106 protein-coding genes (1 of these 106 running past the window's edge) are annotated in these 115,343 nt (G+C 42.3%); 58 read left to right on the forward strand and 48 right to left on the reverse strand.

What is annotated here, in order from left to right:
* Positions 1 to 105: 105 nt before the first annotated feature.
* Positions 106 to 1,071: a Gfo/Idh/MocA family protein gene (locus ACEN9X_RS07310; RefSeq protein ID WP_413669744.1), complete on the forward strand. Its 966-nt coding sequence runs from the start codon at positions 106 to 108 to the stop codon at positions 1,069 to 1,071.
* Between the two features lie 163 nt (positions 1,072 to 1,234).
* Here ACEN9X_RS07310 and ACEN9X_RS07315 read toward each other — a convergent pair whose 3' ends face one another.
* The 6 genes from ACEN9X_RS07315 to ACEN9X_RS07340 all read right to left on the reverse strand — a co-directional run bounded on the left by ACEN9X_RS07315 (position 1,235) and on the right by ACEN9X_RS07340 (position 9,923).
* A complete protein-coding gene (locus ACEN9X_RS07315; protein ID WP_413669745.1) occupies positions 1,235 to 2,080 on the reverse strand; it encodes a metallophosphoesterase family protein in 846 nt (281 codons plus the stop codon).
* Between the two features lie 158 nt (positions 2,081 to 2,238).
* Complete coding sequence (locus ACEN9X_RS07320) at positions 2,239 to 3,060, reverse strand: glycerophosphodiester phosphodiesterase (RefSeq protein ID WP_413669746.1); 822 nt, start codon at positions 3,058 to 3,060, stop codon at positions 2,239 to 2,241.
* A 6-nt stretch (positions 3,061 to 3,066) separates the two neighbouring features.
* Complete coding sequence (locus ACEN9X_RS07325; protein WP_413669747.1) at positions 3,067 to 4,161, reverse strand: alkaline phosphatase family protein; 1,095 nt, start codon at positions 4,159 to 4,161, stop codon at positions 3,067 to 3,069.
* A gap of 76 nt (positions 4,162 to 4,237) precedes the next feature.
* Complete coding sequence (locus ACEN9X_RS07330; RefSeq protein WP_413669748.1) at positions 4,238 to 5,845, reverse strand: SusD/RagB family nutrient-binding outer membrane lipoprotein; 1,608 nt, start codon at positions 5,843 to 5,845, stop codon at positions 4,238 to 4,240.
* A gap of 18 nt (positions 5,846 to 5,863) precedes the next feature.
* Complete coding sequence (locus tag ACEN9X_RS07335) at positions 5,864 to 9,160, reverse strand: SusC/RagA family TonB-linked outer membrane protein (RefSeq protein WP_413669749.1); 3,297 nt, start codon at positions 9,158 to 9,160, stop codon at positions 5,864 to 5,866.
* Positions 9,161 to 9,338: 178 nt separating this feature from the next.
* Complete coding sequence (locus tag ACEN9X_RS07340) at positions 9,339 to 9,923, reverse strand: phosphonate degradation HD-domain oxygenase (RefSeq protein WP_413669750.1); 585 nt, start codon at positions 9,921 to 9,923, stop codon at positions 9,339 to 9,341.
* A gap of 250 nt (positions 9,924 to 10,173) precedes the next feature.
* On the opposite strand from ACEN9X_RS07340, the gene ACEN9X_RS07345 reads away from it, so the two are divergent.
* From ACEN9X_RS07345 to ACEN9X_RS07375, 7 genes are all read left to right on the forward strand, one after another.
* Positions 10,174 to 10,752, forward strand: a complete 579-nt coding sequence (locus ACEN9X_RS07345; protein WP_413669751.1) for a helix-turn-helix domain-containing protein — start codon at positions 10,174 to 10,176, stop codon at positions 10,750 to 10,752.
* 172 nt (positions 10,753 to 10,924) lie between these two features.
* Entirely contained in the window at positions 10,925 to 11,611 is a 687-nt protein-coding gene (locus tag ACEN9X_RS07350; protein ID WP_413669752.1) for an HAD hydrolase-like protein, read from the forward strand.
* A 4-nt stretch (positions 11,612 to 11,615) separates the two neighbouring features.
* Positions 11,616 to 12,959 (forward strand): DUF5690 family protein, encoded by a 1,344-nt coding sequence (locus tag ACEN9X_RS07355; RefSeq protein WP_413669753.1) that lies wholly within the window; start codon positions 11,616 to 11,618, stop codon positions 12,957 to 12,959.
* Between the two features lie 50 nt (positions 12,960 to 13,009).
* On the forward strand, positions 13,010 to 14,194 hold the full coding sequence (locus ACEN9X_RS07360) for a TIGR03364 family FAD-dependent oxidoreductase (RefSeq protein WP_413669754.1): 1,185 nt from the start codon (positions 13,010 to 13,012) through the stop codon (positions 14,192 to 14,194).
* 146 nt (positions 14,195 to 14,340) lie between these two features.
* A complete protein-coding gene (locus ACEN9X_RS07365) occupies positions 14,341 to 16,896 on the forward strand; it encodes a phosphocholine-specific phospholipase C (protein WP_413669755.1) in 2,556 nt (851 codons plus the stop codon).
* Between the two features lie 157 nt (positions 16,897 to 17,053).
* Complete coding sequence (locus ACEN9X_RS07370; protein ID WP_413669756.1) at positions 17,054 to 18,007, forward strand: GNAT family N-acetyltransferase; 954 nt, start codon at positions 17,054 to 17,056, stop codon at positions 18,005 to 18,007.
* 184 nt (positions 18,008 to 18,191) lie between these two features.
* Positions 18,192 to 19,022, forward strand: a complete 831-nt coding sequence (locus ACEN9X_RS07375) for a hypothetical protein (protein WP_413669757.1) — start codon at positions 18,192 to 18,194, stop codon at positions 19,020 to 19,022.
* Between the two features lie 128 nt (positions 19,023 to 19,150).
* Here the strand turns inward: ACEN9X_RS07375 and msrA are convergent, their stop codons facing one another.
* Both msrA and msrB read right to left on the reverse strand, forming a co-directional pair.
* The gene (gene msrA, locus ACEN9X_RS07380) at positions 19,151 to 19,819 is read right to left on the reverse strand and encodes a peptide-methionine (S)-S-oxide reductase MsrA (protein WP_413669758.1); all 669 of its coding nucleotides are present in this window, start codon (positions 19,817 to 19,819) and stop codon (positions 19,151 to 19,153) included.
* 24 nt (positions 19,820 to 19,843) lie between these two features.
* Entirely contained in the window at positions 19,844 to 20,338 is a 495-nt protein-coding gene (msrB, locus tag ACEN9X_RS07385) for a peptide-methionine (R)-S-oxide reductase MsrB (RefSeq protein ID WP_413669759.1), read from the reverse strand.
* 259 nt (positions 20,339 to 20,597) lie between these two features.
* On the opposite strand from msrB, the gene ACEN9X_RS07390 reads away from it, so the two are divergent.
* The 13 genes from ACEN9X_RS07390 (at position 20,598) to ACEN9X_RS07450 (ending at position 31,961) form a co-directional block, all read left to right on the forward strand.
* Positions 20,598 to 21,194: a sigma-70 family RNA polymerase sigma factor gene (locus tag ACEN9X_RS07390; protein ID WP_413669760.1), complete on the forward strand. Its 597-nt coding sequence runs from the start codon at positions 20,598 to 20,600 to the stop codon at positions 21,192 to 21,194.
* Positions 21,195 to 21,205: 11 nt separating this feature from the next.
* Positions 21,206 to 21,478, forward strand: a complete 273-nt coding sequence (locus ACEN9X_RS07395) for a hypothetical protein (RefSeq protein WP_413669761.1) — start codon at positions 21,206 to 21,208, stop codon at positions 21,476 to 21,478.
* A gap of 315 nt (positions 21,479 to 21,793) precedes the next feature.
* Complete coding sequence (locus ACEN9X_RS07400; RefSeq protein ID WP_413669762.1) at positions 21,794 to 22,510, forward strand: DUF4397 domain-containing protein; 717 nt, start codon at positions 21,794 to 21,796, stop codon at positions 22,508 to 22,510.
* Between the two features lie 141 nt (positions 22,511 to 22,651).
* Positions 22,652 to 23,470 (forward strand): cytidylyltransferase domain-containing protein, encoded by an 819-nt coding sequence (locus ACEN9X_RS07405; protein ID WP_413669763.1) that lies wholly within the window; start codon positions 22,652 to 22,654, stop codon positions 23,468 to 23,470.
* A 733-nt stretch (positions 23,471 to 24,203) separates the two neighbouring features.
* Positions 24,204 to 24,557, forward strand: coding sequence for a YciI family protein (locus ACEN9X_RS07410; RefSeq protein ID WP_413669764.1), 354 nt, complete (start codon positions 24,204 to 24,206; stop codon positions 24,555 to 24,557).
* A 130-nt stretch (positions 24,558 to 24,687) separates the two neighbouring features.
* Entirely contained in the window at positions 24,688 to 25,914 is a 1,227-nt protein-coding gene (locus ACEN9X_RS07415; protein ID WP_413669765.1) for an RNA polymerase sigma factor, read from the forward strand.
* A 425-nt stretch (positions 25,915 to 26,339) separates the two neighbouring features.
* The gene (locus tag ACEN9X_RS07420) at positions 26,340 to 26,810 is read left to right on the forward strand and encodes a YHS domain-containing (seleno)protein (RefSeq protein WP_413669766.1); all 471 of its coding nucleotides are present in this window, start codon (positions 26,340 to 26,342) and stop codon (positions 26,808 to 26,810) included.
* A gap of 44 nt (positions 26,811 to 26,854) precedes the next feature.
* Positions 26,855 to 27,298 carry a YHS domain-containing (seleno)protein gene (locus tag ACEN9X_RS07425; RefSeq protein ID WP_413669767.1) on the forward strand — a complete coding sequence of 148 codons (444 nt, stop codon included), beginning with the start codon at positions 26,855 to 26,857 and terminating at the stop codon, positions 27,296 to 27,298.
* 166 nt (positions 27,299 to 27,464) lie between these two features.
* Positions 27,465 to 28,145 (forward strand): phosphopantothenoylcysteine decarboxylase, encoded by a 681-nt coding sequence (locus ACEN9X_RS07430; RefSeq protein ID WP_413669768.1) that lies wholly within the window; start codon positions 27,465 to 27,467, stop codon positions 28,143 to 28,145.
* 19 nt (positions 28,146 to 28,164) lie between these two features.
* Positions 28,165 to 28,563, forward strand: a complete 399-nt coding sequence (locus tag ACEN9X_RS07435; protein WP_413669769.1) for a DoxX family protein — start codon at positions 28,165 to 28,167, stop codon at positions 28,561 to 28,563.
* 31 nt (positions 28,564 to 28,594) lie between these two features.
* Positions 28,595 to 29,095, forward strand: a complete 501-nt coding sequence (locus ACEN9X_RS07440) for a hypothetical protein (protein WP_413669770.1) — start codon at positions 28,595 to 28,597, stop codon at positions 29,093 to 29,095.
* On the forward strand, positions 29,083 to 30,864 hold the full coding sequence (locus ACEN9X_RS07445; protein WP_413669771.1) for an NRDE family protein: 1,782 nt from the start codon (positions 29,083 to 29,085) through the stop codon (positions 30,862 to 30,864). The genes ACEN9X_RS07440 and ACEN9X_RS07445 overlap by 13 nt, the downstream gene beginning before the upstream one ends.
* Positions 30,865 to 30,866: 2 nt before the next feature.
* Positions 30,867 to 31,961 carry a thioredoxin family protein gene (locus ACEN9X_RS07450; RefSeq protein WP_413669772.1) on the forward strand — a complete coding sequence of 365 codons (1,095 nt, stop codon included), beginning with the start codon at positions 30,867 to 30,869 and terminating at the stop codon, positions 31,959 to 31,961.
* Between the two features lie 184 nt (positions 31,962 to 32,145).
* On the opposite strand, the gene ACEN9X_RS07455 is transcribed toward ACEN9X_RS07450, so the two are convergent.
* Positions 32,146 to 33,117, reverse strand: coding sequence for an alpha/beta fold hydrolase (locus tag ACEN9X_RS07455; protein ID WP_413669773.1), 972 nt, complete (start codon positions 33,115 to 33,117; stop codon positions 32,146 to 32,148).
* Positions 33,118 to 33,206: 89 nt separating this feature from the next.
* Here ACEN9X_RS07455 and ACEN9X_RS07460 point away from each other — a divergent pair, with 89 nt between their 5' ends.
* Together ACEN9X_RS07460 and ACEN9X_RS07465 are read left to right on the forward strand one after the other, a co-directional pair.
* Complete coding sequence (locus ACEN9X_RS07460; protein ID WP_413669774.1) at positions 33,207 to 34,061, forward strand: LysR family transcriptional regulator; 855 nt, start codon at positions 33,207 to 33,209, stop codon at positions 34,059 to 34,061.
* A gap of 87 nt (positions 34,062 to 34,148) precedes the next feature.
* Positions 34,149 to 34,556 carry a DUF6855 family protein gene (locus ACEN9X_RS07465; RefSeq protein WP_413669775.1) on the forward strand — a complete coding sequence of 136 codons (408 nt, stop codon included), beginning with the start codon at positions 34,149 to 34,151 and terminating at the stop codon, positions 34,554 to 34,556.
* A gap of 16 nt (positions 34,557 to 34,572) precedes the next feature.
* Here the strand turns inward: ACEN9X_RS07465 and ACEN9X_RS07470 are convergent, their stop codons facing one another.
* Entirely contained in the window at positions 34,573 to 35,802 is a 1,230-nt protein-coding gene (locus ACEN9X_RS07470; RefSeq protein WP_413669776.1) for a serpin family protein, read from the reverse strand.
* Positions 35,803 to 35,955: 153 nt separating this feature from the next.
* Between ACEN9X_RS07470 and ACEN9X_RS07475 the strand changes: the two genes are divergently transcribed.
* The 4 genes from ACEN9X_RS07475 (at position 35,956) to ACEN9X_RS07490 (ending at position 39,867) form a co-directional block, all read left to right on the forward strand.
* Entirely contained in the window at positions 35,956 to 37,200 is a 1,245-nt protein-coding gene (locus ACEN9X_RS07475; RefSeq protein ID WP_413669777.1) for an alkaline phosphatase family protein, read from the forward strand.
* A gap of 425 nt (positions 37,201 to 37,625) precedes the next feature.
* A complete protein-coding gene (locus ACEN9X_RS07480; RefSeq protein WP_413669778.1) occupies positions 37,626 to 38,498 on the forward strand; it encodes a hypothetical protein in 873 nt (290 codons plus the stop codon).
* A 49-nt stretch (positions 38,499 to 38,547) separates the two neighbouring features.
* The gene (locus ACEN9X_RS07485) at positions 38,548 to 38,958 is read left to right on the forward strand and encodes a hypothetical protein (RefSeq protein ID WP_413669779.1); all 411 of its coding nucleotides are present in this window, start codon (positions 38,548 to 38,550) and stop codon (positions 38,956 to 38,958) included.
* 72 nt (positions 38,959 to 39,030) lie between these two features.
* The gene (locus ACEN9X_RS07490) at positions 39,031 to 39,867 is read left to right on the forward strand and encodes a DUF6263 family protein (RefSeq protein WP_413669780.1); all 837 of its coding nucleotides are present in this window, start codon (positions 39,031 to 39,033) and stop codon (positions 39,865 to 39,867) included.
* Between the two features lie 104 nt (positions 39,868 to 39,971).
* On the opposite strand, the gene ACEN9X_RS07495 is transcribed toward ACEN9X_RS07490, so the two are convergent.
* Positions 39,972 to 40,853, reverse strand: a complete 882-nt coding sequence (locus ACEN9X_RS07495) for an alpha/beta hydrolase (protein ID WP_413669781.1) — start codon at positions 40,851 to 40,853, stop codon at positions 39,972 to 39,974.
* Between the two features lie 200 nt (positions 40,854 to 41,053).
* On the opposite strand from ACEN9X_RS07495, the gene trxA reads away from it, so the two are divergent.
* The 10 genes from trxA to ACEN9X_RS07545 all read left to right on the forward strand — a co-directional run bounded on the left by trxA (position 41,054) and on the right by ACEN9X_RS07545 (position 50,980).
* Positions 41,054 to 41,350, forward strand: coding sequence for a thioredoxin (gene trxA, locus ACEN9X_RS07500; protein ID WP_091216140.1), 297 nt, complete (start codon positions 41,054 to 41,056; stop codon positions 41,348 to 41,350).
* Between the two features lie 113 nt (positions 41,351 to 41,463).
* On the forward strand, positions 41,464 to 42,117 hold the full coding sequence (locus ACEN9X_RS07505) for a TetR family transcriptional regulator C-terminal domain-containing protein (RefSeq protein ID WP_413669782.1): 654 nt from the start codon (positions 41,464 to 41,466) through the stop codon (positions 42,115 to 42,117).
* 4 nt (positions 42,118 to 42,121) lie between these two features.
* Positions 42,122 to 43,456 (forward strand): ABC1 kinase family protein, encoded by a 1,335-nt coding sequence (locus ACEN9X_RS07510; RefSeq protein ID WP_413669783.1) that lies wholly within the window; start codon positions 42,122 to 42,124, stop codon positions 43,454 to 43,456.
* A 69-nt stretch (positions 43,457 to 43,525) separates the two neighbouring features.
* Positions 43,526 to 44,095, forward strand: coding sequence for a hypothetical protein (locus ACEN9X_RS07515; protein ID WP_413669784.1), 570 nt, complete (start codon positions 43,526 to 43,528; stop codon positions 44,093 to 44,095).
* A 28-nt stretch (positions 44,096 to 44,123) separates the two neighbouring features.
* Positions 44,124 to 44,627: a DUF4304 domain-containing protein gene (locus tag ACEN9X_RS07520; RefSeq protein WP_413669785.1), complete on the forward strand. Its 504-nt coding sequence runs from the start codon at positions 44,124 to 44,126 to the stop codon at positions 44,625 to 44,627.
* A 20-nt stretch (positions 44,628 to 44,647) separates the two neighbouring features.
* Complete coding sequence (locus tag ACEN9X_RS07525; protein WP_413669786.1) at positions 44,648 to 44,962, forward strand: Dabb family protein; 315 nt, start codon at positions 44,648 to 44,650, stop codon at positions 44,960 to 44,962.
* Between the two features lie 68 nt (positions 44,963 to 45,030).
* A complete protein-coding gene (locus ACEN9X_RS07530; protein ID WP_413669787.1) occupies positions 45,031 to 47,160 on the forward strand; it encodes a hypothetical protein in 2,130 nt (709 codons plus the stop codon).
* Between the two features lie 32 nt (positions 47,161 to 47,192).
* The gene (locus tag ACEN9X_RS07535; RefSeq protein WP_413669788.1) at positions 47,193 to 48,632 is read left to right on the forward strand and encodes an SDR family oxidoreductase; all 1,440 of its coding nucleotides are present in this window, start codon (positions 47,193 to 47,195) and stop codon (positions 48,630 to 48,632) included.
* A gap of 139 nt (positions 48,633 to 48,771) precedes the next feature.
* Entirely contained in the window at positions 48,772 to 49,677 is a 906-nt protein-coding gene (locus ACEN9X_RS07540) for a TIGR01777 family oxidoreductase (protein WP_413669789.1), read from the forward strand.
* Complete coding sequence (locus ACEN9X_RS07545; RefSeq protein ID WP_413669790.1) at positions 49,667 to 50,980, forward strand: cryptochrome/photolyase family protein; 1,314 nt, start codon at positions 49,667 to 49,669, stop codon at positions 50,978 to 50,980. The genes ACEN9X_RS07540 and ACEN9X_RS07545 overlap by 11 nt, the downstream gene beginning before the upstream one ends.
* A 4-nt stretch (positions 50,981 to 50,984) precedes the next feature.
* On the opposite strand, the gene ACEN9X_RS07550 is transcribed toward ACEN9X_RS07545, so the two are convergent.
* From ACEN9X_RS07550 to ggt, 4 genes are all read right to left on the reverse strand, one after another.
* The gene (locus tag ACEN9X_RS07550; protein ID WP_413669791.1) at positions 50,985 to 51,911 is read right to left on the reverse strand and encodes an FKBP-type peptidyl-prolyl cis-trans isomerase; all 927 of its coding nucleotides are present in this window, start codon (positions 51,909 to 51,911) and stop codon (positions 50,985 to 50,987) included.
* Between the two features lie 77 nt (positions 51,912 to 51,988).
* Positions 51,989 to 52,489, reverse strand: a complete 501-nt coding sequence (locus ACEN9X_RS07555; protein WP_413669792.1) for an FKBP-type peptidyl-prolyl cis-trans isomerase — start codon at positions 52,487 to 52,489, stop codon at positions 51,989 to 51,991.
* A 309-nt stretch (positions 52,490 to 52,798) separates the two neighbouring features.
* Positions 52,799 to 53,242: a MarR family winged helix-turn-helix transcriptional regulator gene (locus ACEN9X_RS07560; protein ID WP_413669793.1), complete on the reverse strand. Its 444-nt coding sequence runs from the start codon at positions 53,240 to 53,242 to the stop codon at positions 52,799 to 52,801.
* 157 nt (positions 53,243 to 53,399) lie between these two features.
* Positions 53,400 to 55,121 carry a gamma-glutamyltransferase gene (gene ggt, locus ACEN9X_RS07565; protein WP_413669794.1) on the reverse strand — a complete coding sequence of 574 codons (1,722 nt, stop codon included), beginning with the start codon at positions 55,119 to 55,121 and terminating at the stop codon, positions 53,400 to 53,402.
* Positions 55,122 to 55,364: 243 nt separating this feature from the next.
* Here ggt and ACEN9X_RS07570 point away from each other — a divergent pair, with 243 nt between their 5' ends.
* Positions 55,365 to 55,859: a hypothetical protein gene (locus tag ACEN9X_RS07570; protein WP_413669795.1), complete on the forward strand. Its 495-nt coding sequence runs from the start codon at positions 55,365 to 55,367 to the stop codon at positions 55,857 to 55,859.
* A 26-nt stretch (positions 55,860 to 55,885) separates the two neighbouring features.
* On the opposite strand, the gene ACEN9X_RS07575 is transcribed toward ACEN9X_RS07570, so the two are convergent.
* Both ACEN9X_RS07575 and ACEN9X_RS07580 read right to left on the reverse strand, forming a co-directional pair.
* Positions 55,886 to 59,626 (reverse strand): S8 family serine peptidase, encoded by a 3,741-nt coding sequence (locus ACEN9X_RS07575; protein WP_413669796.1) that lies wholly within the window; start codon positions 59,624 to 59,626, stop codon positions 55,886 to 55,888.
* 110 nt (positions 59,627 to 59,736) lie between these two features.
* Positions 59,737 to 61,386 carry an NAD+ synthase gene (locus ACEN9X_RS07580; protein ID WP_413669797.1) on the reverse strand — a complete coding sequence of 550 codons (1,650 nt, stop codon included), beginning with the start codon at positions 61,384 to 61,386 and terminating at the stop codon, positions 59,737 to 59,739.
* Between the two features lie 100 nt (positions 61,387 to 61,486).
* On the opposite strand from ACEN9X_RS07580, the gene gldB reads away from it, so the two are divergent.
* The gene (gene gldB / locus ACEN9X_RS07585) at positions 61,487 to 62,560 is read left to right on the forward strand and encodes a gliding motility lipoprotein GldB (protein ID WP_413669798.1); all 1,074 of its coding nucleotides are present in this window, start codon (positions 61,487 to 61,489) and stop codon (positions 62,558 to 62,560) included.
* A gap of 59 nt (positions 62,561 to 62,619) precedes the next feature.
* Here gldB and ACEN9X_RS07590 read toward each other — a convergent pair whose 3' ends face one another.
* From ACEN9X_RS07590 to ACEN9X_RS07640, 11 genes are all read right to left on the reverse strand, one after another.
* Positions 62,620 to 62,817 (reverse strand): hypothetical protein, encoded by a 198-nt coding sequence (locus tag ACEN9X_RS07590; protein ID WP_413669799.1) that lies wholly within the window; start codon positions 62,815 to 62,817, stop codon positions 62,620 to 62,622.
* A gap of 61 nt (positions 62,818 to 62,878) precedes the next feature.
* The gene (locus ACEN9X_RS07595) at positions 62,879 to 63,772 is read right to left on the reverse strand and encodes a DUF4349 domain-containing protein (protein WP_413669800.1); all 894 of its coding nucleotides are present in this window, start codon (positions 63,770 to 63,772) and stop codon (positions 62,879 to 62,881) included.
* Between the two features lie 182 nt (positions 63,773 to 63,954).
* Complete coding sequence (locus ACEN9X_RS07600; protein WP_413669801.1) at positions 63,955 to 64,338, reverse strand: hypothetical protein; 384 nt, start codon at positions 64,336 to 64,338, stop codon at positions 63,955 to 63,957.
* A gap of 554 nt (positions 64,339 to 64,892) precedes the next feature.
* Positions 64,893 to 65,780: an ATP synthase F1 subunit gamma gene (gene atpG / locus ACEN9X_RS07605; protein WP_090530320.1), complete on the reverse strand. Its 888-nt coding sequence runs from the start codon at positions 65,778 to 65,780 to the stop codon at positions 64,893 to 64,895.
* Positions 65,781 to 65,925: 145 nt separating this feature from the next.
* Complete coding sequence (atpA, locus tag ACEN9X_RS07610) at positions 65,926 to 67,500, reverse strand: F0F1 ATP synthase subunit alpha (protein ID WP_413669802.1); 1,575 nt, start codon at positions 67,498 to 67,500, stop codon at positions 65,926 to 65,928.
* Positions 67,501 to 67,542: 42 nt separating this feature from the next.
* Complete coding sequence (gene atpH, locus ACEN9X_RS07615) at positions 67,543 to 68,085, reverse strand: ATP synthase F1 subunit delta (RefSeq protein ID WP_413669803.1); 543 nt, start codon at positions 68,083 to 68,085, stop codon at positions 67,543 to 67,545.
* A 123-nt stretch (positions 68,086 to 68,208) separates the two neighbouring features.
* Positions 68,209 to 68,703: a F0F1 ATP synthase subunit B gene (atpF, locus tag ACEN9X_RS07620; protein ID WP_413669804.1), complete on the reverse strand. Its 495-nt coding sequence runs from the start codon at positions 68,701 to 68,703 to the stop codon at positions 68,209 to 68,211.
* 99 nt (positions 68,704 to 68,802) lie between these two features.
* On the reverse strand, positions 68,803 to 69,012 hold the full coding sequence (atpE, locus tag ACEN9X_RS07625; RefSeq protein WP_091171878.1) for an ATP synthase F0 subunit C: 210 nt from the start codon (positions 69,010 to 69,012) through the stop codon (positions 68,803 to 68,805).
* A gap of 45 nt (positions 69,013 to 69,057) precedes the next feature.
* A complete protein-coding gene (gene atpB / locus ACEN9X_RS07630) occupies positions 69,058 to 70,140 on the reverse strand; it encodes a F0F1 ATP synthase subunit A (RefSeq protein ID WP_413669805.1) in 1,083 nt (360 codons plus the stop codon).
* A gap of 14 nt (positions 70,141 to 70,154) precedes the next feature.
* Positions 70,155 to 70,535: a hypothetical protein gene (locus ACEN9X_RS07635; protein ID WP_413669806.1), complete on the reverse strand. Its 381-nt coding sequence runs from the start codon at positions 70,533 to 70,535 to the stop codon at positions 70,155 to 70,157.
* A 4-nt stretch (positions 70,536 to 70,539) separates the two neighbouring features.
* Positions 70,540 to 70,770, reverse strand: a complete 231-nt coding sequence (locus ACEN9X_RS07640) for an AtpZ/AtpI family protein (protein ID WP_413669807.1) — start codon at positions 70,768 to 70,770, stop codon at positions 70,540 to 70,542.
* A gap of 70 nt (positions 70,771 to 70,840) precedes the next feature.
* Between ACEN9X_RS07640 and ACEN9X_RS07645 the strand changes: the two genes are divergently transcribed.
* The 4 genes from ACEN9X_RS07645 to uvrC all read left to right on the forward strand — a co-directional run bounded on the left by ACEN9X_RS07645 (position 70,841) and on the right by uvrC (position 78,415).
* The gene (locus ACEN9X_RS07645) at positions 70,841 to 73,813 is read left to right on the forward strand and encodes a tetratricopeptide repeat protein (RefSeq protein ID WP_413669808.1); all 2,973 of its coding nucleotides are present in this window, start codon (positions 70,841 to 70,843) and stop codon (positions 73,811 to 73,813) included.
* Between the two features lie 3 nt (positions 73,814 to 73,816).
* On the forward strand, positions 73,817 to 76,081 hold the full coding sequence (locus tag ACEN9X_RS07650) for a transglycosylase domain-containing protein (protein ID WP_413669809.1): 2,265 nt from the start codon (positions 73,817 to 73,819) through the stop codon (positions 76,079 to 76,081).
* A gap of 51 nt (positions 76,082 to 76,132) precedes the next feature.
* Positions 76,133 to 76,516: a four helix bundle protein gene (locus ACEN9X_RS07655; protein ID WP_413669810.1), complete on the forward strand. Its 384-nt coding sequence runs from the start codon at positions 76,133 to 76,135 to the stop codon at positions 76,514 to 76,516.
* 78 nt (positions 76,517 to 76,594) lie between these two features.
* Entirely contained in the window at positions 76,595 to 78,415 is a 1,821-nt protein-coding gene (uvrC, locus tag ACEN9X_RS07660) for an excinuclease ABC subunit UvrC (protein ID WP_413669811.1), read from the forward strand.
* Positions 78,416 to 78,492: 77 nt separating this feature from the next.
* On the opposite strand, the gene ACEN9X_RS07665 is transcribed toward uvrC, so the two are convergent.
* The 7 genes from ACEN9X_RS07665 to ACEN9X_RS07695 form a co-directional block, all read right to left on the reverse strand.
* Positions 78,493 to 78,888, reverse strand: a complete 396-nt coding sequence (locus tag ACEN9X_RS07665) for a hypothetical protein (protein WP_413669812.1) — start codon at positions 78,886 to 78,888, stop codon at positions 78,493 to 78,495.
* Positions 78,889 to 79,365: 477 nt separating this feature from the next.
* A complete protein-coding gene (gene gldN, locus ACEN9X_RS07670) occupies positions 79,366 to 80,340 on the reverse strand; it encodes a gliding motility protein GldN (RefSeq protein WP_413669813.1) in 975 nt (324 codons plus the stop codon).
* A gap of 6 nt (positions 80,341 to 80,346) precedes the next feature.
* Positions 80,347 to 81,867: a gliding motility protein GldM gene (gldM, locus tag ACEN9X_RS07675; protein WP_413669814.1), complete on the reverse strand. Its 1,521-nt coding sequence runs from the start codon at positions 81,865 to 81,867 to the stop codon at positions 80,347 to 80,349.
* A 42-nt stretch (positions 81,868 to 81,909) separates the two neighbouring features.
* A complete protein-coding gene (gene gldL, locus ACEN9X_RS07680; RefSeq protein WP_413669815.1) occupies positions 81,910 to 82,713 on the reverse strand; it encodes a gliding motility protein GldL in 804 nt (267 codons plus the stop codon).
* A gap of 68 nt (positions 82,714 to 82,781) precedes the next feature.
* Entirely contained in the window at positions 82,782 to 84,098 is a 1,317-nt protein-coding gene (locus tag ACEN9X_RS07685) for an SUMF1/EgtB/PvdO family nonheme iron enzyme (protein WP_413669816.1), read from the reverse strand.
* 253 nt (positions 84,099 to 84,351) lie between these two features.
* A complete protein-coding gene (locus ACEN9X_RS07690) occupies positions 84,352 to 85,110 on the reverse strand; it encodes a uroporphyrinogen-III synthase (protein ID WP_119407058.1) in 759 nt (252 codons plus the stop codon).
* 18 nt (positions 85,111 to 85,128) lie between these two features.
* A complete protein-coding gene (locus ACEN9X_RS07695) occupies positions 85,129 to 86,034 on the reverse strand; it encodes a DUF4271 domain-containing protein (protein ID WP_413669817.1) in 906 nt (301 codons plus the stop codon).
* Positions 86,035 to 86,496: 462 nt separating this feature from the next.
* On the opposite strand from ACEN9X_RS07695, the gene ACEN9X_RS07700 reads away from it, so the two are divergent.
* Complete coding sequence (locus tag ACEN9X_RS07700) at positions 86,497 to 88,374, forward strand: glycoside hydrolase family 97 catalytic domain-containing protein (RefSeq protein WP_413669818.1); 1,878 nt, start codon at positions 86,497 to 86,499, stop codon at positions 88,372 to 88,374.
* Positions 88,375 to 88,496: 122 nt separating this feature from the next.
* Here the strand turns inward: ACEN9X_RS07700 and ACEN9X_RS07705 are convergent, their stop codons facing one another.
* A complete protein-coding gene (locus ACEN9X_RS07705; RefSeq protein WP_413669819.1) occupies positions 88,497 to 89,201 on the reverse strand; it encodes a hypothetical protein in 705 nt (234 codons plus the stop codon).
* Between the two features lie 98 nt (positions 89,202 to 89,299).
* On the opposite strand from ACEN9X_RS07705, the gene hemW reads away from it, so the two are divergent.
* The 4 genes from hemW to ACEN9X_RS07725 all read left to right on the forward strand — a co-directional run bounded on the left by hemW (position 89,300) and on the right by ACEN9X_RS07725 (position 93,175).
* Positions 89,300 to 90,421, forward strand: coding sequence for a radical SAM family heme chaperone HemW (gene hemW, locus ACEN9X_RS07710; protein ID WP_413669820.1), 1,122 nt, complete (start codon positions 89,300 to 89,302; stop codon positions 90,419 to 90,421).
* Positions 90,422 to 90,534: 113 nt separating this feature from the next.
* Complete coding sequence (locus tag ACEN9X_RS07715; RefSeq protein ID WP_413669821.1) at positions 90,535 to 91,080, forward strand: fasciclin domain-containing protein; 546 nt, start codon at positions 90,535 to 90,537, stop codon at positions 91,078 to 91,080.
* Between the two features lie 207 nt (positions 91,081 to 91,287).
* Positions 91,288 to 92,166: a cupin-like domain-containing protein gene (locus ACEN9X_RS07720; RefSeq protein ID WP_413669822.1), complete on the forward strand. Its 879-nt coding sequence runs from the start codon at positions 91,288 to 91,290 to the stop codon at positions 92,164 to 92,166.
* A gap of 127 nt (positions 92,167 to 92,293) precedes the next feature.
* Positions 92,294 to 93,175 carry a cupin-like domain-containing protein gene (locus ACEN9X_RS07725; protein WP_413669823.1) on the forward strand — a complete coding sequence of 294 codons (882 nt, stop codon included), beginning with the start codon at positions 92,294 to 92,296 and terminating at the stop codon, positions 93,173 to 93,175.
* A 337-nt stretch (positions 93,176 to 93,512) separates the two neighbouring features.
* Here ACEN9X_RS07725 and ACEN9X_RS07730 read toward each other — a convergent pair whose 3' ends face one another.
* Positions 93,513 to 93,995 (reverse strand): adenylyltransferase/cytidyltransferase family protein, encoded by a 483-nt coding sequence (locus tag ACEN9X_RS07730; RefSeq protein ID WP_413669824.1) that lies wholly within the window; start codon positions 93,993 to 93,995, stop codon positions 93,513 to 93,515.
* Positions 93,996 to 94,057: 62 nt separating this feature from the next.
* Positions 94,058 to 94,477: a YybH family protein gene (locus ACEN9X_RS07735; protein ID WP_413669825.1), complete on the reverse strand. Its 420-nt coding sequence runs from the start codon at positions 94,475 to 94,477 to the stop codon at positions 94,058 to 94,060.
* A 156-nt stretch (positions 94,478 to 94,633) separates the two neighbouring features.
* Between ACEN9X_RS07735 and ACEN9X_RS07740 the strand changes: the two genes are divergently transcribed.
* The 6 genes from ACEN9X_RS07740 (at position 94,634) to ACEN9X_RS07765 (ending at position 101,223) form a co-directional block, all read left to right on the forward strand.
* Positions 94,634 to 95,512: a carbohydrate kinase family protein gene (locus ACEN9X_RS07740; protein ID WP_413669826.1), complete on the forward strand. Its 879-nt coding sequence runs from the start codon at positions 94,634 to 94,636 to the stop codon at positions 95,510 to 95,512.
* A 170-nt stretch (positions 95,513 to 95,682) separates the two neighbouring features.
* Positions 95,683 to 96,780: a vWA domain-containing protein gene (locus ACEN9X_RS07745; RefSeq protein ID WP_110585920.1), complete on the forward strand. Its 1,098-nt coding sequence runs from the start codon at positions 95,683 to 95,685 to the stop codon at positions 96,778 to 96,780.
* Between the two features lie 82 nt (positions 96,781 to 96,862).
* Complete coding sequence (locus ACEN9X_RS07750) at positions 96,863 to 98,368, forward strand: sigma 54-interacting transcriptional regulator (protein WP_413669827.1); 1,506 nt, start codon at positions 96,863 to 96,865, stop codon at positions 98,366 to 98,368.
* Between the two features lie 15 nt (positions 98,369 to 98,383).
* Positions 98,384 to 99,673: a metallophosphoesterase gene (locus tag ACEN9X_RS07755; protein WP_413669828.1), complete on the forward strand. Its 1,290-nt coding sequence runs from the start codon at positions 98,384 to 98,386 to the stop codon at positions 99,671 to 99,673.
* Between the two features lie 32 nt (positions 99,674 to 99,705).
* Positions 99,706 to 100,596, forward strand: a complete 891-nt coding sequence (locus tag ACEN9X_RS07760; protein ID WP_413669829.1) for a hypothetical protein — start codon at positions 99,706 to 99,708, stop codon at positions 100,594 to 100,596.
* A 3-nt stretch (positions 100,597 to 100,599) separates the two neighbouring features.
* Positions 100,600 to 101,223, forward strand: coding sequence for a class I SAM-dependent methyltransferase (locus ACEN9X_RS07765; RefSeq protein ID WP_413669830.1), 624 nt, complete (start codon positions 100,600 to 100,602; stop codon positions 101,221 to 101,223).
* 139 nt (positions 101,224 to 101,362) lie between these two features.
* Here the strand turns inward: ACEN9X_RS07765 and ACEN9X_RS07770 are convergent, their stop codons facing one another.
* The 3 genes from ACEN9X_RS07770 to ACEN9X_RS07780 are packed head-to-tail and all read right to left on the reverse strand — an operon-like array spanning position 101,363 to position 105,574.
* Positions 101,363 to 102,055, reverse strand: coding sequence for a response regulator transcription factor (locus tag ACEN9X_RS07770; RefSeq protein ID WP_413669831.1), 693 nt, complete (start codon positions 102,053 to 102,055; stop codon positions 101,363 to 101,365).
* 3 nt (positions 102,056 to 102,058) lie between these two features.
* Positions 102,059 to 103,705, reverse strand: a complete 1,647-nt coding sequence (locus tag ACEN9X_RS07775; protein WP_413669832.1) for a sensor histidine kinase — start codon at positions 103,703 to 103,705, stop codon at positions 102,059 to 102,061.
* Between the two features lie 6 nt (positions 103,706 to 103,711).
* On the reverse strand, positions 103,712 to 105,574 hold the full coding sequence (locus tag ACEN9X_RS07780) for a prolyl oligopeptidase family serine peptidase (protein WP_413669833.1): 1,863 nt from the start codon (positions 105,572 to 105,574) through the stop codon (positions 103,712 to 103,714).
* Between the two features lie 185 nt (positions 105,575 to 105,759).
* Here ACEN9X_RS07780 and ACEN9X_RS07785 point away from each other — a divergent pair, with 185 nt between their 5' ends.
* Positions 105,760 to 107,568: a tetratricopeptide repeat protein gene (locus ACEN9X_RS07785; protein WP_413669834.1), complete on the forward strand. Its 1,809-nt coding sequence runs from the start codon at positions 105,760 to 105,762 to the stop codon at positions 107,566 to 107,568.
* 122 nt (positions 107,569 to 107,690) lie between these two features.
* A complete protein-coding gene (locus ACEN9X_RS07790; RefSeq protein ID WP_090530427.1) occupies positions 107,691 to 107,993 on the forward strand; it encodes a DUF4286 family protein in 303 nt (100 codons plus the stop codon).
* A gap of 345 nt (positions 107,994 to 108,338) precedes the next feature.
* On the opposite strand, the gene ACEN9X_RS07795 is transcribed toward ACEN9X_RS07790, so the two are convergent.
* The 3 genes from ACEN9X_RS07795 to ACEN9X_RS07805 all read right to left on the reverse strand — a co-directional run bounded on the left by ACEN9X_RS07795 (position 108,339) and on the right by ACEN9X_RS07805 (position 109,897).
* Positions 108,339 to 108,827 (reverse strand): molybdopterin-dependent oxidoreductase, encoded by a 489-nt coding sequence (locus ACEN9X_RS07795; protein ID WP_413669835.1) that lies wholly within the window; start codon positions 108,825 to 108,827, stop codon positions 108,339 to 108,341.
* Positions 108,828 to 108,999: 172 nt separating this feature from the next.
* Positions 109,000 to 109,335, reverse strand: coding sequence for a winged helix-turn-helix domain-containing protein (locus tag ACEN9X_RS07800; protein ID WP_413669836.1), 336 nt, complete (start codon positions 109,333 to 109,335; stop codon positions 109,000 to 109,002).
* 49 nt (positions 109,336 to 109,384) lie between these two features.
* Positions 109,385 to 109,897, reverse strand: coding sequence for a YdeI/OmpD-associated family protein (locus ACEN9X_RS07805; RefSeq protein ID WP_413669837.1), 513 nt, complete (start codon positions 109,895 to 109,897; stop codon positions 109,385 to 109,387).
* A 173-nt stretch (positions 109,898 to 110,070) separates the two neighbouring features.
* Between ACEN9X_RS07805 and ACEN9X_RS07810 the strand changes: the two genes are divergently transcribed.
* On the forward strand, positions 110,071 to 110,499 hold the full coding sequence (locus ACEN9X_RS07810) for a nuclear transport factor 2 family protein (RefSeq protein ID WP_413322525.1): 429 nt from the start codon (positions 110,071 to 110,073) through the stop codon (positions 110,497 to 110,499).
* Between the two features lie 67 nt (positions 110,500 to 110,566).
* Here the strand turns inward: ACEN9X_RS07810 and ACEN9X_RS07815 are convergent, their stop codons facing one another.
* The 4 genes from ACEN9X_RS07815 to ACEN9X_RS07830 all read right to left on the reverse strand — a co-directional run bounded on the left by ACEN9X_RS07815 (position 110,567) and on the right by ACEN9X_RS07830 (position 114,810).
* The gene (locus ACEN9X_RS07815) at positions 110,567 to 111,226 is read right to left on the reverse strand and encodes a GDSL-type esterase/lipase family protein (RefSeq protein WP_413669838.1); all 660 of its coding nucleotides are present in this window, start codon (positions 111,224 to 111,226) and stop codon (positions 110,567 to 110,569) included.
* Positions 111,226 to 111,717 carry a cytidine deaminase gene (locus tag ACEN9X_RS07820; RefSeq protein WP_413669839.1) on the reverse strand — a complete coding sequence of 164 codons (492 nt, stop codon included), beginning with the start codon at positions 111,715 to 111,717 and terminating at the stop codon, positions 111,226 to 111,228. The genes ACEN9X_RS07815 and ACEN9X_RS07820 overlap by 1 nt, the downstream gene beginning before the upstream one ends.
* Positions 111,718 to 111,961: 244 nt before the next feature.
* A complete protein-coding gene (locus tag ACEN9X_RS07825) occupies positions 111,962 to 113,860 on the reverse strand; it encodes a DNA topoisomerase IV subunit B (protein WP_413669840.1) in 1,899 nt (632 codons plus the stop codon).
* Between the two features lie 284 nt (positions 113,861 to 114,144).
* The gene (locus ACEN9X_RS07830) at positions 114,145 to 114,810 is read right to left on the reverse strand and encodes a hypothetical protein (protein ID WP_413669841.1); all 666 of its coding nucleotides are present in this window, start codon (positions 114,808 to 114,810) and stop codon (positions 114,145 to 114,147) included.
* A 342-nt stretch (positions 114,811 to 115,152) separates the two neighbouring features.
* Between ACEN9X_RS07830 and ACEN9X_RS07835 the strand changes: the two genes are divergently transcribed.
* Positions 115,153 to 115,343, forward strand: the 5' portion of a protein-coding gene (locus ACEN9X_RS07835) for a DNA gyrase/topoisomerase IV subunit A (RefSeq protein WP_413669842.1). The gene runs 2,548 nt beyond the window's last position; the window shows 191 of its 2,739 coding nt (coding positions 1-191); the start codon lies at positions 115,153 to 115,155; the stop codon falls past the right edge of the window.

The following is a 115,343-nucleotide window of genomic DNA, read 5'->3' on the forward strand; positions in this document are numbered from 1 at the left end:
GAGTAAGTAATAAACTATTATTTACTCGGGACTTTTTATTTTAAAAGCAATATTTTCGATGGCAGACTTAGAACTTCAGACTAACGACTTAAGACTTTAACAAAAATGATAAAATGGGGCATTATTGGTTGCGGGCGAATCGCGCAAAGGTTTATGCAGGGATTTGACGCCGTTGAAGATGTTGAACTTATCGCTTCCTATTCGCGCAGGCCCGAAACTGTTGATGCCTTTATTGCGCAATACGGTGGTCTGGCTTGCCGCACTGTTGAAGAATTACTTGCAAGTGATATCGATGCTGTTTATATAGCAACGCTGCCTGATAGCCACGCTGCCTACAGCATTGCAGCCCTGAAAGCAGGCAAGCATGTGCTTTGCGAAAAACCGGTTACTGTAAACCTTGCCGAGTTGGATGAGGTACTTGCCGTTGCCAAACAAACCGGCTTGCTTTTTATGGAAGGGATGAAACCTCCTTTTTATCCATTATATGGCAAACTGAAAGAATATCTTATTAACGATCCGATTGGCCCGGCAGGCTATGTTCGTGCAGGATCGGCTGTGGCTGATTGTCCTCCCGATCATCCTAATTATAACTTTGATCTTATTGGCGGCAGCCTGATGGGTATCGCTATTTATGAAGCTTTTTTAGCGCTCGACTGGCTCGGCCCCATGCAGGATATTCAAACCATGGGCAGGTTTGGTGAAACCGGAATTGATATGTTTGCCATTTTCCAAACACTTCATCAAAATGGCTATGCACAACTATATTGTGGCTTTGATATGCATGGCAAAGGTGATGCATTAATTGTAGGTACGCTGGGACACATCACCATCCACAAAAACTGGTGGAACCCGGCAAAAGCAACTATAAGTTATCTTGACGGCCGCACGATAGAATTGAATGAACCATTTACCGCCGGTGGATTAATCTATGAGATCATCCATTTTTGTGAGCTCATCAAACAAGGAAAAACCGAAAGCCCGATATTACCGCATGAACTATCCCGGCAAATGATAGCAATGATAGATCGGGCGAGGGCCCAGATAGGATTGAAATATCCGACGGAAAGGTAAACTGTTTCTTATTTTTATCTCCTCACTGGCGCAAGTTTTGTGCGGTTGCCCAAGCGGGGCTAACTTGTGCTTTCTACAGGCAGTATAAAAAAGCACAACTGAGCGTCCCATCGGCCAGGTACACTACACTTGCGCTAAAAACCGCGAAATTCCGAAATCCTATTTACAGCTTGGCCGAGTTTAACACCGGGTTTTGGCTGGCGTTTACCTGATAAGTGTAAATGGCATTCTGTTCATCAACCTCAACAATACGGTAGCCTTTATAATCGGTTCCCCAGTCGCCTCCAATATGTGAATCAAAAAAGTGAGGTAGTTTATCGGTATAACGTACACCATCCAATAAATGATCATGGCCGTGAAACACCGCTTTTACATTGGGATAAGCGTGCAACAACTGGATAGTTTCGGGACAATCCACAAACACATCATTCTTTACCCATTTGGTAGGCGGGATATGCAGTACAACAAAAACGATCTTCTTATCAGCAAATTTATCTAATGATGCTTTAAGGAAAGCATTATTGGGGCAGGTATAGATGCCTTTTGTATCAGCAGTGTGAGCTAATACAAAAGCTATATCACCAAATTCTACAGTGTATTTATCCTCGTAACCAAAGGCATTTTTCCAAACGGTAGCATCAGCAAAGTCATGGTTGCCGGGGATGGTATGATAAGGAACATTTAATTTATCAAGGTATTTGGTCTTGATCTCCGGAAGTAGATCGGGACGGTTATGCACCAAATCTCCGTTCACGATTGCAAAATCAAGATGATTTTTACTATGATCCTCGTTAAGCCATTTAATCATGTTGCCGGTATGCAAAGCAAAATCAGTTCCCGGCTGACCATAATGAATATCAGAAGCTAAAGCAAATCTTAGTTTTAGTTTAGCCCTGGTAGCGCGGCTGTACCGGTTATTTTCGGCAGCAAAACTGTTAACGGCAGGTAAAAGACTTAAAGCGGCTACGCCCGTTAAGGCTGTACCAAAAAATTCGCGGCGCGAGGTCATAGGCTATTATTTTATTGCAAAGGTAGCCCCGCCGTGTTAAATGAAAGTTAAGAAACAGGCATAAATGTCATTGCAAGTAACGAAGCAACCGCATACAATACAGAGTGGCTTTGCTTCAGTGCGATTGCCGCGCTACGCTCGCAATGACATGTTTTTATCTACCTCAATCCCTTCTCCTTTAAAAATTTCACCAACGCAGCCGGATGATCAGTTTGTAAACCTTTCAAACCAACTGCAAGGGCTTTGTCCCAATCTGCAGGGCCTTCGCCTGCACTTTGAATATCGGGCCAAACCGGGATGTGGCACTCCCCGGCCAAAGCTACCATATCAGTGGTGTATTGGTTATAAGATCCGTCAAGAATATCAGGATGATACTGATTGATAAAGCTTTTCATGCCGGCGGTATTTTTAACACTATCCGGCAGGCTTAACATCAGCGGCATTTTAGGAGCAACCTTTCGCCAGCCTGTAAACTGGGAAGCACTGTTGATATAAACCAGGATCTGCTTTTCCATGCCATATTCTTTAATCATCTGATAGGCCTGTTCAGGATCGGCAGCTTTAAAATCAAGATAGATGCCGATCCGGTTTTTACATAATTGCAGGATCTGCTTAAAGGTTGGGATTCTGAACACCTCTTTATTTGTGGTATCCTTGCTTTTTACCTTCAACTGTAATAGTTCCGCAAGTGTAAAATCTTTCAGCTGGCCTTTGCCATCGGTCATACGGTTGATACTGCCGTCATGCATGCTTACCAGCTCGCCATCCTTTGTCGTACGCAGGTCGATCTCCACATAATCCACTTCATTTTTGATGGCTTCCCTGTACGCTTCAAGCGTGTTTTCGGGGTAGATCACGTGATCGCCGCGGTGAGCAGCGACTATAAACTTATGCCTCGAAACGGGTGCCGGGTTGGGCTGCCATCCATCACCGGGAAGCAGCCACAGCAAAGCCAAAATTGCTAATATTTGAAAACGCATCGATATTTATTTTTTACCTGTAACACTACCTATGGCATCACCTACCTCATGGCCTGCAGCGGCTTTAAAATCAAAACCTAGCAAATTGGCAATAGTTTGAGCCAGTTGCTTATGATAAGTTGTTTCGGCCAGTTTCATTTCACCCGAGGCCGGGGTGTCCGGACCAATAGCAGCAAACCAGGTTTGCTCTGAATGTAATACATCCGATCCGTGATCATGCCATCTTTTCATTGGCTCATCGCCCCTGCCATGATCGCAGGTGATGATCAGCGTGGTTTTGTTTTTATAAGCAGGTTCTGATTGGATATAATCCCAAAGCTGTTTAATAAATCCATCTTCCTGCTTAATACGATCCAGGTAAAATTTATAATTGCCGCCGTGCGCCATATCATCCGGTTCATCAAACGACACATATAATGCCCGTGGCTTGTATTGCATCATATAGTTTTTGGCAAACTCAAATGTCAGGAAGTCGATCCGGGTTGAATCACTGATATAACGGGGAGCTTCCAGTTGCAGTTCATTCAGATGTTTCAGGCGATCATTCATGCCAGGAACTTCTAAGGGCATAAAGCCGGCGTTAACCAAAATACCAGCACGCTTCGGGCTCAGGATCTGCGAAAAACGTTCCCATGACGCAAATGCTGCTACCTTATTTTCAAAGCCTTTTTGTTTGTTCAAAAACTCAAGTACGTTCATGTTGGGATTATAGATCCCGTCATTGGTATTCATCCGCTTATCCGGAAAACCTGTAAATATTTCATTGTATCCCGGGTATGAAAAATGATAAGGATTGGCTACTTCATCTTTACTGCCCAGGTCGCGGTTACCATAAAGTTGTCCTTTTTCAACTACTGTACTCCAAATAAAAGGCATCAGCAGTTTACGACGGTCTGCAGAAGCATCCACCCAGAAATTTTTACGCACCTCATTTTTATCATGCGTATCATTTGAGTTGATGATGGCCGAATCGGCACCGCGGAAAACTTCCTGCCAGCGTAACCCATCGATAGTAACGATAACTACATTTTGTGTTTTGTGTTGGGCGGATAATGCCGAAAAACACAATGCGAATAATGCTAATAAGATGATTTTTTTCATAGTTGTTGTATTTAATGATAAAGGCCCCAGATTAGCGGGGCCTTTATGCAGATTAATTAAAACGTATAAACTAAGGTTATTTAAGCAACCACATAACACCATTAATATCATCGCTGCCGCCAAACTGAGCGGTTAATGCAGCGTTGTAATTAGTAGCGTTAACAGTACGCTCTGATTGAGGATATTCAAAACGTTTAGGGATACGACTACTATTACCTGTACCAGGACCGGTAGTAAAGGTTGGTACACCTGTACGACGGTAGTTGAAATAAGCCTCTAAACCAGAGTGACGGAACATAGCAAGATATTTTTGTTGCAGGATCTGGGTTAAACCAGTAGCGCCGGTTACATATTTTACACCAGCCTGAGCATAGTAAGCATCCCAATCAACATTAATAGTATAAGTTTCGTAGTTAGTTGGTTTTGCGGGGCTTGCATCAGAACCGGTTGGTTTGTAGAAATAAGCAGTAAATGCTGCTTTACCAACAGGAATTGAATAAGCCTGGAATGAAGCCTGGATACCTTTAGTGTAATAGGTTTCTGCATTGCCAGTTGCCCAGCCAAGGTTTAAGCCTTCGGCTATGTTGAACATAAGCTCAGGATAACCAATCTGGATGCTTGGTTCACCAACATAGGTTGAGTAATAACGTTTCCTGTTCAGGAATGAATATTTCTGCAGTGTAGCATTATTGTACATCACACCAAGGTCTAAACCAGGATCGGCACCAATGAATGAAGAAAATGCAGTTGGGCTTTGTTTCAGTTCATCAACATTATAACGGGCAGGTTCGGCGGTTACAAAAACACGCGGATCCTGTAGCTGTGTAAGCAAGCTGATGTAAGTAGCCGAAGTATTTTGCCTTGAACCGTTCTGACCAAAGTTGTCGGGGTTTTGAGGATAATAGTTACTTGGAGCAACAAAAGTATATTGCAGGTTATCATCATTGCTGGCCATCAACGGATATTTGGCGGGGTTACCAATGATGTTGGCAAACTGGGCTTTAACATCAATATCAGCTGTTTTTTTGCTTAACTCAATAAGCAACCTTACCCTGAAAGTATTTACAACTTTTTGCCACCTTGCAAGGTCGTTACCTAAATAAATGTCATTTGATAAAGCAGCACCAACACCGGTACCGCCGGCCGATGGGTTAGCTATCAAAGTGCTCATATCAGCATTTGCCGATTCAAGCCATGCTAAACACTGTACCATCACATCTTTCTGTGCATCATATTTTGGAGTAAGGTTATCCAAACCTTTTAATGCATCAGTCATTGGGATATCACCTTCTTCAAGGCTCATTTTGCTAAAGAAATAAGCTCTGAAAAATTTACCCACAGCTTCGTAAGGGTTTACAGCTGAACCACCGGTTGCTGCGGCGCGCTGCTCCATCACAATAACGTTTTTTAATGCGTTATAATAATTGTCGCCACCACTTGCAAAACCGTCATAACGGTTGTTGCCGTAGTAGTCATAGTTATAAAGGTAGTACTGGCCGTAAATCTCGTTTTCTGATTGCGGCAGATCTGCCATTTTGTTAAGGATACCATTGAATAACAGCGAAGCCGGTACTGTACTTGGTACATTAGTGTTTTTTGTAAGATCCTCAAAACTTTTCTTACAGCCAGTGGTGGTTGCAAGTGCAAGTGCGGGTAATACAAGAGCTTTTAATATCTTTTTCATGATCGTCTTTCGGTTTGGTTAGAATGATACATTTAAGTTAAAACCATAGCTACGTACTGTAGGTGACTGCAATACAGTTGAAGAAGTAGCATAGTTATACTGATCTAAATCCACATCCTTGAAGCGTTTGTCTCCGTAGAAGTATAAAAGGTTACGGCCGTAAACTGATACCGAAGCCTTTTTGATGAATGATTTATCAAGCCATGCTTTAGGAAAATCATAACCAACTGTTACTTCACGAAGTTTTGAGAAGGTTTTGCTCATCAGGTTTGACTCATCAACATTGTAATATTTACTTACATAATCCTGAACCAATACTGTTTTGCCGTTAGGAGCATATTGCAAAGCACCGTAGTTAATAATTTTACCGGTAGCTGGGTCATAGTTTATAGCCGCACCGTTTGATACAGTTACACCCTGGCCTACATAGCTGCCGTTATAGCCTGCTTTACCAAAGTTTTGCCAGTCTTTATAACGGGCATCACCCAAAGCACCTGTTGCAGTTTCGATGTTTGCACCGCCACGCATGGTTTTGTTGTGCATGTAATCAATGATCACACCACCAACTGATCCGTCAAACTGGAAACCGAAATTGATGTTTTTGTAGTGCAGTTTGTTAGCGAAGCTCCACTGGTACTTAGCGTTTTCGTTACCTAAATACTGGGCAACAGGTAATGCTAGCGGTTTACCGGCGGCATCATTGATGATTTGGCCCTGAGGTGTTCTTGCAAAAGCAGTACCATATAGTTTATCGGTACGGTCTCCTTTTTTGAAGAAGGTTTTGTAACTCTGTTGACCCGGAGGCAATTCTTCATAAACATCTTTAAAGGTAGCTACATTAAGCAACACATTCCAGCCAAAACCACCAAGGTTCTTGATTGGGGTGCCTTCCAATGAAAACTCGTAACCGGTTTTCTTGGTTTTTAAAGCATTCAGGTATAAGGTTGTATAACCGGTAGCAGTTGAAATAGAGTTAGCCAAAATCTGCGGACCGTCGATATACTGGAAAGTTGTTGCCGATAAACCTAAACGATTTTGCAGGAATTTAATATCAAAACCTTCTTCGTAGTTAACACGGGTTGAGGTTTTGATGTTTGGCTGATACAAAAAGTCAGATGCAGAAGCCGCCGGCTGGCTGTTATATGGCTTGCTGGTTAAGTAGAATGGGTTAAGCTGATAGCTCGGACCATTATAAGGTGAATTATAAGTGCTGCCGTAACCAAGCGGATTTAAGAATAACGGATTTGAATTAGGGCTGCTGGTAGTTGTTGAACCGCCATAAACCGAAATAGCGTTAAATGGAGCAGGACCAATTGTTGCGCTTGAAGCATCAGCTTTTACAGTTGAGTATGATGCCCTTGCTTTTAAGAATGAGATAACCTCTGGCAGTTTAACGTAATCAGAGATCACAGTAGCTGCCGATACACTTGGATAGTAATAAGTAGTTACGTTTTGGAAAGCCGATGATTTATCGATACGGCCGGTGCTTGATAAGGTAGCATATTTACCAAATGTAGCATCAATTGAGTAGTAACCGCTTAATACACGCTCCTGTGATGAGAAGTTGGTTGACTGTACAGCATTTTTTGAGTTGCTGAAAGCATAAACTTCAGGTACATTCAAATAATCTGTTGAAGTCCAGCTTGAGTTGTAGTTAAAGCTACGCAGGTTTGAACCAACTAAACCTGATAAGTTCACGAAGTTTTTGATAGTATAGTTATAGTTAACAAATAACTCGGTGTTGTTATCAAACAGGTTACGGCGGTCTTCACGATAATCGCCCTGGTTACCTTCACGGCCGTAAGGGTGGGCCGAGAACGGCAAATCTTCAGTACGCAGGATGTTATAAGTATCAATTTGCGAACGTAAAGTAACGTTTAAGTTATCGTTGATCTTGAAGTTACCTGACAAGTAACCGTAAACGTCATTTTTATAATGGCCACGGGTCCATTTTTGAGTTAACAAATAAGGGTTATGGTAACGGGTGTATTCAGCAAATACCGATTGTACGCCTTCTTTACCTGGCTGCCAGATAGCTTTAATATCCGGTGCGTTGATGTTCCAATCGGCGCCGGTCCATACAGAAATGTTGTAGATGATACTGTTAGGGCCGTATTGTACATCTGGAAAGTTATCAGTTGATTGCCTGTTGAAATCAACGTTTGCTTCAAACTTCCAACGTTTTGACGGAGTGAACTGACCGTAGAAGTTAGCATTCGCTATATCAAGATATTGAGAAGGGATATAGCTGGTTTGATGTTGTTGTGAAACTGAGAAACGGGTTACATAAGTTTCGCCAACAGAACCTAAGGAAACGTTATTGTTGGTTTGGTAACCGGTTTTCAAAAAGTTTTTCAGGTTGTCTTTACCACGCGCAACCCACGGAGTACCCTGGCGTACGCCATTAACAACCGGACTGTCATACTGCGGTATTAATTGGCCGGCAAAATACGGGCCCCAAACGTCGTAATCGCTATCCACACCACCTGGTGCACCACCTTTACCATCTACGAAGGTGTAAAAAGTATTTTCGCCCGGGCCAAATGTGTTTTGCGTACGCGGGAATGCAAGGAAGCCGGTATTCATAACCGTACTGCTGTTTATATCAACAGTCAGGCCTCTTTTGTTTTTCTCACCTTTTTTGGTTGTGATCAAAATCGCACCGTTTTGTGCACGGCTACCGTATAGTGCAGCTGCCGACGGGCCTTTTAACACAGTATAAGTCTCAATATCATCAGGGCTGATATTATAGGTATCAGTATTAATAGGGAAACCATCAACTACATATAATGTAACTGAGTTACCCCTGATCAACACAGACGGGTTACCTAATAACTCGGCCGATGGGCCTACAGATAAACCGGCTACCTTACCTGTTAAACCTGTAATAGGGTTAGGGTCGCGGGCCAGGGTAACATCGGCACCATTTACTGATTGTGTTGAGTAACCGATGCGGCGGGTCTCTTTCTTAACACCCAACGCGGTTACAACAACTTCGTTCAGTGCTTTGCTGTCGCCAATCATGATTACATTCACGGTTGTTTTATTGTCAACCACCACGTAAACCGGGGCATAACCAACAAACGAGTAAACAATGGTTTGACCTGCGGTTGCAGTAATACTGTAACGACCGTCAATATCAGTAACTGTGCCTTTATTTTGTTCTTTGATTTTTACACTTACGCCTGGCAGTGGCAAGTGCTTGTCATCGGTAACAGTACCGCTTATTTTGGTTTGTCCGAATAAAATAGATGGAGCTACGCAAAATAATAAAACCGTTATTACGGTTCTTAATCTCTGGTAAATCTTGTTCATCTGCTAAAGTTTAAGGGTGAAATATTTAAGTTTTTCATACAGCAATACTAAACTTTGTTTATTATTAGTAAACCAACTTAGTATTAAGCTATACTTAACTTGATGTTCACCCAGTGTTAAGCAGGCGATTTTTGTAACAAACGGGTTATATATTAATCACAAAAACTTAATATGAACATTACTCATTTACCAGTTGCAGGTGTGCAAGGGCCATTGCTTTTAAATGATCAACATTATTTACGGGCACATGCATTTCTTTTGCCATGTCATCCCAGTAGCGTAACCTGATAATAAGTTCGGCGTCCTGGTTTAGTTCAAACTCGGCGGCTTCTTCGGCAGTCATCACACCTCCCTGAAATTCAAGGGTAGCTTTACTGGCATCCGAAAGGCGGTTATAATATTCGGGGTATTTATAGGTAAGATATCTTTTGGCAATTACGTGGCCCTGTACCAGGTTGGCAACCCTTTCAGAAAATCCACGCTCCAACAGGTAGTCGGCACCCAGGCGCTCGTGATCAACATTGCCCATACCGTCCATGCTCCCGGCTTCTTCAGCATCGGCACAAAGGTGACCAATGTCATGAAAAAAAGCGGCAAGCACCACTTCATCATCATAACCTTCGGCCTGGGCTAAAGCCGCCGCCTGCGACATATGTTCCAGCTGAGAAACAGGCTCTCCTATATAATCGGCATCGCCAAATTTTTCGTACAACGAAAATACTTCATCAACCACAGCTTTCGGATTATATTGAGATGGTGCCATACTTTTTAAATTTTTAGGTGCAAATAAACAGGATGCAGGTTATTAAAATATTAATTGTTTATGAATTATAGTAGCATGCATATACATTTAAAATTTTGTTAACATCAACATTCAGCTTTTTCCCGTTAAAACCCAAGCAGCTATTGTTCGTAAAAAGAAAACATCCGCATTAGCGTAACAAAAAAATCATTTTGGATAACTACCCGTATTAATTACTTTGCGCAGCGAACACTGCATAAAAAGATATATAATGGAAGAAGATATACTGATACAGATCAGTAACCGGATAAAAGAACGCCGCCGCGAAAAAAATATAACCGTACAGGAACTTGCAGTAAGGGCCAATGTAAGTAAAGGCCTGATATCACAAATTGAAAACAGCCGCACCATTCCGTCGCTCATTGTACTGATAGATATTATTAAAGCACTGGAGATAGACCTAAATGAGTTTTTTAAAGATATGCGCTCAAAAAGCAACCATCCACCGGTTTTAGTAAAGCGCAAACATGAATATGATCACTTTGAAAAAGAACATGCCGATGGTTTTCATTACCAACGCATATTTACACAATCAATAAGCCAAAGCACGGTTGATATAGTAATATTGGAGCTTGAACCTGATGCTTCCCGTCCCCTTGTTGAAACCGAAGCATTTGAATATAAATACATATTGTCGGGCCAGATAGCCTACCAGTTTAATGATGATACCATAACCCTTAACCAGGGCGATAGTATGCTTTTTGACGGCCGCATTCCTCATACCCCAAAAAACATGGGAGATACAACGGCCAGTATGCTGGTAATCTATTTTTTTGAAGAAAAGAAATAGATCATTTGAAAAGTACCGAATTTGAAAATGCACAAATCATTTTCAAATTTTCAAATCAAATAAATATTCAAATTATTTTATCTTCTCAACCACCTTAACCAAACCTTAACACTAATTTAGTTTAATTTTAATAAAAAAAGTTTAGTATTGCTAAACAATTATATTTGTTATTATGAGCATAAAATTAGTGGTATTTGACATAGCCGGCACTACGGTTAAAGACGATCATGAGGTTAGCAAAGCTTTCAGGGCTGCTATGCAAAAGTCTGGTTACGAAGTTGAGTTGGAGAAAATAGATCCGCTGATGGGTTATGAGAAAACCCTCGCTATCCGCAAAATGCTTGCCGAACATGAAGCCGATCAATCAGTTATTACCGACGAACTGGTAACTACCATACATAAAGAATTTGTACAGCAAATGATAAACTTTTACCAGTTTGAGCCGGGCATTGAACCGTTGCCAAACGTAGAAGAAACATTTACCAAACTGCATGAACAGGGTGTAAAAGTTGGTATCAATACCGGCTTTTCGCGCGATATTGCCGATACCATTGTAAACCGCCTGCAATGGCATGAGAAAGGCCTGATCGATTACGTTGTGGGATCAGACGAGGTAGAACTTGGTCGCCCGCACCCTTTCATGATCCGGAAAATGATGGAAGAAGCCGGCATAACCGATGCACTTGAAGTTGCAAAAGTAGGTGATACCGAGGTTGACGTACGCGAAGGGCAAAACACTGGCTGCAAATATTCCATAGGCGTAACTACAGGAATTTTCACTCGCGCCGAGCTGGAAACCTATAATCCTACCCATATTATTGACGATATTGCACTGGTAGTTGACATCATAAATCAATAAGTAAATGAGGCTGATTGAAAGTTTACGTGCAAAAGTAGCCCAATGGCCTTATGCACTGATTTCAGTTTTGGCAGCGGTTTCGGCCTTCGGGACGTATACATCCATGTATGCTTTTCGTAAGGCTTTCGCGGCGGCAACTTTCACAGGTCACGAATACTTTCATGTTGATTATAAAGTTTGGTTGGTTATAGCCCAGGTTATCGGCTATATGAGCAGCAAATTTTACGGCATCAAATTCATAGCCGAAGTAAACAGCAAAACCCGTGCACGCTATATTTTAGTATTAATTGGCATTGCCTGGGCAGCCCTGCTTGCCTTTGCTTTTGTGCCTGCACCGTGGAATATCGCCTTCCTTTTTATCAACGGTTTCCCACTGGGGCTTATCTGGGGCCTGGTTTTTGGTTACCTGGAAGGCAGGCGCTCAACCGAGTTCATGGCATCGGTATTGTCCATCAGCCTCATTTTTGCATCTGGTTTTGTAAAAACAACAGGGCGTACTTTAATAAGCAGCTTTCATGTAAATGAATATTACATGCCTTTTTTAACGGGGGCAGTATTTGCATTGCCGTTATTATTTTTTGTGGGCTGTATGGAGCTCATCCCCGCACCTACAGCAGAAGATAAACACTTGCGTTCGGAACGCACTCCGATGAATGCCGCCGAACGTAAGCAGTTCGTCATCCGTTTTTTACCCGGCATCATCCTCACCCTTATTGTTTATGTACTGCTCACCATTATGCGTGATGTGCGCGATAATTTCGAGGTAGAGATCTGGGCCAGCCTGGGCATAAAGGATAACAGCATTTTCACTACTACCGATATTAAAATTTCGCTGGTGGTATTGGTAGCAATGAGCTTGCTCATCCTGGTGCGCAAAAATCTGCGTGCTTTCAGTATTATCCATTTAATGATCATTGCCGGTTGTGTACTGGTAGGCATATCAACCATCATGTTTACCCTTAAAATGATGGGGCCAACCTTATGGATGACCTGCGTAGGCCTTGGGCTGTATATGGGCTATGTACCTTACAACGCCATATTTTTTGAACGGATGATAGCCTCGTTCCATTATAAAAGCAACGTAGGCTTTATCATGTACATCGCCGATTCGATGGGATACCTGGGCAGTGTTAGCGTTTTATTGGTAAAGGAACTGGGCCGGCCGTCAATAAGCTGGGGCGCATTTTTCCAGGAAGGTGTAATGATCGTAGCACTGGTTGGTGCTATCTGCGGATCCTTATCGCTCATTTACTTTTTACAAAGCGCTGCACGCGATAAAAAAAAATTGAATACCGAAGAAGTCACGGATGAACAGATAAATTTTCAGACGATAAGTCCGCAGCCATGAGTTCGAAGTCAAAAAATTGACGAATGAACAATGACCTAATGAATAATATAATGAGCGAAAATAATAACTCAAAAAACTCCACCTTCAGGGGGCAGGGGGGCACTGCTATAATTATAGGCGCAGGTATAGTAGGTTTGGCTACTGCCCGCGCTTTAGCCGTTCGCGGCTATAAGGTAACCGTGTTTGAACGTAATGAACGCGCGGTAGGCGCTTCCATCCGTAATTTTGGTATGGTATGGCCTATAGGCCAGGCCACCGGGCCAATGTTTGAGCGCGCCATGCTGTCAAAAAGCATCTGGAAAACAGTTTGCACTGAAGCTAACATTTGGCACAATGAAGTAGGTTCATTACACCTGGCTTATCATGATGATGAACTGCAGGTGATTGAAGAGTATGTAGATGTAAATAAAAAACACCGTGATTGCGCCGTGTTAACTCCCGGCGAGGCTATTTCAAAATCACCGGCAATCAATACCGATGGTTTAAAAGGTGCACTATGGAGCGGCGAAGAAATGATTGTCGAATCGCGCGTGGCAATAGGTCAGGTAGCTGCTTATCTTGCCGAAAAATTTGGCGTTGAATTTCACTGGAATACTGCCATCAGCCGCATAGAACATCCAAAAGTTAGTTCAGGTACCCAAAGCTGGGCAGCTGATGAGATCTATGTTTGCAGCGGTGCCGATTTTGAGACGCTTTATCCCGAACTATTCGCGCAAACCCAGATCACCAAATGTAAGCTCCAAATGATGCGTTTGGTAACCCAGCCAGATGAATGGCGCATCGGCCCTTCATTATGCGGTGGTTTATCCATGATCCATTACCCCGGTTTCCAGGCCGCAGCTTCATTGCCCGCCTTGCGCAAGCGCTATGAAGAACAGTATGCAACACACCTGAAATGGGGTATCCATGTGATGGTATCACAAAATGGCAGCGGCGAACTTACCATCGGCGATTCGCACGAATATGGTTTGGTTCATGATCCATTCGACAAAGAATTTATTAATAATTTAATAATCGAATACTTACATACATTCGCCAATTTTAAGGACTGGAAAATGCTTCAGTCATGGCACGGCATCTACCCTAAAATGACCAACGGCGCATCCGAACTTGTAGTGGACATTGAACCTGGTGTACTGCTCATTAATGGTCTTGGCGGCAATGGAATGACATTATCATTTGGATTATGTGAGCAGGTTATTTCGCAGCGGAAAGACGGGGTAGTTCATGGTTGATGGTTCATAGATCATTGATTTTTAAAAAATCAACCATAAATCCTGAAGATTTAAAAACAACCATGTTAAATTGGCTGTCGCCATACATAAAAACTAAAAACAACCATGATCTATCATCCATAGGCCATGAACTAAACAAAATAAACATGTCTGATTCAAGGAGAGATTTTCTTAAAAAAGCAGCCTTATTAACCGGAGCGGCCGGTCTCGCCAGCATTTTACCCGAATCTATTCAAAAAGCAATGGCCATTAACCCGGCTCCGGGCAGTACCTACCTGGATGCTGAGCATATTGTGATCCTGATGCAGGAAAACCGCTCGTTCGACCATACCTATGGCATGCTTAAAGGAGTACGTGGTTACAACGACCCGCGCGCTATTGATCTGCCAAACAAAAACAAGGTTTGGCTGCAATCAAACAAAAAAGGCGAAACCTATGCTCCTTTTCACCTTGATATTAAAAATACCAAAGCAACCTGGATGAGCTCGTTGCCGCATTCATGGGCCAACCAGGTGAATGCCCGTAACGACGGTAAGTTTGATCAGTGGCTTAACGTTAAACGCAACAGCATTAAAGAGTATTCAAACATGCCTTTAACCATGGGTTTCCACAACCGTGAGGATATTCCATTTTACTATGCTTTGGCAGATGCATTCACCGTTTGCGATCAAAACTTTTGCTCGTCATTAACAGGTACCAACCCCAACAGGTTATATTTCTGGAGCGGTACCATCCGTGCCGAGCAGCATGAAAACTCGCTTGCGCACGTTTGGAACGATGACATGGACTATGGCACCCTGAACTGGGCTACTTTCCCCGAGCGTTTGGAAGACCATAACATATCGTGGAAACATTACCAGAACGAAATTGCCATTGATACTGGTTTACAGGGCGAAGAAGATCCCTGGTTATCCAATTTCCAGGATAACCCGCTGGAGTTTTTTGGCCAATATAATATTAAACTGTACGACAAGCACATAGCCCATCTGCAAAAAAAATCAACTGATTTGCCTGATGAAATAGCAACCGTTGAAAAACAAATTGCTGCTTTGCCTGCCGGCGATGCCCATATTGATCACCTGCAGAAACAGCTTAAACAAAAACAGCGCGACCTGGAGAACACCAAAAAAGATATGGCAAGCCTTGATCCAAACAAGTTTGCCAGTCTTTCGCAACGCGAAAAAAACCTGCACCAAAAAGGTTTTGTAACTAATACCAATGATCCGCACTACCGCACTTTAAGTCCGCTGAAATATAATGATGAAGGTACCGAGCGCGAAGTATTAGTACCCAAAGGCGACGTGTTGCATCAGTTCCGTGCCGATGTAAAAGGAGGCCAGTTACCAACTGTAAGCTGGCTGTCGGCCCCTGAGCATTTTTCCGATCACCCAAGTTCGGCCTGGTATGGTGCATGGTATGTATCTGAAGTACTGGACATCCTTACACAAAATCCTGATGTTTGGAAAAAGACAGTTTTCATTTTAGCTTACGATGAAAATGACGGTTATTTTGATCACATTCCTCCGTTTACCGCACCCAATCCGCATAAGCCGGGTACGGGTAAGGTATCTGAGGGAATTGACCCGAGTGTTGAATTTGTAACCTTAGAGCAGGAAAAAGCCCGCAAAAACTTCCCCGAAGTGTTTGACCGCGAAAGCCCGATAGGCTTAGGCTTCCGTGTGCCGCTGGTAATTGCTTCGCCATGGAGCCGCGGCGGCTGGGTTAACTCCGAAGTGTTTGATCATACCTCGACACTGCAATTTTTAGAAAACTTTTTAACGCATAAAACCGGCAAAAAAGTAACCGAACCCAATATCAGCGAGTGGCGCCGTACGGTTTGCGGTGATCTTTCGAGTGTTTTCCGTCCGTACAATGGCGAAAAGATCGAAAACCCTGAATTTGTTGCCAGAGAAGCATTTTTAGAAAGCATCCACAAAGCCCAGTTTAAGAAACTCCCTTCAGACTATAAACTGCTTACTGCCGATGAAATTGCGCAGATCAATAAAGACCCGCATTCATCAGTATATATGCCGCAGCAGGAAAAAGGCATCAAACCATCATCGGCCCTGCCTTACCAGCTTTATGCAGACGGTAAATTAAGTGCGGATAAAAAATCGTTTGAAATTAAATTTACTGCAAGTAATAAGGCATTTGGCGCTAAGGCATTAGGTTCGCCATTCAACGTATATGCCCCGGGCAAGTATGCTACGATGAATGATCCGCAGAAAATGGAAGACCTGCGTACCTGGGCTTACACAGCTAAAGCCGGTGATACTTTAACTGATGTATGGCCGCTGCATGAATTTGAAAACAGCGAATACCACCTGCGTACCTATGGCCCTAACGGCTTTTTCCGTGAATATCAGGGTAATGCTGCCGATCCACTGGTTGATGTTGCTTGCGAATATGAGCAGGCTGCCGGTAAATTAACAGGGAATGTGAGCTTAAAGATCACTAACCATACCAACAAAGCGCAGACCGTCGCGGTAGCTGATCATGGTTATAAAACCGGCGATCATAAAGTTTCCGTAAAAGCAGGCGCCAGCACAATAATAGCGTTAAACTTGAGCAAAACCCATGGCTGGTATGATTTCAGCACGAAGGTTGAAGGATTTGAAAAATTCACAAAACGCTTTGCTGGCCGTGTGGAAACTGGCAAATCAAGCTTCAGCGATCCTTTAATGGGGAAAACATTAGCATAATATTTAACACCACATCATGCGAAAGCCGGGCTATCCAGTCCGGCTTTTTCTTTATCTGCATTTTGTTTTATGAATTGAATATGACATTGAGCCGCTTGCGGCTTTAGAAACAACATTATATATTGCGTAATCAGTTACATAATTAATTACATATAATATGGAATTCTTTAACAAAGTAGGAAAAATGGCCATAGGTAGCCGCCTGCGAATGCTTACCGAAACCATGACAGAAGATGCTGCACGCATCTACAAACTATATGATATAGATTTTCAGCCAAAATGGTTCCCTGTTTTTTATGTATTGCAGGAGGGCGGCGAGTTTACAATTACCTCAATAGCCAAAGAGATAGGGCACTCCCACCCATCTGTAAGCAAGATCATTGCTGAAATGGTGAAGAATGATTTTGTTGTTGAAAAAAAGGATAAAACTGACGGCAGGCGCAATATGGTAAGCTTATCTGCCAAAGGGCGCGAAGCAGGGGCAAAAATCCAGGATCAATATGCCGATGTCACCGGTGCGGTTGAAGAACTTTTATCGCAGGCAAACCACGACTTGTGGAAAGCCATTGAAGAATGGGAATATCTGCTGGAACAAAAATCATTGTTGCGCAGAGTACAGGAACATCAAAAGATGCGGGAGAGCAATAAAGTACAGATAGTACCTTATGAGCCACGCTATAACGCGGCCTTTAAAGCATTAAATGAGGAGTGGATCTCCAAATACTTTAAAATGGAAGAAGCCGACTACAAGGCACTTGATAATGCGGATAGTTATATCATTAACAATGGGGGCTTTATATTAGTTGCCCTTTATAACGACGAGCCGGTTGGTGTATGCGCATTGTTAAAAATGAACGACCCGGATTATGATTATGAGCTTGCTAAAATGGCGGTATCGCCAAAGGCCCAGGGAAAAAACATAGGTTTTTTATTGGGACGGGCCATTATTGAAAAGGCAAAAGTCCTTGGCGGTCACAAGCTATACCTGGAAAGTAATACCATTTTAAAACCGGCTATCAGCCTGTATCATAAACTGGGCTTTGTAAAAATAGCGGGCAGGCCTTCGCCATACGAGCGCGCCAATATCCAAATGGAACTTGAGCTAAAATAAACAGCCAATATTATGCCCGAAATCTCCTGACTTCGGGCGACTATACCTGTAGTTTATAACTACAGGATATTATTGTCTTCATTAACAGATATATTAACTATTGTATAACAATTGTGAATAAAATTAACAAACAGTTTATACTATTCTTTGTTTATTGCAATTGAAACTTAAACACTATATCTATATGAAGCATAAAAAATTCCTGTTCAGTCTGTTAACCGCGGCTGGTTTAATCACGGGCCTTAACGCCAATGCACAATTCGGAAGCCTGTTACAAAAAGCTAAAGATAAAGCAGCCCAAAAAGCCAGTGATGCTTTTGACAAAAAAACCTCATCATCATCTTCTTCGTCTTCATCGTCAACCTCCGGGGCACCTAAGAGTAATAAAATAATTATCAATACCGGGTTTGATTTTGTTCCGGGAGATACTGTATTATTTGCCGAAGACTTTTCAAATGTATCTGTCGGCTCTTCGGCCAAAACATTTAAAACCAATGGATCAGCTACTATTGTTTCTGCCGGGGGCGAAAGCGGCAAATGGCTGGCCCTGGCAGACAACGCGACTTACAAATTCACCAAACAGCTTTTTTACCCAAAACATTTTACTGTAGAGTTTGATATCCTGGCTGTTGCCGATAAAATTAGTGATATCTATCCGGTTACTTTCGGTTTTGTGACGGATAACAGCATCCGCGACTATATCAGCAGCGGGGGTGCTTATGTGCAACTTAAATATTATAATAATGACGATGTATCTGTAGATAGCGAATTCCTGAGCAAATACCTCAACAGTACATTTGATTTAACCACATTTACCAACCGTAAAATGCACGTATCATTAGTTGTTGACGGCGACCGCATGGTGGTATATCTTGATCAAACCAAACTGGCCGATACTATGGCATTCATGCCAACAACGGCTAAAAACCTCTACGTAAGCGCCCCAATGCAATACAAAAACGGATCGAAAGTGCTGGTAAGCAACTTCAGAATCATGGGCTTTAAAAAGGTATAAGGTTAGATTTTAACATTTCGTTTGGAAATCCTTTGGACTACGAAGGAGAATGACAAAGCGATTGAAGACTTACGAAGTTTTAAAAACTTCGTAAGTCTGGATTATACATATATGATGAGCACTTACCCTTAACTCGGACCTTTATGCTGAAACTCTGGTTTTAGCAGGCTGTTCATGGCCTTACGCAGCTTCAATACCTTAGGTACCGAAACGTGGCTGATATATGGGTTATCCATATGCAGGCGGTAATATCCCTGGTGATAATTCTCGGCAGGATATAATATTTTAAAAGGAACAACCTGTGTAACAATCGGACTGCTGTAATGATGACTGGCATTAACTTTAGCTATTACACTTTCCAGGGTTTTCTTTTCTTCAGGTGTGCGGTAAAAAGCTGCAGAGCGGTAGTCATCGCCCACATCGGGTCCCTGCCTGTCAACAGTCGTGGGGTCATGTGCATAAAAGAAAGCTTCGGCCAATGCGGCATAGCTTATTTCGGCGGGGTTATAATACACTTGTACCGATTCGGCATGGCCGGTATTTTTACCGCAAACATCCTCGTACGTTGGATTTTTAGTTGTGCCGCCCGAGTATCCGGCCACTACTTTATTAACACCTTTCAGCTCATATAAACCTTCAGAAAGGCTCCAGAAGCAACCACCGGCAAAGGTGGCCACCTTTTCGCCTGCCTTTGGAGCAGGCAGGCTTGCAAAGCCGCTACCTCCTGTTTGTGCGTCGGCGCAGCCAAATAACACCAGCAAGCCAAGCAGGCATACATTCAATTTTTTTGTTAACATGATGATTTAAATTAAATAGTTTAATTATTTAGCCGGAACAAACTTGAAAGCGTATGAATCCATGCAATAACGCTTACCTGTAGGTGCCGGGCCGTCATTAAAAACATGGCCAAGGTGCAAACCCGTACTGGCTTCAACAACCTCTTCACGCACCATTCCGTACGATGTATCTTTAACAATTTTAATAGCTTTTGGGTCTATAGGTTTAAAAAAACTTGGCCAGCCTGTGCCAGATTCAAATTTAGCGTCCGAACTAAATAAGGGTTTACCGGTAGCTGCACTTACATATATCCCTTTTTCGTGGTTATTCCAATAAGGGTTATGATAAGGTTGTTCCGTTCCCTTGTTTACCAATATTTCATAAGCTTCGGGGGTTAACACCTGCTTCCAGTAACTGGCTGGTTTGGCATCGGGATACGTCTTTGTATCAACAGTTTTATCGGCGTGCGGAGCACTTTGGCTACACGCATTAAAGGCCAATAATATCAATGGTATTACAAACAAATTTATCTTTTTCATACCCCCTTAGTCGTAGATATACGAAGAACCTTACAGTAAAGTGTACGTTATTCTGTCATTTAATTGTCTTCATTCAGTTTAAACGGAATATTGAATATTAACGAATCTTCTAAGCATTTCCTTTCACTAAGCCCAGGTTCAGAAAAAATAAGAAAACCTTGTAAGGATTCCCCTCCCTGCCCGACTAAAGCACAAATCAAAACAACAATATAATATGGGTTATAAACTTCTACGCAAACCATTACCACCACATTGATTTATGCAAAGCCAAAACAGCACCAATATCAACCTTGAAAACAACACGGATCCGCATGTTTGGGTAGCCCGTTATGCCGACTATCTTTATAAATATGCCCTCACCCGTATCAGCGATGAAGAATTAGCCCGCGACCTGGTACAGGAAACTTTTTTGGCGGCCCTTGAACGGCTTCAAAAATTTGAAGGTAAAAGTACCGAGCGTACATGGCTCACCGCTATTTTAAAAAACAAGATAATTGATGTTTATCGTAAAAAAGCATCGGCCTTTGTTAAAGATCCGGGCGTAACATTTGCCGAATGCGAAACAGACGATTTTTTTGAACCGGATGTCCATAACTGGAAACCAGACCACAGGCCGGTGGAATTTGGTATTGAACAAGCAGATCAGTTCGAAAGCAAAGAGTTTCAACTCGTACTGCAAAAATGCCTGAGAAAGCTGCCCTCATTATGGCTCTCCGTTTTTACCATGAAACATCTTGACGATGAACCTGCAGATACAATTTGCAACGATTTGCGGATATCATCTTCTAACTTTTGGATAATTATTCACCGCGCCAAACTAAGCCTGAGAGAATGCCTTCAAAAAAACTGGATTTAAACTGATTGAATATGGACGAATTAACTAAAATAGCCTATAACTGTAAAAAAGCGACCTATTTGATTGAGAAGCAGGATATAGGCGAGATCACACTTCGCGAAAAACTGGAACTAAAAATCCACCTGGCGGGTTGTCATGTTTGCAGGGTATTTCAGCAACAAAGCACCGCTATAAACCGCATGATTAAAAACATGTTTCACCAGCCCATCGACGAAAACATTAAACTGGACGACAAATTTAAAAACGAGCTGCAGCACCTGATTGACGAGCAACTGGAAAAGTAAAACCTATAGATAAAACTTATACTTCAACCGGTTCATTATAATGACGCTTCAAAAAAGCAGTCGCCATTTTGTCTGGGCCGCCTATTTAACCGGCGGTACTATACCCATGGTATAAACATCCCCGAACCATGATTGCAGATAAATTTATTCACTATTTTTTTACAATTGAAACCCGCATGCTTCGCATACTAAAACCAAATCCCCAACGTATTAACGCTAAATAGCACCCCGGGTTAAAATTTTCGACCCCAAGTAGCGTAATGCCTGCTGATTACGTAAAGTTAAAATATCAGTTTACTACCAATATTTTAGTTTATGAAAACAGTTCAGCAAAAATTAACAAGGCGGGCAGGCATTATCGGGATGGTGTGTTTGCTGGCAGCAACACTTAGCTCGTGTTTAAAGGACCATAACAACTATGTTCAGCCGCCGGTGGCGCTCGTTTCGGTTATCAATGCCTCTCCCGATTCTGAACCGGTTGATTTTTATCTTGAGCCCAACAGGGCTAATACTTTCCCAATTCGTTATGGCCATGGTATAGATTATGTTAATGCCTACCCAGGCAAAAGAACAGCAACCTTTTACGTTTCGGGCACAAAGCAAAAAGTTGCAGCCGATACCATTGATCTTACAGCCAAAAAACTTTATTCTGTTTACCTGGCCAACACAGCAGGCAAACGCGATGTAATTTTTGTTGCCGATTCTATCGTTCAGCCGGCTTCCGGGATGGCCAACATCCGTTTGGCAAACTTAAGCGCCGATGCTGGTACGGTTGACCTCGTTACTTCAAAAGACAGTGTTTTGGCCTCAAATAAAGCTTACAAACAGGTATCTGATTTCGTGACCATTAAGGGCAATGTTACCTATACACTTAATATCCGTCAAAAAGGTACCACAACAGTTTTAGCCAGCCTTACCAATGTTAACCTTCGTGCAGGTTCGATATATACCGTATGGCTACAGGGTATTAAAGCAGCTACCGACGACAAAAAACTAAGTGCAGATATTCAAACCAACGTTTTCTATTATTAAATAACCTATACCTATGTTGTAAGACCCGGCCTTTGTGCCGGGTTTTATTTTATTCAGGCAGTCAAAGGGTTAACAATTTCATAATATAAACTTCGCCATATCTAAACCTTGCCATTATACATTTAACCCGTTAATGTTTTTTTGATAAACCTCAAATTTCCGGAAAAGATGGATGAGCGCGTAGTGATGGTAGTGCCGGCCCGCATGGCATCAAGTCGTTTATATGGCAAGGTAATGCTGCCCATATCAGGTAAAAGTTTGTTAGCGCGCATGGTAGAGCGGATAGGTATGATCCAGCATCAGGCCAGCATTGTTATCGCCACTTCTGAAGACGCAGAAGATGATGTTATTGCAAAAGAGGCTGAAAACCTTAACGTTCAGTGTTATCGTGGCAGCCTTGGCAACTTATTGGACAGGCATTACCAGGCAGCAAAATTATTTAATGTCGATGTGGTTGTCAAAATCCCTGCCGACTGCCCGCTGATCGATCCGCGGATCATCGACAAAGTGCTCGAATACTTTTTCAGCAACAGGCAAAAGTTCGACTATGTGAGCAACCTATATCCGGCTACTTACCCCGATGGCAATGATGTAGAAGTAATGACCATGGCCTGCCTTAAACAAGCCTGGGAAAATGCCGGTCGCCCTTATGATTTGGAGCATACTTCACCATATATATACGAAAACCCGCTCATCTTTAACATAGGCAATGTAACCTGGGAAACCGGGCTGGATTATTCCATGTCGCATCGTTTTGCGCTTGACCACCCCGAAGATTTTTACTTCATTGAGCGCGTATTTAAAGAGTTATACCCGGTTTGTAACCGCTTTTCATGCCAGGACATCATTAACCTGCTAAAACTAAAACCTGCAATTTACGAAATCAACGCGCGCTATAACAGCACCAACTGGTACAACAAACACCTGAGCGAAGTGAAGCCAGAGTTTGCGATGGCGTAAGGTTGTTTGAATCAGAATTTACAGAATTTTAAGATTAACAGAATTAGCGCAAAATTCGATGAATTCCTTAATTCAAAAAATTCAGGTTCGGACAAAATCCTTCAATCCGGCAAATCCTAAAAATCCCGGTTCAGACAAATTCCAAAATAAATAACGCCCTCTTTTGGCGCAAGTGTTGTGTGGCGGGCTGAGGGATATGCTCACTTGTGCCTGAGCCACTGTCTTGCGCTCGTTTCCAACATGCCGCGTACCCACATCTTTTAATTATTATGATGAATTAAAAGAAGATGTCATTTCGACGAACCGGTTGGGGGAATGTGCGGATGTGGTGAGCAGAAATCTTATACATCCAGCTCTAAACTACGTAAAGCGACTTTACAGGGCATATAGGATTTCTCTTTCGCTCCCCTACTCAGGCCTACCCTGCTCTATCGAAATGACACTTTTTATTTAAAACTTATGGGTACACGGCAGGTTTCCTGTCTTGCGCTCGTTTGCAACGAGTGCTTAATATGGTTTGGCGATTGCATCGCCAGTTGCGTTATAAACGCTAACCCAAGTTAAGCACTCGTTGCAAACGAGCGCAAGAAATGCCGGTGTAATCCCCGATAAAAAATCCGAAATCGAACATCCCAAATCCGAAATAAATAATTCAACCCTTGTCCTATTCCTCCGATCTCATTTGATATAAAGGTGTAATTCATATATTTATTAACCTTTAAAATTTAAAAAGATGGACGAATTCGTTTTAATTTTCAGGCACGAGGATGGCACTAAAGTAGCTTCTCCCGAACAGATCCAAATCTGGATGAAACAAACTATGGACTGGATTGGCGGCATAGCTGCTCAAAATAAATTTGTTAGCGGCACCGGCCTCCCTTTTGCAGATGCCAAAATTGTAGGCCATGGCGGTGTGGTAACCAACGGCCCCTTCGGCGAAATCAAGGAAACCATCGGCGGGCTTGTCACTGTAAAAGCCGAATCGGTTGAGGAAGCCGTTGAATTTGCCAAAGGCTGCCCGGTATTACAAGGCGAAGGCAATACCGTTGAAGTGCGGAAAGTTGCCAAGAATGACGGAGTACATTAAGTAATTCAAAGTATAATAAACTATAATCTATGTCATTGCGAGGAACGAAGCAATCGCATGCTATACAGAGCGGCCATGCTTACGCGCGATTGCCAAGCTATCGCTCGCAATGACATTTTTGGTCATCCCCATGCAAAACCCTGAAATCATCCCCCATTTATTCCGCACGGAATATCGTAAAATAGTATCGGTACTTTGTCGCCGCTTTGGGTTTGATCAGATGGAAACTGCTGAGGATATTGCCAGTGATACCTTCCTCACCGCGGCGCAGGCCTGGAGTTATAAAGGTATCCCAACTAACCCTACCGCCTGGCTTTATAATGTAGCCAAAAACAAGGCAAAAAATCATTTGCAGCGTAATACTATTTTTGAAAGCAAGGTATCACCGGAAATGCAAACGGCAGAGAGTTATGAACAGGATATAGATCTCTCGCCACAAAACATCAGCGACAGCCAGTTGCAGATGATGTTTGCCGTATGTCATCCTGCCATCCCACCCGAGGCACAGATCGGGCTCGCTTTAAGGATTCTGTGCGGTTTCGGAATTGATGAAGTAGCCGAAGCTTTTCTTACCAATAAAGAAACCATTAACAAACGTCTGTTCAGGGCAAAAGAAAAAATCCGAAACGAAAAAATAAAGATTGAAATGCCTGGCTCCGCCGAGATTGACAACCGGCTGGAAAACGTGCTTACTACCATTTACCTGCTGTTTAGCGAGGGATATTATTCGGTTAGTGATAACCAAATTTTGCGTAAAGACCTTTGCTTTGAAGCCATGCGCCTTTGCCACATGCTTATTGAAAACGAGGGCACCAACAAGCCCCAGGTTAACGCATTGCTTTCGTTGATGTATTTCCACGCGTCACGATTTGAGGCCCGTACAGATCAAAACGGCGGGTTAGTTTTATACGATGATCAGGATACCAACCTCTGGAACCAGGAACTTATAACCAAAGGCGCCTGGCATTTAAAACTTGCAACTACAGGAATACAACTCTCAAAATATCACATAGAAGCCAGCATAGCCTACTGGCATACCCAAAAAACTGATTCAAAAGAAAAATGGGAGAATATACTGCAACTTTATAATCGCTTGCTGCAAATTGCTTACTCACCAATAGCGGCGCTTAACCGCACCTTTGCACTTGCCAAAGCCAATAGCCCTGAAGAAGCCATTATTGAAGCAGAAAAACTGCAACTTACCAATAACCAGTTTTACTATACCTTGCTTGGCGAGTTATACACAGGTATTGATAACGCGCAGGCAAAACTAAACTTTGAAAAAGCCTTAACGTTGATCAAAACACTCGCCGATACTGCCATTATACAAAGTAAAATAGATAAGCTTCAGGATTAATATCAGTCTCCCCCAACCAACCTACTGTGTGTACACATCTTTTTAAGTAAAAGAAAATGTCATTTCGATAGAGCAGGGGTGGGCCAAGTAGTGGAGCGAAAGAGAAATCTTATACGCCCTATTGAGCCGTATGCAAAGTATGGAGTGTGATGTATAAGATTTCTCCTCACTGCATCCGCACATTCCCAAGCTGGTTCGTCGAAATGACATTCGGTTTTATTTATTGATATTCATTGACAAGATGTGTACGCACAGCAGCCAACCAACCGCAATATAAATACTGATAATCAATAAGTTAAATAACTTACCTCCATCTTACAAATCCCACCCACTTCCTTATTTAAATATTTTTTCTGATTCGCTGTAAGGTTTGATGATCTGTCCCGACAAAGGGGAAAAAATCAGACATCAAGATTAACACAATCATGAAAAAATTATTCAATCTCCTGTTAGTTATTGTATTTACTGCAAGTATTGCTTCGGCACAAAGCCAAACAGACGTTCGCAAAAAACAATTCAATTTAGATAACACCGGTCTGGCCATTGAAGGTTATGACCCGGTTGCTTACTTCAGCCAGCAAAAAGCTATTGAGGGTAAAAAAGAAATTGCTCTTATCGATAATGGCGTAACCTATCATTTTGCTACCACTCAGGACAGGGATTTATTTAAAACCAACCCTGCAAAATACGAGCCTCAATACGGAGGCTGGTGTGCTTACGCGATGGGTGCTAAAGGTGAAAAGGTGGAGATAGATCCAAAAACTTTCAAACTGCTTGATGGTAAACTGTACCTGTTTTACAACAAGTTTTTTAACAACACTAAAAAATCATGGGATAAAGACGAGGCTAACCTGAAAGCCAAAGCCGACGCCAACTGGGCTAAGACAGTCCGCTAACAAGTCTTCAATAATCAATTATAAATCAATCTAAAATCACAAAAATGAAACGTTTTTTAATTATCACGGCACTTGCATTGGTTACCGCGGTTCAGGCTTATGCGCAACAATCAGAAATATTTGCACCCGGCGGTAAAGCAATTAAAGGGTATGACCCGGTTGCATTTTTCAAAGAATCGAAACCGATAAAAGGGTTAGACAAATTTCAATACCAATGGAAAGATGCTACCTGGTTTTTCTCCACCAGCGAAAACCTTGAAGCTTTTAAAGCCGATCCGGAAAAGTATGCACCCCAGTATGGCGGTTATTGCGCTTACGGCACTTCGCAGGGCCACAAAGCACCAACTCAAGCAAATACATGGACTGTGCTGAACGACAAGCTTTACTTTAATTACAACGATAAGGTAAAAGAACTGTGGACCAAAGACCAGGCAAACCTCATTAAAGCAGCCGATGAAAAGTGGCCGGAGATGAAGGGACAAAAGTAATCTGCTATACAAAATCCCCTCATGAGAGGCGGCGCGAAGGAGTGAGCGGTAGCAGGGGTGTGTTTATTCAGTACGCTTATCAAAGCAGATACACACCCCTCCGCCCCCTCTCAAGAGGAATCGCACAAGCCCGCTTTTTTAGATCTATTTAAACCACCACCACAAAATGAAAACCACCAACAAACCGATAGTACTGATCACCGCCGGCCCTACCCGCGAAGCTATTGATCCGGTACGTTTCATCAGCAACCATTCATCGGGCAAAATGGGCTATGCCATTGCCCAAGCTTTTTTAGATAAGGGCTTTGAAGTGATTTTGGTTTCGGGGCCGGTAAACATCAGTTTATCTCATACCAACCTTAGGGTTATTCATGTTAACTCGGCTGATGAAATGTATTCGGCCTGCCAAAAATATTTCCCGGTAGCTCAAATAACCGTTTTCGCCGCTGCTGTGGCCGATTATAAACCGTCACAAGTGTATGCTCAAAAAATGAAAAAGTTGGCACATGAATTTAGCCTGCAAATGGTTAAAAACGTTGATATCGCCTTTGAATTCGGCAAGATCAAACGTAATGACCAGGTATCAATCGGCTTTGCCCTTGAAACTAACGATGAGGAACAGAACGCCCTTAAAAAACTATACAGTAAAAACCTCGATCTGGTGGTGCTTAATTCCGTGCAGGACGAGGGTGCCACATTTGGCCACGACACCAACAAGATCACCATCATAAACCGCGATTTCCTGTTCCAGGCCTTTCCGCTAAAAAGCAAAGCAGAGGTAGCTGCGGATATCGTTACAGCAGCCATCAAAGCGGGCAAAAAACAAGAACACCATGCACACTTATAAATTCAAACACACAACAATCATGACTTATACACAATTCAATATATTGGTTTGGGCCCTGCGCCTTACGGCAGCCATCATTATGCTGCAAACCTTATTCTTCAAATTTACTGCTGCGCCCGAGTCGGTTTACATATTTACCAAATTGGGCATGGAGCCCTGGGGGCGCATCGGTATTGGCAGTATGGAACTTGTAGCAGCCATACTGATCATTATTCCACGCACTACTGGTATCGGAGCTTTAATAGCGGTTGGCCTGATGGCAGGTGCTATATTTTTTCACCTCACTAAATTGGGCATTGTTGTTCAGGGAGATGGCGGTCAGCTTTTTATACTGGCAGCTATTGTATTCACAACATCGGCCATACTGCTTTACATTTTCCGGAAAGAGGTAATGAACCTTATTCCATTCCTTCATTAACAAAATTAAAAACCCGCTAATCATTAGCATCATGCAATTGAAAGAACCTATCTCCAATTTATTGGAGCAACTACAATATGTAATTGACGAATTAAGTCCTGTACAGTACACCCAGCCGGTAAAACTGCTATCGCAATCAAGCATTGGCCAGCATACCCGTCATATCCTTGAGTTTTTTGTTGAGCTGAACAAAGGCTATGAAACCGGCATGGTTGACTATGATAAACGCATCCGCAACAAAAACATTGAAGCAGATAAAGATTTTGCCATCACAACTATCCGCCAAATAGAGGCCGGGATTCAAAAGCCAGATAAAGAATTGTTGCTTCAAGCCGAATACGGTGAAGGCGAGACAAATTCAACGCAGGTATTTTCTAACTATTACCGCGAGCTGGTTTATAACCTGGAACATACAGTTCATCACATGGCATTGATCCGTATTGGGGTGAACGCCGTATCAGATGTTGTTATCCCCGACGAATTTGGCGTTGCAGCGTCAACACTTAAGTACCGCAGGGCATGTGCACAGTAACCTACATCCCCACAAAAAATGGTTTTCAGCTCACTTCCAATCGCGATGAAAACGTTAACCGCGGGCAGGCCATAGCACCGCGCAAATATCAAAATGGCAGCCACACCCTATTGTACCCTAAAGATGCCGACCGCAATGGCAGCTGGATAGCTGCAAAAAACAACGGCGATACCGTGGTACTGCTAAATGGAGCCTTTGTAAAACACAAAGTCATGCCATCATATAAAACTAGCCGCGGACTGGTATTAGTGGATCTGATTAATGCCCAAGATCCATACCTGTTTTATCAAAATAGTGATCTTGAAAATATTGAACCTTTCACCGTAGTGCTTTATACCGGAGGCAACTTATTTGAATGCCGTTGGGATAGTGAACGCAAACACATCAAATTACTGGATGGCAGGGATGCGCACATCTGGTCGTCTGCTACTTTATATGATGAAGCTGCTACAGCTAAGCGGACCGCCTGGTTTACTAACTGGCGTAAATCGGCCAATCCGGATACGGCAGAAGCTATTTTGCATTTTCATCATCACGCCGGCGAAGGTGATGATAACGATGCCCTGGTAATAAACCGGGACGGTAAAATGAAAACAGTAAGCGTTACCAATATTAACGTAAGCCCCCAAAATATCACCATGACCTATCATGATTTGAAGGATGGTAATAAATATATTAATGATCTTGCCATAACCGAAAAAGATAGCAAGCCCCCTGTTCTGCCTCGTTTTTTTGGTTTGAAACGTTTTTTAATCAAGCTCTTTAATTGGGAATATTGGTCATTAAACATGGTATACGCGCCAATTATGTTTTACTGGTTTTGGCTGAGTTTAAAGGCACGATCATTTTTCTTTTTCAGTACGGCCAACCCGTTGATTGAAAATGGAGGCTTCACGTTGGAAAGTAAAGCCAGTATTTATGACCTCATCCCTCAAAAATATTATCCCCAAACCATCCTGTTTAAAACCGGTGCAGACTTTAGCGAGATTACATTGGCAATAAAAGAAAAAGGGTTCAGTTACCCGCTGATTGCCAAGCCCGATATAGGCGGCAGAGGAGTACAGGTAAAACTGGTACATAACGAAACCGGATTATTGGAATACACACAACAGATCAGGGTCGACTTTTTGGTGCAGCAATATGTTAACTACAACCACGAGGCAGGCATATTTTATTACCGTCTGCCCGGCGAGGCGAAAGGCCATGTAACCGGCATAGTTGGAAAAGAATTTTTAACCCTCACCGGGGATGGCAAACACACCATGATGGAGCTTATTGTTAAGGAACCCCGTTATCTGCTGCAGTTGCCTGTGCTAATAAATACCTACGGCGATAAATTAAAGCATGTTTTGCCTGCCGGCGAGTCAAAGATACTGGTACCTTATGGTAACCATTCGCGCGGCGCTAAGTTTATTGACTTTAGTCACCTTATTACTGATGAGCTAACGGAGGCCATAGATAATATGTGCCGCGAAATTCCCGGATTTTATTTTGGACGGCTGGATGTAATGTACAATACCTGGGACGAGCTAAGCAGTGGCAAAAACCTTTCCATCATAGAACTGAACGGGGCGGGTAGCGAGCCAACCCATATTTACGATCCTAAACATTCTATATTTTTTGCCTGGGGCGAGATCATCAGGCATTGGAAAATCCTATACCAGGTAAGTATACTTAATAAACAACTTAAGGGAATTAACCACATGACTTACAAACAAGGCATAACCATGCTTAAAAATAACACCGAATACTTTAAACTGGTAGCATGAGCATGACAAAGCAATTAAAACTATTTTGGGTAGCGTTCAGCATTAGTTTTGTTGGGGCGCTACCCATCGGTACATTAAATACCAACGTGGCCAACTTTGCCCTCAATGGCAATTTCACCGGGGCAGCCTGGTTTGGCTTCGCCGCTATTTTAGTCGAAGTATTGATTGTGCGTATAGCGTTGGTGGTGGTTGACCAACTGGTGCGTTTAAAAAAACTGTTCAAAATATTAAGCGTGGCCTTTTGCATTGCTATACTGGTGCTGGCCTATAAAACATTGGAAGCCGCCTTCCATATGCGCAATTTCCAGGATGTGCTGCCTTTTGTACGGATGAACCCTTTTTATGCGGGATTATTGTTAAGCCTGCTTAACCCGCTGCATTTACCCTTTTGGATGGGCTGGACTGCTGTTTTAAAAAGCCGCAAGGTGTTAAGCAGCGAGCCCCGTGCCTATAATATTTTCATAGCAGCAATAGGTACCGGTACATTACTGTCATTTATTATTTATGGCATCGCAGGCAATTATCTGATGAACGTGCTCAAAACACAGCACAACCTCATCAACTGGATCCTGGGTTTAACCTTATTAATGACAGGCCTGGTGCAGGCTTATAAGCTTATAGCGGCACAAATACAGTTAAATAAAAATCAAATGAAAAAATCAGCTCAGGCATTATTGATATTTTTAGTTGCCACGATTATCGGCTTCGCATCATGCACATCAAAATACAAGCCTTTACTTAATTCACAACAGGGTATCAATTTTAAAACAACATCCCTTGCCAATGCACAGGCAGTGGCTAAGACAGCAAATAAACCCCTGTTTGTATTTGCACACGCTTCATGGTGTCCAACCTGCAAACAAATGGAGCAGGAAGTGCTGATCAAAAAAGAATTGGGCGATGCTTTTAATGCTAACCTGATAAATGTGGCTATTGATATTGACAGTAAGGATGGTAAAACATTAAAAGAACAATATCCAATCAGGGCAACCCCAACATTGTTCTTTTTTAATGCAGATGGTTCGCCTGCTAAAAAGCTGGAAGGATTTACTTCGGCTGATGTTTTATTGGCAGAGGAAAAAGAGTTGAAGAAGTAAATAGCTCCGAATACATGAATGACAAATCTGACGAAGACTTACGAAGTTTTAAAAACTTCGTAAGTCTGGATTCTACAACTTACTTTAGGTATAAACGAAACATCTTCTCTACCCTGTATTACGAATATACCCGGCGAAGAAGATGTTTCACTACGTTCAACATGACAACCGGTTTAACTGGTTATTATTTAGGCAAGCCCCCTAAAAAGCCCAGCACATCCTGTCCTATTTCTTTAGCATGTGTTTCCAAAGCAAAGTGGCCTGTGTTGTAAAACTTAACGGTAGCATTTGGATTATCCCGTTTATAGCCTTCGGCACCGGCAGGTAAAAAAAACGGATCTTTGTTACCCCAAACAGCTAACAGCTTTGGTTTATGTTCTCTAAAATAAGCCTGGAATTTAGGATATAAAGCTACGTTAGTACGATAATCAAGCATCAGATCAAGCTGAATTTCCACATTTCCGGGGCGGTCAAGGGTTTGCTGATCGAGTGTATAGCTTTCCGGAGCAATTAATGACGGGTCTGACACGCCTTCAAAATATTGGAATTTGGTCATTTTTTCTTTCACGAAATCCCTTAAGGCATCCCTGTTTTCCTTAGTTGAATCCTGCCAGTATTTTTGGATCGGGTTCCAGCCGGTGCTCAGGCCTTCTTCATAGGCATTACCGTTTTGCGATATGATGCCGGTTATTTTTTCGGGGTTAGCAAGTGCCAATCTTAAACCGGTAGGCGCGCCATAATCAAATATATAAATGGAAAAACGTTTCAAACCAAGCTCATCAATAAATGATTGCATAGTAGCAGCCAGGTTATCAAAAGTATAATGAAATTGGGTATGATCGGGCATATCTGAAAATCCAAAACCAGGAAGGTCGGGAGCCAGCACGTGATATTTTGTACTTAAAGTTGGGATTAGGTTCCTGAACATGTGCGATGATGTAGGATAACCATGCAACAACAATATGGTTGGTGCTTCTTTAGGGCCTGCTTCGCGATAAAAAATATTTAAGCCATTGGCTTTGATGTCGCGGTAATGAATCTGATTAGTTTCCATAGTATGATTTTTTGAAGTTGAGTTTCGGGTTGATTGCGCTTTGGCTCCGCTTACCATCAAGGTAGCCACAATTGCATTTATTATCAGTCTTTTAAGCTTCATTTTTTCTGTTTTGATGATTCAAAATTAATGTTGATATTTGATTATTAAAAACGATTAATAGTGATATTTAAAATCATAAATAGTGATTTATGAACACAAATGACTTAAAGATATTTGAAGCGGTGGCTGCTAACGGAAGCTTCACCAAAGCGGCCGAAGCCATGTTTACCGTACAGTCAAACGTAACGGCACGTGTTAAAAACCTGGAAGAAGAATTTGGCGCCGATCTGTTTACACGTACATCGCGCAAAGTAACGCTAACCAGCGCCGGTGAAACGCTGATGCAATACAGCAAGCAGATAGATCATTTGATGCAGGAAGCCAAAAAGGATATTAAAAAATTTAACCGGGTAAGCGGCAATCTTAAAATAGGCTGTATCGAAACCACCATGGCTTTTAAGGTACCGGATATCCTTAGCCGTTTTACAGAAGCCTATCCGGATGTCGACCTGGAATTTAAATCGGAAATGCGCAGTGAGCTCATAAATGATGTAATTAACTACAAACTGGATGCTGCCTTTGTATCGGCACCTATCAATTCGCCAGAGCTGGAACAGTTACATATTAAAGAGGAGCAATTGGTTATCCTGGCTCCCGCGCAAGGCCCCGGGCTTAAGGAATTGCTCATGAACCAGCCGCTTAAGATCATTGTGTTTGACCAGGGGTGCGTATTTCGTGCCCGGTTGGAAGCATGGCTTAATTCAAAAGGCATTATCCAATATAAAAGTATCGTATTGAATTCGCTGGAAGGGATCATCAACTTTGTGGAAGCCGGTTTAGGGATAAGCATCCTCCCGGCCGAATTGATTGAACAATATTATGCTGGCCGCAAGCTTAAAACACATCCGCTTAATAAGGAACTTGGCACCATGTCTACAGTGCTCATCTATCGTAAAAATGTACCGCAATCGAGGGCATTGAAAGCTTTTGTGGAGATGTATTGATTATTGTCCCTGCATTTTTTATTAACATTCAAAACCTTAATTTGCATACGGCAATAATCATCAACTCGTTATAAACCTCAATGTGATATGGAAAACAATATCGGCACAAAAGAAAACCCGATGACGCTGAAAACACCGCCATTAACTTCGGATTATACCATGTATCTGGACACGAAGGATGGGAAACCCATACTGGTTTGTACTGTTGGTAAAACAATACTTCATTACGATTACCGTTGCCTGGCCGACCTGCATGCTATGTTAACCGCTCACGGCGATTGGATGGAACTTGGCAGCGCCGACGAGCAAAAGCCTGCTAAAGAAGGAACCGTAGAAGCCTGGGGCCGGTCAGAGACCAACCCGGTTGGGGGCTGGTATGGCTTAAAAAAAGGGCTTCGCGGCCGCTTCGCCATGTATGTTCCCCCTTTGATGGAGGCATTAGGCATGGTTGAATTAACCCACGAAGCAAAAGGCAATAAAGTAAAAGCCAAATAATAAGCCGGAGGCTTTATTATTTCTTGGTTGGGTCATTCACTATACCGGCAAATAATATCAACCCGGTTTTCATTTCTCTTATGGCGAAAATAAATGGCTTATTAAAAACATTGGTTGGTGCCGGCGCCGAAATCCCTATACCTACTTCAGTTGCAGCTGCCGCTTCAGTGCCATCCTCATTCACATCAATATAGGCTTCATGCTTTACTTCTGTGATAGCAACTCCACCACCTGCGGTAATCCGGCTAAAATCAGCCTGATCACTAAAAGCAATGCCCATTCCTAATGATTTTAAAATCCCCATCAGGTTAATACCATAGCTAAATTTAAACTTAGGAATAGTAATTTGTGATTTGGTAGCGGCAAGCTTACCCATTAAAAAGTTCCATTTAGTTGAATCAAGACCGAGGGCAAAGGCTTTCACATCTTCATATGGCATAATCATTACCATACTGTACTTACTGTTGCTATACGGCAATTCAACAACATTGGTACCATTATCATAGGCGGTTTTAAGCTCAACGCCATTGTTGGTCATGAAATCGGTTTGTACCGTACTGTTATCGGCAAGGCGAAAAGGCGCCTTATAAGTTTTAGCTGCATCAAAGCGGGTTTTCCAACTGCTTTTAAAATAAATAGCATTAATGAGGTACATGCGGGCACCATCACCAATCTGATCAAGGATCTTCGGGATTTTATTGTTGGTTTGCCCGCTTACCCAACTATTAATAGTATTTGCCGATCCTGTTTTATCGCTGCTGAAGTCAAGCGCTTTTACTTCGGCATCATAAAAATCAGTATTGGTTTTCAGGAACGCCGGCAGCACAGTAAAATTGTTGGCGTACCAAATGGAGTTTGCTATTTTAAGGGTTGTATTTGGATCAAGATCGGGCAGGTTAGTAATGAGGTTATGATAATAACTGTTTACCTGATCTTCAGTAAAACCATTAACTTCTATAGTTTTACGGATATCGGTAAGGGTTTGCCCATTGGCGCCATTGCTGGTCATCCCAACGGCAAAGCTGACACTCAGAGGTGAAATGATCAGATTTTGAGTATTGTCGATGGTACCAACATCTGCTTTAAATAGCTTTAAGGTAAAGGCGTTACCCGGCCCAACCTGTTGTTGTTCGGTTGCTGAAAGTACCAGGTCTTTCCCCGGATCATTTTTTGGATTGATGCCACCTTTTTTGCAGGCAGCCATTGTTAAAATCCCAAGACAAAGTAAGGTTAATTTGCGCGTCATAGTTGATAGGTTTATAATTATATTACGCATTATAAACCACTTACGCTACAGTAAGTTAAAAAATTCATCACTCATAAAAAAGCATAACAATTTTTTAACTCCTGTACTTTTAAAACACCGTAGTTTAGGCCTTTAAAATACTTACTTATACCGATGCAAAATCTACTTAAAACCGCAGCTCTTATCCTGCTGTTATCGGCCGGGCTGAACGCCGCCGCCCAAACCCGAAAGGCCGTTTTTATTATTGCCGATGGCATTCCTGCAGATGTGATTGAAAAATTAAATACCCCTAACCTCAAACTGATAGCCAAGCAAGGCACCTATCTTCGTGCCCATGTTGGCGGTGAAAAAGGAGGATATTCACAAACGCCAACTATATCGGCCAACGGCTATAACAGTTTACTCACCGCTACCTGGGTTAACAAACATAATGTTTGGGGTAACGATATTAAAGCGCCTAACTATAACTACTGGAATATATTCCGGATGTTTAAAAATGCCTGGCCCAACAAAAAAACAGCCGTGTTTAGCAGCTGGACAGATAACCGTACCAAACTTATTGGCGATAAACTACCCGAGGCAGGTAATATCCATCCTGATTATGCTTATGATGGCTACGAGCTGGATACCGTAAAGTTTCCGCATGATAAGGCCGGTAACTATATGCACCTGATCGATGAGCAGGTGGCAGCGTCGGCAGCAAACTGCATTAAAGATAAAGCTCCTGATCTTTCATGGGTATACCTGGAATACACCGACGATATGGGACATAAATATGGTGACAGCCCGCAATATTATGATGCCATTGAAAAAATGGATGCACAGGTTGGTAAGATCTGGGCAGCGATACAATTCCGCAGGCAACATTTCAAAGAAGACTGGCTGATCTTTATTACCACAGATCATGGGCGCAGCGAAGCCACCGGTAAAGATCATGGTGGCCAAAGTGCCCGTCAGCGCTCAACCTGGATGGTTACCAGCTACCGTCCGCTTAATAATTATGCTAAATATTACACCCCGGGTATTGTTGATATTACGCCATCAATCAATAGTTTTTTAAACGTAAAAGTGCCCAAGGCGCAGCAGCGGGAAATGGATGGCATTTCGCTTATCGGCGCAGTATCTGTTGCAGAACCAACGGCAAACTATGTACAGGGCTCTTTAGATATCACCTGGAAAACCCTTGACCCTAAGGGCTATGTAAAGATTTGGGTAGCCTCCGATAATACTTTTAAAGAAGGTAAGGCCGATGACTACAAGTTATTAGCTACTGTGCCGGCAAACAATGAACATGTGCTGGTTGATGTTAAAAATATACCCTCTAAATTTTACAAAATTGCCATAGAAGGATTAAATAATACTGTGAACAGGTGGGTTGTATTGGAGGATAAAAAATAGATCTGCAGCAGATAAGATACAACCAGTTCAAAAACAACATTAATAAAATCGTCCCCTTCTTTGCTTTGTGCATTGGAGGGGATTTGCATTTTTACATACTTCCCTCCTTTTACTATTCAAAATACAAACTACTTGGTATTGTGCAGCCTGCCGTGGCTCCGTAACATTGTGATACAAAAACAACCCAAAACCACAATGAAAAAGCCACAATTATGTACCCCTGGTATCAAACCAGCAAACAGCAGTACGTTAATTTTTATGATGACATGCCCTGTAGCCCCTTTAATAAACCGGCCGTTTTATCCCAAAAACAAGAAATTGCCGATTGTTTTTTTGCAGGTAAATTGCATAAATTAGATCATTGCCGGATAGCGTTGATCTCTTTATTATAACCATTGACACCTTACCTAACCCCTTTTACTAAAATGATCTTTAAAACCAACATATGGGCACTTATTTGCTGTGTTACTACTATAATTTGTTTAAGTACACAAGCAGCCTACAGCCAAAATCAGTTTGAAAAGGAACTCACGCAAAAAATAGATAATTTCCTGGCTCCTGCCCCTCAAATCAACCAGCAAACAACACCAACACAAAATGAGCTTTACCCCAGCGATGCACCTGGCGGCATATTAATACCATCGGGCTTTGGGGGATATGGTACTTACCTGTTTGGCGGCATCGGAGCTACCTATCCCGAGGTATACCTGAATAATAATAAAACAGACCTGATCACTTCGGTAGGGGCATGTGTAGGCAACCCTGCAAAAGCAGTAAACTTTGCTGCCAGTTTAAATATGACCGATGTGCACAAATTCAGGGATTTCTCGGGAAACTTTATCATAAGCCGTATATTATTTGCCGGAACAAGCATCTCGGCCGGAGCATTGCAGGTGTTTGCTAACGTGAAGCAGTCTGATGCCTCCGGCTCAACCTACTTCCTTGCCGTAACCCATGCCATACAAACCATTAAATCATTAACCCCGGGCTGCTCAAGGCTTAGCTATACAATAGGTATAGGCAGCGGCAGGTTTTATGAAAAAAGCCCTAAAGATATTGCTGCCGGCAGAGGCAAACACGGCACCGCAGTATTCGGTAGTATATCCTATGAACTTATACATCATGTAAATGTAAATGCCGAATGGACGGGCATGAACCTCGGTATTTCGGCGGGGGTCAGGCCGTTCCCGGTGCCCTTAAGTTTAGCGGTAGGGGTTGCAAACCTTACCCGGTATACCAACGACAGGGCCAATATGGTATTCTCCCTCGGTTACCCGCTCTCACTAAACCGGCGATAGTTTCCTTTTAGCAAAATCATTAATTATTTCATTAAAATATATAAAATCTATGAAAAAGATCATCATAGCAGCATTAGTCGCGTCCGCAACTTTGGCTATAAGCATCAATCGGGCCTCTGCACAAAGCAGAGGCAATCAATCAGACTGGAACGTACCACCGCCAATACCGCCGGTACCACCTATTCCGCCGGTGCCGCCAATACCACCGGTGCCGCCCATTCCTCCTGTACCGCCGATACCGCCCGTGCCACCTATTCCACCGGTACCACCAATACCGCCAGTGCCACCGATAACACCGGTGCCGCCAATACCTCCGGTGCCGCCAATACCGCCGGTGCCGCCTATTCCACCGGTACCACCAATACCACCGGTGCCGCCGATTCCGCCAGTGCCGCCAATACCACCGGTGCCGCCAATACCACCGGTGCCACCAATACCCGGTTTAAAACCGTTGCATTAATTAGGATCAATACAGGGCAGTTTATTTTAACTGCCTTGTATTAAAAGCTTGCTCTTATTAAACAAAAATTACATGAAACCGCAAATACCCAAACTTAAAACTATATTAACCGTACTGCTTACCAGCATATCTGCCTTAAGTAGTGCACAAACGGCGCACCGTATATTTACCTTTAAAAAAGGCGATCAATTTCAACGCACTGCTTTTTTAAGTTCAAATACTGTACTGCAACGCGGCGATCAAAAGTTTAACATCAACAGCTTTTCATCAACAACTAAAGTTTATGATGTTATTGATACCACAGGCCAGGGCTTTAACCTTGCAGTCACCACCAAACACATTGCCGATACGGTTGACGCCATGGGTAAAAAACTGGAGTATAGCTCAGACAAGCCGGTTACCGACAGCTCGGCTATCGCAAAAGCGCTTAATAACCTTACAGGTAAAGTTGCTTCGGTAACTATCAATAAAAACGGCCTGGTAACTGATGTTACTGATCCTGCGCTGCAATTTACTAATGACGCTTTCACAGCATTTACCGGTTTGCAGCAGGAGCAAATTATAAAAGGAACAACCCTTGGCCTGCTGGCCGATTTTGTGATAACCCAATCACTTAAACCTGGCTATACCTGGGCCGACTCTATCACGGTGAACGGGCAAAAAACCAAGAACACTTTTTGGATAGATAAACTCACCGATAAAACGACCACGGTAATTTTTGAAAGCGCTATTACCGGTGGGTACACCAACAGTAATACCAACGGTGTATACGTCATTGACAATCAAACAGGCGTGATCCTGGAACGGATGATGAAAAGCATTATAAGCGGCTATCAGCTTCACAACCAGGTAGTTTACGCAGCATCAAAACGCACAGCTTTTACCGAAAGCTGTTACAAGATACATTAGTTCCCGAACGTAGGGGTACAATAGGGGCTATTGTTAAAAGAGAAGGCTATGCGGTTAAGCCAAACGCATATGCCTCTCTTTTTTATTTTTACTTCATCCGGCGTTTAGTGAAGTTTCATCCTTTTTGCCGCAGCGGGGTGCAGATAATTATTGTCGCTTAGCCAGTCGGCCATGCGCTGTGGCCAGGTACTGATACTTTGCAGCTTTGAGCGGTAACCCATATTAAAACCATGGTCGCCCTGGGTATAAATATGTACCTCAACCGGTATCCTTGCCTCACGATAACGTTGCAACAGCTTAACTACGGATGGCGAACAACAAACATCATCATTCGCAGCTAATAAAAATGCAGGCGGAGCATCGTAAGGTAATTTATCGGGGATATAAAGCGGCCCCGGATAAATCTGGATCAAAAACGACGGACGGGCGCTTAGCCTGTCTATCGGATCAGGAGCTTTTGGATCGCCTTTGCCTTCGCCAAAGGCCACCATATCAACCACTTCGCCACCGGCCGAAAAGCCCATCATCCCGATGCGGTTAGTATCCAATCCATATTCTGCTGCTTTGCTGCGTACCAGCCGCATAGCGCGGTACCCATCCTGTTTTGCATGTACGTCAATTTTGTATGGCGATAGCGTATCTCTTCCCAAACGATATTTCAATACAAAAACAGTAACACCTAAATTGTTAAGGTATTTGGCAGGATCAACACCTTCGGCAGTATAAACCAGCAAACGGTGCCCCCCTCCGGGGCATACCACAACTGCCGAGCCGTTGGCTTTGTCCTTCGGCGGCAAAAAAACAGTAAGCGATGGATTATGAATATTTTTTACCCAGTAATCTTTAGCCTGCTCAGGCTCATTACGGCGATTTTCAAAACCGGGCGCTCCGTTTGGCCAAAGCGGTATAACAGTGTCCTGGGCTATGCCCGCAAAAGGCAGTGTAAGGAGCACCAGGAATAGGTAAGTGCTTAGTTTTGTTTGCATAAAGTAAATATACTTTATAACTGAAGGTTTGGCGTTAAAGCACTAAACTTTTACGCGGGTTAATGGTTAAATTTGAGTAGTTCATGGTTCATAGATGATGGTGCATGGTTTGACAGGCAGCAATTTGTTAATTCACTCTTTGTAAACCGGTTAGCCCATGATCTATGAACTATGAACCATGAACAGTTAATAAAAAACTTATGGCAAATTTCCAGGAAATAATAGCATCAGAAACACCGGTACTGGTCGATTTTTCGGCAGAGTGGTGTGGGCCTTGTAAAATGATGCCGCCTATACTGCACGATGTAAAAACAGCGTTAGGAGATAAGGTAAAGATCATTAAAATAGATATTGATAAAAACCCTGCGGCAGCCAGTGCATACCGTATTCAAAGTGTGCCTACCCTTATGATTTTTCAAAAAGGGGAAAGCAAATGGCGTCAAAGCGGCGTAGTGCAGGCCAGGCAGTTACAACAAGTGGTAGAGCAGTTTTTGTAAAAAACCACCTCACCCCAACCCTCTCCAAAGGAGAGGGAGTTTTTAGAATTTAATTTAATCATCACTATTCAAAAAAGTCCTCTCCTTTGGAGAGGATTTAGGAGAGGTTTAACATGGCAACCATCGAAAGCATCCAGAACGCGTATATTGATTATGTTTTAACCGAAGGTGAGCAACCTAAGTCGGTTTATATCTTTGCAAAGCAAAATGAAATGAGCGAGGCTGAGTTTTACCAGTTCTACGGTTCGTTTGAAGCGGTTGAACAGGGTATCTGGGCAGGCTTTGCTACCAAAACACTGGCCGAAATCCGCGCCCAGGAAGTTTGGGAGGGTTATTCATCACGCGAGAAAGCATTGTCATTTTTTTATGGCTTTTTTGAGCTGATTAAAAGCAGTCGCAGCTTTGCAGTTTATAGCATAAAAAAACAACCTAAAGGTTTTACAACACCAAAAGTATTTATTCCGCTGAAAGATATTTTTGAGGGCTTTGCCGATGATATCATGAAAGAAGGGATTGAAAGTACCGAACTGAGCGACCGTAAATACTTCTCAAAAAAATACAAGGATGCACTTTGGGTACAGTTTGTGTTTATACTCAACTTCTGGATCAATGATAATTCGGCAGGCTTCGAGAAAACCGATGAGGCTATCGAAAAAGGGATTAATGTAACTTTTGATCTTTTCCAGCGCTCACCCATCGATAACCTTTTTGAATACGGTAAGTTTTTGGTGCAGAACGGCGGGATAAAAGATAAGATGGGATTTTGAGATTATGGCAGATGAAACTCCGGGAGCAACTCCCGAACAAAATAGTATACCTACTACCAAAGTACAGCGGTCGGCCAAGTTTATAAAAACAGGCGTTAAGATCGGCGGCAATTATATTAAACATTACTCCAAAAAGCTGTTCAATCCTGATCTTGACAAATCAGAGCTAAATGAGGATAATGCAGCTGATATATATCAATCATTAAGTGAGCTTAAGGGTAGCGCGCTCAAAGTAGCGCAAATGCTCAGCATGGATAAAAACCTGCTGCCGCAGGCTTATGTAGATAAATTCACGCAATCGCAGTATAATGCGCCGCCGCTTTCAGGGCCACTTATTGTACAAACATTCAGGAAATATTTTGGTAAAAACCCCGATCAGATTTTTGATAAGTTCAATATCCGCTCAACCAATGCGGCTTCAATAGGCCAGGTACACCAGGCAGAGGTAAATGGTAAAAAGCTTGCCGTTAAGATCCAGTATCCCGGCGTTGGCGATTCTATCTCGTCGGACCTGAAAATGGTTAAACCCATTGCCTTCAGGATGCTGGGCATGAGCGAAAAGGAACTGGATGTGTACATGAAAGAGGTTGAAGAACGCCTGCTTGAAGAAACCGATTACGAACTGGAAGTTCGGCGCTCGATTGAGTTTTCTAAAGCCTGTGCCAATCTTGATAATGTTGTTTTTCCTAAATATTATCCAGAGTTAAGCAGCAAACGGATCATTACTATGGATTGGCTGGAAGGAAAACACCTGAAAGAGTTTTTAGCCACCAATCCATCGCAGGAGCTTCGCAACCAGATAGGCCAGGCCTTGTGGGATTTTTATAACTTTCAGCAGCATGAGCTCCGTGCCGTACATGCCGATCCACATCCTGGCAATTTTATGATCACCGCCGAAGGGAAATTGGGTGTTATCGATTTTGGCTGTATTAAGGAAATGCCAGAAGATTTCTATTACCCTTTCTTCTCCCTTACTTCAACCAATTTACTGGACAACAAAGAGGAAACCATTAAAGCGTTCAGGCAACTGGACATGATCCATAAGGACGATACCCCGGTGCAGATAGAGTTTTATTATACCCAATATAAAGACATGATCGGCCTGTTTGCCCAACCGTATATTACCGATACCTTTGACTTTAGCCAAACAGCATTTTTTGATCAGTTATACAGCTTTGGTGAGCGAATATCTAAAATGCCCGAGTTTAAACAGGCACGCGGCGTAAAGCACTTTATTTATGTAAACCGTACCAACTTTGGCTTATACAATATTTTGCATGAGCTAAAGGCTAAAGTAAAAACAGATACGTTTAAGCCGCATGTGGTGTTGGAGTATTGAGCAGTTTTGAGTTTGCAGTGGGCAGCGATTAAATAATTAAGCTATATTTGGATAAACCTATCACCATTTATGAAAGTGCAATACCTGCTTTTAATAGCATGTTTATTAGTTGCCTGCAAGTCAAAGCATACAAAACCAGGTATCGATTCTTCTAAGATCAAAAAACTTAAAGTTTTACCGGCATCCTATAAGATGTCTAACAGGGACATCCAAACAAATGCAGATACATCGGAGATTGGTGAACAACGCGATGCCTATGCCGATTACTATGTTGTGATTGCTGACACTGGTCTTAATTATTATTCATTAAGAGATAAAATGTTTGAACTGAACCATGCTACCGGTGTTGCTATTGACACAATGGATCAATATTACGACAAACAAAAGGATCTGATTAAACTTCCGGACAATTATGATGACGATATACTTGCCGGGCAATATGTTATGCGGAGATATCCCTCAAAAACCTTAAGTCTTGAATATTTGGAGTCATATAAAAACGATTCGGACAAAAAAATGATAGCGCTTGTAACCGACATCTATGAAAATAAGTCAAGTGCCGACAGCGCGTTAAAAGCGCTTCAACCCATTAGTGCCTTCTCTATAAAATCTAAAATTTATATTGGTTGTATCCATTAAATCACTATTTGGCAGCCTAAAACAGAACATGGGATTAAACGATTTAAAAAAAATCATTATTGCTGAATTAAGCAATACGCTTAAACCGCTAGGCTTTAAACGTGCAGGCCATATATTTTCAAATACAACAGATGATCTTGTTTACTACATAGCATTGCAAAGCAGCACCAGTTCAACTGCCAGTCAATTAAAGTTTACTGTTAATATAGAGATCAGATCACAAGAATTGTATCAGCTATATGAATCAATGCTTCCATTCAATGCCCAGGATCACTACAGGTTCCGTATTGGATGGTTTATCGAACCCCAAACAGACAAATGGTGGTTGGCCCATAACAACCAATCTGCAATGCTCGCGGCCGAAGAAATTAATACATTGATAGTTCAAAAGGTTCTTCCCGAATTCTCGCATCTGAAATCTGTGAAAGATATTTATACTTTTTGGAAACAAGGCAACGGTACAGGAATAACAGAAGGAGCAATAAAAAACTATATGCACCTGTTGGAACAGGCTGATATCTTAAACAAATAATTTTATAACAATAAACCTTTATGCCAATACTCCAAAACACATTTGTCCACCACGTACACTTCTGGCTTAAAAACAAAGCCGATAAAGATAAACTGATTGAAGGGCTTAACATCCTCCTTCCTATTCCACACATCCGTGATATACATATCGGTGTACCCGCCGATACTAACCGCGATGTGATCGATCGTTCATACGATGTATCGCTATTGATATTATTTGATACCTCCGAAGCACAGGAAGCTTACCAGATCGACCCTACCCACGTGATATTTGCCGAAGAATATGCCAAACCACTTTGCAGTAAAGTAGTTGTGGTTGACAGCGTAAATATTTAAGTTTTGATTAAAATGGATAAGGTTAAATGACATATATTTAGCCTTATTTATTTTTTTTAAACCTATTCATGTATTCACGGATCACCTGCCTTATTACACTGGCTATATGCCTTTCATTTTCAAAATCTTACTCACAAACCGACACTTCCCATTACGACCTGGGAAGACTGCGCGTAAATAAAAATCTCACGCAAAGCATCACCATAAAAGCCGCCGACTTGCAGCGTCAGCCTTTTGCTAACATAAGCGATGCGCTTAATGTATGGTTTTACGGTATTTATACCAATAGCAATTATGTGGTATATGTGGTTGATGGCAATATCATCAATGATGTAAACGCTTACAACATTCATGATATTGAAGAGATAACATTGGTACAAAATGCAGCTGCACAGGTAAGCGGTGTCTCGCCACAGAAGCAAATGATACTGATAAAAACCAAACGTAACAGACCGGGCAAATCGGGTATTGAAGCGGCCGGGCAAACCAACCTGGTTAGTGCACGAAACACTTCAAATATCAATGAGCTTAAAAGCCCCACCAACGTTTACCACCAATATTACTTATCAGGCTATAAAAATACAGATATCATTAATGCTGGTATTTCTGCTACATATTTAAGGGATGTTTCTCCAACTTTAACAACTCAGCAAATTAATATTAAAACGCCATTAGGTTTTGACAGGTTTAAATTTAATGGGTATGCCGATGTTAAACTCGGTGCAAACAATACACTCAGTGCTACAGCAACATACGTACCACAGGTTACACGCTTTAATTATGATAACGCCAACCTGTATAATAGCAGCGATCCTAACTACCAAATCCAGGCAAGTACAGCTGAACGCACCAAACAAAATCTCTTTAACGGCGGCCTCAGGTTAAACTCACAACTGGTAAAAGGCCTTAAAAACAGCTTATCAGCTTCGTATAGTCATTATACCTACAATGAGGATAATAATTTCGAGGCTGCAGGGGCAGCTGTTGGCCCTGGCAATTTTCAACGGACCAATAGCATTTCTAAAAATGTTGATCACAAAAATGTTTTACTGCTTCGGGATAACTTAAGCTACCAGAAAACTATCGGCAATTTCAGCATTGAACCGGCTGTTGATTTCACCTACCGTCATACACGCGATTCAATTGCCAGCATTAACACATCAACCATCTATAACGGCACCGATCCGCTAACTATTAACCAGTTTGTCAATAGCACTACTACTACCAATCGCAACTATTACAAACGTAAAGACTACTTATTAACACCATCACTAAGCCTGGCGTTCAAAAACAGCATTAATCTTCAAGGCGGCTTTGTAACGGTATTAGATTCAAAAAAAGCCCTGTCTGTAGCAAACGATGCCGACTTTAAACGGATTTTCCCTTATGCATCAGCATCTGTAAATGTTTCTTCACTTACCGGTATCAGTGCTGTTGGTATAAAACTATATGGTTCTTATTCAAAACAAAACCAGCTTTTGCAGAGCGACGGCGAACACCTTAACGGCTTAACCTTTGGTAATGCATTTAACAGCCCGTTTAACACCGAGTATTCCTACCTTACCAACTATTATTATCCTTCGGTATATTACAATATGCTAAAGGCTTTTAATGTTTACGCAGCTGGTGCTGATATTAACCTTTCGGCCCTGGTATCCGTTAATTATAATTTTGAACGCGGAGGCCTTGCGGTTCCTGTACTATATGATGTACCTTATGGCCCTAACGGGAGCATAACTATTTTAGGGTATGCTGATTCAAAATATACACGCAATCGCATTGGCGTAAACTTCAATATTATTAACAAAGCATCAACCCGCTTCATTACAGGACTTAACGCCTCCAATATTAAACAACGCATAAGCCCCGGTATCGGGGACATTGCACTGGGTGATAAAATATGGACAGGGGGCTGGGTTAACCGCCTCGAGATTGAACGTTTTTTTGCAGGCCTGGATATATTATACAAAACAGGTGAAGGCAACTATGCCAATCCTTACGAGGCTAACTCAAATGTACCGGGCTCAAACAAACAATCGTTTTCGTTACAGAATATTTACTTTGGTTATAACCTGAAAACCAAACAGTTTAAAAATCTTGAGATATTTGCCAACGGTCAAAATATATGGCAAAACAAAACTTCTAATATTACCGACAACCGCAAATTTTACGGTCTTGGATTTAAATTAGGATTGTAAAACAGGCTACGTTTTTTGTTGTTTCACTAAGCATGAAGGTTTTGCTTGCTGGTGCTAACGGCTACATAGGTACGCGGCTTATCCCGGTTTTACTGGAGAAAGGCCATGATGTGGTTTGCCTGGTGCGGGATAAGCGCCGGTTTCATGAGCACAGCGATTTTAGCAGGCAGGTTACCTTAATAACAGGTGACCTGCTCAAAGAGTCAAATATCGAATCATTTCCTGAAGATGTTGACGCGGCTTATTACCTGGTGCATTCTATGGCGCAAACGCAGGATTTTACCGCGCTCGAAGCACTTTCGGCCCATAACTTTGTACAGGCGCTTGATAAAACTAACTGCAAACAAACCATATTTTTAAGCGGAATAACCAACGACGAAAATCTCTCCCGCCACCTCGAATCAAGGCGGCATGTTGAAGATGTATTGAAAGAAGGCAAAGCTGCATTAACCGTTTTACGGGCAGCTATTATCATAGGCTCGGGCAGCGCTTCGTTCGAGATCATTCGCGACCTTACCGAAAAACTCCCCGTTATGACAGTTCCCCGCTGGGTAGACACCAAATGCCAGCCCATTGGCATCCGCGATGTGCTGGGTTACCTGGAGGGTGTAATGCTAAACGAAAAGTCGTACAACCGCACGTTTGATATAGGTGGCCCCGATATTCTTTCGTTCAAACAAATGATGCTTACTTATGCCGAAGTTCGTAAGCTAAAAAGGTATATCGTTACTATACCTTTCCTTTCACCTAAAATATCGTCATACTGGCTGTATTTTGTTACCTCAACAAGCTTTACACTTGCCCAAAGCCTGGTGAACAGCATGAAGAACGAAACCGTTATGCATGATCATAGTATTGATAACGTCGTGCCACGTAAATGCCTTCCTTATAAAGAATGCCTTGAGCTGGCTTTTGTCAAAATAGAGCAAAACTCTATCGTATCAAGCTGGAAGGACGCTTTTAACCAGGGCTACCTTAATCCCGGTTTTATGGACCAGATCAAGGTACCACAAAACGGTACGCAGGAATACAAAGTAAAAATGCCCTTTGAACGCCCTGCCAACGAAGTTTTTAGCAACGTACTTGCTATAGGCGGCGACCGCGGCTGGTATTATTGGGACTGGATCTGGAACATCCGCGGTTTCCTGGATAAGGTTTTCGGAGGCGTTGGCTCACGCAGGGGGCGTACAAGTAATATCAATATTAGTCCGGGTGACGTAATTGATTTTTGGCGGGTTTTATTAGCCGATCGCGAAAATAAACGCCTGCTTTTATACGCAGAAATGAAACTGCCCGGCGAAGCATGGCTTGAATTTAAAATAATTGAACGCCACGGTAAACAAAGTTTAAGTCAGGTAGCTACCTTTAGGCCCAACGGCCTTTGGGGCCGGTTATATTGGTATGCTATGTGGCCGTTTCACCTGTTTATATTTAACGGAATGGCAAGGGAGATTGTTAATTACCGGGAATGATGTTCATTGGTTAATTAGTTCAATTGTTCATTGGTGTAAGGCGCAACCTCTTGTTGTGTGGCTATTAAAACTTGTTAATGAGCAATTGTATAACCAAACAGGCAAACCAATGAACAAGTGAACTAATGAACTAACAAAAATGAAAAGTATATTATTAACCGGAGGATCGGGATTATTGGGCCGCCATCTTACCAAAGCATTATTGGCTAAGGGCTATACTGTGAGCCATTTAAGCCGCAAAACAGGTAACGATCCGCAGGTAAAGACATTTGTATGGGATATCAACAAAGGCACTATTGATGAGCATTGTATCGATGGGGTTGATACCATAGTGCACCTTGCCGGATCGGGCATTGCTGACAAGCGCTGGACTGGCGCCCGCAAAAAAGACCTGATAGATAGCCGTGTAAAATCAATTGAATTACTGTACGATTTGATGAAACGCAAACAACATCAGGTTACTTCAGTAATCTCGGCATCCGGTATAGGGTATTATAGCAACCGTGGCGATGAACTGATGCATGAAACAAGTGTTCCTACCAATGATTTTATATCGCAATGCTGTGTGCTATGGGAAGCTGCCGTTGATGAGGGAGAAGAATTTGGTGCCCGGGTGTTAAAGTTCCGTACCGGGGTAGTGCTTGATAAAGATGGTGGAGCATTACCAACGCTTGCAAAACCTATAAAACTATATGTGGGCTCACCCATTGGTAGCGGCAAACAATGGGTACCCTGGATCCACTGGCAGGATGTGGTAGATATGTACCTGTTGGGCATCGAAAACACGGCGCTCAGCGGCGTTTACAATATGGTTGCCCCTTGCCCTGTTACCAATAAGCAACTCACTCAAGCGGTAGCCAAACACTTACACAAACCTTTATGGGCTCCTAATGTGCCTGGCTTTATTCTCAAACTTTTATTGGGCGAGATGAGCAGCATTGTATTGGGCAGTACCAAAGTATCGGCACAAAAAATTGAGGATGCCGGGTTCAAGTTTAAATTTGCTGATTTAGATACAGCGCTAAGTGAAATTTATGGATCATAAAACTCCGGTTAGCATATTCTGGTTCCGCCGCGATTTACGGCTCGATGATAATGCAGGCCTTTATCATGCCCTTAAAAGCGGCAACCCTGTTTTACCAATATTCATTTTTGATAAAGAGATCCTTGACAAACTGGAAGATAAAGACGATGCCCGTGTTACGTTTATCTATCAAACTATTGAAAGCTTAAGTGATGAATTGCATAAGCATGGTGGCAGTCTGTTAGTGCTTTATGATAAAGCTACACACGCCTGGGATAAGCTCATCAAAGAGTACAACGTTGCCGAAGTATATACCAACCATGATTACGAGCCATACGCAACTAAACGCGATGATGAGGTACGCACCAAACTTACAAAACACAACATCCCGTTTAAAACCTATAAAGACCAGGTAATTTTTGAAAAAAATGAGGTAGTAAAGGACGATGGCAAGCCTTACACTGTTTACACCCCTTATCAGCGCAAATGGTATAGCACCTTAAAACCATTTTATTTAAAAGCTTATCCAACAAAAAAACACCTTAAAAATCTTCATCAAACCAAAGCGTTGTCTATCCCTTCGTTAAAAGAAATGGGCTTCGAAAAAAGCAATATGCCCCTCCCCGATAAAGGATATGAAAGTGTGATCAAAGATTATAAGGATCAGCGCGATTTTCCGGCTATTAAAGGCACTTCACACATCGGCATGCATTTACGTTTTGGCACTGTAAGCATCCGCGAACTGGCGCACACTGCCCACAGCTACCATGATAAAACCTGGCTCAATGAACTCATCTGGCGCGAATTTTATATGATGATACTTCACCATTTTCCGCATACTATGGATCATGCTTTCAGGCCTGAATATGACCGCATCCATTGGGTAAATGATGAAAAACAATTTGAGGCCTGGTGTAACGGTGAAACAGGCTTCCCGATTGTTGATGCGGGAATGCGTGAGTTAAATACAACCGGTTTTATGCATAATCGCGTGCGCATGATTGTGGCCAGTTTTTTAAGCAAAGACCTGCTTATCGATTGGCGCTGGGGCGAGCGATATTTTGCCCGCAAATTACTGGATTATGAAATGGCAAGCAACGTAGGCGGCTGGCAATGGGCAGCCGGCTCTGGTACTGATGCTGCACCCTACTTCAGGATCTTTAACCCTGATGCGCAAACCAAAAAGTTTGACCCGGAACTTCAATACATAAAAAAATGGGTTCCGGAATATGCCGACTTCAGCAAATATCCAAAACCCATTGTTGATCATGCTGCCGCGCGCGACAGGTGTTTAGCAGCTTTTAAAAAAGCACTGGCTAAGTAAGTTATTAATTGCTAACGGTGGCTACTGTAAAATCAAAATAAAGCACAACGTTTGCAGCAATAGAGGTACCGCTACCAGTGGTACCGTATCCAAACCTTGAAGGTATTATCATGGAAACGGCCGAACCCGCGGTTTGTCCCTTTAAACCCTCCTGTACGCCTAATGCCAGGGCATTTACCGTAAACGATGAAGAGGTTGCGCCCTGGTTTGAGGTGCTGTCAAACACGTTATCGTTTAAAAATTTGCCCGAGTAAGTACAAGTTATATAAGAGTCTGTATTGATCTGATCTAAGCCGGTACCAGGTGTAGCTACTTTTATATAAACTCCATCTGCCGTTTTAGTAAATCCGGTAAGGCTTTTTGCTTTTATATAATTATTGATGATAGCATCATCATAAACTTCCTGGTTTGAAACCACATTAATATAGTAATCCAAACTTTGGTTACCGGCAATATGCGTATTGGCATTACTTGAGCTTCCGGAGCCATAGCCATTAACACCATAAGCTAAATGCGATGGTACGATAACCCTTGCAGCGGTACCTTTATATTTTATAAGGTTGTGGATAGCTATTTGCACCCCTTTAGGCAATGAATTGCTCACATGGCCTAAATAACCATAAAAATGGTTTGTGTTAATTGAATCGACAGATACAAACTTACCATCGAGCGAACGGATGGTAAATACAAATGAGATCTGGTCTGAATAATCCATTGGTGTACCACGCCCTTGCGAAAGGATCTTGTAGTAAATGCCGGTTGTGTCACCATCTGTAGTATCACGCAGCATACCGGTAATGCCGTTTGCTGATATATAATTCTGGATCTGGGTTTGGTCGTATTGCTTAATATCCGGATCGTTCCTGTCTTTCCGGCATGACATAAAGCCTATAGAGATAAGTACTAAGAGCGTAAAAATTGTTTGTTTCATTTATTATAATTTGTCTTTTTTTAACCGCCTAAAGCTTTTGCTTTACTGGCTTATATTCTCCGTTTTATCAGGCTTTGTTAATTGGTTACGTTATACAGTTGAATTTGAAAATCAAGCACCGAATTTGCCGGCAAATGTATCGAATCCTGTGCATACGGCCCGTAAGCATAACGCGACGGAATCAGCAACCTCACTTTACCCCCCGGTTTGATTTGCGGGATCCCCAACTGCCAGCCTTTTATCACATTTCCTAATACATAGGTAGGATGAAACTGATCTGTTTGAGCAAACACAAAACCAGATGTTAATATTTTGCCGGTAAAACCAACCGTAACCTGGGTTGAATTGGTGTAAAGCACATTGCCGGTTCCTTCTTCTCCATCGTTCACTATATAATAAACCCCTGTTGTGTCCACCCGCTTAGCTTTTAATGAAGTGTTGGCAGCCAGGTAATCTTTAATGATGTTATCATCAATCTCTTTTTGTTTATTATATTGTACCATCGGGTCAACAGACGATTTAACACAACCGCCTGCAATAACGCCTAAGAGCAATAAAACTATCAGTATCCTGTTCATCAATTCAAAAGGCAAATTTATTCTTTTAAAATAGAAAAACGGCAGCTTAACACTTTTTAACAATTAATAAAAAGCTGGCACCGTTTAAAATACCCAACAAGGGAGATTTTGAAGGTAAAACGCTCGATTTTAAGTAAAAGTGTATACGGGTCATTTGCTGTGCTGTCATTTTGTTTCACGTCATTGAGTCATTGTCTTGCAGGCTGCTAATGATTAATGACACAGGATAAATGGCCCACCCAAAGTAAATGACTTAATGACCACGCAGTGTAATGACACAAAGTGAATGACGCGAAGCTTAATGACCTGTCAGGGTTTATAGTTAACAGTAAGCTTGTTGAGTTTTTTGAGGGTTTCAATGAGGTGTTGTTTATCGGCATCGCTGATGTTGGCATCCAGATAATTATTAAACTGCCTTACAATTACGCGGGCCTGATGGCGTTTTTCTTTACCGAGCGTGGTAAGATAAATTTTAACCGAACGTTTATCCCCTTCGTTGCTTTCGCGATAGATAAGCCCGGTGGTTTCCAGTTGGCTAAGCATACGCGACAAGCTGGTTGATTTAAGCCCCAACAGGGCAGCCGCCTGTGATACAGTAGTACCTTCCTTTTCGTCGATGTTAATGAGCAGGTAGCCAATTGACTGGGTAAAGCCAAACTCCGTAACCAACTGGTTGTACCTGTTGGCCATAGTTTGCCATACTATTTTTATAAAATAGTCAATAGTTTCCTGGTGTTTTACATTATTATGCATGCATACCAAACGTAAGAAATGCTTATTGATTACGCAAGGGCTTTGTTCATTTGTTCATTAGTTCACTGGTTCATTAGTGCCATAAGTCGAAATAAACGTCGTTATGCATCGCCTCAAATACCAATGAACTAATGAACCAGTGAACTGATGAACCGCTTTACCACCCCATCTTCGTATCATCCCCCCTTGGGTCGGCACCTCCTTCATAGTAGCCCCATTGGGTTTTTAGGATGGCATCAACCCGACCGATGGATTGCCTGGTTATGACCTTATATGCTTTGCTTTGTAGTTTGTTTATGGTTACACTATCAACACCATCTTTTTCAATTGTTACCTCATCGGGCAGCCATTGGCTATGGAAACGTTTTGACGCAACAGCCCGCTGCATACTCTGATTAAATTCAATTACATTAAGTATGGTTTGAAAAACCGAGGTAATAATAGTTGAACCACCGGGAGTTCCTACTACCATAAACAGCTTACCGTTCTTTTCAACAATGGTAGGTGTCATGGATGATAACATCCGCTTGCCCGGCTGGATGCTGTTGGCTTTACCGCCGATGAGCCCATACATATTTGGTACGCCGGGCTTTGAACTAAAATCGTCCATTTCATTATTTAGCAAAAAGCCGGCCCCGTTTACAAAGATCCTCGAACCAAAACTATCATTCAATGTTGTGGTAATAGAAACAGCGTTTCCGAACCTGTCGACAATTGAATAATGCGTAGTTTGATCACTTTCATGACCGATAAATGTGCCCGGCTGGATACTTGTGCTTGGCGTAGCGGCCTCCCAACTGAAGGTTTTCATACGCGATGTGATGTAAGCAGGCTTAAGCAGGCTATCAACCGGTACTTTATAAAAATCAGGGTCGCCAAGGTATTTGGAGCGATCTGCATAAACCCGGCGTTCGGCCTCAACAATCAGCCTGATGGTAGAGTCCTGATTGTAGCCCCATCGCTTCAGCGGATAAGGCTCAACCGATTTCAGCAACTGTAGCAAAGCAATTCCCCCGCTTGAAGGCGGCGGCATGGTGATGATCTTATAATCTTTATAGTTACCAATAAGCGCGTCGCGCCAAACAGCATGGTAATTTTTCAAATCGGCTTTTGTGATCAGGCCATTACCCTGTTTCATTTCATCAACAATCAAATCTGCAACCGGACCATCATAGAAACCATCACGGCCTCTATCGCGAATCTGTTCGAATGTTTTGGCAAGGTCTTCCTGTACCAGCAAATCGTCTTCCTTCCATTCTCCGTCCTTTACCAGATAGTTTTTTCCCGGATTTAGCTTTTTAAATTGTTCGGCAGTATGATTAAGGTCATTGGCCAAATGTTTGGTTATTTTAAAACCATTACGGGCAAGTTTAATGGCAGGTTCAACAAGGTCGGCCCATTTCAGTTTACCATATTTACGATGAGCTTCAACCATGCCATCAACCGAGCCGGGAACGCCTGAGGCTTTGTGTGTATACAAACTCATATCAGGTATTACATTACCGGCCGAATCAAGGTACATATTAACATTAGCTGCAGCAGGGCCTTTCTCCCTAAAATCAAGCGTACTTGTTTTGCCGTCGCCGGCGCGGTAAACCATAAAACCGCCACCACCTATGTTCCCGGCTTCGGGTAAAGTGACGGTCAAAGCAAACTGAACCGCCACTGCGGCATCAACTGCATTGCCTCCTTTTTTCAATATATCAAGCCCCACCTGTGCTGCGTCGGGATAGGCACAAACTACCATTCCGTTGCGGTATTGGCCGCTATTGTTGAGTCCGAGCTGACCCGGAGCGCATCCCGCCAAAACAAAAAATATTGCGGATAAAAACAGGAGCAGGTATTTCGGAGTATTTATTTTAAGGCAGTTCAAAGTCATTACAACATTTTAAATTCCCCTAATTTAACTTATTCTGCTATTTGATTTAACAACCCAAAACCATTATTTCATACTGAAAACCAATTTAATACAAATTAAAATATCATCTTTTCGGCACACGCACAGCATAAAAAGGCAATTCTGCCGTTTATTTGCATAAATAAAAAAGCTTTAAATTAAGCTAAACAAGCTGGTCACTTTTTTGTTACAGCTACATTATTGTCAATCATTAAATTCATCTGCATGAAAAAACTAACGTACCTTTTATTTCTTTCCGTCTCCTTTTTATTTATCAGCAAAAACTCACAGGCCCAGGACTATAAAACTGCAGTAGGTTTAAAATTTGGCGCATACGAGGTTGGCCCCTCTGTTAAGTATTTTATGGATAAAGGCACCGCGCTTGAAGGCATTTTAGGCATCCGCGATCATGGTGCAGTATTAACCGGTTTATATGAATTGAACCAGCAAGCCTTTAATGTTGATAAACTGAGCTTTTACTACGGCTTTGGCGGCCACCTTGGTTCGGTCGGCAGCGGTTATTACAAACGCTTTGGCGGCGACGACGAATACTATAATGGCAAACACATCCTTATAGGTGCCGACGCTGTTATCGGTTTGGAATATGTTATCCCATCGGCGCCAATTGCTATCAGCCTTGACCTTAATCCACGATTAGAACTGGCAAGAGGGCCATTTTTTGACATCGCACCTGGCCTGGGATTAAAATATACCTTTTAAAAAAGAAAAGAGTTATCATCACCGGCTTAGCGGGTGATGATAATTTTCTGCGAATAGATCTTCTGACCAAGCAATACCTTCAGCACATAAACACCCGGCGTTTGCCTGCTTACATTAAGTATCGTGCTATAATTACCCTGATCAATATTTTGTTGGGCCCCCTGGTAAACAGTTTCACCTAAAGCATTAACCAACGATAGTTTCAGTGTTGTTGCCTCCTTGGCTGCAAATACCACATTCAAATCGGTACTTACCGGTACAGGGAATGCACTTAAGCCAATTTCACTTTTACTTCCGGTTACGCCTTCCCTGGCATAAAAATAATTATCTGATTGAGCCACACAACCATTGGCCAATGTAACCTGCACCTGGTATTTGCCGCTTTGTACCGGGTCATAAGTTGCAGCAGTAGCTCCGCTTATTACATTGCCGTTTAACAACCATTGGTTACCATCGGTAAAGTTTGAGTTAAGGGTATTATTTGTTTGCGTAACTACAGGTTTACTTAAAGTAACCGCTTTACGCATAGCAGATGCACAACCCAGGCTCTGCACCTTCATATCATAAAAATAGTAATAGTAACCTTTATAAGCAGTAGTATCGCCATTGGTTGCCGTAGCACCATTGCCGGTGATACTAAATATACTGCCAATTTTAAATGGATAACCCGTTACTCCGCCGTTACTGCGATATATAGTAGCCTGATCTGCAAAGTCAACAGAAATCTGGTAAACTCCGGCAGCCGGTAACGACAGGTTTAAATCATAAACCTGCCCCTGATCATTAGGATCGTCGGGTTGCGCACCGGCCAAAGGCGTTGTACGGGTTGCTACAGCATTTATAGAAGTGGTTGATACTATCTGACCATTGCTATTGGCTACGTTAAATGTTATTTTTCCCGAATTACCAATATAAAGGCGGGCACTCTTTATTAATAACGGCACCTTGGTGTTCACAGTTACGTAAGGCGTAAACTGGTTATAGCCACCGGCTGTGAATACGCTTTTGGTGGCAGGGCCAATTGTTCCTTCAAAATCATTAATGCCTGCATAATAGGTATTGTTAACCGGTGCCTGGGTTGTTATCGCTTCGCTCCCGGCAGCTATGGGTAAAACATCAGTTGCATTTTGATACCATAGCAAGGTACCATCACCAGTTCCAAATAATTCATACTGTTTGGTAGTAGCACAGTAGTAAGCACTCAGATCGCCAATAGTCGCCGGCGAATTGATCACCACATTGGCCGTTACCGAGTTGTTACTGCTAACCGGATCGCCGGCAAGTTTGCTGGTGGCCGTGATGGTGTATGATGCACCGGCAATTGCATTAAACTGCTGACTAAAGGTAAAGTTATCTTCGGCCAGCGCCGGCAATGAGGCCTTATAAGTTTCATTGTAAGTAGTGGTAACGTTATTGGCATCGGTAATGGTAACCGTTACCGGAATATTATTGATAGCCGCATTGCCAAAGTTTTTAAGCCTCACCGTAACCGGCGTACTTGCCGAGCAGGAACCGCTGCTACCCGGACTAACAATAGCAATAACACCCGCATCGATACTGGTTTGCAAAAATTGAACCCGGTAATCCTGGGTTTCACCTTTATCATAGTTGCCACAAGCTTTAATGGTTGATGCATCGCCGGTTTCAGTAAGCACCACCCGCATCAGGCTGTAAGCGCCGGCAACTACCGTTCCCGGCACGGTTATGTTGGTATTATAAGTACCTGTGCCATTAATAATACCTGTGGTTGCAGCCAGCTCGTTATCTTCAAAAACACCATTGGCATTCCAGTCAATAAACACCTTTGCAGCTTTATTAAAGTTGTTACCGCAAGTGCCAAGTGTAATACTCAGTGGATATGTTTTGGCCTGCTCCAGTTGCACGGTAAGATTGGTATAGTCCGAATAGCTTGTGCAGCCTGCAACCGGGGTATTGTTAATATTAGCCAGTTTAAAGTTATCAATCCGTGAATCGGCGCTTGACAGCGGGGCCGAAGCACAATAGGCAGTTCCTCCAACCCCGGTAACAATAAGTGAGTAGGCCTGCGAACCTGATGATAAAGTTCCTTTATGTGATACCGTGATAGTATAAGCCCTGCCGGGAACCGAATTAGGAATGTATACCTGCTCGATATTATCCCTGATATTATCGCCTTTAGTTGCAGCAAATCCCGGCTTATCCGGATCAAGCACCCAGGGCGTAAAAGTTGTTGTACCATCGCTTACCCTGATATCAAGGTCGTTCACTAATTTAGGGGTACGGCTATTAATCACGCCTTCGGCAGTTGCTGTGCCTTGCGGATCGGTCCACGATATGGTTGCTGACAGTAAGCGGTTGCCGGAAGCAATTACATTATAAGTTTGTGTTTGTCCCTGCGTTAGTGTTTTTTCGCTCACTATACTTTTGCCGCCATTATTGGTTATCGCTTGTGCAGCTTCGGTCATGTTAAGTAATCCCCAACCATAAATGTAATCGGGCCCAATATTACCCGCGTCAAAAGCGGTATGGCAAACCAGCCCCTTCAAGGTAGCCGATCTCATAAATGCTCCCCCGTTTTGTTTGGCATAATACTCCTGTAGCAAATAAAGGGAACCTGTAATATTAGGAGCAGCCATTGAGGTGCCCGACAAAGTAAGGTATGAAGTGGTATTGTCAACCCCTACTGAAAGCACATTTACACCATCACCTACAATATCGGGTTTAATACGGCCATCATCCGTTGGCCCCCAACTGCTAAAGGGCGCTATGGCTACATCACTCCGGTTTTTAGGCCCGTACAAAAGCGGATAAACCGCCCCTACCGTAATTATATTTTTGGCATTGCCACTTGTGCTGATAATATCATAGCCGTCGTTATTACTAATGCCAGCCGGGCGGGCGCCCTTGCTTACAAAAGTCTGATCAGTTTTACTTTTGTAGCCGTAGTAGGTTTCACCTACTGCCGGGCCGTTACTTGAACGTTCATTACCGGCCGACTCTACAATGAGATAATACGGGGCATTGTAAGCTATCTTATCCCAGTTGGCTGTTTTTGAATCGTAGAAACCGAAGTTATAATCCACCGTATCTCCGGGTAAACCATTCCATTCCCAGCGGCCGGCCGAATCATTATAGTCCCAGCCTGCTACAACACCGTACGAGTGATTTGAAAGCAACAGGTTAGCTGCCGCGGCACTCATTTCGGTTTCGTCGTCATTAAAATCGTAGGATTGTAATGTAGTTGCCCCAAAAGACATTCCTTTGGCAGGCGCATAAACACCTTTGGCAATCATGGTACCCGCCACATGCGATGAATGATCATTCACCGAAGCATTATTTTTAAGCGTGATGGTTTTTCCCGTAAACTCCTGATGGGCCTTATATACTGAGCCGCCGTCCCATATAGCCAGTTTATTAGCCAAAAAATCTGATGAGCCTGATAAATTTAGGCCAAGTGAACCGCCGGGTTGTAAGGTGTTTGTGCCGGTGGTAGCTGCTGCAGTTGTGTTATTATGAGTTATGAGGTATATGGGAAAGCCAAGTTTATTAACTCCCTGCAAGGCAACAAAGTTACCATTTCTTGATCTGCGTGTTAATGTCCAGCCATGGGTTTGCGCTAACGATACCGCTTTATCATATGATGCTTTAAATGCGATACCTGACTGGTTAGAGAGTTTGGTCAATTCGGCTTTCCCTTTTTCACTTATTAAAGGCTGCTGGGCCATAGCATCGCCAGCTGCAAAAAGCAGCAAAAAGCAAAAAGAAATAATTGTGTAAAGTTTAATCATTGGTTTGAAAGATAGGCAATTTTAAGAAAAATCAACCTTAACTAAAACAAAACAACCAATGCTTTACAACATTCGTGAACTTGACAATTAAAGAGTGAAAAAATCAGCTGTTACGACAGGTATTTACCTACAATCGGCATCCTGCGCCCCATGCCAAATGCTTTTGGCGATACCCTTAAAATCGGCGGAGTTTGGTAACGCTTATGCTCTGCCGAATTGGTGAGCTTGATTACCCGCCGAACAGTTGCCTCATCATACCCCATCCGGATGATCTCGGCCGATGAGCAGCGGTTTTCGATATACTCGGCCAGGATCTTGTCGAGCACATCATATTCGGGCAGCGAGTCGGTATCTTTTTGATCGGGCCTTAGCTCGGCCGATGGGGGTTTAACGATTGAGTTAATCGGGATGATTTCCTTGTCGCGATTAATATATCGCGCAAGCTCAAAAACCTGTGTTTTGTACACATCGCCAATAACCGAGATACCGCCGCACATATCACCGTATAAAGTGCCATATCCTACAGCGGCCTCACTCTTGTTGCTGGTATTAAGTAAAATGTAACCGAACTTATTGCACATTGCCATTAACAAAACAGCCCTGCTGCGCGACTGGATGTTCTCTTCGGCGATGTTGAACGGCAAGCCATCAAACTGCGGGTTTAATGCGGTTTCAAAGGCTTCGGTAATGCTTTTGATAGGTACAATCTCATGCTTACAACCAAGGTTATCAACCAAATCCTGCGCATCTTTTAATGAATGATCTGTTGAAAAACGTGATGGTAGCAATACAGCCATTACATTTTGAGGGCCAAGCGCTTCGGCAGCCAGGGCACATACTACAGCCGAATCGATGCCACCCGACAAGCCTAAAATTGCCTGCTTAAAGCCCGATTTATAAAAATAATCCCGGATCCCGAGGATTACCGCCTGATGAATCTGCTCGATGTCACCGGGGCGCTCCGCTTTTATGGTTGTAGGGTGATCAAAACTTAGCGTGTTATATTCATTTAATGTATAGTAAGCCATGCTTTCCTCAAAATAAGGCATCTCATCAATCAGCTTACCTGTATTATCAAACACCAGCGAACCGCCATCAAATATCAGCTCCGTTTGGGCACCAACATGGTTAACATACAATAAAGGCAGTTTATAACGGCTGGCATTATCGCTTAAAATCTCTATCCGCTCCTCATCGTGGTTGTAAGCAAATGGCGACGCCGCTATATTGATCATTACATGCGGGTTCTGATGGATAAGCGTATCCATCGGGCGGGTAACATACAGCGGGTTTTCAATGGTATTCCACAGATCCTCGCAAATAGTGAGCGCTATGCGTTTACCTTTAAACTCGATACAGTTAAACTCGGTTGAAGGCTCAAAGTATCGATACTCATCAAATACATCATAATTAGGCAACAGCGCTTTATTTACCACTGCTTTCACCTGGCCATTCTCAATAAAATAGGCAGAATTGCTGAGGTCTTTACCCTCTGTTTTATGATTAGGGGTTGGTAAGCCAATGATACAAGCTATGTCAATGCATACTTCCGCTATCTTTTTAGCGGCATCATCGCACAGTCCTATAAATTCATCAAACTCTAAAAAATCGCGCGAAGGATAGCCGCAAACACATAGCTCGGCAAATACAACAAGGTCGGCCCCGTTATTTTTTGCCTTAATGATATGATCGATGATTTTATTAGTGTTCGATTCAAAATTACCTACGTGATAGTTGAGCTGAGCTAACGCGATTTTCATAGTATACGTGTATTTAGTCTTAAGTCGAATGCCTTTAGGCTGAAGTCAAAAAATACGACTTGCAACTTAGGGATATTGACTTAACAATAGTAGCAACATTATGCAAATAAAATTACTTTTGCCTCAAAGGATAAAGATGAACCCTACCCGGTATATAGCAAAGCAAATTTACTTAATTTTTTCCATCGGCCTGATATTAAGCGCCTGTACGCGCAACAAAAAAATTGATGTGAGCAATATCAATGTTGATGTTAAAATTGAGCGGTTCGATCATGATTTTGACGCCATGCGCAATAAGCCAATGGCGCTGCAGGCTGCATACCTGCAAAAACAATATGGCAGCTTTTATTCCGATTTTATTGAACGCATTTTACAGGTTGGCAGTACAAAGGATACAGCTTATTTTAAAGCCTTGCACGAGGTGTTTGCAGGCAAAGCCTATAATGACCTGAAGCACGATGCGGACGCCGCCTTCCCCAATATGGATCAGCAGAATGCCAGCCTTACTGAAGCTTTTAAATACATTAAATATTACTACCCTCAAAAACGCCTGCCACAGGTATATGCCTACATTTCGGGCTTCCAGGCGCAAACCACCGTTGGCGATGGCTATTTCGGCGTGGGTATCGATCTTTTCCTGGGTGCCGATTCGCGCTTTTACCCTTCGCTTACCAATGCCTTTCCGCATTATTTATCCAAATGGTTCACGCCGGATAATATTACGCCGCGCGTGATTGAAGGCATTGCACGTGAGGACATGTTCCCGGAAAATGACAATGATAAAGCCCTGCTTAATAAAATGATCTATAACGGCAAAATCATGTACTTTATGGACAGGGTATTGCCCGACGTGGCCGATAGCACAAAGATCCGATATACTACCGAACAGTTAAAATGGTGCAATGAATTTGAAGGTAAGATCTGGGGATACTTTTTAGAACAAAACCTGCTGTACGAAACCGATTACCAGAAAATTCAGAAATACCTTACCGAAGCCCCTTTCACCCCCGGTCTTGGCGAAAAGAATGAATCGGCACCAAAGCTTGCTGTTTGGACAGGCTGGCAAATAGTAAGAAAATATATGGATAAGCACCCTGATGTTACGCTACCTCAACTGATGGCCGATAAGGATGCCCAAAAGCTCCTGAACGAATCGGGATATCACCCCAAATAGCACAAAAAAAGCGCCTTCAAAATGAAAGCGCTTTTTATATCATTTCCCTGTTAGGGGAGTTACTTCATGATGGAAAAAACGCATTTCAAAGCAATCAGGACACCTATGATCAGGATAATGTTTGAAATAGAAGTATACATGAAGCCCGAATTGGCATCGCCGGCAAAACGCAGGTAAACACCTACTATACCGATAATAATAGCTACAGTTAATAATTTGTAGTGACCTTCTGCGTTAGCATTTTCCATTGATTCCATGGTACCGATTTTTAATGTTTGCGCAAAAATAGAAATGTTTACCGAAAAAGCGACAAAGTTTTTATGATTTTATGCCGCCGGCAAACCATGCCGGGTGTTTGCGTTTGTAATACCGATACATCGCCCACAAACTTATGCCTAAAATTATAAATACCCACAGATTAGCCAGGCCCAGGATCAGTTCAACAAAAAGTTGCCAGCCATTATTGAATGCTATAGCCAGGCGGTTAACAAAAGGCAACTGATAGGCAGAAGGGTCATCATTAGCTATCATTTCCTGGTTGATAAAATTGCTTTGGTAAAAGCTAAGGGTAACAATGCTGTATTTTACGGCTTCATCTGTGCGCATATTGCCAATTTGCTGATCAACCATATCATCTTTTAGCAACATCACATTCACCGGATTTTTGATAACCACTTTACCTTTCTTTTGCTGATCTACCAGGTCCTGGCGGTTTCTTAATTTCAGTTTTTCTGACAGGTAGTCAAGCGTTCTGTCTTCAATATCCATTTTCCGGAGCGTAACATACATCCCCATGTGGGCAACTTCGGTCATAAAGCTTTCAAGCTTCTCTGAAGGAAGTTTAACCGCCATGTCGGCGTTAGTTCTAAGGGCCGACACTCGTTTAACCGAGTCATTACTCACGCGAATATCTTCCGATCGTTCTACATCGGCCTGCATTTGATGATGCATCACCATGCCGCCATCACGAACGGTGAGTACCGCTATAGCATCGCCTGTTTGTTGAACATTTTTTACCTTGAAACGCATGTCGGCAGTTTTTACCAATTTGGTTATCGGGATATCCACCTTTGATGTGTCGGTTATCTTAGCCACCGTATCTGCACTTGATGAAGAAGCCTTTTCATCGCGGATAGCTTCATAATTTGAGCCTTTACATGCGCCCAGCAGCAACACGCCCGCCAGCAACGCCAGGAATAATTTTGTTTTCATAACTGTTTAATTTTCTTTGGTATACATTGATACAAAAGAGTGGCAGGAGGTAACCCTGACCATTGATTTTTGTTATGAATATGATGATTTCGCCGATTGGTTTGGGGACATTTATCTGATGGCAGAAAGTACTGGTCGAAGTTTAGCGATAGCGTAACTTCGTCCTAAAATGGTTTAAGCTTTCAGCTTAAACGAATAATTGGTAATAAACCATCCCTATCTAAATAATAATCCTTGGCGCTACTATACAAATATTCAGGTGGATACTCTACAGCTCCAGATTCAACCGGATTATTATGTAAATAATCTAACCTTTGTATCAGCATCTGATGTGTCGATAATTCTATAGGATGATTACTTTGCTGCCAAAACTGGTATTGTTCATTATTTGCATTCCGTTTCCCTGCGCGTTCAAACATCCATAATAACCATTCGCGCCTGCTTTCCTGAATATTCTCAGCGATGGCTTTTAAAATTGTCTTGGATGTATGTCTTTTCAAATCACGTAAGATATCTGACAAGTTACCTTTTTCGGTGCTAATGATCAAATGCACGTGGCTCGACATGATGCACCAGCGTACAATTCCAACCCTTTATTTTCTATGCAATACTTAAGGCTGTCGACTATTATATCACAATAAATTCGGCGCACAAAAACGTCTATCCAGTTTACCGTGGCAAAGCTTACAAAATAAAGTTGATCGTGTTCGTAAAAAGTGTATTTGCGGCCCATGGATACGAATATAGATTTAGGTAACCTCCTCTGGTCGAAGTTTAGCGATAGCGTAACTTCGACCTAAAATGTGTTAAGCTTTCAGCTTAACTGTAATAAATAATCGCCCTTCCTAATCATCAATGTAAAATGATTCGTTGAACTGATCTGTATATACTTATTACTGTGCAAGCAGGATGTTTGCCTCATTTTAACACTAAGTCACGCTATCGCTAAACATTGATCAGTATTAATAAACTATATGCTGCGCAAGCAGAATGCTTGCATTGTTTTAGGACGAAGTTACGCTATCGCTAAACTTCGGCCAGCTTTAAGGTTCCACATCCACACCCAACAAAAAAGGCTCTCCTCCCGGAAAGCCTTTTCTTATATAAAAGTATTTTAAACTTAGTTGCCGCCTGAAAGGGCTGCCGCACCACTCACGATCTCGGTAAGCTCGGTAGTAATGGCTGCCTGACGCGCCTGGTTGTATGAAAGCTTTAATGATTTCAAAAGCTCACCGGCATTTTCGGTTGCTTTATCCATCGCTGTCATACGTGCACCGTGTTCAGATGCGTTTGAATCCAATACAGCGCGGTAAAGTTGGATCTTGATATTTTTAGGGATCAATTGCTCAACAATTTCCTGTTGTGATGGTTCAAGGATGTAATCAACGTTAGCTGCCTTTACTTCCTCTTTCTTCTCGGCCTTTGGCACCGGTAATAACTGTTCAGTGATCAGGTATTGTACTGCAGCGTTACGGAAGTGGTTATACACCAGCTCCACACGGTCGTAATCGCCGTTAACAAAACCCTGCATGATAGCTTCGGTAATTTTTGAAGCATTCTCGAAGTTAAGGTCCGAGTACAGGTCATTGTTGTTACCAATTACGTTGTACTTACGCCTTTGATAAAACTCCTGTGCTTTTTTTCCGATAGCAACGATAGATACGTTACCGGCAGCAAGCTGCTTAGGATATTTTTCGGCAATAAGGTTATTGGCAGTTTTAATAACATTAGTGTTGAAAGCACCGGCCAAACCACGGTTTGATGATACCACAACTACCAATACACGTACCGGCTCACGCTCCTGAAGGTACGGAGAAGTGTTATCCTCCAAACTTGCAGATAAGTTAGCCAGCAGGTCTTTCAACTTACTTGCGTAAGGACGTAGCTGAATAATAGCGTTGGTAGCACGTTTCAACTTAGCAGCCGAAACCATTTTCATAGCCTTGGTGATCTGCTGGGTTGATGATACAGATTTGATCCTGTTTCTTACTTCTTTTAAATTAGCCATTCGTTATTGAGATGTGAGATTTGAGATATGAGATTTGAGATAAGCTCACATCTGCACCTTCAATCTGTTTATCTAATTTATAATGACGTCAGATGTGGGAAAGAGAAAAGTCTCAAATCTCACATCTAACATCTCATATCTAAAATTAATACCTTGCTGACAGTTCTTTAGCTACTGTTTCCAGTACGCCGGTAAGCTGATCATCAAATTTACCTGCTTTAAGGGCAGCTAAAACTTCAGGGTGACGAGCTTCTAACTGATCGGTAAATTCGGTTTCGAACTCCCTTACTTTATTTACCGGTACATTACGCATTAAGTTTTTAGTACCCAGGTAAATGATAGCAACTTGTTTTTCTACAGTTACCGGAGAGTATTGACCTTGTTTAAGGATCTCTACGTTACGGATACCTTTGTCTAACACATTTTTGGTTGAAGCGTCAAGATCTGAACCGAATTTTGAGAAAGCCTCAAGCTCACGGAACTGAGCCTGGTCAAGTTTCAAAGTACCGGCAACTTTCTTCATTGATTTGATCTGCGCGTTACCACCTACACGTGATACAGAGATACCTACGTTGATAGCCGGACGAACACCTGCGTTGAACAAGTTCGACTCCAGGAAGATCTGACCGTCAGTGATCGAAATTACGTTGGTTGGGATGTATGCAGATACGTCACCAGCCTGCGTTTCAATGATAGGTAATGCAGTTAATGAACCACCACCTTTAACGATGCCTTTGATAGACTCAGGAAGATCGTTCATTTGCTGCGCGATAGAATCATTTGCGTTGATTTTAGCGGCACGCTCTAATAAACGGCTGTGCAGGTAAAATACGTCACCTGGGTAAGCCTCACGGCCCGGTGGACGACGTAACAACAATGAAACCTCACGGTAAGCAACCGCTTGTTTTGACAAATCATCATAGATGATCAAAGCCGGACGGCCTGTATCACGGAAGTACTCGCCGATGGCAGCACCTGCAAACGGAGCAAAGAACTGCATGGTAGCAGAATCTGAAGCGTTGGCAGCAACTACGATAGAGTAAGGCATTGCGCCATTCTCTTCAAGCGTACGAACGATGTTAGCAACAGTTGATGCTTTTTGTCCGCAAGCCACATATATACAGATTACAGGCTTACCTGCATCATAAAATTCTTTTTGGTTGATGATAGTATCGATACAAACCGCAGTTTTACCGGTTTGACGGTCACCGATAACCAACTCACGCTGGCCACGGCCGATAGGGATCATTGCGTCGATAGCTTTGATACCGGTTTGTAATGGCTCAGTTACCGGCTGACGATAGATTACGCCAGGAGCTTTACGCTCAAGCGGCATCTCGTAAGTTTGACCGTTGATTGGGCCTTTACCATCAATAGGTGCACCCAAAGTATCAACAACACGGCCAAGCATGCCTTCGCCTACGTTGATTGATGCAATCCTGTTGGTACGTTTAACGGTATCACCTTCTTTAATATCGTCAGACCTGCCTAACAATACCACACCCACGTTATCTTCTTCAAGGTTAAGTACGATGCCTTGCAATCCAGTGCCAAATTCAACCAACTCGCCCGACTGTACTTTAGTTAATCCATAAACTCGTGCGATACCGTCACCCACCTGGAGTACAGTACCCACTTCTTCTAATTCAGATTCTGACTTGAAGCCGGCCAACTGCTGACGCAAAATTGCTGATACTTCGTCTGGTCTTACCTCTACCATTGTTTAAAATTTATTTAGAGTTTTACTTTTAATACTTATTAATTATGCTTGAACAGCAAATTCCTTTTTCAATTTCTTCAGGCTTGCAGCAATGCTGGTATCAACCTGCCTGTCGCCAACGGTTAAAACAAAACCGCCTATCAGCGCCGGATCAACCTTAGCATCTAATACAACGGTACCGCCAATGCTCTGCTGTAACTCTGCAATCAGGATTGCTTTATTAGCTGCAGAAAGTTCCGTAGCCGATGTAACATTGGCTTTGGTGATGTGGTTTTTAACGTTGTACTGGTTAATGTACTCGCCGGCAGTAAAGTATAATACCTCGCCACGGCCTTTGTTAACCATCAGCTTAAAGAAAGCGAGTGTAGTTTTGTTAACCTTATTTAAAAATATCTCGTCAAGGATCTTAACCTTTTTTGAGTGAGATATAATAGGATTAGCCAATACTGCTACCAGTTCGGGGCTGCCCTTCAGGGTTTTTAAGAAAAGGTCCATATCGGCTTTGATCACAGGAACAATTCCTTGTTCCTGTGCAAGATCAATGATCGATTTGGCGTACCTGGTTGCTACCGTGATTTCTGACATTTCTTTTTTATTTCGGATTTCGAATTTTCGATTTCGGAATTTTTATTTTGAATTTCGGCTTTTAAACTGATCAGCGAATATACCCGGAATAAATCCGAGATCCCACATCCCAAATCCGAAATCTTATAACTTCACTTCTTTTAATAACTGGCTTACCAGTTCGTCTTGCTGCTGCTGATCTTCAAACTGCTTGCGAAGGATTTTCTCAGCAATCTCTAAAGATAAAGTAGCTACCTGGTTCTTAACATCGGCCAAAGCAATAGCTTTCTGGTTGTTAATTTCAACACGGGCAAGCTCAATCATACGTGCGCCTTCTTTGTGAGCAAGTTCTTTAGCATCAGATACGATTTGATCTTTGGCTTTACGGGCTTCAGATAATATCAGGTCGCGCTCGGCACGGGCTTGTTTAATCAATGATTCGTTTTCATTGGTTAAACGGCTCATTTCTTCTTTAGCGGCTTCAGCTTTCAATAAAGCATCTTCAATTGAACGTTCACGCTCGCCAATGGCGGCCATGATAGGTTTCCAGGCAAACTTAGCTAATATAAAAAACAGAAATGCGAAAGCTACTGTAGTCCAAACAACTAAGCCTAATTCCGGGGTAACTAATGGATTCATTTTATATTGATCTCTTTTTCTACTTTAATAAAACATTTTAATAAGAACCGCCCCGGCGCCAACCGCTCCGGCGGCGGTTCTTAATTTTCTTTGAGCTGATTAACGTAAGCCCAGGAATGATACTACCACACCGAACAGAGCAGCACCTTCGATAAGAGCTGCAGCAATGATCATGGCAGTTTGGATTTTTGAAGCAGCTTCCGGCTGACGTGATATACCTTCCATGGCTTTACCACCAACCTGACCGATACCGATACCAGCACCGATTACCGCTAAACCTGCACCTAATGCAGCAATACTTCCAATCATGATTTTAAATTTAAAATGTTAATATATGTTATAGTTATTTACTAATTAATGATGGTGCTCCTCAATGGCAGTACCAATAAACAGGGCGGTAAGCAGTGTAAAAATGAAAGCTTGCAGGCCTGCTACCAACAACTCAAGCACATCCATAAACACTACAAAAGGCACCGAAACCAGCGAAACGTAAGCGCTTTTGAAAACGAAGATCAGCGATATCAGGGCAAGCACAATGATGTGGCCTGCTGTAATGTTTGCGAACAAACGGATCATTAACGCGAATGGCTTTGAAAAGATACCCAGTAACTCCACAACCCACCATAACGGCCACAACCAAACCGGCACAGAGCTCGGCACAAAAATGTGCGCCCAATAGTGTTTGTTACCGTTAAGGTTAACTACCAATAAGGTAATTACTGATAACACCATGGTTACCGCGATATTACCGGTAAGGTTTGATCCACCGGGGAAGAACGGCACCAAGCCAATCAGGTTATTGATCAGGATGAAGAAGAACACGGTCAACAATAACGGCATAAAGCGCGCGTACTTGTAACCTATGTTTGGCAACGCGATGTCATCACGAACAAACAAAATAACTGGCTCGAGGAACGATTGTAAACCTTTCGGCGCTTTGCCTACACGTTTTTTATAAGTTGATGCGATGCTCAGGAAAATCAACAGTAAAATCACCATTGACAATAACATCGAAGCTACGTTTTTAGTAATTGACAGATCAAAAACTGTAGCAGTAGTGTCAATTGTTTTGTCTTCACCGGTTACTGCCTTTATTTTATCATGAATAAGGGCATATTTATGGTACTTACCTTCATGAATTTTTTCGCCTTCTTCAAATACCGAAGACATGAAAACTTCCAGGCCTTTATCAGTGTAAAGTATTACCGGAAGGGGCATAGCAAGTTTTCCACCCATGTGGAAATAATGTGAGTCCGAAATGTGCTCCATAATGGTTTCAGTCGGATCAAATTTGGCTTCTTCCTTTGTTTCGGTGGCGGGCTCAGCAGGATTTTTTTCTTGTAAAGCGAGTGCTTTTACGGATACAAACAGCGAAAAAACGCTTAAAACGATACCTAAGGTGATTTTTTTTGAGTTCAAAACAGGCCTAAAATCCATTAGCAGAGAGTTTTTTACTTTAATTTTTGGTTGCGCAAGGTACACAACAAACCGTAAATTTCAAAGGCTATGTTTAAGAAATAAACGTAAAAAAAATTGGCCAGGAAAATCCCGTTGTTTGGTTTCACCTTCATCAGGAAAAACAGGGCGAAAAACATTGCTGCTAAAATCTTAACTGTGGTAGCAGCAAGGAAGGTTTGGGTGTACAACGAGTAGTTGATCTTACCCACAAAATTCACCAGAAAAACGGTGATAAATGTAAGCATCGATATAAAAAAAAAGATGAGCCAAAAGCGCGGCACGAGCCAGTTGGCATGGCCGGTATAATTAACCAAAACCGGGGGGATTGCCGTGATAATTACAAACAGGATAAAGGATAGGATAACTCGCAGCAATTTTTTAGTTTTTTACAGATCGTATAACAAGGAATAATGCAATGAACACCCCGGCAAGTGAAAGCGCGGCGGTAACCCACTTTACCTCGTGCCCGGCACTTTCATCTATCTTGTAGCCGGCAAAGGCGCAAATACCGATAATCGCAATCATCTGAAATGCGATACCGGTAAACTTAGCGTAGTTATTAACCTGCTTACCAATCTCATCTTCTTTATTTTGTTCATTTTCGGGCATGCGCAAATTTATTAAACCTATTGCATAATCTTTAGTATTTTAGCAATGCTTTTTAAACTACCGTATTGCATTGAGGCGATTATCATCATCCTATAAACCAAACACCAGCATTTTTTTTCTGTTTGCAGTTATATTGATAGCGGCAGGTTGCTCGCTTGAAAAACAAAGCGGTTTTAACCGCACCATGCAAAACCTTACTGCCCACTACAATATATTATTTAATGCCAACGAAATCTTAAGGCTCAAGCAAGAAAGCTACGCCGCATCGTTTCCGGATGCTTACAGCGAAATTTTAAATGTATATCCTGATACAACCGTGCAAACAGGAACTCCTGACAAGGACCTGGAAGAAGCCGTTGTAAAAGCCAACAAGATCATCAGCATTAAAGAGCAAAGCCATTATTTAGGCGATGCCTACCTGGTGCTGGGTAAATCGCGCTATCTCGAAGCTAATTATTTTGATGCGGTTGAATATTTCAACTACGTAACCCGTTCATTTGGCAAACAAGTCAATCTAAAGCAGGAAGCTTTGGTGTGGAAAACCCGCGGGCTCATGTACCTGAACCAGCTGCCTTTAGCCAAACTGGTAATTGATTCGGCCGTGCAGGATATTAATCCTAAAAAAAATATTACGGCTGATGTTTATGCTACCAAACTGCAATATGATATTATAACCCAAAACTATGCCGAAGCCGAAGAGATGGCAAAACTGGCTATTAAGTATAGTTATATCAGCAACCTTAAACTCCGCTGGACATTTATTCTGGGCCAGCTTCAGGAGCTTAACCTAAAACCGGCCGATGCTTACGAAAGCTATACCCGCATAGTTAAAAGTAATGCAAGTTTTGAAATGGCCTTTAACGCCAACCTTAACCGCATCAGGATCCGAGATAATCAAAATGGTATTAAGGTTAATAAAATAGACCTGCTGCGTGCCCTGCTTAAAAACAGCGACAACACCGATTTTTTCGACCAGATCTATTACCAGATAGGCGAACAACAATTTAAAGCAGGAGAAATTGACAACGCACTCAAAAGCTATAAAAAATCGGTAAGGGTAAGCACTAAAAACCAGAATCAAAAGGGTCTCTCCTACCTCCGCATTGCCGATATCAATTTTAAAAACAAAGCCGACTATGTAAGCGCCCGGCTTTATTATGATAGCACGCTGAATAATCTGTCGATAAATTATCCCGGCTATCAGCTCATCCGCAAAAAGGCCGATAACCTGCAAATCCTTACCCGTCTGCTCGAAACCATATCACGCGAGGATACCTTGCAAATGCTTGCCGCTTTGGATGAGAAAGCCCGCGATGCCAAAATAGACGAAATGGTAGCCCGTAAAACACGTCAGCAGCAACAGGCCGCCCTGGAAGCGAGTGCCAGCGCTGCAGCCAATGCCAATAATGGTGCGATGCCAAATGCCTTCGACAGGAACAATAATTCGTCATCCTCTAACAAAAACAGCGGCAGTACTTTTTACTTTTACAATAATGGTGCCGTAAGCCAGGGTTATAATGACTTTAAGCGTTTATGGGGTAACCGAAAGCTTGAAGATAACTGGCGCCGTAGCAGGCGTTCAAATACAGGTATTCCTACAGCCAATACCGGCATTGGTGGTTCACAAGTTAATGATCCGGATGCACCGGTCGGCAGCGTTGCTTATAATAGTACTAACGTATCGGCGGGCACCTATCGACAGGACCTGGTTAAAAACCTGCCCCTTACCCCTGCTCTCCTGCAGCAATCAAATTTCAGAATCTATAACGCCTATTTTGAAATGGCCAACTTTTATCGCGACATATTGGAAGATAAAAAGGAAGCTATTGCCACTTATGAAACTTTGCTTACCCGTTTCCCTCAAAACAGCGATAAGCCTTCAATTTATTATAACCTGTACAGGCTTTATGCCGATGTCGACTCGGCAAAATCAAATGATTACAAAAACAGGCTATTGAAAGAATACCCCGAAAGCATTTTCGCCAAGGTTATCCTCGATCCTGATTATGCCCGTAAAATGGCCGATGTTGATGCCGAATTTAACGGATTTTACAACCAGGTATATGATCTGTACTCGCAAAAACAATATACCCAGGTGATCGAAAAGGCAAACGACCTGCTTAACAAATACCCCGACAACAGGTACGCAGCCCAACTATATTACCTCAAGACCATTGCCGCCGGGCACATGGAAAAGCTGCCGCCATTTCAGGCCGATCTGCAACTGATAGCCGCAAAATATCCGCAGGATAAACTCATTGCCCCACTGGTTAACCAGCATCTTGCTTATATCGATTCAAACAAAACCGAGATAGCCGCCCGCCCGGTTGTGTTGTTTAATGACGATCCTAACGAAATCCCGTTTACCCCGCCGGTAGCCTACCAAAAGCAAACAGAGTATCGCCCGCCATATACGCCATCGGCTCAAAACGTCACTCCCCAGGAGCGGTTGCCCGAGCGGGATACGCGTGTAATAGCCGGGGCCAAAACATCGGCACCACAAATTCAACAGGCTGCAATTCAACAACCAAAACAACTTGCCGTGGGGCAGATACCCTTGCCGCAGCATCAAATGCCGGATACTTCACGCGATATCGCCGCACAGCCTGTGCCAAAACAAATAGATACCATAGCTACGGCGCCGGCGGCTGCCATCAATAAAACGCCTGCGGTAAACTATATATTCGGCAAGCGCGATAGTACCAACTATTACTTTGTGATAAATGTTGCCAGTGGTACAACTAATCTGGCCTCAACGCGTTTTGGTGTAGGGCAGTTTAACCGTACCCGATATACACGCAGCGAAGTTATCCACCACGTAAAAACCGTTGGCGATAATAACCAGCTGATATATGTTGGCCGCTTTTACAGCCTTGCCGATGCCAAGGATTATGCCCGCACCATTGTACCCCTGCTACCCGATATTATGAAGGTACCGAGGGACAAATACAGCTTTTTTATCATTACCAAAGAAAATCTGGATAAATTAGCAACCCAAAGTATATTGGATAGTTATTTTGACTACTACCAGAAATTTTATTAAAAAATGAGAACCACTAATACAAGGTTTAACTCGAAAAATCAACTTCAGCCTGCCGATATCAGAAGATACAACTGGTACATATGGCGTACAGTGATAGCCCTTTTTGCTTTTGTGATTATCATGATAACGCTTACCATTTTTGATGTATTTGGGCAGCTGCCTTCGTTCCGCGATTTGGAAAACCCCAAAAGCAACCAGGCTACAGAGATCATCTCATCTGATAAGCAGGTTTTAGGTACTTACTATATTCAAAACAGGTCAAACGTTACTTACCGCGAATTGTCGCCCAACGTGATTAATGCTTTGGTTGCTACTGAAGATAAACGCTTTTATGACCACTCGGGCATCGACTTTGGCCGGAGTTTTACCATTTTCGCGCATTTGCTCATCGGGCAAAAACAGGGCGGCAGTACTATAACCCAGCAGTTGGCACTTAACCTTTTCTCCGAACGATCGGCCAATCCGTTTAAACGGATCATTCAAAAACTACAGGAATGGGTTACGGCTGTTAAGCTTGAACGTCATTATACCAAGGAAGAGATCCTGACCATGTACCTCAACACGGTTGATTTTGGCGCTTACAATACTTATGGCATTAAATCGGCAGCGCATACCTATTTTAATACCACGCCCGATAAATTAACACCCGATCAGGCCGCTTTGTTAATAGGCATGGTTAATGGGCCGGGCATTTATTCCCCTATCCGCCACCCGGATAATGCACTTAAAAGACGTAACCTGGTATTAAACCGTATGGTTGAGCAAAGTTTTCTGAGCGAAGGCCAGGCCGAAGAATATAAACGCAAACCCCTTGGCCTTGATTTTCACCAGAATAATCACTTTGACGGCCTTGCCCCTTACTTCCGTTCGGTACTGAAGAAAGAAGTTCAAAAGATCTTCAAAGAGCAGAACATTAACCACCCGGATGGCACTCCTTATGATCTTGACCGCGACGGTTTAAAAATATATACCACTATTGATGCCACCATGCAACAATATGCGGAGGATGCGCAGCGCGATTACATGAAGGACCTGCAGGCTCAATTCAATGATCACTGGCGCGGCCGTAACCTGTACAAAAGCATCCACAACTTTAAGTTTTTGCTTGATCAGGGTATGCAAAAATCCGACAGGTACAAGCAACTGAAACAACAGGAAAAATCTGACGAAGAAATTCAGGAAAACTTCCAGACCAAAACCATGCTTAACCTGTTTACCTGGCATGGCAATATCGATACCATGATGCGTCCTATCGACAGTATCATTTATAGTAAGATGTTATTGCGTAATGCGCTCATGAGTATGGACCCAACAACCGGCTATGTTAAAGCCTGGGTGGGCGGTACCAACTTTGAACACTTTAAGTATGACCAGGTGAAGAACGGCACACGCCAGGTAGGGTCAACAGCCAAACCGTTTACTTACGCCGTGGCTATTGATAATGGTTACTCTCCATGTATGAAAATCAATAACGTGCCTGATACCATCCGCGGTTATGGTGCGCCGTGGTGCCCGCGCTCCTCACCATCCGAAACATTACAGGGTTTCATTACTTTAAGGCAGGCTTTAGCACATTCGCAAAACTGGGTTACCGCCCACGTTATGGGCGAAGTTAAACCGGAGCCTGTTGTTGAGCTGATCAAAAAAATGGGCATCACAACTAATGTTCCGCCTTATCCTTCAATATGTTTGGGTACGTTTGATGCCTCAGTTTTTGAGATGACGGCTGCTTACTCGGCCTTCGCTAACCACGGTTTGTGGACAGAACCTACTTATATCTTACGCATCGAGGATAAAAATGGCAACGTATTGTATACGCATACTCCACGTGTGGTGCAAGCCATGAACCCGCAAACAGCTTATGTAATGACCTACATGCTTAAAGGTGTTATTGAAGATGGTACCGGCTCAAGGTTAGCCTACAAATACGGCTTGCGCAACCCGATCGGCGGCAAAACAGGAACAACCCAAAATAACTCCGACGGTTGGTTCATCGGCATAACCCCACAACTGGTTACCGGCTTGTGGACAGGTTGTGAAGATCGTGATATCGCCTTCCAGAGCACCCGCCTTGGGGAAGGAGCTAACAGCGCCCTGCCAATATTTGCCATGTACATGAAAAAGGTGTACGCTAACCAGGCATTGGGTATTAAAAAGAATGTTGATTTTGACGCCCCTGCAAACGGGGTTAGCATCATATTGGATTGCGGAGCCTATAACCAGCAGCAACAGGGAACTACTGATGTAGATAAGAAATTGGGATTTTGATAGTTCATTGGTTCACTTGTTCATTAGTTCATTGGTAAATAGTTCAATAGTATGAGTCATCACTCGCTCGAAGATTTAGAGGTATACAGATTGGCTGATAGTTTTAGTGATGAGATTTGGTTTATTGTAAGCTCATGGGACTATTTTACTAAGGACACTGTTGGAAAACAAATAGTCCGTTCAGCTGATTCTATCAGTGCAAATATCGCGGAAGGCTATGGAAGGTACCACTATAAAGAAAACCGCAATTTCTGTTACTTTAGCCGTGGTTCAATTTTGGAAACAAAAGGCTGGCTACAAAAGTCAAAGAAAAGAAATCTGATAACGGAGGAGCAATTCAACGATCTGTTTGAAAAGCTCCAGGTCATTCATCTCAAATTAAATGCGTACCTTAAATTCATTGGCAAGCGGGACGGAAATGACAAGGGAGAGTAATAAACGATAAACTGCATTTATTGGTAAAGCAGGGGACAATCACCAAGCAGACCAATGAACCAGTGAACTAATGAACTAATGAACCAATTCGATTATAGGGCAGCACTAAAAAATATCCCCCACAAACCCGGGGTATATCAATACTGGGATAGTGAGCAGGAGTTAATATATATTGGCAAAGCCAAGGACCTGCGCAACCGTGTTGGCTCGTACTTTAACCAGGATATCCATATTAATGCCAAAACAAGGGTACTGGTATCCAAAATCCGTGCTATAACTTTTACCATCGTTGACACTGAGGTTGATGCCTGGCTGCTGGAAAACAGCATGATCAAGAAGCATCAGCCGCGTTACAACGTAATGCTTAAGGATGATAAAACCTACCCATGGATCATCATTAAGAACGAAAACTACCCACGCATTTTCTGGACCCGCCGTATCATAAAAGATGGCTCCAAATACCTTGGCCCCTATGCATCGGTTAGTATGATGCATAATATTTTAGGGCTTATTAAAGAAACTTATCCATTACGTACCTGCAACCTGCAGCTCACCCGCGAAAACATAGACAAAGGTAAGTTTAAGGTTTGTTTGGAATACCAGTTGGGTAACTGCAAAGGCCCCTGCCAAAACTATCAAACCGAAGAAGACTATGATAATAGCATCGAGGAAATTAAAGATATCCTTAATGGCAAAATAGGTGCGGTTCTTCGTCGTTTAAAAAATGAAATGGAAGCTGCTGCCATGGAGATGAACTTTGAACTGGCCCACCGGCTTAAACGCAAGTTTGAACTGCTTGAAAATTATCAGAGCAAATCAACCGTTGTTAACTCATCTATTACCGATGTGGATGTGTTCAGCATTGCATCTGAAGAGAAACTCGCTTTTGTAAACTTCCTCAAGGTGATGAATGGCACTATCATCCAAACGCAAACCATCGAGCTAAAAAAACGGCTTGATGAAAGCGATGAGGAATTGCTCACGCTGGCCATATCCGAGTTCAGGAGCCGTTACAGTAGCGACAGCAAGGAAATCATTGTTCCGTTTGATATCGACCTTGAAGACCATCCTAACATCAAATTCACGGTACCTAAACTCGGCGAAAAACGTAAGCTGCTTGATCTTTCGCAAAAGAATGTACAGTTCTTCAAAAAAGAAAAGATTGACCAATACGAAAAGCTGAACCCAGAGATTCGTACCGAGCGCTTACTTACGCAGATGATGAAAGACCTGCGCATGAACCAACTGCCACGCCATATTGAATGTTTTGATAACTCTAACTTCCAGGGCAAATACCCGGTATCGGCCATTGTGGTATTTAAAGATGGAAAACCATCTAAAAAGGATTACCGCCACTTCAATGTTAAAACCGTTGAAGGCCCTAACGATTTTGCCACTATGGAAGAAGCCGTACATCGTCGTTACCGCCGCATGCTGGATGAAGGGACGGAGTTACCACAGCTTATCGTAATTGACGGCGGCAAGGGGCAGTTATCATCGGCTATGCACAGTCTCAAATTATTGGGTATAGATAAAAAAGTAACTGTAATAGGCATCGCCAAACGTTTGGAAGAACTTTACTATCCTAATGACCAATATCCGTTATATCTCGACAAAAAATCAGAAACGCTTAAAGTGATCCAGCACCTGCGCGATGAAGCCCACCGTTTTGGGATCACTTTCCACCGTAAAAAACGCGATAAAGGCACATTGGTGACCGAGCTTGAACTGATAGAAGGCATAGGCAAAACTACCGCCGAAAAGCTGCTTAAGTACTTTAAATCGGTAAAGAAGATCAGGGAAGCTAATGAAGAAACATTGCTTGAAGTAGTGAATCTTAAACAGGCTAAAGCAATATTAATGTATTTTGGTGGCGGAGCAGAGATTGAACAAGGCTAATATCTGAGATTTTCTAAAAAACAAAGGCCCGGTTCAATCAACCGGGCCTTCTTTATATATTGAGGTAGTAATTTTTATTACTGAGCTATATAAAATGATTTTTGATCGCCATCCTGGTAAACATGGATTGATTTTTTAACCACCTGGTTATTAGTGTAGATTTCCATAGTGTATTCACCATCTGCTAAACCGTTTAACACATAGCCTTTGCTCACATCAGTTTTGCTGGGCACAATGTCTTTCAATAAAAGCTCATTATCTTTATTGTAAACCTTTACAACTGACTTTCCGCTTTCAGTTTTGGCGAAGTTCACTTTCAAGCCGCGATCGTGGTCAAGGGCTTTAAAGCTTACAACTTCTTTGGCTTTGGGAGTAATGTCGGCATTACCTTCGTCGGCTTTGGCTACTGTGGTAGCAAATACACCTGCAGTTAATAATACAAATAAGGCTGATAATTTTATTGAGGTTTTCATGGCTTTAAGGTTTTAATGTTTTAAAATATGTTGTGTTGTTGTTTTCAATGATCAAATGAACAACATATATTTTGACTGCTAAAAAGAGTTATACCAGCTGTTGATATAAATAGACAAAGCCCCGAAAGGGCTCGGCAAACGCTAAAAAGGCACTATTTACCCCACTTTCGGGAGTTGGTCGGATTTTTTGGGGAGTTGGTCGAAAGCTTTAAGTTATTGGTCAGGCGGGAGGTGAGAATGGCCTATTAAATCCATCGCAACGTCGTGCCGAACTTGTTTCGGCAACCCACCCCACAAGTAGCAGATTTGCTTAGCATAGTTGATTAGCGAGAGTCATGTTGAAACAAGTTCAACATGACTCTATATTTTTACTTTTAAGCCCCATGATAAACTCCAAAAGCAAAAGGCTCATAAAACAAAAACAGGCGATGAAAATTCATCGCCTGTTTTGTAAAATCTTGTTTAATCTTTACCCTGTTAGTACTGCCAAAGGTTAAGCTCCCAATCTAAAAGGGATTTTTTAATCCTTTCCGATTCGTAAAGCTTATCAATGCCCTGGGCATAATCTTTTATACGCTCATCCTTGTCGTTACTTTCTTTTACGATATAGCTGGTAAAGATGCGTTTGATAAATACGTCGTCGAAGCTTAAACCTGTGGCATCACTGCTGCGGCTAACTACCTCTTTAGTTGCAAGTACCGGGCGTGCTTCAGGGAAATATATCCAAAAAGCTGGTTGATAGTCTACATCAAGTGTACCGGTTCCTTTGGGTTTGATCATTGGAGCAATACCGATAATGCGGGGCTCAAACACCGAGCGCTGCTTGTCAAAGATCCAATCTTCCTTGATACGGAACTTAAGTATGCTATCCGGATTAAATTCGCCAGCAACAAGTGTTGATGATATAACGTTATTGTCCTTATCGCGTTTTTCAACTACACTGCTGTCAGATGCTAAACGGCCGCGGGCCTGGGCACCTGTTAAAGGAGTGGTAAAACCATCGCCTCCCGGATCATCTTTTTTACCCGGAGTAGGGTCATAAGCTGTAAGCTCGCCCCTGGTAATGGCATCCAGCAACACGTCAATTAAACGACCTTTAGGTGAAGCCAGGTACTGGTTCATTTTTTCGCGTACATCAATTTCACGCCAAACACGTTTTGCAAACGCAACATCATTTTCGCGCAGGTTAGGGTAAGGTGTAACCTTGGCATTAATGATATTATTTTTCTTATAGTAACCATCAAGTGGCCTGTCAAAAGGTTTTGCGGCGATTTTACGTGCTGTATCAAGCGGCTGCTGGCTGGTTACGTTATCCGGTTGAACCTGTACAGGTTTCTGCGTTACTTGTCTGGCTGTGGTTGTTTTTTTTGCAGGCCTTTTTGTACGCTTTTTTTGCGCGTAGGCGCTTACGCATGCAAGGCACAGGATAACAACTAAAATTCTCTTTTTCATACGCGCTTAATTTGCGGATAATACAATCGGGTCAAGTGACCGTGGTGAATGGTCAGGGCCTACTGCAATGATATCTTTAAATATCACAGTAGTTCCTGGTGTAACCGTATTTAAAGCACTGTGCATAGCACTGGTTAACTCACCGCCCGAGCCTGATAAAATAATGGCATCCTGGCGTGGTTTTACAACCAGCATAGTAAAGTGCGTTACGTTAAATTTAGCATCAAAGTCAAAGTTATCAAGCTGGGCAAAAAGCCTGTCCTGCGCTTTGATATTGGCCGAGCTGGTGTTACCACCGCTTTTACCGGCAAATTGTGGCTTAGGGTCAGGGATCCTTTTAATACGGAACTCTGTTGAACCTAATACTGCTCCTTTTGCACCACTAACAGAAATAGTAGCCCTGCCTATGCTGCTTACTGTAGCCGTATAATGTCCAGCTGAACCGCTCAAAGAGCCGGCTCCGCTAAAATGCACGTTTAAGTCGCTTGCAGATACTCCCGGTGCAGATACAGAGATAGGGTTAGGGACACCTATATAAAGCACATTCATTTTATCAGGAGAAATAACCGCCGAGGGCCTTGCAACCGTATATTCCTGCTTAAAGGGATATGAATCATTTTTGCCGGTTGTATTATTTTTTACCGTGATAAAACCTTCCACGCTATGTTTTCCTTCACCGCTTGCGGTAATGGTATAATTACCTTTACCTTCTGTTACAGAAACCCTGCTACCATTAACAGTAATATCAGGGTTTGATTTTGAATCGTAAGCAGTTAAAAAGATCTGGGCAGTATAAGGTTGTCCGGCTATAACATAGCTGCTTGGAGCTACCACTACAGCACTAAATTTATCAAGTGTAACCTGTGCCTGATCAATTTTTCCTAATAACTTCTTAACAACTTCATTTTCGGCATTCTTATTATCAGCTTCTATTTTGGCTAAAGTAGTAAGCGCTGCACCTAACGGTATACCATCGCCAAAGTTAGCTTCCTGCCATGATTTTTTAACATCACCATGTGGCTTGGGTGCTATGGTATTCAGTGAAAACTGTACACCCGCGCTGTCTTTACCCAGGGCTTGAAGCAGTCTTTGACGGGTTTCGTCAATTTTAGCTTTCAGCTTTTCCCCATTTCTTTGGTTGATCATGATACGGGGCGAAATATCCAGATTATCCCGGGCGTTAACATCGTCAATCTCCGGGTTAATGCCGCCACCTTCTGCAATCAATTTGGCTTTTAACTGCTCAACGTAAGTATTTAGTTCTGCAGCTATAGCACTTGCCTGTTTAGCCTTATCATAAATAGGCTTAGCCCTTTCAGCTTGTTCTTTCAGTTTGGTAGCCTCAAAAGCGCTATATGTGGCCTGTAAACCAGTGTTAACGTTTTTGGTTGATGCATCCAAACTATTTGTAATATTCTTAAACGCGTCTAACAGGCTATCCGGTACGTTAAGGGCAATAAGGCCCAATAGTACCAGGTATAGTATACCTATCATTCGCTGTCTTGGGGTTTCCTTACCTCCGGCCATCTATTCTAATTCTTTTCTTGGTAATCAATCAATTAATTATAATTAAACACGTGGCTGGTTCATGGCAGTAAGCATGTTACCATAAATAGCGTTTAATGATGCCAGGTTTTTAGCCAAACGACCAACCTCTTCCTTAAACTGCCTTGAATCGTCCATTGATTCATTAAAGTTGTTCATGGTAAGCGCAAGGTTCTGATAAAATTTATTCATTGATTTTAAATGCGCGCTTGAATCTTGTAATTCCAGCTCGTACACAGCATTAAGTGCCGATAAGTTTTTAGCTAATTGGTTAACCTGATCATGATAAGCCTTTGAGTCGACATTTGAGTTAGCCATCTCATTTAAATTAGCCGATGCTTTTTCAAAAGAAACACTTAACTTTTCATAGCTTGCAGTTGCATCTTTAACCTTGCTTGTAAACGCAATAGTAGCTTCACCGGCATCGGTAACACGTGATATAGCTGCTACTTTATCACCAAATGAACGTAAACCATCGCCAAGGCTGCGCACCAGCTCGGGGCCGATTTTGGCATCTTCCATCATTTTATCCAAAGCAGCCGTTGTTGAAGGACCAGCATTAACGCCAGCGTTTCTAACAGTTGCTTTTGGAAGCTCGCCCTGAAAATCTTCGCTCAGCTCGGGGTATACGCGTACCCAATCAATTTCTTTGTCTTCTCTCTGAAAACCCAGTATAAAAAACAGTATAGCTTCAGTAATAAGCCCTCCTGCTATCCAGTAGGTGGCACCAGGCCAGTGCAAAATTTTAAACATTAACCCTATAATCACCACTGTAGCACCCCATGATACGATGTTACCTATTCCGTAAGGTTTTTTCTTTCCAGCCATAATAATAATTCAGAAGTAAACTTTGTTATTTTTTGATTTGATTGTTTGCTTGCTTTAACTAATTTGAATTAGCGTTTGTCTGTGATGTCGCGCCCTAAATAATGGGTTACACAACGGAAACCGATATATGATTTAGCGGTGTCCTGGTATTCGTAGGTCCGGGTTGAATTTTGAAGAAAATATCCTATATCTTTCCATGAACCACCGCGTACAACTTTACGTTTCAATATTTCGGGGTCGGTAGATTTAGCTTCGTAATTAAAGGTTGGTGCAAGGTCGTGCACAAATGTCGATGCCGATTCGTCAAAAGCAGATAATGTCCATTCGGCCACGTTACCTGCCATATTATATAAGCCGTAATCATTAGGGAAATATGAACGAACAGGAACCGTATATGCCCCGCCATCATCTGTATAATTACCACGACCGGGTTTAAAGTTTGCCAGCAAGCAACCTTTAGCATTTTTAATATAAGGGCCACCCCACGGATAATCGGTACCTATCCTGCCGCCACGTGCTGCATACTCAAACTCAGCTTCTGTTGGCAAGCTATATGGAGCGCGGTGAGGTAAGCGGCGTTTATCTTTATAAGCATCATTATAACGTGTACGCCATACGCTATAAGCCCTTGCCTGTCTCCATGTTACACCCACAACAGGGTAATTACGAAAAGCAGGATGTGAAAAATAGCTTTCAACCATTGGCTCGTTTGCAGCGTATGAAAAATCGCTTAACCAAACTAAGGTGTCAGGATATACAGGCACGGTATCGCGTACAATGAAATCAGAACGATGTTTTGATTTATCATTATGGTGATCTGCTGCATCGCGCAGGGTAAACAAAGCGTAATTATATTTTAGCAGGCGAACGTCAACCTCATTACGGTCAAATACACGATCATCACCCTGGTAATACATACCCTGCAATTTTTGGGCATTGCTTGCCTGGCCGTTCTTGCTGCTCCAGATAGGATTTTTCTTAACATAATCCCAGTTAATGAACTTTTTGCCACCATTGTTGTTGCCGGCTCCGGCTTTAGGCTGAATGAAATATTTATTATCGTTAATATAACTGCTAATTGCTATTGAATCGCGAACCCAGTTAACAAACATTTTATACTGACTGTTGCTGGTTTCGGTTTGATCCATAAAAAATGGCGAAACTGTAACCTGTTTGGTTTGCGCTATCTGGGCAAAAGTTACGTCCTGATCAGTTTGCCCCATAAGGAAGCTTCCACCCGGAATATAAACCATGCCGTAAGGAACTTCGGCCCTAAACGACCTTGCAGGAACCCCCACAACTTCACCCCGGTCGCCACCGCCGCGGCCACAACCACTTAATACACTACCTGCTAAAACTACTACTAAAAAGTATATCTGCTTCATTTTACAATTCAAAATCAGTTATATAACTATAACACAATGCGACGCCCGAATATATTACATTTTACTCAATGTAAGCTATAAAAAACGATATTTTGGCTTTATGAACCGATAAACTGTATACTTATCTTATCAATACAGCACAAAACGCCATATAATTAACAAACCGCTAACCAATTGTTAATATGACAATTAGTTAGCGGTTATACGGGTAAATACTATAAAAAGTTGCAGCCGGGTTAAATAAATTTATAATCTACTTATTCACAAGCTTTACATATTGCTCAATAGCCATGGTCATTGATGGCGCAACAGGGGTTGGAGCAGGTATATCCAAAATTAAACCAGCCTCAAGCACAGCCTTATGGGTAGTTGCCCCAAAGGCGGCAATGCGTGTATTATTTTGTTTAAAATCGGGAAAGTTTTTATACAGCGATTGTATACTTGACGGGCTAAAAAATGCTATAACATCGTAAAACACATCAGCCAAATCTGAAAGATCACTGCAAACAGTGCGGAAAAGCACAGCCGGGGTAAAGTTATACCCGTTCTCCAGCAAAAAGCGCTGGGTTTCTTCGGCAGCAACATCTGAGCACGGGTAAAGGAACTTTTCGGATGAGTGTTTCTTCAATACCTCTGCCAGGTCGGCAGCTGTTTGCTTGCCAAAAAAGATCTTGCGTTTGCGGTATTGAATATACTTTTGAAGATAAAGCGCAATGGTTTCCGAAAGACAAAAGTATTTCATTTCAACCGGCACTTCAAAACGCATTTCTTCGCATATGCGAAAAAAATGATCGGCCGAGTTACGACTGGTAAAGATCACCGCGCTAAAATCAGCCAGATTGATCTTCTCTTTTCTGAAATCCTTTGCAGGCACACCCTCAACATGAATAAATGATCTGAAATCAATTTTCAGGTTAAGCTTTTTAGCCAGCTCGGCGTAAGGATTTTTATCATTTTCGGGCTTAGGCAAAGTAACCAGTATGCTTTTAACCTTTTTCTTTCTATCTTCCAATTCAGTGCTTTTAATAACCTAAATTTTAATATTCAATGCCTTTATTAAAATCAAAACAGGGCAAATTTCGAGGGCACAAAGATACGTAAATAAATAAAACTTATGAAATCGAAAGGTAGAAATTATATTTACGCTGCTCCTGATATATTGCCATATAAAAATTACGATGATTATAACGAGTGTGGCTGTTAGTAATACCGGGATATATTGCGCCCCGAGCAGGCTGAAACAGATAACTACCGGTAAAAAAACAAACGATATGTTAAAATAGGTAAGATGCAGAATATTAAGATATTCGCTCACAAGCTTATTAATATCAAACACAAACCCTAAAAACCTGAGTATTAAAAACTTAAACGAGAACAATATAATAATCACAATGGTAAGGAAGGTAAACAGGCCGCTGCCTGCTATTTTATAATAAACGCCTTTGTACGCCGCCAGTTGATATAAAAACAAACCAAACGTAGCGCAAAACAGTAAAAATAAACCCAGGAAAGCCCAGGAGCTAACCGGACTCTCTTCTTTACCGGCTATTGAAAGCACGCGCTTGCTATAAAAAGAGGTAAATACATTACTTACATCTTTACTGAGGGCAAGATTAAGGATAGCTGTATATAGCAGCATGGCAATAATAATCACAATAACCCAGGGATCACGCGAGGGACGGTAGTGCCCTTCCATTACCCTGCTTTTTGACCTTGAATGAAGATCAAGAAAGCCATATCCATGATATAATTCGCGGGCAAAAACACTATCGGCGTATTCGGCGCGCATGGCAGCGTCGGGCACCCTGAGGTAACGCATAGCAACGGAATCGGCAATAAATTTATCCCTGTTTTGCATGGCGTTGGCCACCGAATCAAGTACCGAATTGCCGGGGCGAAAAGCACGTACAGGTGATTTTAAAGGTGTATCAGCCACCGTTGAATCCTGTTGCGCAAAAGCGGCAACGCCATTCAACAAAAAAAGCAGGCAACACCAAATAACCAAACGGATTCTCAAAGCTTAAAACAGGGCTTATTATTTTTTGCAAAAGTAGGGTAATTATCTGAACCAGAATTTTATCAATTAATATTTTTTTTGAATTTTATTTGAACGCTTAGTCCCTGCCCTCTATTAAAAAGTCGGATTCTTATAAAGAAAAGTCTAATTAATACAATCGGAGGAGAAATCGGCAAAATATATTTGTTGTTACATTAGCTGCGATAACTAACCTCCTAACGGATTAATGAGAAATTTAGGCTAAACCTAAAGATTATTAACAGCCTGATGGTCAAATAATCAGCGTGAGATCAAAACCAATAATTAAACAGTTAACCTAAATGCCGATCTGGAACATTTAAATTTTACATATAATAATTTAAATGCCAAAAAGTGTAAATTATGAAAATAAATATCCGGTTATTATTATTAATCCTGTGTTTATCCTACAAAGGATATGCCCTGCAAAACACCGTTATAGTTAGCAGCCCCAATCGGCAAATTAATGTCAGCATATTCATTTCAAAAGGCAAATTGTTATATAAAGCAGCAGTTAATAATGCAATGCTGATAGCCCCGTCTCGCCTGGGTTTAACTGTTGATGGTACCGACCTGGGTGTTGAAACCAAATTTGCCGGTGCCCCTTCAAATAAAAAGATAAAAGAAACTTATATCGTTAATGGGGCTCACAAATTGGCACATAATGAAGCCAACGAGATGATGATTCCGTTAATAACAGCCGGGAAGAAATTCAACTTGATAGTGCGCGCTTATAATGATGGTATAGCTGTACGCTACACATTACCTTATAATACCCAAAAAATCAATGCCGACTCAACCTCGTGGGCGTTTTCGGGAAAAGTAGAGCAGGTTGCCTGGTCGGATTATAGCGAAAGTTATGAAGGCTTAAGCCATGTAACCTCGTTGCCGTCTGTTCCTCAAAATACACCAATAATGGGTCCCTTAACTTTTAATGTAAACGGGCTTTTTGCATCTGTTTCCGAAGCAGATTGCGAAGACTTTTCAGACATGTCTTTTATACGCCATGAAAATTCCTTTAAAGCAAACTTCCCTTTTGCACCTAAGGGATGGGAAGTAAAACCGGACAGTAGTGCCGGACATGCTGTACTTAAAGGTATTTATGAAAAGCAAAAAGTATCTCCATGGAGAGCAACCATCATAGCCTCAAATTTAACTGAACTTGTAAACTCAGACCTGCTCATGAATCTGTGCCCGGCACCGCAAAAAGGCAGCGACTTTAGTTGGGTAATGCCAGGCCGTTGCTTATGGCAATGGTGGAGCGTTGGCGCCCCCAGGTTCGCCGACCAAAAAAGTTGGTATGATGCGGCGGCTAAATTAAAATGGGAATATTATTTAGTGGATGACGGGTGGAGAAATTGGAGTGAGCCAGGTAAAGATCAATGGCAGCTTTTGGGAGATGTAATATCATACGGAAAAAGTGTTGGTGTAAAATCAATTGTTTGGGTTGATTCTAAAGAAATGCGATCGGCGGCGGCGCGCTATGCGTATCTAAAGCGAATCAAAGATTTGGGTGCGACAGGTATTAAAATCGATTTTATCCCTTACCCAACGTCCTCCATTATGCAATGGTACATGGGTACCATGCAAGATTGCGCAGACCTTAAACTGATGCTCAATTTTCATGGAAGTGTAAAACCAACAGGATTAACAAGAACCTATCCCATGGATATTACAAGGGAAGCCGTTAGGGGTAACGAATATCACATGACCCGGTATAAAAGAGTAGCGCCGTTTGAACATGAGGTATCTTTACCATTTACACGTTTTACTGCCGGTGCTGCAGATTTTACCCCGGTGATACTAAATCCGGAGCAACTTACATCGCAAAAATTCACCTGGGCCCATGAATTTGCTCAATCCATTGTATATCTTTCTCCTATCACGCATTTCGCAGACGAATATAAATTTTACCTGGAGAGCCCAATGTTTGATTTATTTCAGAAGATACCTACAACCTGGGATGAGACAAAAGTTTTAAGCTGTACCCAAATGGGGGAAGTTGTTGCTTATGCACGCAGAAAAGGAAACACCTGGTGGGTTGGCGTAATGAATGGTGCCGATGCACGCGAAATAAAGGTTCCGTTAAACTTTCTGCAACACTCAACGAAAGGCACATTGATATATGATGGGGCAGATACCAACGCATCTGTCCATCGCGAAGAAAGATTACTCAATCCAACAGATACGATTACTCTGAAGCTATCGCCGGGAGGCGGCTTTGTAGCTATGTTGCAATAAACAAGGCGTTATATGGCATGTGGCGTGTGTAGAGCATAGCCGCATGCCAGGCCATGCTCTATGCACTTCCTTTGCACAAGAATACGGTATTGGCACAAAAGACATCATCAATTAAAAGTACATTACTCCGTAATACCCGCAGCAGCCCAGAACACAAGGTATCCGGCTTTATCTTTACTTACAGCAACTTTTTTAAGAACCCGCCCGGGATCAGGATGAATATTCAATACATCAATATTATGATGATCATTTTCGGTCATCTTATTTCCCGGCCCCCATTTGGCCAGGTTATGTACAGCATAGCTTAAATTGGGGTCACTTTCTGGGAGATCATTATAATAGTCGGGAAGGAGAAAATCCGTGATTTCGCTGCCGTCGGTATAAGTTAACCTGATATGCAGCTGCGAAGAACCTTCAGAACTGGTAAGGCTTAGATATAAACCCGAATATTTTTTATGAGGTACATCAAAACTAAAACTATCCGCCCCAGCTATATTGCGGGTTTGATTGCCTTCCTTTCCGTTTTTATAGTGAAGTAATATTGCGGGATGAGATGAATTAGCCGGGATCAATGGATTATCCGGCAAAGCATGCGCGTTTTTATCGCCATTAAGTTTTGCTGCAGCCGCCGTAAGGTAACCATCTCCTTTACCGCCACCATCAATACCGGTTACCCAGGTTTGCAACTTACCACCAGTAATTGTTGTTACAGGGCGGGCATTTAACAGTTTACTGATATTAATTTGGATAGCTTTGTTACGTACCTGACTACTGGCCACAGTGCTGGATAACAGGACGATAAAAAATACAGCGTGTTTAAAGTTCATTGTTCAGGATAATTGGTAACTAAAGATAGCAGAAAGCGTAAACCCTTATTGCACAAATACCGGCTTTAGCCAAAAAATAATTGCATTACCTTTGCCGCATGGCAGGCATCTACATACACATTCCCTTTTGCAAGCAGGCTTGCCATTATTGCGATTTTCATTTCAGCACATCATTAAAGTACAAGGATGAAATGCTGCATGCTTTGATTAAAGAAATCAAACTGCAAAAAAGCTATCTGAACGGCGAAACTATCGAAACCATTTACTTTGGCGGGGGTACTCCTTCTGTTTTAAACGGCGATGAAATCAGCATCATCATCAATACCATTACCGAACTGCACACCGTATCATCTACAGCCGAAATAACTTTGGAGGCCAATCCCGATGATCTAAAACCGGACAAACTCAAAGCACTAAGACAAACACCGGTAAATCGCTTCAGTATAGGGATCCAGTCGTTTTTTGATGAGGATTTGGTTTGGATGAACCGTGTGCACCGCGGGCAGGAAGCCGAAGCTTCAGTAAAGCGTGCCCAGGACGCCGGCTTTGAAAACATTACTGTCGACCTAATTTATGGCTACCCCATGCTCAGCGATAGCAAATGGAAACAAAACCTGGATAAGGTGTTTGAACTTAGCGTTCCGCATGTATCTACCTATTCCATGACCGTTGAACCGCAAACCGCGCTGGCGGCTTTCATCAACAAAAAAAAGCAGCCCCCCATGAACGAGCTCCAAAGTGCCGAACAATTTATGGTGCTAATGGATGCTATGCTGGCCCACGAGTTTGAACATTATGAGATATCCAATTTTTGCAAACCCGGTCAATACTCCCGTCACAACTCCAATTACTGGAAAGGTGTAAAATATTTAGGCATCGGCCCATCTGCGCATTCTTATAATGGCGATACCCGGCAGTGGAACATTGCCAATAACGCAAAATACATGCAGGCGCTTGAAACCGGGAAACTACCGGCAGAAACCGAGGAGCTCACTGAAGCTAACCGTCTGAATGAATATATCATGACTTCGCTACGCACTATCTGGGGCCTTGAGTTAATCAAACTGAACCAGATAGCCAAAGGCGCGTCCGATGAATTGCTCAAAGCTGCAGCCGAGTTTCTCGACAGGGAATGGATTATACAAAAAGATAATGTTATTTATCTTAGTGCAACAGGTAAGTTATACGCTGATCATATTGCGGCGGGCTTATTCTTTTAAACCAATTTGCCTGGTAACAGTCAATACATTGTTACAAAGCAAAATGATGTTTAAATCTGTTTAGCTTTACTAATCGTATCTTTAAATGATACTTATCCTGACTATTATAAATTATGAAAAAACTAATCATCGCTACTTTTGCATTATTGGCTTTTGCCATTGCTCCAAAAGCTTACGCTCAGAAAACAGTTGGCGGCGCAGTTATGTCTCCGGCTAAAAACATTGTGCAAAACGCATCGGGTTCAAAAGATCATACTACACTTGTAAATGCAGTGAAAGCAGCGGGGCTTGCACCAACGCTATCAGCAGCAGGACCTTATACAGTATTTGCGCCAACTAATGAAGCTTTTGCCAAATTACCGGCAGGCGCAGTTGATAACCTGATGAAACCAGCTAACAAAGCAGGCCTCATAAAAACTTTAACTTACCATGTAATACCCGGCAAGCTAAGTACTGCCGACTTGCTGACCAAAGTAAAAGAAGGTAAAGGCAGAACCGAATTAGGTACACTAAGCGGCGGCACCATAACGGTAATGTCGCAAGGGGCCAAATTATACCTTGTTGACGAAAAAGGAGGTAAATCATGGATCACCATTGCCGATGTTGCTCAAAGTAACGGCGTTATCCATGTGGTGAATGCGGTGCTGATGCCAAATTAAGTTTGGCAGTTGTAGTTGCAGTTAGCAAAAGAATTTTTGAAAAGAGTTGGCAGTTAATAACTATCAGCTCTTTTTGTTTTACTATACTACTTATAAAAACAGCTACTCGCTACTGAAAACCACTGTCATTAAAACTTCAAAATTGCCTCAAATTGTTTACATATTTTTTACAAAGAATTAATTTTGCTCGTTAATTAATTTGTAAAAATGAGTATAAAGCTTACACCTATTGACAGTGTAGACAATATAAGCAAAGAGGATTTTGTTAACAATTACTTAAATCCGCGCAAACCGCTTATAATCCGTAAAGCGACTGAAAGCTGGCCAGCCCTCCAAAAATGGACTTTCGAATATATTAAAGAAACCGTTGGCGATCAAACAGTTCCGCTGTATGATAGTTCAAAGGCCGATCCATCCAAAGCTATCAATGCATCTGCAACCGAAATGAAGTTTGGCGACTATATCGATCTCATTCAAAAACAACCTACCGACTTAAGGATCTTCCTTTTCGACCCCATAAAGCATGCTCCAAAACTGCTGGACGATTACCGTTCACCGTCAGATTTAATGGGCGGTTTCCTGGATAAATATCCCAACATGTTTTTCGGCGGTGCAGGCTCAGTAACATTTTTACACTACGATATCGACCTTGCCCATATATTCCACACGCATTTTAATGGCCGCAAACATGTAATGTTGTTTGACCAAAAATGGACAGAACGCCTGTATTGTATCCCGTTTGCAACCTACGCTCTTGAAGATTATGATATCGAAAACCCGGATTTTACCAAATTCCCTGCGCTTGATGGTGTTGAAGGGCAGGAGGCTATTTTAGAGCACGGCGACACCTTATTTATGCCTACCGGTTACTGGCACTGGATGAAATACCTTACGGGTTCATTCTCGATATCGCTTCGTGCCTGGGATAAATCATGGGCTATTAAAGCTAAAAGCCTGTATAACTTAACCATACAGCGCAAGTTTGACAACATAATGAAAGCCCGTTTCAAAAAGGAGTATATGGACTGGAAGGAGAACCTCGCTATAAAACGAGCTCATGATGCCCTTGCTACCGGCAGACCATAATATTGAGAATATGTTTATACTACTTTGGGGTTTATTTCGTTATTTTGAATGCTTATAAATAACTAAGGAACAATATTGTAACTTTAACTTAAAATTAGCATAACCCCCTAAAGTAATAAAACTATATATGTGCTTCATCCTTAACCCGATCGATACGGTTGAAAATATTTCTCCCGAAGACTTTAAGAAGAATTATTTAGACCCTCGTCGCCCGCTGGTTATCAAAGGGCTTACCAAAAGCTGGCCTGCCCGCGAAAAATGGACGCCCGAATATTTAAAACAGGTTGTTGGCAACAAAATAGTGCCGCTGTATGACAACTCAAAGGCCGATCCGTCGAAACCCATCAATTCATCGGCAACTGAAATGCCTTTTGATGAGTACATAGATCTCATTCGCAGCAAACCAACCGAATTAAGGATTTTTTTCTTCAACATCTTCAAACAGGCTCCGCAGCTTTTAGATGACATTGTATTACCTAAAGATTTGATGGGCGGTTTTTTAGAGAGTATGCCTGCCATGTTCTTCGGCGGTTCAAACTCGGTTACGTTTTTACATTATGATATTGATCTTCCGCATATTTTCCATACTCACTTTGGCGGTCGCAAACATGTGATCCTGTTTGAAAACAAATGGAAACGCCGCCTGTACTGTATCCCTAATGCTACCTATGCTTTGGAGGATTATGATGTGCTAAACCCCGATGTTAAAAAATTCCCGGCGCTTGACGGCGTGGAAGGCATTGAGGTATTTCTTGAACATGGCGATACCCTGTTTATGCCTACAGGCTACTGGCACTGGATGAAATATGTTGATGGTTCATACTCGCTAAGTCTTCGTGCCTGGGATGCAAGCATAAGCCGTAAAGCAGCAAGCTTGTATAACCTAGCCGTTAAAGGAGGTGTAGACAGCGCCCTGAAAATGGTATTCAAAGGTAAGTATGCTAAATACCGTGAAGGCCTGGCTGTTAAATGGGCTAATAGGGAGCTGGCAGCAGGAAAGCCTTTTTAAAGTCGGAAGTATTAAGTTTTTAGCATTAAGCCAATCATAAACAAAAAAAGGCTGTATCATAAATCAAATTGCCCACCCTTACTGTTGCGTTACCTATGAATTGAAGGTTAGCCGATAATATTTATTACAAAATGGGGGGTTTACACTTTTTTTGGCAAAAAAACACTCAATTAACTGATTGTTAGCTACATAAGTAAATGTTAACCCTAAATTGTGTTAACCCTGTTAACCCCCCTTTGTTAGTAGAGTCAATCCAACCCCAAATGATATTGCTTGAGCATCCGAATAAGAACAAAACAGGCTGATCATGATTTATGATACAGCCTGTTTTTGTTTATTAAGCCTGTTTTTTATAATATTCCTTAACAGCCTCAGGTAAAAGATGCGGGTATAAATTAGGCTCTTCCCTGATCCTTGCAGCCGCGACGGGCACAACTTTGCAGGGCTCATCGTAAATAACACTTTCGCAATCCAGAAAGCGGCCCATATAAGCGCCGTAAGCCTCGGATGCAAATATCACATCAATATGCGGTAAGTTCTTTTTTAGATAGCTGGCCCAAAGCCTCGACATGTTTTCTATCGAATCGCCGGCACCCGGTAACATCGCCTCATCATAGCTTAATAACACAGGTTTAACCTTATCATTATCCGCGTATGTTTTTTTGAGCCAGTCAAGCCGCACATCGCCTGCAATAGGCTCATCATCACTGGCACCAATGACTATTATAAGCTCATCACAGTGTTCAAGGGCATAACTTATCAAAGTCATGTGCCCAATATGCAGCGGCAAAAACTTTCCAATGATCAAACCTCTTTTCATGCAGCAGTATTAAATCAGCACCTCGTTTTTATTTAATCTCTTATCTCCAACCACTAATCTCATCACGAAGTATGGTCGCAAACTATCTTCCACTCGCCCTTAATCTTCCTGAACCACAACGTAAAATACCCTCCGGGAGCATCCTTTTCCCGGGTTAGCTTCCATCCGCCTAAAACAAAGGCGTTGGTTTTATCAAGTACCTTTATTTGTATAATATCAAAAGTGAGCTGCCCCATAGCAGCTTTATCAGGATATGTTTGCTTATAGTGTTCAAGTGTTGTTTGCCAGCCGTATGTAGGAGCTGTTTTCCCTACAAAAACCAGCGAATCTGATTTCCAGTAGGTTGTCATAAACTCCTCAATATTGCCCCGGTTCCAGGCCTCTTCCTGTGTGTGCATTACTTTCAGGATGGCTTGCCTGTCCTGCGCAAAACAATACACAGCTACGAGCATAAACACAAAACTCAGTAATAATTTTCTCATATAATAAAGATAGCCTTTTGTCTGAACCTGAATTTTAAGAATTGCCCGAATTAACAGAATTAAAAAGAAAAAATTCAATTAATTCTTCAATTCAATTAATTCCGGTTAAGACAATACAGTATATTTGGATTTCATCGACACTAAAAACAAATAACTATGGGAAATCAGGTATTGAGTTTTGGCGAAGTTTTATGGGATGCTTTTGGCGATGGAAAAAAAGCCGGCGGTGCGCCTATGAATGTGGCCAGGCATTTGGTACAACAAGGCGTAAAAACAACTTTTGCAAGCTCAGTTGGTATGGACAACTCCGGCGACGCATTAATAGGCTTTTTAAAAAGCAACGACCTGTATTCAGACCTGATCCAGCAGGACGATGAATTTCCAACCTGCGAGGTTACTGTACAACTTGATGAAACCAACACCGCCACTTATATTATTCCACAACCTGTTTCATGGGATAACATACAACCATCGACCGCACTCACCAAGGCAGCCCAGGCGGCCCGGGCCATTGTGTTTGGCAGTTTGGCTTGCCGTACTGTTACCACCCGCGAAACATTGTTAAACCTGCTTGATGAAACCCCGGCATTAAAGGTATTTGATGTAAACCTTCGTCCGCCGCATTATACATTATCAACTATTGAAACCCTGGTTGCCCGTGCCGATGTTGTGAAAATGAACGAGGAAGAGGCTAATTTGCTCATCGGTGGTAGCAGTGCTTCTCTGCGTGATCAAATTGGCGAGTTTCGTTCAAAATACCATAGTCAAACCATTTGCGTAACCCGCGGTGAGCATGGTGCACTGGTATGGCACGATCATGAATTTTATGACAGCCCCGGCTGCCCCGTAAAAGTAGCTGACACTGTAGGTGCCGGCGATGCCTTCCTGGCAACTTTTGTATCCGGTCTTCTTTCAGGCAAACCTATGCAGCAGGTGGTTGATAAAGCCTGTTCAGTAGGCTCATACGTAGCCAGCCAGCGCGGCGCAAACCCGGTTTATCCGCCTGAATTGCTGAATAGCTTGGCATATCTTTAATTTCGGATTTGGTTTAATACGCTGCTGCTGTTATTAAAAATAAATCCGAAATCGAACATCCGAAATCAAAAATCTAATTGTCATACTTACCTAACAATTTACTTTATCACTCTCATAGCAAAACTTTTCATAAAAATATTCCGTTCCTTTATGTACAGAAAGGACAAAATATGCGCGGTTTTGGATTTTCCAAATTTAAGCCCAACCAAATCCCTAAAGGCGGATTTGACGAATTATTGAAATTATTCCTCGAGTTGCTCAACTATACATCGGGCGATGCCGGCGAAGCTTTAGCCTGGCTTAACGAACTCGATAAACAATACAACCTCACCAACGATGATTATGGCATGGGCGATTTCATCGATGAGCTGAAGCAAAAAGGCTATCTTGATGAGGACAATCAGAACGGCGAGTTTAAGATCACCGCAAAAACGGAGCAAAGCATCAGGCAATCAGCCCTGGAAGAGATTTTTGGCAAACTAAAAAAATCAGGCAAAGGCAATCACCGCTCTCCGCAATCAGGCCAGGGGGATGAAAAAAATGCCGAACGCCGCGAATTTGAGTTTGGTGACAGTCTTGACCAGATAGATATGACCCAGTCTATCCATAACGCCCAGGTTAACCACGGCATCGGCGATTTTATGATGACCGAGCGCGACCTTGAAGTAGAGGAAATGGACTATAAAACCCTTACTTCAACCGTGCTCATGATCGATATTTCGCATTCCATGATCCTTTATGGCGAAGACAGGATCACCCCGGCCAAGAAAGTGGCCATGGCCCTCGCCGAGCTCATCCGTACAAAATACCCTAAGGATACATTGGATATAGTTGTTTTTGGTAACGATGCATGGCCTATCACCTTGCAGGACCTGCCTTATTTACAGGTAGGCCCGTACCATACCAATACCTACGCGGGTCTGGAACTGGCTACCGATCTGCTCCGCCGCCGTAAAACCCACAACAAACAAATTTTTATGATCACCGATGGCAAGCCAACCTGCTTAAAGGAAGGTACCAGGTATTATAAAAACAGTATTGGGTTGGACAGGAAAGTGGTTAACAAAACCCTTAACATGGCTGCTCAATGTAAACGGTTAAAAATACCTATCACCACATTTATGATAGCCAAAGACCCTTATTTGCAGCAGTTTGTTCGTAAATTCACAGAAACCAATGGAGGCAAAGCATTTTACAGCTCCCTGAACGGCCTTGGTGAATATATTTTTGAGGATTACATCAGGAACAGACGAAAGACTGTTCGTTAGCCCCCCAGCCCCCTAAAGGGGGAGTATTAAAACAAAATCAATCGGTGGAATCATAAAACATCGGTGAAATCATAACAAACGAATGAGTAAATTATTAGATATTAAAACCCTCGGCCAGTTAAAGCAAACGGGCTACAAGAGCCGTTCGGTTAAAGATGAATTACGTGCTAACCTTATTGAACAGCTTAAAAAACGCGAAGGTGGTTTTGAAGGCATCATAGGTTTTGAAGATACTGTTATTCCCGACCTGCAAACTGCTATCCTGTCGCGCCATAACATTTTATTGTTAGGCTTGCGTGGCCAGGCTAAAACCCGTATTGCCCGCCTGTTGGTTAACCTGCTTGACGAGTATATTCCATATATTGAAGGATCAGAATTGTTTGATGACCCTTACAACCCTATTTCGTGGTTTGGGCACAGTATCATTACTGAAAAAGGTGATGATACCCCTATCGGCTGGATCCACCGCTCTGAGCGTTATACCGAAAAACTGGCTACGCCTGATGTTACTGTTGCTGATTTAATTGGCGATGTTGACCCGATTAAGGCAGCTACTTTGAAATTGACTTACTCTGACGAGCGTGTGATCCACTTCGGATTAATTCCGCGTGCACACCGTGGTATATTTGTTATCAACGAGCTGCCCGACTTACAAGCCCGGATCCAGGTGTCGCTGTTCAACATCCTGCAGGAAAAAGATATCCAGATCCGTGGTTTTAAATTGCGTTTACCGCTGGATATCCAGTTTGTATTTACCGCTAACCCTGAAGATTATACCAACCGTGGTTCGATAGTTACACCGCTTAAAGACCGTATCGAAAGCCAGATCCTGACGCACTACCCGCGTTCTGTTGAAATTTCACGTAAGATCACCCAGCAGGAAGCATCGCTTACCGATGATCAGCGTATAGCTATTGAGGCTGATGGATTAGTGAAAAACCTGGTTGAGCAGATTGCTTTTGAAGCCCGCAATTCAGAATACATCGATAAAAAATCGGGCGTATCGGCACGTTTAACTATTTCGGCTTATGAAAATCTGATCAGCAATGCCGAGCGCAGGATGATCATCAACCACGAAAAAACAACCTTTGTACGTATCACCGACTTTTTAGGCGTAATCCCGGCCATTACCGGTAAAATTGAGCTGGTTTACGAGGGTGAGCTGGAAGGGCCGGGTAAAGTGGCCAACATCCTGATTGGCAAAGCGATCAAAAGCTTATTACTCTCATTTTTCCCTGACCCTGAAAAGGCCAAGAAAGCTAAAGCCCCTAATCCATATGCAGCCATCATTAACTGGTTTGGCGATGGCAACAATGTAGCTTTGGTTGATGATATGCCAATGCAGGAGTACAAAAAAGCCCTGGAAGAGGTTGCCGGTTTGAAAGACCTGGTTAAAAAGATCCACCCGCGTTTAAGCGAAAGTCAGCAATTGCTGCTGATGGAATTTGTACTTCACGGCCTGTCGGAGTTTTCACAACTGAACAAAGGTTTCCTTGATAATGGCTTCGCGTTTTCGGATATGTTTAATAGTTTATTTAACTTGCAGCCCGATGATGACGACCTGGATATTGACGACGACAGATACTAAATATACGGCGCTGGTATGATTTTTAAAGCGCTGAGTATTTTATTCTGGATCATAATTGAGCTGCTGACGGACCGGTATGTTTTACACGGAATCCGCGGCGCATTCCAAAAATGGCGACTGCTTCAATCAAAAGCATTCGCCATTTTTTATTGGACAACATCGGCCCTTACTGTAGCTGCGCTCTTAACAGGCGGCTATATTACCATAGCCGGTACTGGCGTACGTGCAGCCTGTTTATTGATTACGTTTATCCTGCTCATTTGCAAATTCACTTTTATACTGTTCATTTTTGCCGATGATATCAGACGAAAAATTACTTTAAAACGAAAGAAAACTGCAACTGCTCCTGCCACCGCCACCAATAAAGAAACTGCTGCTACCACCGATACCATCCCCCGTTCGGAGTTTCTGTTAAAGGCCGGATTACTTGCTGCTGCTGTTCCATTAGCCGCCATTAAAAGTGCCATGCCAAGAGCATCGTACGACTATCATGTACTTTATCAAACCATGTACCTGCCCAACCTGCCAAAGGCTTTTGATGGGTTAAGGATAGGGCAGATCTCAGATATTCATTCAGGTAGTTTCTATAACAAAAAAGCAGTGCTTGGCGGCGTTGAAATGCTGTTGAAGGAAAAAACTGATCTCATTTTTTTCACCGGCGATTTGGTTAACGGTGAGGCAAGCGAAATGAGCGATTACCAGGATATTTTCAGCAAGGTAAAAGCACCTCTTGGTGTTTTTTCTACGCTTGGTAACCATGATTATGGCGACTATGGCGATTGGGATTCTCCTGCAGCTAAAAAGAAAAACCATGACGATTTGATAGCCACTCACAAAAACATGGGCTGGGACCTGCTCAGGAACGAAAACCGCCGACTCAAAGTAAATGGAGAGGAAATAGGCATCTTAGGTATTGAAAACTGGAGCGAATACAGCCGCTTCCCTAAATATGGACGTATGGACCTGGCCGTTAAAAATACAGATGACCTACCGGTAAAGCTTCTGCTTTCGCATGATCCATCCCACTGGCGGGCCGAGGTATTACCTAAGTACCCGCAGATTGATGCCATGTTTGCGGGCCATACCCACGGCATGCAGTTTGGTGTACGTACCGAACATTTTCAGTATAGCCCTATTAGCTATGTTTATAAGGAGTGGGCAGGCCATTATCAGGAAAATATGCAACAATTATATGTTAATGTTGGCTTTGGCTTTGTTGGCTTAACCGGCAGGGTTGGAATATTGCCGGAGATTACGATATTTACATTAAAAGCAGGCCACGATCCGTCGCTACCGATTTCTTAAAAGATCCAGGCATATACTGCGCCCCATTACCGATGAAGAAATTACTACAGTCTGTATTAGATTTTCTGCTCTTCAGTAATATTTTCATGTCGCTTTGTGCTGTAGCACAAGCCTTGCTAACATTTCATTTAATAGGGTCAAAACCAGTATTCCCTGTATTGGGCTTGTTATTTACATCAACCCTGGGCATTTACAATTTCTGTATCCTCATCACCCGGCCGGCCAAGCCTCAAAGGTCACCCTATAAAAGGGTACGATGGTTTTTTGCACACTACAGGCTCATGGTAACGTTTACCATTGTCTCGCTGCTGTCGCTAATCCCACTATTCTTTATAATCACAACTGAATCAAAGATCCTTCTTATATTCCTTAGCATCCTTTCGTTTGGTTATGGTTTGCCCCTGTTTACCGTTGGCGATCATAAATTTGGCCTGCGAAATATCCCCGGTCTGAAGCCTTTTTTAATAACGCTGGTGTGGACAATGAGCTGCGTGTTGTTCCCGGTATTGGAGTCGATGCATAACCATCTCACCGATATCAGTATGCGCGATACTACCATTCTCATAGCCAAGCGCTTTTTATTTATAGGTGCACTAACAATACCCTTTGATATCCGCGATCTTTTTGATGACCGTAAAGTGGGCTTAAAAACCATCCCGGTAGTTTGGGGCGAAAAAAATGCTTATTTGTTTTGCCAGGTGCTGCTTGCCGGATATATTGTGCTGATGTTCCTGTTCAGGCAAAACGGCTTTAGTCTTGATTTTTTTGCACTCACACTTACCATGTTCCTTACGGGTTGGCTCATTTTTAAATCGGCCTGGGAAAAGAATGAGTATTACTACTTTTTTTATATGGATGGCGTGCTGATTTTACAGTATGTTATTGTAGTTACCTTCAATGCTCTTAAATACTTCCTTCATTAAAACATGGCTGCCAATTATAACAACTCGGCATGGTTTTATGATCGGCTTTCAAGATTGGTATATGGCCGGGCGTTAATAAACGCGCAGGTATATTTATTAGGCTTTATTCCACCCAAAAGTAAAATACTCATAGCTGGTGGCGGCACAGGCTGGATACTGGAAGAACTCGCCAAAATACATCCATCAGGCTTAGATATTACCTATGTCGAAATTTCGGCTAATATGACTGCCCTCTCGCAGAAAAGGCACACCGGTGAAAACACGGTTACCTTTGTTAACGATGCCGTTGAAAACGTAAGGCTTCTCGCAGGTTTTGATGTAGTAGTCACGCCCTTTTTGTTCGATAATTTTGTGGATGAAACGGTAGACAACGTTTTTTATCATTCGCACAACCTGCTCAAACCAAACGGGCTGTGGCTTAATGCTGATTTTCAATTAACCGGTCGCTGGTGGCAAAATGTAATGCTCCAAAGCATGTTTGTTTTTTTCAGGCTGCTTTGCGGTATAGAAGCCAGCAGGTTACCAGCCATTGAAAAGCGTTTTAGTACCGCCGGGTATAGCGTAATTGAGGATAAAACCTTTTTCGGAGATTTTATTGTGGCGAGGGTGTACAGGCGAATATCTTGAAAATGTCATTGCGAGGAGGACGACAAAGCAATCGCATGCTATACAAGGCGGTTGTACCTACGTGCGGTTGCCACGCTGCGCTCGCAATGACATGGTTTTAAAGGCCTGCAAACTGCCCGCTTAGAACTGCAAACTGAAACTACTGATTATAAACAAACTTATATCCTATCCCTCTTACGGTTTGTAAGTACTGCGGCGAATCGGCATTGGTTTCGATTTTTTTACGCAGACGTACTATGTGCATATCCAGGGTGCGGGTGTTTACATCGGCATTGTAACCCCAAACTTCCATCATCAGTTCTTCGCGGTTTATGACCTTGTTTTTGTTTTTGAGGAAGTAAAGGAGAATCCTGTTTTCGAGGATGGTCAACTCTATCTTACGACCATCGCGGATAAGCAGGTGCGTGTTAGGTAGATGCTCCATGTTGGCAAAACGATATGACTCAGGTTTTTCGCTGTTAAGCGAAAATTTGATCTTATTTTCGATCATAGCCACCAGCACATCCATATTGTAAGGCTTAGTGATATAATCAGAAACGCCGAAGTTGTAAGCTTCAATTTTGTCAACATCCTGGGCCTTGGCGGTCATCATAATGATGAGCTTATCAAACCCTTTTTCACGGATATTTGCGCAAACTTCCGAGCCTGGCTTGCCCGGCAACATCCAATCCAACAGTACAATATCGGGCTGATCGGCCAGGATCATGGCTTCAGCATCATTACCATTGCCGGCTTCCAGTACTTTGTAACCTTCTGATTGCAAACGCTCTGCAACCAGGAAACGCAGGTTCTCGTCATCTTCAACCAGCGCAATTTTAATTTCTTTGTTCATATCTTAATTTTCGTATGGAAGCGTAACTATAAATTCCGAACCTTCGTTAACCTTACTGTAAACAGTGATGTCACCGTTCATAAAATTAACCAGTTCTTTACAAAATGCCAAACCCAGGCCAACGCTCCCGTTTTGGTTGTATTGATTTTCTATCCTGTAAAACTTTTTAAAAACGTTATTTAATTCATTTTTTGGTATCCCTATCCCCTTATCAGCAAATGAAAACACAATATTGCGCCTTTCATGCGAAATGGTGATAAACAATTCTTTTTGCTGAGGGTGCGAATATTTATAGGCATTTTCAATAAGATTCTGGAAAACACTTCCTAATAATACCGGATCGGTGTAAAAAGTTTCAACCCCGTTTATTTTAAATTTAATTTTAAAGTCGGCATACTTAATTTTAAAGGTATCAATATACCGGCTAATAAAATTCTCTATATCAATCTCTTCCTCTTTTAAAGTAATGGATTTATTTTCAATCTGTGTAAAGGAAAGCAGTTTGTTCATGAGCTCGTTGAGCTTATCAGCTTCTTCATCCAATATTTTACCATAATGGCGGCGTTGCCTCTCGGTAAGTTCGCCATCGCCGCGTAAGTTGGAGCCTGCAATTTTAATTACGCTTACAGGTGTTTTAAACTCGTGGGTGAAGTTGTTAATAAAATCATACTGAAGCTTAAAAAGCTTCATATTAACATTAAGGTTGCGGTAAATAAGCCAGCCTATCAGCATTAAAAACAAGGTCATTAACAGCACAATGGCCCCAATGGGCATAAAACGACGGTTAATTTCGGCAGTTAAATACCCCTGTGCCGAACTGAAGAACAGCTTATAATCAGAAAAAGCTCCAGGGAACGACACCTCCGTAATCAGCTTATCACCCTCACTGTCGATAGGGTCATAAACAACGGGTGTTATCGAAACATTTTCATAAAGTTCGGGGTGCGTATTTTTTACCTTCATCAGGTATGGGTCGAGGTAAAAAGTCATCATATTTTGCTTGTATGAAGCTCCCTTGCTGTTACCCTGCATTTGCATATCACGATAAATGCGTACATCCTCGCGGCGCAAGATATTGGTATAACTGATCTTATCAGGCTTTACATCCCAAAAAGCCTTAAAAAGCTCATCCTGGCTTGATACCCGGGAGGTATCGGAAAAGGCAACATAATTACTCAGCTTAATGGCCATCTCCCTGAAATCATCCTCATTGGCAGTTCTCCGTTGTTCTGCTCCGTAAACCTTATTATTAACGTGCCAGTACTGGTAAACCGCTTTAGCCGCTATGCTCAAATTATTTTTGCGCACAGTCATGTTTGTTGTGCCGCCAATGAGGGCATCATAAAAAATAACCCGGCGTACAAAGCTATAATCATGAAAAACAGAGGCCGCGTATTTACCTGCCGATGCCGAGTCGAGGAAACCCTGGTATGAGGTAATCTCGGGAATTTTATTCTGAAAAAACTCGTTGTAAGGTTTAATGGTTTGCTCCAATACTTCTATCTTTTTTGAAGCAAACTCATTTTCAACGTATTTGGCGGTAAGGTTATAAGATATAAACAAGGCTACCACAAAAGTTATGGATATGAACACCAGGAAAATGGTGATCAAAGTAAAATTTTGCCGATAAGCGTTTTTCTGTACTGCCATGTCGGCTTATGGTTTAACGCGCATATTCTTTTCCAAAAACTTCTCTATTTCGGCATACATTTCCATACGGTTATGCTCGCTTCTGAAATATGCACGTTCATTGGGTTTTAAAAAGTATTTCACATCAACGTTGCGTTTGCGCAGCTCACGTACAAACTGGTTAAGCTCGCTGATATTGGCCCGCTGATCTTTAGCACCCTGGAATATAATTAAAGGTACCTTAATTTTATCGGTATGAAAAACAGGCGATATGGCCCTTAACTGGTCGGCATCTGTTTCGGGGTTGCCAACCATTTCGTAGGTCATTTTTAAATAGGGCTTAACAAACGGCGGTGCATCTTTGATATAGGTAAAAAAGTTGATGAGCCCGTATTGTACCACAGCACAACTGTATAGTTCAGGATGAAATGACACCCCGTAAAGTGCCGAAAAGCCGCCAAAACGACCGCCAAAAATGGCGATCTTTTTAGGGTTTGCAACTTTGGTATCAATAAGCCAGTGTACCCCATCGGTAATATCATCCTGAATTTTGCCGCCTACCTGTTTATACCCCGCACTGCGAAAAGCTTTGCCATAGCCTGTTGAGCCCCGGTAATTAACCTGGAACACGGCATAACCACGGTTGGCTAAAAACTGTACCTGATCGTCATACCCCCAGGTATCACGCCCCCATGGGCCATCATGGGGCATAACTACTACGGGGTAGTTTTCAGTTTTATCACCCCGGGGCAGGGTTAAATAACCATTTATCAGCAAGCCATCACGTGCATGGTACGATATAGGTTTCATGGCACATAACTCGGCCGGTACAAGGCTTGAGTTGATATCGCTTAGCTTGGTTAGCTTGCCGGTGTTTTTTTCAAAAAGATAATATGACCCGGGGGTGCGGTCGGTATAAGTATTGAGGATAAATTTATTCTCGGAGCTGTCGCGGTCAACTACCCTGATCTCATTACCTTTAAGCTGTTGCTGAATAGTTTGGTACATCTGCTCAACATCAGGCGCCAGAAAATGCTTGCGTGGTTTAGCCTCATCCCAGCCGGTAAATTCTATCCGGTGTTTATTTTTCGAATACTCAAAACTGGTAATATCCGCTTTATTGCAGCTAAAAATTATCCGCTCTTCCTTACCATCCTCTGCATTGATCTCAACCAGGGCCGTCTTGTCGCGGTTTACGTTTGATAGCGCGTAGAAATAATTTTTAACGCCCGTAAAAGCTATAGGCCTTACCGCATTCTTAAAATTATTTTCGATAATAGGCTTAAAAGGCTTATCCTCATCCGACCGAAATAAGATGGTTTCGTTAACCCCATCTGATGCCCTCTCCAACCTGATCCGGCCATCGGCATCTGCAAACCATTCAGTAATATTACCAGGGTTAAGCAGGTAAGTCCTCATTTCGCCGGTTTTTACGTTGAGGCGATAAACATCAAAATTGCCAGGATCACGCTCATTGGTTTTAATGGTGATAATATCTGGTTGCTGCCGGTTGCGGTTTACCAGGCCTATTCTCACATTACCGAGCGATAATATAATCCGGCTTTTATTGGTAGCCACATCAAAGGCATACATTTTAACCGAATCGGTAGCAATGAGGTCCTGCGAAAAAACAAGCTGGTTATTATATGTCCAGAAATAATCGCCCCTGATAGAGTAATCTTCAAATTGGGTAACCATCCGTTCCCTCCCATCGGCCAATGATTGTATAAAAATGTTTTGCTTATCCTTAAATGGCTTAAGGTATGATACATATTTACCATCGGGCGAAATACGGTAAAAACTCCTTTCGGGTGTTTTAAAAAAGTCAATAATAGGTATTTGCCTTATCTTATTCCTGCTGCAGGAAAAGAAAGCAATGATGCAACTCACAATAAGAAAAAATCTGACCCGGCCCAGCATAGTTACAAGTACCCTATTTTATTAATTGAGTCAAATTAGATAAATAAGTTCGATGTTATCAAGATGTCACTATAATTTTACCCTTATATGCCGTTATATAAATAATACAGACAAACCAGCTTAATCAATCCTATTAATTGATTATTTTTGAACAAATGAGGGCTTTATATACCGTTATTATTTTTGTTTTTTGCTTCGGCAGCAGTGTGTTGGCACAGGATAACGAACTGTTGCTGGCCAAGCAATACAATGCTAACGGCGAACCGCAAAAAGCACTCGAAATTTACCAAAAACTATACAAACAAAACAATGAGAATTACTATAGCGTGTATGTAAATACGCTGCTCAATCTTAAGAAATTTGACGAGGCCGAAAGCATCACTAAAAAACTGATCCGCCGCCATCCCGATGATCACCAGTATGCCATCATGATGGGCAATATCTATACGCAGGAAGGCAATATGAGCAAGGCTGATGCAATTTATGACGACCTGATCAAAAGCCTACCAGCCGATCAGGGGGAGATATCCGCACTGGCATCACAGTTTTACCAGAGCGCAAATATTGATTACGCTATCAAAATTTTTCAGCAGGGACGTAAGCTGCTTAAAAACGACAATGCATTTACTTATGAGCTCATTAACCTTTACCGTTTTAAACGCGACAAAGTATCCCTAACCGATGAATACCTGAACTTTTTGCCTCAAAACCCCAACTTCATCAATCAGGCTGAAAACGCATTTTCAAATGTATACGAGGGTGGCGCTGATTATGACATGCTCAAATCGGCGTTGCTGAGGCGTATTCAGAAAGATCCGCAGCAAACCATTTATGCCGATCTGCTTACCTGGCAATACCTTCAGCAAAAGGAATTTGACCTCGCCCTTAACCAGGCACTGGCCTTAAGCCGCAGGCAAAATGACGATGGCAACAGCATTTATGACCTGTGCCGAACCTTCATTGCCAATGAAGCTTATGACGAAGCTATCCGCGGGTACGAGTATATTATCAGCAAAGGGAAAACAACACCACTGTATATCCCTTCAAAAATTGAGCTCATTAATACTAAAAACCTCAAGGTAACCTCGGGCAAATACCTGCCGGAAGATTTGATGGGGCTTGAAAAAGATTACAACGACCTGCTTACCGAGTTTGGCCGCAACAGCAGTACCGCCTTTGCCATGCAAAAGCTGGCCAACCTGCAGGCCTTCAAACTGCACAAGTTAAAAGATGCTCAAAAACTATTGGAGGACGTTACCAAACTCAGCGATATTAAGCCCACCCTGCTGGCCGACTGTAAGCTTGATTTAGGCGATATTTACCTGCTCAATAACCAGCCATGGGAAGCAACACTCCTTTACAGCCAGGTTGAAAAAGATTTTCCGGCCACGGCCATAGGGCAGGATGCGGTATTTAGAAATGCAAAAATGGCTTATTACACCGGCGATTTTACCTGGGCGAAAGGGCAACTGGATGTACTGAAAGTTGCTACATCGCAACTGATAGCCAACGATGCACTTAACCTGCTGTTGCTGATACAGGATAACCTTGCTGCAGATAGTAGCGGGGCTGCACTCAAAATGTACGCCCGTGCCGATTTGCAGATCTTTGCTCAAAATCCCGAAAAAGCAGTAATGATATTGGACAGCATTGGCAAAAGGTTCCCGAATAATGCTTTAGATGATGATATCATGATGTCGAAATCGCGCATCCTGATACAGCAAAAGGATTACGCTGCTGCGGTGCCCCTCTTAAAGAAAATTGTTGAAGAGCACCCCGCAGACTTATGGGCCGACGATGCCGTATTTATGTTAGGCGATATTTACGAAAACAGACTTAACGATAAAACCACCGCCAAAACCTATTACCAGAAAATCATAACCGATTACCCCGGCAGCCTCTGGATCAACGAAGCCCGCAAACGCTTCAGACTGTTAAGAGGCGATAAAACGGATGCGTCCTGATCAGGTCATTAAGTCATTGGGTCATTAAGTCATTACTTAGCAAACGACATTGGTTTTACACCATACCAATGACTTAATGACCAAATGACTTAATGATCAATTGAAAATGATTATTTTTGAAAATGATTGTATACAACGACACCATAATAATTGATGAAACCATTCATGACGAATGGCTTAACTATATCAAAACCATTCATATCCCGGCCATCATGGCTACCGGGCATTTCAGCTCGTACCGGATCCTTACTGTTATCGATTCGCCTAATGAAGGGGTTACCTACTGCATTCAATACAATGCGGACAGCATTGAGCACTTTCAGCAGTTTTATATGAACCACCTGCATAAATTTCAGGCCACCCACCAGGAAAAATTCAACGAAAAGTTTGTGATGTTTAACACCCTGATGGAAGAGGTGGAATAAGTTAATTGTGCCAGGGGTGCAGGGCGTTAAGCTACATACTTCTGGCACACTACTATGGCATATAGAAAGAGGTTGTATACTGATCAGCCTCTTTTTGTTTTCAGATACTTGAGCGATATATAGTTTCGGTTGAATTAATTTTATTGCAAAAAGGGGGTTAACAGGGTTAACAGAATTTAGCGCTATTTTTTACTTAAACTATTTATAATAAGATAGTTAAGTGTTTTTTAGGCCAAAAAAGTGTTAACCCCCTTTTTGCAAATATTATTGGCTAAATTTCAATTCAAAAGCAACATAACACCAGGGGGAAGCTTCTAAAATAGTATTTCAATTAATATCACCATCCTACTTCGCAAACATTACCTTCATTGCCGTAACCTGTTTTATACAGCGTGCCGGCTTCTTTTCGTCCTGAACAATGATGCGGAACGGGCCATCTGCAGGGGCTAAGGGCTGTCCATCAACGCTATCCGCAAGGATAATAGCCCGGTCGGTAAAACTTTTTTCTAATTCAGCGAGCGCAAAAACTACCTGATAGCCATCACCGGCTTCTACTAAAAGATATTTAATCAGGTTTTTGCCGCGTAAATCAGCGCCCATAGTAACACCGGCTTTTGTCAATATCTCGGATACTATTACGCCCGAGTAGGTATGGTCTTTCCCGTCGTGATCTTTACGAATAACTGTTGTTTGTTTGTATTGCTGCAGGTCGGCACTGCCGATGATGAGCGGATTTGTCACCTCTCCGCTTACTTTTACTACTGCTTCTTTTGTTTGAGCACGGGTTCCAAAACCGGCTGTCAGTAACAGCAATATCAGGGTATATTTTTTCATGGGTATGACGTTTGATTTTTTGTTGATTAATGTAGATATGCAAAACGCTTATCTCAGATGGAAATTTCGTTATGTTTTAAAAAGCACAACGCAAAATGCAAAATAGATTCGATAAACCAATCTGCTATCGATGCTGATTTTTAATTCATTGACAACAAAAACCTAAAAACTTTTACTTTTTACTATTTTCTTCTAAAAACCGAAAGAACTTTTGTTGCAGATCTTTAAACTGGGATATAATCTCTTGCCCAAATGGCGTAAGTAAGGCTACCCCACCACCCTTTCCTCCCCTTTTTGAAACTACCAGTGGCTGTTTAAAACCATTGTTCATGTGGTTCACCAGATCCCAGGCCTGTTTATAAGACATTTTCATTTGCAGGGCGGCCTGCCTGATTGAACCGGAAGCATGAATCCGCTCAAGCAACTCCACCCGGCCATGACCGAGCACTTTGTCGTCACCTATTTCTATCCAGATGCGGCCGTTAAGTTTATATGAAGGAATGTCCATTAATTAAATTGATTATCAAATTTACCCGGTTATAGTAGCATAACCCATGTTATTCCCGTGCCTTTTTCTGAGCCCGAAGCATTTGCCCATAATCCATACGGCGCACCATAGCGTTCACTGTTTGTGCTATCCGGTTAGCACGGGTTATTTCAGTTTTAGCACTCTCTATCCATTTAATAAAATACCCGCGGTGGCTTTCGGCAAGACTATTGAAAAAATCGCCGCCCTCGGGTTCATATTCCAAACATTCCAGCAAATCGTCCGGAACAATGTATTTAAAATCGTTATCGGGTTCAAGGCGTACCCTGAGCATGGCCCCGCGATTCTTATGGATAGCTTTACAGATTTCTCTTCGCAAGGCCATAATAAAATTTCCTTCGCCCATGGGCATCAGTGCCATGCCCCGCACTTCAAACTCATCCAATTTGCCTTTTACGCGAAATGACTTTTTATTACCGGGCTTCATTTCCTGCGCCACATCAGCCGGAATCTCAATGTAGGTCCACCCGGTTTTTTCGCCCTGTTCGGCAAACTGTAATATAATGGTATTAAAATCAACCATAAGTATTATTTAACGGCATATTGTTATCATGATCTCTAAAAAATATGCGAAAATGTTAAATGTTTGTTAAATCGTCATATTTAGTTGTACAGGCTGTAACGTAATGCATAGTAGCGATGTCTTATGAGTATAAAAACAATTTAAAAGTTAAAAACCTAAAAAACAACAACAATATGAAAACCTTAAAATCAATCATGCTTGGCTTAGCCTTATTAGTAATAGGCACTGCAGCAAAAGCAACCAATAAAATAGAAGGCGATAATTTAACCAAAAACTACGCTATCAACACCTATATAGATGCCATGACCCGCGGCAAAATACAAGGCTTTAACGAAGTGGTAGACCAATCGGCTAAATTCAGCATGTTACGCGGTACTAAAGTATTAAGTTTTACCAAAACCGAAGTAGTTGACTTATTAAAAGCCAATAAAAATACCGAGCAGGATTGCATTACCAGCACTTCAATTGTTGAAAGCAATAATGACCTGGCCGTGGTGAAAGTTGATATGAAATACAGCACTTTTACCCGTAGCAACTATGTAACCGTTACCAACACAGGCAGCGGCTGGAAAATCACAAACGTGTACAGCGTTTTTAAATAAGTAAGTTTTAGTTTAGTGTTTAATATGTAAGTAGGTAAAGGCCCCGTTGGTGCGGGGCCTTTTTTATTTACTTTACCAATGGATCAAGCACCTTTTGCCATTTATCATAACCTTTGCTATTAAGGTGCAGGTAATCGTCATTGAACAAACTTGAATCGGGCTGGGTGGTACCTGGTTTGTAAATGGACGGAACCAGGTCAACATAATAGCTTTTTGGTTTTCCTTTCAGGTAATTTTTCACCAGCTCATTAGCAGTGTAAACCACATCGTAATATTTAGCGCGAACCGGGCTCGGCTTTATCGACATAAAATACACCTCGGCATTTGGTAATTTCTGATGGATCAGTTCCCATAGTTTTGCAAATGAAGCGGCAACAGCCTGGGCTGATTTACCTGCCGAAATATCATTTTCACCTGCATAAACAAAAATTTTGCGTGGCTTGTACGGGAACAGGATATAAGGCGTGTAATAATCAGCAACCTGCCATAGTTCGCACCCGCCTACTCCCCTCCTGATGATTGGCTTGCCCGCATAACGCTGCTCCAGATCAGTCCATTTACGGATTGATGAGCTGCCGATAAACAAAATACCGCCCGGCTTCGGGAAGCTCAGGCTATCCTGGTGTTTAAACGCCCTGATCTCATTATCAAACGGGAAGCCCTGTTGTGCCGAAACACCGGCGCTAAAGGCGAGGGCAATAAAGAATAAAAGAAATTTTAATTTCATTACGGGGTAGCTATGCGTTCTTCAAAAAATAAAAACGGCAATTGGTTTTCAATGCCTTTGATGATCCATACAGGGCCATCTTCTGCATGCAATATAATTTTTATTGATTGATTTTGCTGCTTTTCGCATTCAGCTAATACCTGCAAACATGATCCGCATGAAGTAATTGGCTTCACAATTGGAAAATCATCTGAATGAGCGGTTACCGCCATGGCCTCAATAGGGTCATCGGGATGGTTGGCGCCCCAGTTAAACAGTGCTACACGTTCGGCACATAAACCAGATGGGTAAGCTACATTTTCCTGGTTACTGCCATAGATAATTTTACCGCTCTGCAAACGAAGTGCTGCCCCAACACGGAATTTTGAATATGGAGAATGTGAGTTTTTTAATGCTTTCTGAGCTTCGAGACATAGTTGCCTGTCGGCTTTATGGAGATCGGCCAATGATTCGTATTCATCAAAGGCTATTTTAATTTCGTGACTTATCATATGTTATCAACCCTTGTTAAAAAAATCGGGGGGAAACAAGATAAGGAAATTTTTCAATAAGAACCCTGATTTTTAGGATTATTTGATTTCCATGATAAAAATTGCCTGATTAGAGTCTTCCTCAAATGCTATTAACCTAAATTTTTAAGATTATTTGATCGCCTGATATAAAATTGCCTGATTGAAGTATCCTCATATGCTAAGCAACTCAAGGAAATCCTCCAATCAGGCAAATCAAGGTTCATTAAACTGCTACAGGCAATTCTTCTTCAGCCTCGGCTTCTTTAGCTATTGTTGGGTTGATGGTTTCATCATCCTTTTCAACCCGCAGGTTGTTAACAATGTGCATTTGGCGGGTTGGGGTGTTTTTACCCATGAAATATTCCAGGAGCGCCTTTACATTGGCATCTCTTAATATTACCGGATCAAGGCGCATATCTTTACCAATAAACAAACCAAACTCTTCGGGTGAAATCTCACCCAAACCTTTAAATCGGGTGATCTCGGGTTTGTTACCCAGTTTAGCAATAGCGTTACGGCGTTCTTCATCGCTGTAACAATAAATTGTTTCCTTTTTATTGCGCACCCTGAATAATGGCGTTTGCAGGATTGAAACGTGACCGGCTTTCACCAGATCGGGGAAAAACTGCAAAAAGAAGGTCATCAGCAACAGGCGGATGTGCATACCGTCCACATCGGCATCTGTAGCTATCACAATATTATTGTAACGTAAAGCGTCAAGGCCGTCTTCGATATTTAAAGCGTGTTGCAGCAGGTTAAATTCCTCGTTTTCGTAAACTACTTTTTTGGTTAAGCCAAAGCAGTTAAGCGGTTTACCTTTTAAGCTGAACACGGCCTGGGTCATCACATCGCGCGATTTGGTGATTGACCCACTGGCCGAGTCACCTTCGGTGATGAACAGTGTGGTATCCTGTTTACGTTCGTGCGTATCGTCAAAATGTACTTTACAATCGCGCAATTTACGGTTATGAAGCGACGCTTTTTTTGCGCGCTCATTAGCCAGCTTTTTTATACCGGCAATATCCTTACGCTCCCGTTCCGATTGTAATATCCGCTTCAACAAACCATCGGCAGCCTCAGTATTTTTATGGAGATAATTATCAAGTTCCTTTTTAACAAAATCGTTGATAAAACCACGTACCGATGGGCCTTCCGGACCAACATTCTGTGAACCGAGCTTGGTTTTAGTTTGCGACTCAAATACCGGCTCCTGAACTTTTATAGCAATAGCGGCAACAATCGAAGCCCTGATATCCGATGCATCAAACTCCTTTTTATAAAATTCACGTACGGTTCTTACCACCGCTTCGCGAAAAGCTGCCTGGTGCGTACCACCTTGAGTGGTATTTTGCCCGTTAACGAACGAATAATATTCCTCACCGTATTGCTGGCCATGGGTCATCGCAATCTCAATATCTTCACCTTTAAGGTGGATGATGGGGTAGCGCAAAGTTTCAGCATCGGTATTACGGGTAAGTAAATCAAAAAGACCACGCTCCGAAAAATACTTTTGATTATTAAAGTTGATAGTCAAACCCGCGTTCAGGAACACGTAGTTCCAGATCATACTTTCAACAAACTCCGGGATGAACCGGTAATGCCTGAAAATGGTATCATCCGGCACAAAATTGATAGCAGTACCGTTACGCTGGGTGGTATCTTTTTCGCTCTCGTCGCGAATGAGCTCACCCTTGGCAAATTCGGCCAGTTTGGTACGGCCGTCACGGTATGATTGTACGGTGAAAGAGTTGGAAAGCGCGTTAACCGCCTTGGTACCCACACCATTTAAGCCTACCGATTTCTGGAAAGCCTTGCTATCGTATTTACCGCCTGTATTTATTTTAGATACGCAGTCGATCACTTTACCCAAAGGAATACCGCGACCATAATCACGTACGGATACTTTATGATCGCTCATATTCACTTCAATGGTACGACCCGATCCCATCACAAACTCATCTATTGAGTTATCCACAATCTCCTTAAGCAGTACATAAACACCATCGTCATAAGCAGAGCCATCGCCCAGTTTACCAATATACATACCGGGACGCAAACGGATGTGCTCCTTCCAATCGAGGGAGCGGATACTATCTTCACTATAATTAACTGGTTCTGCCATGTATATAAAGTAGAAAATTTAAAACAGCGCAAAATACGCCTAACTGCAAAAATAAAACTTCCGGTATAATTAACGGAGAGCAGATATCAACTTATTAACATCGGGAAATAAAAAAAAAGAAAAATGTCATTTCGATGGAGCACGTGATGGCTTGCGGGTGGCGCGAAAGAGAAATCTTATACGCCATATTACCAAACTTTTATGGTGTAGAAGATTTCTCCTCCTCCCAACGCGCTCCCCCTCCGGTTCGTTCGAAATGACACAGTAAAGTTTAGTTATCCCCCTTACGGCTTAAACTTCAAACAATTACTTGCCTTATCCACATTTTTAAAAAACTCAGGACCTTTATCGTTAGTAAAGCAAACAGCCATAATGGTACCGGTGTGGTTACGCTGCAGCGCGATAAGCAGGGCATATTTGTAATGCTTGGTAGCAGGTAAATCGAGCAGGTTTAACAGGTATGATTTGCCGGCATCTGCCCTATACCTGTTTAAAACATTAACCGGGATGCTCCGGATAAAATTATCCCTTTCGCCGGTAAAAGCAATAGCGTGAGCCCTGCTCATGTTGATATATATCGAGTCGGGATTTTCGGTTTCACGGTCAATATCATATTGTCCCTGCTCATAACTGGTATAATTCTGTTTCTGGGATTTTACCTGAAACCACACTTCAAAATCCTGCCCTGGTAGCTGCAATGCATAATCAAATGAAAAATCCTCGTCATTGGGAGCGGGAATCTCTTTAAAGCCCCTGGGTGGTGTATAAATTACATTGGCCTGGGCCAAAAGCTTGGTAAACTCTTTAAACTGATCGGTACCCGCTACTTTGGGCCTCGAATAGCCGGATTTAACTTTTGCAGATGTATGTTTCTTGTTATTTTGGGCATATAACGACCGCTGACTTATCTGAGCTATGCTTTTTGTGAAACACAGCAATGATAAAGCCATAAGTAATAAGGGCCGGTTTAACTTCAAAATAGTTTTCATTTTAGGGGTAGCTGCAGAAAAATTCTCCGGCTAAAGCACCATAGGTAAATATATAAACAAATTAATTAATCGGCACCCTGCCGTGCTCAAATTAACCGTGATTATTAACGGCAATATCGACTATTTATTTGCTGCACTGATAAGTTTTACGTACCCGATTTACAATTGTTACCCGCTAAATCCGCACAAACGTAACAATCTTGTTATAAATTCCAATCCCTCAGATATTAAAATATCCCCTGCGGCATCTGCACATCAACACATATTCCGTATCTTTACCAATCCAAAAGTTTTTATTGAATAATGAGTGAAGATCTGCATCAAAACGATACACCCAACCCTAATGAAGAAAAACTACACACTGTTACCTCACTCGATGGGTTATATGAAAACTGGTTTCTTGATTATGCATCATATGTAATTCTTGACCGGGCCGTTCCGCATATTAACGATGGTTTAAAACCGGTACAACGCCGCATCCTGCATTCGTTAAA

The organism is Mucilaginibacter sp. Mucisp86, assembly GCF_047324315.1.
In the GTDB taxonomy this organism is placed as follows: domain Bacteria; phylum Bacteroidota; class Bacteroidia; order Sphingobacteriales; family Sphingobacteriaceae; genus Mucilaginibacter.

What these genes read in the sequence shown, in the direction of transcription:
- ACEN9X_RS07460 (WP_413669774.1), top strand. Translation starts at nt 33,207, where the DNA reads ATGAACACAAATGACTTAAAGATATTTGAAGCGGTGGCTGCTAACGGA.
- ACEN9X_RS07810 (WP_413322525.1), top strand. Translation starts at nt 110,071, where the DNA reads ATGAAAACCTTAAAATCAATCATGCTTGGCTTAGCCTTATTAGTAATA.
- ACEN9X_RS07340 (WP_413669750.1), bottom strand. Translation starts at nt 9,923, where the DNA reads ATGGCACCATCTCAATATAATCCGAAAGCTGTGGTTGATGAAGTATTT.
- ACEN9X_RS07470 (WP_413669776.1), bottom strand. Translation starts at nt 35,802, where the DNA reads ATGACGCGCAAATTAACCTTACTTTGTCTTGGGATTTTAACAATGGCT.
- ACEN9X_RS07450 (WP_413669772.1), top strand. Translation starts at nt 30,867, where the DNA reads ATGACAAAGCAATTAAAACTATTTTGGGTAGCGTTCAGCATTAGTTTT.
- ACEN9X_RS07360 (WP_413669754.1), top strand. Translation starts at nt 13,010, where the DNA reads ATGAGCGAAAATAATAACTCAAAAAACTCCACCTTCAGGGGGCAGGGG.
- ACEN9X_RS07730 (WP_413669824.1), bottom strand. Translation starts at nt 93,995, where the DNA reads ATGAAAAGAGGTTTGATCATTGGAAAGTTTTTGCCGCTGCATATTGGG.
- ACEN9X_RS07515 (WP_413669784.1), top strand. Translation starts at nt 43,526, where the DNA reads ATGAAAGTGCAATACCTGCTTTTAATAGCATGTTTATTAGTTGCCTGC.
- ACEN9X_RS07465 (WP_413669775.1), top strand. Translation starts at nt 34,149, where the DNA reads ATGGAAAACAATATCGGCACAAAAGAAAACCCGATGACGCTGAAAACA.
- ACEN9X_RS07390 (WP_413669760.1), top strand. Translation starts at nt 20,598, where the DNA reads ATGCAAAGCCAAAACAGCACCAATATCAACCTTGAAAACAACACGGAT.
- ACEN9X_RS07640 (WP_413669807.1), bottom strand. Translation starts at nt 70,770, where the DNA reads ATGCCCGAAAATGAACAAAATAAAGAAGATGAGATTGGTAAGCAGGTT.
- ACEN9X_RS07745 (WP_110585920.1), top strand. Translation starts at nt 95,683, where the DNA reads ATGCGCGGTTTTGGATTTTCCAAATTTAAGCCCAACCAAATCCCTAAA.
- ACEN9X_RS07530 (WP_413669787.1), top strand. Translation starts at nt 45,031, where the DNA reads ATGTATTCACGGATCACCTGCCTTATTACACTGGCTATATGCCTTTCA.
- ACEN9X_RS07375 (WP_413669757.1), top strand. Translation starts at nt 18,192, where the DNA reads ATGAAGCATAAAAAATTCCTGTTCAGTCTGTTAACCGCGGCTGGTTTA.
- ACEN9X_RS07520 (WP_413669785.1), top strand. Translation starts at nt 44,124, where the DNA reads ATGGGATTAAACGATTTAAAAAAAATCATTATTGCTGAATTAAGCAAT.
- ACEN9X_RS07510 (WP_413669783.1), top strand. Translation starts at nt 42,122, where the DNA reads ATGGCAGATGAAACTCCGGGAGCAACTCCCGAACAAAATAGTATACCT.
- ACEN9X_RS07790 (WP_090530427.1), top strand. Translation starts at nt 107,691, where the DNA reads ATGATTGTATACAACGACACCATAATAATTGATGAAACCATTCATGAC.
- gldN (WP_413669813.1), bottom strand. Translation starts at nt 80,340, where the DNA reads ATGAAAAAGAGAATTTTAGTTGTTATCCTGTGCCTTGCATGCGTAAGC.
- ACEN9X_RS07430 (WP_413669768.1), top strand. Translation starts at nt 27,465, where the DNA reads ATGAAAACCACCAACAAACCGATAGTACTGATCACCGCCGGCCCTACC.
- ACEN9X_RS07495 (WP_413669781.1), bottom strand. Translation starts at nt 40,853, where the DNA reads ATGCAAACAAAACTAAGCACTTACCTATTCCTGGTGCTCCTTACACTG.
- ACEN9X_RS07325 (WP_413669747.1), bottom strand. Translation starts at nt 4,161, where the DNA reads ATGAAAAAAATCATCTTATTAGCATTATTCGCATTGTGTTTTTCGGCA.
- ACEN9X_RS07315 (WP_413669745.1), bottom strand. Translation starts at nt 2,080, where the DNA reads ATGACCTCGCGCCGCGAATTTTTTGGTACAGCCTTAACGGGCGTAGCC.
- ACEN9X_RS07550 (WP_413669791.1), bottom strand. Translation starts at nt 51,911, where the DNA reads ATGAAACAAACAATTTTTACGCTCTTAGTACTTATCTCTATAGGCTTT.
- ACEN9X_RS07725 (WP_413669823.1), top strand. Translation starts at nt 92,294, where the DNA reads ATGTGCTTCATCCTTAACCCGATCGATACGGTTGAAAATATTTCTCCC.
- ACEN9X_RS07365 (WP_413669755.1), top strand. Translation starts at nt 14,341, where the DNA reads ATGTCTGATTCAAGGAGAGATTTTCTTAAAAAAGCAGCCTTATTAACC.
- ACEN9X_RS07505 (WP_413669782.1), top strand. Translation starts at nt 41,464, where the DNA reads ATGGCAACCATCGAAAGCATCCAGAACGCGTATATTGATTATGTTTTA.
- ACEN9X_RS07655 (WP_413669810.1), top strand. Translation starts at nt 76,133, where the DNA reads ATGAGTCATCACTCGCTCGAAGATTTAGAGGTATACAGATTGGCTGAT.
- ACEN9X_RS07440 (WP_413669770.1), top strand. Translation starts at nt 28,595, where the DNA reads ATGCAATTGAAAGAACCTATCTCCAATTTATTGGAGCAACTACAATAT.
- ACEN9X_RS07355 (WP_413669753.1), top strand. Translation starts at nt 11,616, where the DNA reads ATGAGGCTGATTGAAAGTTTACGTGCAAAAGTAGCCCAATGGCCTTAT.
- ACEN9X_RS07820 (WP_413669839.1), bottom strand. Translation starts at nt 111,717, where the DNA reads ATGATAAGTCACGAAATTAAAATAGCCTTTGATGAATACGAATCATTG.
- ACEN9X_RS07775 (WP_413669832.1), bottom strand. Translation starts at nt 103,705, where the DNA reads ATGGCAGTACAGAAAAACGCTTATCGGCAAAATTTTACTTTGATCACC.
- ACEN9X_RS07785 (WP_413669834.1), top strand. Translation starts at nt 105,760, where the DNA reads ATGAGGGCTTTATATACCGTTATTATTTTTGTTTTTTGCTTCGGCAGC.
- msrB (WP_413669759.1), bottom strand. Translation starts at nt 20,338, where the DNA reads ATGAAAAAGATAAATTTGTTTGTAATACCATTGATATTATTGGCCTTT.
- ACEN9X_RS07345 (WP_413669751.1), top strand. Translation starts at nt 10,174, where the DNA reads ATGGAAGAAGATATACTGATACAGATCAGTAACCGGATAAAAGAACGC.
- ACEN9X_RS07570 (WP_413669795.1), top strand. Translation starts at nt 55,365, where the DNA reads ATGAAAAAACTAACGTACCTTTTATTTCTTTCCGTCTCCTTTTTATTT.
- ACEN9X_RS07685 (WP_413669816.1), bottom strand. Translation starts at nt 84,098, where the DNA reads ATGAAGCAGATATACTTTTTAGTAGTAGTTTTAGCAGGTAGTGTATTA.
- ACEN9X_RS07800 (WP_413669836.1), bottom strand. Translation starts at nt 109,335, where the DNA reads ATGGACATTCCTTCATATAAACTTAACGGCCGCATCTGGATAGAAATA.
- ACEN9X_RS07400 (WP_413669762.1), top strand. Translation starts at nt 21,794, where the DNA reads ATGAAAACAGTTCAGCAAAAATTAACAAGGCGGGCAGGCATTATCGGG.
- ACEN9X_RS07370 (WP_413669756.1), top strand. Translation starts at nt 17,054, where the DNA reads ATGGAATTCTTTAACAAAGTAGGAAAAATGGCCATAGGTAGCCGCCTG.
- ACEN9X_RS07795 (WP_413669835.1), bottom strand. Translation starts at nt 108,827, where the DNA reads ATGAAAAAATATACCCTGATATTGCTGTTACTGACAGCCGGTTTTGGA.
- ACEN9X_RS07415 (WP_413669765.1), top strand. Translation starts at nt 24,688, where the DNA reads ATGCAAAACCCTGAAATCATCCCCCATTTATTCCGCACGGAATATCGT.
- ACEN9X_RS07490 (WP_413669780.1), top strand. Translation starts at nt 39,031, where the DNA reads ATGAAACCGCAAATACCCAAACTTAAAACTATATTAACCGTACTGCTT.
- ACEN9X_RS07310 (WP_413669744.1), top strand. Translation starts at nt 106, where the DNA reads ATGATAAAATGGGGCATTATTGGTTGCGGGCGAATCGCGCAAAGGTTT.
- ACEN9X_RS07595 (WP_413669800.1), bottom strand. Translation starts at nt 63,772, where the DNA reads ATGAAAACAAAATTATTCCTGGCGTTGCTGGCGGGCGTGTTGCTGCTG.
- ACEN9X_RS07320 (WP_413669746.1), bottom strand. Translation starts at nt 3,060, where the DNA reads ATGCGTTTTCAAATATTAGCAATTTTGGCTTTGCTGTGGCTGCTTCCC.
- ACEN9X_RS07420 (WP_413669766.1), top strand. Translation starts at nt 26,340, where the DNA reads ATGAAAAAATTATTCAATCTCCTGTTAGTTATTGTATTTACTGCAAGT.
- ACEN9X_RS07395 (WP_413669761.1), top strand. Translation starts at nt 21,206, where the DNA reads ATGGACGAATTAACTAAAATAGCCTATAACTGTAAAAAAGCGACCTAT.
- uvrC (WP_413669811.1), top strand. Translation starts at nt 76,595, where the DNA reads ATGAACCAATTCGATTATAGGGCAGCACTAAAAAATATCCCCCACAAA.
- ACEN9X_RS07590 (WP_413669799.1), bottom strand. Translation starts at nt 62,817, where the DNA reads ATGGAATCAATGGAAAATGCTAACGCAGAAGGTCACTACAAATTATTA.
- ggt (WP_413669794.1), bottom strand. Translation starts at nt 55,121, where the DNA reads ATGACTTTGAACTGCCTTAAAATAAATACTCCGAAATACCTGCTCCTG.
- ACEN9X_RS07735 (WP_413669825.1), bottom strand. Translation starts at nt 94,477, where the DNA reads ATGAGAAAATTATTACTGAGTTTTGTGTTTATGCTCGTAGCTGTGTAT.
- ACEN9X_RS07425 (WP_413669767.1), top strand. Translation starts at nt 26,855, where the DNA reads ATGAAACGTTTTTTAATTATCACGGCACTTGCATTGGTTACCGCGGTT.
- ACEN9X_RS07525 (WP_413669786.1), top strand. Translation starts at nt 44,648, where the DNA reads ATGCCAATACTCCAAAACACATTTGTCCACCACGTACACTTCTGGCTT.
- ACEN9X_RS07455 (WP_413669773.1), bottom strand. Translation starts at nt 33,117, where the DNA reads ATGAAGCTTAAAAGACTGATAATAAATGCAATTGTGGCTACCTTGATG.
- ACEN9X_RS07700 (WP_413669818.1), top strand. Translation starts at nt 86,497, where the DNA reads ATGAAAATAAATATCCGGTTATTATTATTAATCCTGTGTTTATCCTAC.
- gldB (WP_413669798.1), top strand. Translation starts at nt 61,487, where the DNA reads ATGCAAATAAAATTACTTTTGCCTCAAAGGATAAAGATGAACCCTACC.
- ACEN9X_RS07825 (WP_413669840.1), bottom strand. Translation starts at nt 113,860, where the DNA reads ATGGCAGAACCAGTTAATTATAGTGAAGATAGTATCCGCTCCCTCGAT.
- ACEN9X_RS07545 (WP_413669790.1), top strand. Translation starts at nt 49,667, where the DNA reads ATGGATCATAAAACTCCGGTTAGCATATTCTGGTTCCGCCGCGATTTA.
- msrA (WP_413669758.1), bottom strand. Translation starts at nt 19,819, where the DNA reads ATGTTAACAAAAAAATTGAATGTATGCCTGCTTGGCTTGCTGGTGTTA.
- ACEN9X_RS07805 (WP_413669837.1), bottom strand. Translation starts at nt 109,897, where the DNA reads ATGGTTGATTTTAATACCATTATATTACAGTTTGCCGAACAGGGCGAA.
- ACEN9X_RS07575 (WP_413669796.1), bottom strand. Translation starts at nt 59,626, where the DNA reads ATGATTAAACTTTACACAATTATTTCTTTTTGCTTTTTGCTGCTTTTT.
- gldL (WP_413669815.1), bottom strand. Translation starts at nt 82,713, where the DNA reads ATGGCTGGAAAGAAAAAACCTTACGGAATAGGTAACATCGTATCATGG.
- ACEN9X_RS07480 (WP_413669778.1), top strand. Translation starts at nt 37,626, where the DNA reads ATGATCTTTAAAACCAACATATGGGCACTTATTTGCTGTGTTACTACT.
- ACEN9X_RS07600 (WP_413669801.1), bottom strand. Translation starts at nt 64,338, where the DNA reads ATGTCGAGCCACGTGCATTTGATCATTAGCACCGAAAAAGGTAACTTG.
- ACEN9X_RS07335 (WP_413669749.1), bottom strand. Translation starts at nt 9,160, where the DNA reads ATGAACAAGATTTACCAGAGATTAAGAACCGTAATAACGGTTTTATTA.
- ACEN9X_RS07435 (WP_413669769.1), top strand. Translation starts at nt 28,165, where the DNA reads ATGACTTATACACAATTCAATATATTGGTTTGGGCCCTGCGCCTTACG.
- ACEN9X_RS07705 (WP_413669819.1), bottom strand. Translation starts at nt 89,201, where the DNA reads ATGAACTTTAAACACGCTGTATTTTTTATCGTCCTGTTATCCAGCACT.
- ACEN9X_RS07765 (WP_413669830.1), top strand. Translation starts at nt 100,600, where the DNA reads ATGGCTGCCAATTATAACAACTCGGCATGGTTTTATGATCGGCTTTCA.
- ACEN9X_RS07760 (WP_413669829.1), top strand. Translation starts at nt 99,706, where the DNA reads ATGAAGAAATTACTACAGTCTGTATTAGATTTTCTGCTCTTCAGTAAT.
- ACEN9X_RS07720 (WP_413669822.1), top strand. Translation starts at nt 91,288, where the DNA reads ATGAGTATAAAGCTTACACCTATTGACAGTGTAGACAATATAAGCAAA.
- gldM (WP_413669814.1), bottom strand. Translation starts at nt 81,867, where the DNA reads ATGGCCGGAGGTAAGGAAACCCCAAGACAGCGAATGATAGGTATACTA.
- ACEN9X_RS07770 (WP_413669831.1), bottom strand. Translation starts at nt 102,055, where the DNA reads ATGAACAAAGAAATTAAAATTGCGCTGGTTGAAGATGACGAGAACCTG.
- ACEN9X_RS07445 (WP_413669771.1), top strand. Translation starts at nt 29,083, where the DNA reads ATGTGCACAGTAACCTACATCCCCACAAAAAATGGTTTTCAGCTCACT.
- ACEN9X_RS07755 (WP_413669828.1), top strand. Translation starts at nt 98,384, where the DNA reads ATGATTTTTAAAGCGCTGAGTATTTTATTCTGGATCATAATTGAGCTG.
- ACEN9X_RS07715 (WP_413669821.1), top strand. Translation starts at nt 90,535, where the DNA reads ATGAAAAAACTAATCATCGCTACTTTTGCATTATTGGCTTTTGCCATT.
- ACEN9X_RS07555 (WP_413669792.1), bottom strand. Translation starts at nt 52,489, where the DNA reads ATGAACAGGATACTGATAGTTTTATTGCTCTTAGGCGTTATTGCAGGC.
- ACEN9X_RS07830 (WP_413669841.1), bottom strand. Translation starts at nt 114,810, where the DNA reads ATGGCTTTATCATTGCTGTGTTTCACAAAAAGCATAGCTCAGATAAGT.
- ACEN9X_RS07540 (WP_413669789.1), top strand. Translation starts at nt 48,772, where the DNA reads ATGAAAAGTATATTATTAACCGGAGGATCGGGATTATTGGGCCGCCAT.
- ACEN9X_RS07560 (WP_413669793.1), bottom strand. Translation starts at nt 53,242, where the DNA reads ATGCATAATAATGTAAAACACCAGGAAACTATTGACTATTTTATAAAA.
- ACEN9X_RS07475 (WP_413669777.1), top strand. Translation starts at nt 35,956, where the DNA reads ATGCAAAATCTACTTAAAACCGCAGCTCTTATCCTGCTGTTATCGGCC.
- atpF (WP_413669804.1), bottom strand. Translation starts at nt 68,703, where the DNA reads ATGAATCCATTAGTTACCCCGGAATTAGGCTTAGTTGTTTGGACTACA.
- atpE (WP_091171878.1), bottom strand. Translation starts at nt 69,012, where the DNA reads ATGATTGGAAGTATTGCTGCATTAGGTGCAGGTTTAGCGGTAATCGGT.
- ACEN9X_RS07535 (WP_413669788.1), top strand. Translation starts at nt 47,193, where the DNA reads ATGAAGGTTTTGCTTGCTGGTGCTAACGGCTACATAGGTACGCGGCTT.
- atpH (WP_413669803.1), bottom strand. Translation starts at nt 68,085, where the DNA reads ATGTCAGAAATCACGGTAGCAACCAGGTACGCCAAATCGATCATTGAT.
- ACEN9X_RS07485 (WP_413669779.1), top strand. Translation starts at nt 38,548, where the DNA reads ATGAAAAAGATCATCATAGCAGCATTAGTCGCGTCCGCAACTTTGGCT.
- ACEN9X_RS07330 (WP_413669748.1), bottom strand. Translation starts at nt 5,845, where the DNA reads ATGAAAAAGATATTAAAAGCTCTTGTATTACCCGCACTTGCACTTGCA.
- atpG (WP_090530320.1), bottom strand. Translation starts at nt 65,780, where the DNA reads ATGGCTAATTTAAAAGAAGTAAGAAACAGGATCAAATCTGTATCATCA.
- atpA (WP_413669802.1), bottom strand. Translation starts at nt 67,500, where the DNA reads ATGGTAGAGGTAAGACCAGACGAAGTATCAGCAATTTTGCGTCAGCAG.
- ACEN9X_RS07350 (WP_413669752.1), top strand. Translation starts at nt 10,925, where the DNA reads ATGAGCATAAAATTAGTGGTATTTGACATAGCCGGCACTACGGTTAAA.
- ACEN9X_RS07750 (WP_413669827.1), top strand. Translation starts at nt 96,863, where the DNA reads ATGAGTAAATTATTAGATATTAAAACCCTCGGCCAGTTAAAGCAAACG.
- atpB (WP_413669805.1), bottom strand. Translation starts at nt 70,140, where the DNA reads ATGGATTTTAGGCCTGTTTTGAACTCAAAAAAAATCACCTTAGGTATC.
- ACEN9X_RS07650 (WP_413669809.1), top strand. Translation starts at nt 73,817, where the DNA reads ATGAGAACCACTAATACAAGGTTTAACTCGAAAAATCAACTTCAGCCT.
- hemW (WP_413669820.1), top strand. Translation starts at nt 89,300, where the DNA reads ATGGCAGGCATCTACATACACATTCCCTTTTGCAAGCAGGCTTGCCAT.
- ACEN9X_RS07815 (WP_413669838.1), bottom strand. Translation starts at nt 111,226, where the DNA reads ATGAAATTAAAATTTCTTTTATTCTTTATTGCCCTCGCCTTTAGCGCC.
- ACEN9X_RS07740 (WP_413669826.1), top strand. Translation starts at nt 94,634, where the DNA reads ATGGGAAATCAGGTATTGAGTTTTGGCGAAGTTTTATGGGATGCTTTT.
- ACEN9X_RS07580 (WP_413669797.1), bottom strand. Translation starts at nt 61,386, where the DNA reads ATGAAAATCGCGTTAGCTCAGCTCAACTATCACGTAGGTAATTTTGAA.
- ACEN9X_RS07665 (WP_413669812.1), bottom strand. Translation starts at nt 78,888, where the DNA reads ATGAAAACCTCAATAAAATTATCAGCCTTATTTGTATTATTAACTGCA.
- trxA (WP_091216140.1), top strand. Translation starts at nt 41,054, where the DNA reads ATGGCAAATTTCCAGGAAATAATAGCATCAGAAACACCGGTACTGGTC.
- ACEN9X_RS07410 (WP_413669764.1), top strand. Translation starts at nt 24,204, where the DNA reads ATGGACGAATTCGTTTTAATTTTCAGGCACGAGGATGGCACTAAAGTA.